Below are 103317 nucleotides of genomic sequence, written 5' to 3'. Positions count from 1 at the left end.
GCCAGAGATCATGAATACGGACCAGGGCTCACAGTTCACCGCCTTCACCTGGACGGACCGCCTGCGCCGAGCAAGCGTGAGCATCTCCATGGACGGCAAGGGGCGTTTCCTCGATGATATCTTCATCGAACGGCTCTGGCGCAGCCTCAGTTAGTGTCCGAGGAGGTGGTGGAATTTCCGTCCGCGCTGGCGGTGTAAGCGGGGTGGCCATCGAGGTGTACGGTCAGGGTGGAGTTTGCCGACTTCAACTCGCTCTGGAGGATCGCGCGAGTTCCCGTGCGAGATCGAGGAAGACCTTGAAAGCCGCCGGCGGATTGCGCCGACTGGGATAGTATAGGCAAAGCGGCGTCAGCGGCGGCGTCCAGGCGTCGAGAACGCGCACCAGCCGCCCCGCCTCGATGTCCTCGCGCACGTCGGCTTCCATGAAGAACCCGATGCCGACGCCGTCCAGCACGGCGATGCGCGCGAGGCTGGCCTCGTCCAGCGTGATCGGCCCCTCGACATCGACATGAACCGGCTGGCCCTCGGCTTCGAACTGCCAGCGAAAGAGGGCACCGTTCGGCAGGCGCGTGCGGATGCAGGCATGCGCCAAGAGGTCGGAGGGCACTTGCGGCGGCTCCCGGCCCTCGAAATAGCCGGGCGTCCCGACCACCGCGTAACGCCGCGCGGGCCCAAGCGGGATGGCGATCATGTCGCTCGGCACAAGGTTCTGGCTGCGCACCCCGAAATCGAAACCCTCCGCCACGATGTCGACGAGGTTGCCTTCGGTCACGAGGTCAATCTGCACCCCCGGAAACCGCCGCAGGTATTCGAGGACGAGCGGCGCAAGGATCTCCCGACCCGCTGTGGCGAAGGTGTTGATGCGCAGAATGCCCGTGGGCGTCTCCTGCTGCGACCGGACCGTGTCGATCGCGCCATGAATGTCCTTGAGCGCCGGGCTGACCTGATCGACGAAACGCTGCCCGGCGGCGGTCAGCGACACGCTGCGGGTCGTGCGATTGAAGAGCCGAACGCCGAGTTGCTCCTCGAGCTTCGAGACCGCGCTGCTGAGCGCGCTCGTGGACATTCCCACGTCCAGCGCGGCCGCCCGGAACGATCCCCTGCGGGCGATCGCCAGGACCGCGTCGAAATCGGCCAGCTTGTAGGTCGCCATTGTCCGGAAAATCCAAACTCCACGTCCGGATTTCTCCTGCTTATCCGCATTGTGTCAAAGCCATAAATTCGCTTAGGGCGCCGGTCCCGATCCGAGCCAAGAGGTCAAGCGGCGAGATCGGTAGCTACCACTGATCCCTATCCAGAAAGGAGATCCACCATGAGTGTCGAACTGCCAAACGCGATTGACGCCTATTTCTCGGCCGACAACAAAGGCAACGCGCAGGCGATCGCCGAGGTCTTCACGCAGGACGCCACGGTCATCGACGAAGGCAATACCTACACGGGTCGCGACGCGATCCGGCAGTGGATGGCCAATGCCTCCACTCAATACACCTATACGGTAGAGCCGTTCGACATCGCCGAAGACGGCCAGCGCACGATCGTCACTAGCCACCTTGTCGGCAACTTCCCCGGAAGCCCGGTCGACCTGCGCTATTTCTTCGTCCTTCGCGGGGACAAGATCGCCGAACTGGGGATCGTGCCATGAGCCCCTTCCTGATCCTCGAGGGCAAGCGGGCCCTCGTCACCTCCGGCACGCGCGGTGCCGGAGGTGCGACCGTGGCCCTGTTCAAGGAACTTGGCGCCGACATCCTGACGACGGCGCGGACAAGGCCGCCGGAGATGCCGGAAGACCGGTTCGTGGCGGCGGACCTGACCCGGACCGAGGGGTGCGACAGGGTGGCCGAGGCCGTGCGAAAGAGGCTGGGCGGCGTCGACATCATCGTCCACATGCTCGGCGGGTCCTCTACAGGGCGCTTGGCGACGACGAATGGCGGTGCGAGCTCGACCTGAACCTGATGCCGGCGGTCCGCCTCGACCGTGCGCTCGTTCCGGACATGGAGTCGCGGGGCAGCGGCGTCGTCATCCACGTCACATCCATCCAGCGCGAACTGCCGCTGCCAGAGGCGACGACCGCCTACGCCGCCGCCAAGGCGGCCCTGTCCACCTACAGCAAGAGCCTGTCGAAGCAGGTCTCGCCCAAGGGTGTGCGGGTCGTCCGCGTCTCTCCGGGCTGGATCGAGACTGAGTCCTCCGTCGAGCTGGCCAAACGCCTCGCGACGGAGCACGGGGTCGACGTGGAAGCGGGCAAGCGCATGATCATGGACTCGCTGGGCGGGGTGCCGATCGGGCGTCCGTCAACACCTGGCGAGATCGCGAACCTGGTCGCCTTCCTCGCCTCGGACCGCGCCGGGACCATAACCGGCACCGAATACGTCATCGATGGCGGCACCGTTCCGACGGCGTAACCTCCCTTGTCACCGCCCCAAGCTCCCGCACAGTTCCGGCATCTTCCAAAGGGCTGTTCAAGTAGATCAAGGATGCTGAGGCCAACGGTGACCGCCGTGTTCATCTTCGGGTGAAGCGGCAGAAGCCATTTTCAAATGACGAAACATTTTCACCGGCACCCCTCCGGAGCTTTGAGAAATCGGGCCGGTCGGTAGCGGGCGGCCCATTCCGGCCGTTCGTAAGCGCCCGCATGCTGGGGAGCGGTTTCCCCGAAGCGGCCGTTCGTACAGGATTAAGCTGCAAAGGCATCCCAATTGAACGCCGTCCAAGTCGCGCCGTGACCTCCTGTTCTGCGCCTTGCGCGGCAGTGCCTTGATTGCTGGAGACCACATGTGATTGTGTCCCTCTGAAATGGTCGATCGCTGTCACGCTGGGCCGGACCTGTCAGGAGTGGCACGCTTTTGGCTTGGCCGAGTAAATTGGCCTTTAACTTGTCTGGGAGAGCCCCGTGGAGGCCGCACCTCATCCGCTACAACACGCGCGGCTCACGGCGCTTCATTCGTTTGAGGTTCTCGACACCGATCCGGAACGTGACTTCGATGAGATCGTGAAGCTGGCGGCGGCCACCTGCGGCACCGCGATCTCGGTGGTCAATTTCATCGACGCTGAGCGGCAGTGGTTCAAGGCGGAAACCGGCCTCGGCGTTCGGGAGACCCCGCTTGCCACGTCACTCTGCGCGCATGTCATCCTCGAAGAAGAGTTCGTCGAAATCCGGGACACGCTCGAAGATCCGCGGATGCAAGATAATCCGCTCTGCTGCAGAGAGCCCGGCCTGCGGTTCTACGCGGGCGCGCTTCTGAAAACGGAAGAAGGATTGCCCCTCGGAACGCTGTGCGTCCTGGACTATGAACCGCGGGAGCTCACGTCCCTGCAACGGGACACACTACGCGTATTGTCCCGCCAGGTCATGGCCATTCTCGAAGCGCGGAGGGCCCTTCGCACCGCCGATGTCCTTCGCCGGGAAGTGGACCACAGGGTCAAGAACTCTCTTCAGTCGCTTTCGTCCTTCACTCGCTTACAGCGGCGGGCCTTCGCGTCGGAGGACGCCAAGCTGGCTTTGTCGATGGTGGGAACGCGGATCGACGCGCTCACGCACCTGCATGCGCAACTCTACCAGACCAATGAGCAGCAATCTGTGGACCTCGGGGGGTTCATCGAGAAGATCGGCGGGCATCTCGCGAGCGTCGCGCCCCAAGGTGTTGCACTCGAGGTCGAGACGGTGCCGGTTGCCGTGTCGCCTCAGCAGGCTGCGGCTGTGGGCACCTACCTCAACGAATTTATCGCCAATTCCTACAAGCATGGCTTTCCCGATGGCGAGGCGGGTGTCGTCCGTGTACGGTTGAATGCCGCGGAAGGTGACCTCGTCGAACTGGTCTGCACGGACACCGGTGTCGGCTTCCCCGACGTTGCTTCAACGTCGCATACCGGACTGGGCATGAAGATCGCCGAGGTCGTCTGTATGGAGCTCGAAAGCGAGCTCGACCTGCGCAACAGCGAGGATGGTGTCCTCGCAATTCTACGGTTTGCGCCGCAACCTCTGTAACAACGCATCGATACTCTCATACGCGAGCGCGGCCAGCAATGGGCCGTATAGCGGGCCGTCGAGACGCGCACCTTGGCGGCATAGGGGGACGAGGCTCAAATCGACCACTCACAAGCCATACCGGCCATACAGGCAACGACTCCATTCGACATCGCATCCAATCGGAAGCCGCTGTTCGCGGCATTTCGCAGCAATGCTATCCGTTTCGGTGGCGACCGAGCGGAGTGCGCCCCTGCGCGTGTACAGGATCAGACGGCAGTTTTGACCTTGGCGCGGGCGTGGCGGTCCTCGTAATTGGCGGGGCTGAGATACCCCAGGGCTGAGTGTGGGCGACGGGTGTTATAAGCTTCGATGAAGCGCGGAACACCGACGGCGACCTCCTCGAAGTCTTCATACTCCATCAGGTAGGCGTCCTCCACCTTCAGCGTCTTCATGAAGCTCTCGGCTTGAGCGTTGTCGTATGGATTGCCGCGGCGGCTCATCGACCCGTAGAAGCCGTGTTCATCGAGAGCCCCGCGATGGAGGTCCGACGCGTACTGAGATCCGCGGTCCGTGTGGAACACGCAGCCGGGCAAGGGGCGCCGCTCCGCGATTGCGTTCTCGAGCGCTCTTACCGCGAGCCGGGCATCGATCCCGCGGCCGACAGCATGGCCGACAACGCGGCGAGAACTCGATCTCGCGCGCCTGGCGTCCGACCAGCCGCGCGAGCGCGACGATCCGCGCCTCGTCTTCCGCCATCAGTTCCGTCGCCGCAACGTCCTCGTCGAGAGCGCCAGATTCGGCCTTCTCGATCCAAATACGGATAAGGTTGCGGGACAGGTCGTGGCGCCGGCCGCGCGCGTGGAGCGTCTCGCCGCCACGATACTCGGCGACGACTTGGCGCTTGAATTCGGTGCTGTGACTACGGTGGCGTCCGGGCATGGGCCTTCATCCTCTGAAAGCCCGCGAGGGGTCAATCCAACCGATCCGGCTGGTCCACCCGCCGGGGCGCGCTCCATTCCTCGGTTATCATGGAACCCATCCGGTCGCGCAGGGTTCGGCCCCCATGCGACCCACGAAGCTCTTTCTCGCCATGTCGGCCCTGTGGGGGCTTCTGCTCGTCTGGCTTTTGTTCGTGCCCGGCGGGCTCGACGTGGGGGCCCAGGGCGTTTCGTCGGTCTCGAGCCAGTAGGGGCGGCGGCTCATCGCGATCGGCCGGTCGGCGCGAAATCCCACACCTTCGGTCGTTTTCCGAAGCCATGCGTCGCGAACGCAGTGGCGCTGCAAGGCGCAATGTTCGACAATGACATCCGGATCGACCCCCATGTGTTCTCAGGCACCCGATCCACGGCGCCGCCGGGCCCTCTCGTCCCAGATGCAGCCCGGCGGCGTCTCTGCCGGAGGGAGCGCCGTGGCCTGTCCGCGCGGCGGGCTCTCGATGGAGCGTCGGCTCTTTCCCCTTCCGTTCGAACGGTATTAGGTCGGCATCACCCGAAGCCGCCGAAGAAAGCCGTGATGCCCGATAGGTTCGAAAGCGCTCTGCGTGCGACCCGTGTTGCTGTGCTGACACTTCTGGTCGGAGGGGTGGGCGCCGCGGTGTTCCGGGCTCTCGGGTTTCCGGCCCCCTTTCTCGCCGGACCGGCCGTCACGGTGACGACGGCGATCCTGCTCGGGGTGCGTCTTGCCATTCCGGTGCCGCTTGGCAACGCGTGCTTCCTGTTGTTGGGGATCGGGATCGGGTCGACGGTGACGCCCGAGGTGCTGCAGGCCGCCGTAACGTGGCCGGTGAGTTTCGTCGTCATGACGATGACGCTGCTGACGAGCCTCGTCGCGAACCGGACGCTTCTGCACCGGGCCTTCGGCTTCGACCCGTTCTCGGCGATGCTGGCGGCCACGCCCGGCCATCTCAGCTATGTCATGGGGCTGTCCACCGAGTTGGGCAGCGACGTCTCGCGGATCGCCATCGTCCAGTCGATGCGGGTCCTGTTCCTTACCGTGCTCGTCCCGGCGCTGCTGGCGCTGTGGGGCGTGGAGGGCGATGCCGTCACGACGCCCACGGCACCGATGACGCCCCTGAGCGCGCTGATGCTCGCGGCGGTTTCCGTGGCGGCTGCCTGGGGGCTGGCACGGCTGAACGTGCCGGCCGCGTGGCTACTCGGGGGCATGTTCGTCTCCGGTGCAGCCCACGCGACGGAACTGGCCCCCGGTCAGTTGCCGTCCTGGCTCACGCTGGCCGCCTTCACGGTCATGGGCAGCCTGATCGGGACCCGGTTCCGGGGCCAGAGCCTCGTGGAGCTTCGCCGCAACCTGTTGGCGGGCATCGGCGTGACGCTCGTGTCCTGCGGCGTTGCCGCCATCGGTGCGCTGATGGTCGCCCGGATCCTGGACCTCTCGCCGGCGCTCCTGCTGATCTCGTTCGCCCCTGGCGGGGTCGAGGTGATGGCGGCCATGTCCGTGCAGATCGGCGTCGAGCCGACCTTCGTTGCCGCACACCACGTCTTCCGCCTGCTCATCCTGACGGCGATCATCCCCCTGCTGTTCTTCCGCGGCCGCAACCGGCCCTAAGTGCCGCGCCTTGCCGTGTACAGCGCGACGCCGAACCACGCGGCGGCGAATGGTTTCTCATGGGCCACAAGCAGTCCGCCCTCATCGTCACCGCCCCATCGGGCCGGCTTCTTGACATATTTTGTATGCAGTATACTGACTTGCGGGGAAGTGGGCCTCGCCGTCTTGGGGCCCTGGCAGGAATCTCGTCTGCGTCGCTGGAGGGCACATGAAACTTGGCTGTATCGGTGATGACTTCACCGGCTCTTCGGACCTGGCGAACGTGCTGGCGAAGGGCGGTCTGCGTGTGACCCAGATCACCGGGGTGCCCGATGGGACGGCCGATCCAGATGTCGATGCCGGCGTGGTCGCGCTCAAGTCGCGCACGATCCCGGTGGAGGAGGCGGTGCGGCGCACGCTCGAGGCGTTCGACTGGCTCGCCGCGCAGGGGTGCTCGCAATTCTTCTTCAAGTATTGCTCAACCTTCGACTCCACGCCCGACGGCAACATCGGCCCGGTCATCGATGCGCTGATGGCGCGGCTCGGGGACGCGCCTTGCGTCGTCTGCCCGGCCTTTCCCCAGACCGGACGGTCGGTCTATCAGGGGCATCTGTTCGTCGGTGACACGCTGTTGAGCGAGTCCGGGATGGAGACGCATCCCCTGACCCCGATGACCGATCCCGATATCCGCCGCTGGCTTTCGCACCAGACACGGCAGGCGGTGGGCCATGTCCCGGCCGACCGGGTCTTCGCCGGGGACGCAGCCATTCGCGAGTCGCTCTGGGTCGAGCATGGGGCGGGGCGGCCGGTCGTCGTCGTGGACGCGATACGGGACGCGGACCTTCTGGCGATCGGCGCGGCGGCCCGCGACCTGCCGCTGATCACCGGCGGCTCGGGCGTTGCCCTGGGATTGCCGGCCAACCTGCTCGATGGCCCGCCGCGCACGCCCGCGTCCGAGTGGGCGGGGCTGGCCGGGCAAGGGGCCGTGCTGGCCGGGTCGGGTTCGCGGATGACACATCGCCAGGTTCAGGCGTGGTCGCGCGCGAACCCGGCGCTGGCGGTCGACGCCGATGCCGTGATGGCGGGGCGGACCACGCCCGGCGACGCGGCGGCCTTCGTTCTGGGGCAGGACACGCCTGCGCTGGTCTATTCCGTGGCCGACCCGGCAAGCGTGCGCGCCGCGCAGGAAAGGCACGGTCGCGAGGCGGTGGCGACCGGACTGGAGCAGTTCTTTGCGGACGTGGCGCGGCAGCTCGTGGATGGCGGCGTCAGGCGTCTCGTCACCGCGGGGGGCGAGACCTCGGGCGCCGTGGTCGAGGGGCTGGGGCTGACGGCGCTCGAGATCGGGCCGGAAATCGCGCCGGGCGTGCCGGCCGTGCGGGCCGAGGGGCGGGATCTGGTGCTGGCCCTGAAATCCGGCAATTTCGGTGGCGAGGACTTCTTCTCCGAGGCGCTGGACGTCCTGGGAGGCACGGCATGACCGAACTGACCGCCCTCAGAGAGCGGGTCTGCCTCTTTGCCCGCTCGCTCTACGATCGCGGGCTGACGCACGGGTCCACCGGCAACATCTCGGTCCGGACGCCCGACGGAGGGCTCTTGGTGACGCCGACGGGATCGTCGTTCCTGACCCTCGATCCCGCGCGCCTCAGCCTGTTCGACGGCGCCCTGCGGCATGTCGACGGCGACGCGCCGACCAAGGAGATGCCGCTGCACCGCGCCTTCTACGACACGCGCAGCACGGCGGGGGCGATCGTCCATCTTCACGCGGCGCACTCGGTGGCACTGTCGATGATGCCCGATGCGGATACCGACGACTTTCTTGCGCGGCTGACGCCGTACCCCGTGATGCAGCTCGGCAAGGTGAAGCTCCTGCCGTATTTCATGCCGGGCGATCCGGCGATCGGCGATGCCATCCGCGGACTTGCGGGCAGGCGAACGGCGGTCATGCTGGCCAATCACGGCCCCGTCGTCGCCGGAAAGGACCTCGATGCCGCTGTCTACGCGATGGAGGAACTGGAGGCGGCGGCACAATTGGCCCTAATGACCCGCGGGCTGGGGCCGAAGGGCCTGACGGACGCGGATGTCACCCGGCTTGTCCGGACCTTCGATGTCGAGTGGGACGCATGATCCGTTTATCCGCAAATCTCGGGTTCCTATGGTCCGAGCTTCCTTTGCCCGACGCGATCCGCGCCGCGAAAGCGGCCGGCTTCGATGCCGTAGAGTGTCACTGGCCGTATGCAGAGGATGCCACGCGGGTGCGGGACGCGCTCGACGAGACGGGTCTGGCCATGCTGGGGCTGAACACCGCCAAGGGCGCGCGGGCCGGCGATTCCGGTCTTGCCGCCCAGCCGGGACGCGAGGGTGAGGCCCGCGCCGCCATCGACGAGGCGTTCGCATATGGTGCGCGGATCGGTGCGCGCGCCGTGCATGTCATGGCAGGGACGGCGAACGGGGTCGAACGCGACCGGCTGCTGGATACCTTCGTGGCGAACCTTCACCACGCCTGCGACCGCGCACGAGAGGCCGGACTGGTCGCCCTGATCGAACCGCTCAACCCGTTCGACAACCCCGACTACGCGCTTCTCGGGCTCGCCTCCGCGCTCGACGTGCTGGACCGGGTGGGGCGGCCCGAGCTCATGCTGATGTTCGACTGCTATCATCTGCAGATCACCGACGGCGATCTGCTGCGCACGTTTCGCGCCTGCATCGACCGTGTCGGGCACGTGCAGTTCGCCGGTGTGCCGGACCGGGGCAGGCCGGATCGGGGCGAGATCGCCTATGACCGGCTGCTGCCCGCGATGCGCGACGCCGGCTGGACCGGTGCCTTCGGGGCCGAATATCGTTCCGGCGGGCGGACCGAGGACAGCCTGGGCTGGATGGCGGGTTTGCAGACCGGCTGAAGCGGACGGGCCGCGCGGGCCCGTCCGGTATCGCGCTCAGTCCGCGATCGCGTCCGAGACAAGCGTGCGTTCCGCCTCGGCGCCGGGGCTGCCGGCGAGCCGGTCGGCAATAACGCGCGCGCACATCGCCAGAGAGACGGCACCGGGATCCGCGTGCCCGATGCTGCGCTCGGCCAGCGGGCGGGCGCGTCCCAGCCGTGGCCGCATCGGCGCGGTCTCGCGTGCGGCGTCGGTGGCCGCGTCCGCCGCGCGGCGCCAGATCTCGGCGGCCTCGGCACCGTCCTCGGTTGCCTGCCGCAGCGTCTCGACCAACGGGACGAGCGCATCGACAAGGGTCTTGTCGCCGGGCTTGGCGCCGCCCAACCGCTCGACCCGGTCGCGTGCGATCCGGGCGCCTTCGGCAACGCCGGTGCGGGAGAGGCCGGTATCGTCCGACAGCCCGTCGCTGAGGCCCCGCAGGATCAGGCCCCAGATGGCGCCCGAGGTGCCGCCGGCCCGGTCGGCCCAGCTATCGGCCGCGCGGGCGAGCAGGCTGCGCACCCCGGCGCCCGCACTGGCCGCATCTTCCGCCGCGGCGAGCGCGGCTGCCGACCCCCGGCGCATGCCGCGGCCGTGGTCGCCATCGCCGGCAATCGCGTCGAGCTGGCCGAGCGCGTGCTCGGCATCCGCCAGCGCGGCGTCCATGTCGCGCAGCATCTGAAGAACGCGGCCGGCGTCGTCGCGCGAGGCGGCGCTTGCCTCGGGAAGCGGGGCGATCTCCTCGACCGTGGCCGGCAGGGGCTCGGCCGCGCCGCGCGGTTCGATCACGCCCTTGCGCAGGGCGGGGGTGTCGGTCGGGGCCTGCCAGAGCGGCTCCAGTTCATCGTCCAGGAAGCACACCGTCAGCGAGCAGCCGGCCATGTCGAGGCTGGTGACGAACTCGCCGCAGATCGGGGCGACCAGATCGATCCCCTCCTTCCGCAGACGGTCGGAGACATGGGTCCAGAGCACGAAGAGCTCTTCGTACTTCGTCGCGCCAAGCCCGTTCAGTATCACCGCCGCGCGACCAGACCAGCCTTCGGGGCGCTCTGCGAGAAGTCTGTCCACCAACAGTGCCGCCAGATCGGCGGCGGGCAGCGCGTCGATCTCGTCGATGCCCGGCTCGCCGTGGATGCCGAGCCCGACACCGACCCGGCCCTTTTCGACGTGGAACAGCGGCTCGCGCGCGCCGGGCAGGGTGCAGCCGTCGAAAGCCACGCCGAAGGACAGTGTGCGGCGGTTCGCGTGCTCGGCCAGGCGCATGACACCGTCGATGTCGTGCCCCGCCTCCGCGGCGGCCCCGGCGATCTTGAAGACGACGACGTCCCCGGCCACGCCGCGCCGCTGGTGATGCGCTTCGGGATCGGCGCTGGCTATGTCGTCCGTCACGATCAGGTTGCGCGCGTCGATGCCGTGGTCGCCCAGCCGTTCGCAGGCGGCGCCGAAGTTCAGCACGTCGCCGGCGTAGTTGCCGTAGCCGAAAACGATGCCGCCGCCACGGTCGGCCAGCTTTCCGACCCGCGCGATCGCCTGAGTCGAGGGCGAGGCGAAAATGTCGCCGGCGACGACCGCATCCGCGCCGCCGGGCCCGACATATCCGGCGAAGGCTGGATAATGACCCGAGCCGCCGCCGATCACGACGGCCACCTTGCCCGCCGGTGTCGCCGTCGATCGCACCGCGCCGTCGGGGACGTGGCGGACATGGTCGGGGTACAGGTCGCAGAAGCCCTTCAGCGCGGTCTGTGCAAAGGTCTCGGGATCGTCGTGGATATGGGTCATGACGTCACCATCGTGGCTCGGAGGATCTTGCGAAGATAAGTCAGGTTGGTCGCGCAGACGCTCAGTCCGTCGCCGCCATAATGCTCCAGCGCGAAGGCGCTGCGGAACCCCGCGTGAAACGCCATCCGCACGGCTTCGCGCCAGTTGATGACCCCGAACTCGAGCGGCGCGGGCGAAGACATCGCCATGCCGGTGCCGTGGTCTTCCATCCGGTAGTAGTTCTTGGCGTGCCAGTAACCGGCGAAAGGGGCGAGCTTTTCCATCATGCTGCGCCAATCCTCGACCGGCCGGTGCAGCCGCACCAGGTTGCCCAGGTCGCAGTTCACCTTGACGTTCGGCAGGTCCACGTCGGTGGCGAAGCGGACTGCCCCGTCGGCCGTGCCGAGATAGGTGTCCTCGTACATCTCGAGCGAGATCTCGAGCCCGAGCTCCCCGGCATGCCGGCCCAGCTCGGCGATCCGCGCCACCGCCTTGTCGTAGACGTCCCTGTCGTCCGGGTTGACCACGCCCTGCACGGTCCAGAACCACAGCGCCTGTTGCTGGACCTGGGTGAGCGGACCGAAAAGCCCAAACGACACCGCCCCGGCGCCGATCTCGGCCGCGGTGTCAATGACCCGGTGCCCGTATTCGAGGAACTCGTCGCCGCGCTCGGGGTCGATGACGCTGCGGCGGGCGGTGGAGATCGCCGGGATCGACAGGCCCACATCCCGCGTGACGGCCATGAACTCGTCCAGGCGGCTGCGCTCCAGGTCGGCAAGGCGGATCCAGCTATCGAACGGATCGACATGGGCAAAGCCCGCGGCGGCGACTTCGGCAAGGGCGACGCCCCATTCGTCCGCGCTCTGGTCCTGGACGGTCCGTCCGTCTCCGAGGTCGTTCTTGCGGTGGATCATGGCCGAGGCGATCGGCCATGTCTCGGGGTTGTAGCGTCGGATCGTGGTATCTCGCATCGGTCCTCCCTCTGTCCTCTGCGCCGTCAGGGGCTCAGGCCGCCTGCCGGGCAGTTCTGGCCATGCGGATCGCCAGGCGCAGCGCCTCGCGCGTGGCGCCCACGTCGGCGATCCCCTTGCCGGCGATGTCGTAGGCCGTGCCATGGGCCGGTGTGCACAGCGGGTAGGGCAGGCCGCCCATCATGGTCACGCCCTTGTCGAAGCCCATCATCTTCATCGCGATCTGACCCTGGTCGTGATACATCGTCAGGACAGCGTGATAGTCTTCCTTGAGCGCACGCAGGAACACCGTGTCCGACGGGTAGGGGCCCTCGATCTCGAAATCCTCGGTCTCGGCCCTTTCCTTCGCGCGTGCGACGGCGGGTTCGATGATCTCGATCTCTTCGGTGCCGAAGCTGCCGCCGTCGCCCGCATGGGGGTTCAGGCCCGCCACGGCGATCCGGGGTCGGTCGATACCGGCGCGGCGCAGGCAGCGCACCGTCAGGTCGACCTCGGCGAGGATCTTGTCCTCGCTGAGATTGTCCGAGACCTCTTTCAGCGGGACATGGGACGTGACGCGGGCGTTCCAGATCTTTTCGAGCACGTTGAACTCGCGGATCTTGCCGTTGAAGCCGGTCACGTCGGCCACGAAGCGGATCTCGTCGTCGTAGCCGGGGAAGGAATAGCGCATCGCCTGCTTGTTGAACGGGGTAAAGCAGATGCCGTCGACCTTGCCGGCATGGGCCAGCAGCAGGGCCTCGCGGAAGTTGCGGCAGGCGAAGTCGCCCCCGGCCTTCTCGGCGGTGCCGCGCGTGACGGTGGCGGGGTCGAGATGGCCGAGATCGACGAACACGTTGCCGTCGGTGGCAAGCGCCGTCTCCATGTCGCCGACCGTCGGCAGCTCGGGCGCGATCCCGGCGATCCGCGCGCCCTCGTCGAAGACGCGCCGGTCTCCGATGACGACCAGCCGCGCCTCGTCCCGCGCTTCCGGCAGGTCCACGAGGCGGGCGGTCAGTTCGGGGCTGATGCCCCCTGGGTCACCCATCGCCACGGCGAGAGTGGGCAGTTCCTCGGTCCTGTCCGTCATGCGGGGTATTCCTTGTCCTTAACTGTGCGGCGGGCGACTCTTACGGCGCGATTTGTCGTATGTATACAGAATACCTGCATCTTGCTGCGGTTCAAGTTGTGCCGGCGGCGGGTGTTGCGCGGCGCGTGGATTTGGCTGCTAATGCTCGCATTTATTCTTTAATTCCTCTCTTTCCATTTGGTTCGCTGCGACGGCAGATAGTCATTGTAGGACATTCTCTCTTCGTACTGTATACAAAATATTTAACATAGAATATTGACATCATCAAGATGACGGTGAAGGTTGAGCCTGCGACAAGGTAAATTCTGGGAGGAGACCATGAGACTTTCGCATCTGATCGCCTGCACGACGGCGCTGACCGTGCCGTTCGCGGCCGTGGCGCAGGACAGCTTCCCGAGCGAGACCGTCGAGGTGGTCACGCATTCCGGTGCCGGTGGCGGCACCGACATGACGGCGCGCATGATGATGCGCAGCGTCTCGCCGATCCTCGGGGAGGACATGGTGGTGGTGAACCGCCCCGGCGGGTCCGGTGCCGTCGCGATGGACTATGTCGAGGAGCGCCCCGAAGACGGGCACACCGTGCTCGTCTACACGTCCTCGCACGCCGTCACGCAGGCCAAGAACGGCGCCTCCGAGGCGCAGAACCTGATTCCGATCGCCCGCGGCACGAACGATCCCCAGATCCTCTTCACCCGCTGCGAGGAATTCGACGACACGCAGACCTTCCTCGACGCGCAGGAGGATGAAAGCCTCGATTACGGCGTGACCCACGTCTACAACATCGACGGCATCTCGGCCTTCCTGTTCGCCGAGGCGGCAGGCCTGCAGCGGCCCGACATCGTGTCGTTCGAGGGCGGCGGCGACCTGATCACCAACCTCGTGGGCGGCAACGTCGACGTGGCGGTGCTGAACTACGGCGAGGCGGCAAGCCAGGTCGAGGCGGGCAATGCCTGCCCGATGGTCGTGATGGGCTCCGAGCCGGTCGCGACGATCCCGGACACGCCCACCTCCGACTCGCTCGGGATCGACGCCGATTTCGCGACATCGCGCGGCTTCGCCGTGGCAGAGGGCACGCCGGACGAGGTCGTCGAGACACTGCGCTCGGCGTTCATGGAAGGCATGCAGACCGAAGAATACGGCGAGTTCCTGACCAGCCAGGGTCTCGACGACAGCTCGATCGCCGATTCCGAGGCCTGGGGCGAGCAGATGAACTCGCTGGTGTCGCGCATGAGCAGCGCGCTGCAAGAGCTCGGCTACACCAACTGAGCCGGTAGAGGCGCCGGGGCGGCCTCCGGGCCGCCCGGCCACGGCCACCAAGGGAGGACACGATGAGACTGACCCGCGCCGCCCGGCTTCTGGCCCCGGTCTGCCTGATCGGGGTGTTTGCCGCCATCGCATTCGGCTGGACGCTGACCTTCGAGAACGTCCCCCCGATGCTGGTGCGGAGCTTTCAGCCCTCGGCGTTCCCGCAGCTGGTCTGCGGTTTGATCGTCGCTCTCTCGATCCTCGCGGGCTATAACACGGTCCGCCATGACGACGCCGACAATCTCGATGGCATCCCGCGTCAGTTCTACCTGACTATCGGCGTGCTCATCATCGCGAGCCTCGTGGCGATGACCCTCGATTTCCTTCTGGCCATGATGGTCGGCGCCGCGGGCATCGCGGCCGCCTGGGGCGAGCGTCGCGCCAGCATCCTGATCGGTGTCGGCCTGGTCGGGCCGGTGCTCACCTTCCTTCTGTTCAACGAGGCGCTGCAGATCCGCTTCCCCCGCGGCGTCCTTCTCAACATCTATTACGGGTGGTGACATGAGCGACGTTCTCTCTGGACTGACGGCGCTTGGGGATCCCTATCTCATCTCGCTGATCATCCTGACGACCCTCGTCGGCACGGTGATCGGCCTGCTTCCCGGCCTGAACGCCACCACCGGGGCGGCGCTGCTTCTGCCCTTCACTCTGACGCTGGAGCCGCTGGCGGCGACCGTTGTCCTGGCGACGATCTACGGGTCCGCCACCTTCGCGGGCGCGATCACCGCGATCCTGATCAACACGCCCGGCACGCCCGCCTCGGCGACCACCTGCCTCGACGGCTACCCGCTGGCCCAGAAGGGCGAGGCGGGGCGTGCCATCGGGGTCGCGACCGTCGCCTCGACGGTGGGCGGGGTCTGCTCGGTGCTGTTCCTGCTGTTCGTCGGCCCCTTCATGGCCGGCGTCGCCTACAAGTTCGGGCCGCCCGAGTACTTTGCCCTGACCCTGTTCGGCCTGTCGATGCTGGCCACGATCGGCAGCGGTTCCGCGGTCAAGAGCCTGATCGCCGGGGCCTTCGGCGTCTTGCTGTCGACCATCGGGGTCGACCTGCTGACCGGGGTCGAACGCTATACCTTCGGCACGAACATGCTTTACGACGGGATCAGCTTCGTCGCGGTGATGATCGGCATCTTCGGCATCGCCGAGCTGCTGGAGCAATCGACCCGGTTGCACGTGGTGCGCAAGATCGTGGCGATGAAGGCGGCGAAGCTGCCCTCGCGCGAGGATTTCGCCCGTATCCGGACGACGATCCTGCGGTCCACCGGCATCGGGACGCTGGTGGGCATCCTGCCCGCCGAAGGCTCTACCATCGCGTCGATGATCGGCTACAACGAGGCGCGGCGCTTCTCGCGGCACAAGGACAATTTCGGCAAGGGCGAGATCGAGGGCATCGCGGCCTCCGAAGCGGCCAACAACGCGGCGGTCGGGGGCACGCTGGTGCCCACGCTCGCGCTCGGCATTCCCGGCAGCCCGACGGCGGCGATCATTCTCGCCGGTCTTCTGACCCAAGGCGTCCGTCCGGGACCGACGATGTTCCAGGAGCAGGGTGAATTCCTCGGCGTGCTGTTCGCGGCGCTGCTTCTGGCCAATCTACTGTTCCTCGCGCTGGGGCTCTTGGGCGCGCGCGTCTTCGCCCAGATCACTCTGATCCCGGTGCGCATCCTCTGGCCCTTGGTCTTCATCTTCTCGCTGGTCGGGGCATATGCCATCCGGCAGGCGCCGTTCGACATCTACGTCGCGCTCTGTTTCGGGGTCATCGGGTTCCTGATGAACCGCACCGGCTTCTCAGTCGTGTCCCTCGCCATCGGCCTCGTCCTCGGCGGGATGATCGAGCAGCGGCTCGGGCAGTCGATGTCGATGTTCGACGGAAACTGGCTGATGTTCCTGACGCGCCCCATCGCGGTGGTGTTCTTCGTGCTGACCGCCCTGGTCTTGTTCACGGGACCCACGCGCCGCGGTCTGCAGAAACTGAGGCGAAGCACTGCGTGAGGGGCGTCGAATTCCGGTTGGATACAGTATATGGTGTAGCCACGTGCCGGAGAGCGGAGGAACAATGGAAGCCGGGGAACCGACATCTCTTCAGATCGAGAAGCAGAGCCTGCATGATCAGGTCGCCAGCCGGATCCGCGACCTGATCATCGAGGGGCATCTCGAACCGGGCAGCCGGATCGACGAGGCCAAGCTGGTCGAACAACTCGGTGTCTCCCGCACGCCGTTCCGCGAGGCGCTCCGCACCCTTGCCGCCGAGGGGCTGATCGTCATCCGCCCGGCGCGGGGCAGCATGGTGCGCAAGCTGTCGCGGGCGGATGTCTTTTCGATGCTCGAGGTGCTGGCCGAGATGGAACGTCTCGCCGGCCGGACGGCCTGCGAACGGGCGAGCGACAGCGAGATCGCCCATGCTCGCGACCTGCACGAGCGGATGCTCGAATACTACCGCTCGGGCGAGCGGATGCCGTATTACAAGCTCAACCAAGAGTTCCACACCTTCATCGCCTCGCTCTCGCGCAACGAGACGTTGTGCGAGATCCAGGGCAACATCATGGCCCGGCTGAAGCGGATCCGGTTCATCGGCAACAGCGAGCCCGAGCATTGGCGGGCCGCCGTGGACGACCACGAGGAAATGATGGACGCGCTCGCGGCCCGTGACGGTCAGCGGCTGGGAGACATCATGGCCCACCACCTGTCCGAGACCTGGCAGCGCGTGAAGAACGTGATCTGAGGGGGCGGCGCGCGCTCTCCGCGGTGCGGACAAATCTTTCTGCTAGATTCTCGGGCTACGCTGACGGGCGACGAGACACCGCAGCGAGCCCGGCCGCGTGCCTACGGCGGGCGGTCGCACGTTGCTCCGGTGGCGCGTCGCCGCTGCAACCGAGATCCGGAAAGGCCCGCCATGTTCCGCCAGCCGCATCCATCGCGCCATGCGCCCGTCGGCGCGCGACACCTGTGCCGCGCCGCTCTCCTCGTTGCGGGCCTTGGGTGGGCAACCGGGGCCGCCGCACAGGATCTCGAGATCGTCACCGAGGAATACGCGCCGGCCAACTTCACCGGAGAGGATGGCGCGATTGCCGGAATCGTCACAGATACCGTGCGACTGATGGCGGAGCGGGCCGGGCTCTCGGTCTCGATGGAGATGCTGCCGTTCAAGCGCGGCTATGCCCTCGTCCAGGGCGGCGCGGACCGCTGTTTCATGGCGCTCTGGCGCATCCCTGCGCGCGAGGATGATTTCACCTGGGTCGGGCCGATCCTGAAGGACGGCTACGCCCTGTTCGCCCGGGCTGGCGAGGCGCCCGATGTCGACAGCATCGAGGACAGCTTCGGCCATCCCACAGGCGCCGTCGCGGGATGGGGCAGTACCGAGGCGATGCAGGAGGCGGGTCATCCCAACCTCGAGATCGTGAGCCTCGACATCGCAAACATGCGCAAGCTGGCCGCCGGGCGACTCGACCTGTGGCTGAGCGGCCTGCTGTCGGCCCCCTGGCGCGCGGCCCGGCAGGATCTGGCGCTCGAACGTGTGCGGGTGGTCGACGAGGTCGACCTGTCCCTCGCCTGCCATCCCGACACCGATCCCGACACGATCGCCGGCCTTTCGGCCGCGTTGCAGGCCTTGACGGACGAAGGGGCGGTGCAGGCGATCCGGGCGCGCTACCTCGACACGGCGGCGAGCGAGAACTAAGCGGTCACTCCCGCGGTTTGCGCCGGGCGGTGAAGGAGCGGTTCAGCCGCACGGTCGCATCCCGCATCTCGGGGCCGACGAGGTACAGGCCGACGAGGATCAGGGCGATCGAGCCCCAGGTCAGCGCCGACAGCCGCTCGTCCAGCAGGAGCGAGCCCCACATGATGCCGGCGACAGTTTTCACGTAGGCGCTCTGACTGGCGAAGAGCGCCCCGGCGACCTGAACCAGATGGCACCCGATGACACCGCCGACAGCGGTGGCGGCCCCCATGGCGAGCGTCAGCATCTCGATCCGGCCCGGCTCCCACGGCGCAAGGTCAGAGAATGCGCCGCTCAGCCATGCGGCCGGCACGAGAACGGCCGTCGACAGGGCCATCATCAGGCCGAAGGCCGCGGTGAAGTCGATATGGGTGGGCTGGCGGGCGGCCATCAGTATGCCCTCGACCGCGATGCTGACGGGGATCAGCAGGGCGACGGCCAGCAGGACGATCTGTCCCATATCGGCGCCCGCGAGCCGGGTGAAGAGCATCGCGGTCACGCCGACGAGCCCCACGCCCAGCCCGGCGAGGCGTCGCGGCGTCGTGCGCTCGACCCGGGTGACGGCCGCGATCGCGAAGACCACGAAGCCCTGCACGGTAACGATCAGTGACAGCATCGTCGCCTCGAGGTGCCCGGCGAGTTCCACGATGGCGATCTTCTGGATGATCCCGTTCAGGGCGGCCCAGGTCAGGAAGTAACCGATCTCGCCCCGACCCAGCCGCGGCAGCCGTCGCCGCAGCGCGGCCGAGCCGAGGCAGAGCAGCGCGGCCACGAGGTTGATCTGCACCACCAGGGCCAGCGGTTCGGCCCCCGCCCCCGCCGCGAGGCGCGATAGCGCGGGCATCAGGCCCCACAGGATGCCCAGGGCGATGACCAGCAGGCTGCCCTGAAGCATCCGGATCGTGCGCTTCAACCTCAGTTCGCGTTCGTAGATCTCGCTCACCATCCCGCGGAACACCGCCGCGAGCCGGCCGAGCGCGTCGTTTCGCTCGGCCACGTCGTCGACCTGGACCGTGTCGGCGCCGATGCTGCCGTGCTCCACCAACTCGGCGGCGCGGGTCAGGCGCTCGACTGCGCGGAAATAGTCGCGCTCGTGGTCGCGGAACCGCTTCCGCGCGAGAGAGGCGCCGAGCCGCGCCTCGAGGATCACCGGATCGAAGCTCTTCGGCAGGAAATCCACGGCGCCGAGGTGGATGGCGCGGACGACACTTTCGGTCTCATCGTCCAGCGACGAGACGACGATCACCGGCACGTCGGTCAGGTCCGGGTCCGCCTTCATCGCGCGTAGCACGTCGAAACCGTCGAGACGCGGCATCACGATGTCGAGCAGGACGGCATCGAATCCCCCCGACCGCAGCATCTCGAGCCCCGACACGCCATCCTCGGCGGCGTCGGGTCGGTGGCCCAGGCGCGCCACCGCCTTGACCAGCTTCTTGCGGCCGAAAAGGCTGTCGTCGATCACGAGTATGCGTGCCGGCGCCTCGCCGACCTCGGGGGGCGGGGTCATCTGTGTGTCAGGGTCGCGGTAATTCATGCAGGTCCAGCCTGTCGAGCGCGCCGCGGGCGGCGGCCTCGTCCCGTGCGATCGCTTCTACCTCGGCGACCGGGTTCTCGGGCCCGCCGTCGAGGCAGGCCCGTTCCAGCGCGGCGCAGCGTGCGGCTAGCTCCTGCGCGCCGACGTCGCGGGCGTTGGATTTCAGGGTATGCGCCGCGATGCGCAGCGCTTCGATGTCGCCGGTCCTGGCGCTCTGGCGGAGGGTTGCCACAAGCTCGGCCGCGCCCGCGCGGTAATCGTCCAGGATCTCGGCCAGGTCGTCGGTGTCATGCCCGAGCGTCGCGAGCAGGCCGGCCAGGGCGCGGGTGTCCAGCGTCGTCTCGGTCATGTCGGTTCCGCCTCGTTGCCGGCATCGCGATGACGCAGCTGCGCGCCGCGGCGGAGGCTGTCGATCAGCGCCACTTGGTCGAGTGGCTTGCTGAGGTAGTCGTCCATCCCGGCACGCAGATAGCTTTCCCGGTCGGACGCCATCGCGTTGGCGGTCAGGGCGACGATATAGGGCCGCGTCTCCGCCGGCAGGCGGGCGCGGATCTCGCCGGTGGCGGTCACGCCGTCCATGTCCGGCATCTCGATATCCATCAGCACCACATCGAACCGCTCGGCCGCGCAGCGTTCGATGGCGTCCTCGCCCGATTTCGCGATCGTCGGGTCGTAGCCGAGACGCTTGAGGATCTTCTGGCCGACCTTGCGGTTCATCCGGTTGTCGTCGACCAGCAGGATCGCCAGATCCTTCGCCTCTTCCGGCAGGACGGTTGCCGGCGGGGTGCCGTCGCGGGCGTCGCGGGCCTCGTCCGGCGCGATGGCCGTCGCCATCGCGTTCAGGAGGTGCCCGGTCTTGGCGGGTTTCGAGAGCACGGCGGCGAAGCCGACAGCCTCGATCCCGGCGCGGAACTGGGCATCGGCCGGCGCGACCGAGGTGAACATGACCAGCGGCATCGCTTTGGCCGGGCCACCCCGCAGGCGCCGCGAAAGCTCGAGCCCGTTCATTCCGGGCATGTCGAAGTCGATGAGCGCAACGTCGAAGCGCTCGCCGACGGCGACCCGATCCAGCGCTTCGTCCGGCGTCGCGACGACATGGGGCCTGAGTTCCCAGCCCCTGAGCTTCTCGGCAAGGATCAGGCGGTTGGTCGGGTTGTCGTCCACCACCAGCACGTGCGCCCCGCGGATCGCCCGCGCCCGCCGTTCGCGGGCCACCCGATCCGGCAGCGGCGCGGCCTCGCAGGGGATGGTGACGGTGAAGGTGGTGCCCCGGCCGAATGTGCTTTCGACCGTGATCTCGCCGCCCATCAGCTCGACCAGGCGCTTGGTGATGACAAGCCCCAGCCCCGTCCCCCCGAAGCGGCGCGTGGTCGAGGCGTCGACCTGGCTGAACGACTTGAACAACCGGTCGAGCCGGTCCTCCGGGATGCCGACGCCGGTGTCGCGCACACTCAGAGTCAGGAGCGTCGTCTCGCCTTCGGAAAGCGCCGGCGCGGGGCGGGAGCTGGAAAGCGTCAGCACAACCTCGCCCTCTTCGGTGAATTTCACCGCGTTGTTCAGCAGGTTCAGCAGGATCTGCTTCAGCCGCACCGGATCGCCGATCACGCCCGCGGGCACGTCGGACTGCACGTGGCAGCCCAGGCCGATCCCCTTTTCGGCGGCCCGTGACGCGACCAGCTCGACCGTCGACTCGGCGGTGTCGGGCAGGTCGATCGGAATCCGCTCCAGTTCCAGCGCGCCGGCCTCGACCTTCGAGAAGTCGAGGATGTCGTTGATGATCGTCAGCAGCGTGCCGGCCGCGGCCGAGATCGTCTGCGCGTGATCCTGCTGCTCGTCGTCCAGCCGCGTCGCCTGAAGCAGCGTGCTCATCCCGACGATGGCATTCAGCGGCGTGCGGATCTCGTGGCTCATAGTGGCCAGGAACGCGCTTTTGGCCTCGTTGGCGGCCTCGGCGCTGTCCTTGGCCTCCTGCAACTCGTCCGAGATGCGTTTCTGTTCCGAGATGTCCGAGTGCACCGCAACGCGGCCGCCGCTGCCTGTCGCGCGGTAGCCGACCTGGTGCCAGCGTTTGTCGCCGGTGGACTGCACGAAGGCGTCGCCCGCCTGCCGATAGCGCTCGGCCTGCCGGTCGATCCACCCCGCCGCATCGGCCCGCGCGCCCGGAAACCGGCCCGACCCGGAGGCCCGGCGCAAGAGCGAGCGAAAGGGCGTGCCGGTGTCGAGCGGGGCGTCCTCGGCCCCCAGCATCACCTCACGGTAACGGCCGTTGGCGACGATCAGGCGGTCTCGCTCGTCGAACAGGGCGAAGCCTTCCGAGATGTTCTCGATCGCGTCGATCAGGCGCCCACGCGCCTCCTGCGCCTCGGCCTCGGCGTCGGCGAGCTTGGCCGTGCGCTCGGCCACCCGGCTCTCGAGCCGTTCGTTGGCCTCGCGCAGTTGGGCCTGTGTGCGCTCCTGCTTGCGCTGCATGTCGTTGAAGGCGGTGACGACGCGCCCGATCTCGTCGCCGCTCGGCCAGTCGACATAGGCGTGCCGCTCGCCCGCCCGGACGCGGTGTATGCTGTCGAGCAGCAGTCCCAGCGGCCGGCCGATCACCCGACGGTTCGCGACGAGCGCCGCCCCCACGGTCGCGCCCAGCAGCACCAGCGCCAACACCGCAGCGAGCGCGAGACGCTGGCGCGCATAGGCATTGATGCGGGCGTCGCTGAGCGTCAGGCCCAGCGTTCCGATCTGTCGCGCTTCCTGCCCGTCGCCGTGCAGGATCGAGACCTCGGCGCTGTAGGCCGCCGCCGGATCCATGCCCGCCCCCGCCCTTGCGACCAGGCTGCCGCTCTGGTCGCGCACCACGGCGCCGACCACGTCGCTGTCGCTCATCAGCGCCTGGACGATCAGCTCGACCTGGCTGTCGGCGATGTTCCACATCGGCCGCGAGAGCACCGATGCCTGGATCGAAGCCAGGCGGTCGAGCTTGTTGCGCAGCTGTTCCTCGGCGGTGCGCCCCGCGATCACCTCGTAGATGCCGAAGGCCAGCGCGATGGACACCACCACGAGGGGCGCGACATAGAGAAGAAACCGCGCCTGCACCGACCGGGCCGCGCCCAGGGCCGACGCCACGCGCGCCGCGGCGCCGTCCAGCCGCGAGGACGCGTTCGACCCGATCATCTCGGAGCACCGGGCGCCGGCGGCGCGGCGGGCGAACACACGAACGCGCGGCGCGAAGGCGAACCGGTTCTCTCAGCGTCGGCCAATGGATCACCCCCTCGATCAATACTCCTGTCGCGCCGCCGGTGGACCGCCGGGGCGCTGAAGGCGCGCGGCGTCTCCCCACTCCGGCGAGCGGCGAATATTCGCGAATGACACGGGTCTTGGTCGCGCAAGAATCTTTGCAGACTATTTGCGTGGTCCGGTCCCGTCGCGTGGGCGTGCTGAGTCCCGGCGCGGCCGGAACTTTCGCCCGTCTCGGGCGTGCCCAACGCGGCACGGGCTTGGCGGAGCGGTCGCGCGGGCTCAATTTACCTGCGTCGGTTCCGGTGGCGGACCGCGACGGTGCAACGAGACGAACGGGCGATGAAGGTCGTGGGCAGGGGACGGACATGAAGACGAGGGCAGGGAACGAGACCGTGCGCGACGCGGTCCTCACCCACGGTGTCGTCAGCTCCCGTCCCGAGGACCTGCTCACCGGCACCGGCTGGCGCGTCGCCGTGGCGGTGCTGCGCGAAGCGGTGCTGCGGCTCTGGAGCGACGACGCCTTCGGGCTGGCGGGCAACGTGGCGTTCCGCATGTTGCTCGCGATCTTCCCGTTCCTGATCTTCACCAGTTCGCTCACCGCGTTCTTCGGCGACAAGTCGATGGCCGACGACCTGACCGATTTCCTGATCGCGATCGTGCCGACCGCCCTGGTCGAGCCGATCGTCTCTGAGGTGCAGCAGGTCATGTCGGTGCAGCGCGGCGGCGTTCTCAGTATCGGTATCCTGCTGACGATCTGGTTCGCAGTGGGCGGCGTCGACGGTGTGCGCGTCGGCCTCAACCGGTCCTACGGCGTGCGCGAGACCCGGTCGGCGATCGTGCTCTATGCGGTGCAGAGCCTGACAGTCGTTCTGGCCGGCCTCGTGCTTGTGCTGGTCGGCTACCTGCTGGTGCTGGCGCCGCGGGCCGGGTCATGGCTGCACATGCTAATGCCGGGGTTCGATCCGTCCTCGGTCAAGGTCAGCCTTGTGCGCTACCCGGCGGCGGGAGTCATCCTGCTGGTCGCGCTGTTCGTGGCGCATGTGTTCCTGCCGGCCCGCCGCACCCGGTTCTCGAGCATCTGGCCCGGCGTCGTCTTCACCGTCTCGGCGTGGACCGCGCTGACCGCGGTCTTTTCCTACTACCTGTCGAGCTACGCGGCCTATTCCAGCTATTATGCCGGGCTCGCCGGTATCATCGCGGCCCTCTACTTCATGTATCTCGCCGCGCTGATCCTGATCTTCGGCGGCGAACTGAACCGCGCCATCCGCATCCGCCGCCTCGCGCGGGCCCTGCGCGGGCGCGAGCCGAAGTGAAGCGGCGTCCATCGGGCGTACACGCTCCGCTCAAGCCGCGCGGTGTCGCGAGGGACGGAGTGCGGCGTTCTGTCTCGGGCCTGCCAGTATCGCTTCATCTCTGTTGACTCTCCGTAATTCCGGCCTCTTTAGGCCGCAGCGTTCCAAGTGACGATAACGGCTGCCAGAAGGGAACATGACGCCGTGATGGGGTATAACAGCGCCATTCTCGACGTTGTCGCGGACGGCATCATCTGCATCGACGAGTACGGCCGTATCATGACTTTCAACAAGTCGGCCGAGACGATGTTCGGATACACGGCGGACGAGATGATCGGCCAGAAGATCAATGTCCTCATGCCGGCGTCCCATGCCGAGTGGCACGACACCTATCTCAGGAACTATTCGACCAGCGGCAAGGCCAAGCTGATCGGGATGCGGCCCGAGTTGGAAGGGAAGCGGCGCGACGGCGAGATCTTCCCGATCGAGGTCGGGCTGACCGAGGCGCACCATGAGGGCAAGCGGGTGTTCGTGAGCGTCGTCCGCGATATCACCGAGCGCAAGCGCGTCGAACGCCTGAAGGCGGAGTTCATCGCGACCGTGAGCCACGAGCTGCGGACGCCGCTCACGGCCGTCTACGGGCCGCTGTCCCTGATCAAGAGCGGTGAACTCGGCACGTTGTCGCCCGCCGTCGACAACGCCACCGAGATCGCAGTGAGGAATTGTCAAAGCCTGATGAAGCTGGTCGATGACCTGCTGGACTTCGAAAAGCTCTCGTCGGGTCGCCTGTCGCTCGACAGCCGGTCCCATCAACTGCGGGCGCTCGTCGGCGACGCGGTCCTGCGGAATCAGGCTCTCGCCGGGTCCTATGGCGTCACGCTGGCACAGCGCGGCGGCTCGGTGGACACCTATATCCACGTGGACGAGGATCGCTTTCAGCAAATTCTCGGGAATCTCATCGCCAACGCGCTGAAGTTCTCCGAAAAGGGTGCGGCGGTTCACGTCGAGGTGTCGGAGGGGGCGGATCTGGTGAAAGTGTCGGTGACCGACACCGGCATCGGCATCGCGGAAGAGCACCACGACCGGATCTTCAAGAGGTTTTCGCAGGTGGACGGGTCGGACGCGCGGAGCGCCGGCGGCAGCGGTCTGGGCCTTGCCATCAGCAAGGACCTGACCGAGCGGATGGGCGGAGAGATCGGGTTCGCATCGGCCGCCGGGCAGGGGGCGACGTTCTGGGTCTCATTTCCCCGCGCGATCCGTCCCGATCCGGCCGTTGTCGCCGAGGGGGCGGTCCTGCCGGCCTGACGTGTCCGGATCCCGGAAACCTTTCCGGCGGAAATGGTTCGACGCGCGTGGCGTGATAGGAGCGTGCCGATCCCGCGCCCGCACCGGAGAGACCTGATGACCGACCTGTTCGACACGGCCCCCTCGCACGGGGATCAGCCGCTGGCCGCAGCGCTGCGGCCGACCACGCTCGACGATGTCATCGGGCAGGATCACCTGGTCGCGCCGGAGTCGGTGCTGCGCCGCCGGATCGCGGCCCGGCGCCTTGGAAGCACGGTGCTCTACGGGCCGCCCGGTATCGGCAAGACGTCCATCGCGCGCGCCGTTGGCAACATGCTGGGCAAGGATTTCTGTCCGCTTCACGCGACCCGCGCCGGGGTGAAGGAGATCCGGCGGATCGCCGACGAGGCGCGCAGCCGTCCGACCCTGATCTTCGTGGACGAGGTGCACCGTTTCAGCGCGACGCAGGCCGACGACCTGCTGAGCATCTGCGAGGACGGGGTCGCGGATTTCATGGGCGCGACCACGCAGAACCCGTATCACGCACTTCCGAAGGCGCTCGTGTCGCGGTCGACCATCCTCAAGCTCGAGCCGCTCACGATCGAGGACATGGAACGGGTCATCGACCGCGGGCTGGGCCACCTCGCGGCCGCCGGGATCGACGTCCGCCTGTCGGATGCTCACAAGCGGATGGTGGCCGGACGCTCGGGCGGGGATGCGCGCCGGGCGCTGATGACGCTGGAAAGCCTGGCCGTCGGTCATGGCGAAGGCCGGACGGTCGAGATCACGGACGAGATGCTGGCCGATGCCTACCAGGCCGCCGCCGTGAACCACGACCGTTCGGGCGATCAGCACTATGACGTCATCTCGGCCTTCGTGAAGTCGATGCGCGGTTCGGACCCGGATGCGACGCTCTACTGGCTGGCGCGGCTGATCCATGCGGGCGAGGACCCGCGCTATATCGCCCGCCGGATCATGATCCACGCGTCCGAGGACGTGGGGCTGGCCGACAACACCGCGTTGCAGACCGCCGTGGCCGCCGCGCAATCGGTCGAGATGATCGGCTATCCCGAGGCGCAGATCATCCTGTCGCACGCCGCGCTTCACGTGGCGCGCGCGCCGAAATCTACCTCGGCCTGCCGGGGCATCTCGGCCGCGATGGCCGCCGTGGCCAACGAGGCGCCGATCGATGTCCCGCTGCATCTGCGCGACGCCCACTATGCCGGGGCGCGAGACCTGGGGCATGTGGGCTACCGCTTGCCCCATGACGACCCGCGCGGCTGGGTCGAGCAGGACTATGCGCCGGGCGTCGAGGCCGGCCGCTTCTACCAGAGCGATGCGCGGACCAGCCCGACTTTCGAGAGCCGGGCGGACGCCTACTGGGAGGCCGTTTCGGGCCGCAAGCCACCCCGCACGTTCTGAGCGGGTTGCACCGGCGGGGCGATGGTATCGGGGCGCGCGGTTGCGCTATGACCCGATGCGGAGGCGGACAGAAGGGCGGCTTGCAGATGACCACCGACCGGACGAATGACCCGAAGCCCTGCGCGTGGGAGGTCGACGGCCTCCGCCTTGCGGGGCTGGCATGGGGGCCAGAGGACGGCACTCCGGTGCTGGCGCTGCACGGCTGGATGGACCACGCCGAAAGCTTTCGCGAACTGGCGCCGCGTCTTGCCGGGTGCCGGGTCGTTGCGCTCGACCTGAGCGGGCAGGGCCTGAGCGCCCATCGCGCCGCCCACGCGACCTACAACATCTGGGATGACCTGCCGCAGCTCGCCGGGGTGATGGACCGGCTGGGCTGGGACGACTGCGTGCTGCTCGGCCACTCGCGCGGCGCCAACATCGCGGCGCTGTTCGGCGCCGCCCAGCCCGACCGTGTCCGCGCCCTCGTGGCGCTCGAGTCGCTGGTGCCCGAACCCGTCGCGTCCGGCAGCTTCGTGTCGACCCTGCGTGCCTTCGTCGAGCAGACGCGCAAGCAGCAGGCCCGCCCGCCGCGCACATTCGCCAGCCGGGAAGAGTACGTCGCGCGCCGGGTCGCGCAGGGCAATTCCCGCGCGACGTCGGAGGCGCTCGCGGACCGCGCGCTGAAGCAGGGGCTCGGCGGCGTCACGATGCGCGGCGATCCGCGGCTGTTCGCGAGTTCCGCCGTCAAGCTGACGCAGGCGGACATCGAAAGCGTGCTGCGCGCGATCGGGTGTCCCGTGCTGAACGTCTGGGGGACGGACGGCCTGAGGCAGCGACGCCCGAAGGTCGCCGAGATGATCGGATTGGCCGAGACCCTGATCGCCGACTACGCGCAGATCGAGCTGGCCGGAGACCACCATTTCCACCTGGATCCCGCCGTCGCGGCGCAGATCGCTCAGGCCACGATGTCCTTCCTCGACCAGCGCCCGTCAGGGGACTGCGGGGGTGGCTGATCCCGGCGGTATGGGGACGTTTCACCGCGATTTCCTGAACGCCGGCGCGGTTGAGGGGAGGAAACGGCGATTTTTTTGACCAATTCGCAGCACAAAGATTTCGCCAATTCTTTCGCGACCTTACGAGAGCTTCCCCAAGCCCTCGCGCGAAAACATAAGCCGAATGGATAATTCCCGGCAGCAACAACCTTGGCGAGTTGCCGACGCACCCTAGCGTCATCTGAGGTTGTCACGAGTTCGCGAGGCCGTGTGACTGCGGGGCATCCGATGAAAATTCGGAGGATGACATGCGCCCGCTACGACTCCTGATCCTCGTCGCATCGTTGTGGTCCATCGCCGTTTCGGCTGCGCTGGCACAGGATGACCGAGCCCCCCGACAGATCACGTTCGAGCCGCCGCGCGTCGTGCTGACGGGGATCGCCTTCGACCAGACGATCACCGCGGCCGCCCGGCCCGAAGGCCCGCTGACACTGACCGTCGCCGGAGAAAGCTACGAGATCGCGCCCGACGCGTTCTCTCCGCCCGACGACTCCGAGGCGGTGACGCTGCAGGCGACCGTCAGCGACGTGACCGTCGGCCAGGGCGGCGATTTCTCGATGGTTCTGAGCCGCGGCGACGAGACCCTGGCCGAAGGTCAGTCGACCACGCTGCCGGCGTGGCTGTCGATCCTTCCGGCGCTTCTGGCCATCGGCGCAGCGCTGGTGACGCGGCAGGTGATCCCGTCCCTGTTCCTCGGCATCGCGCTGGGATCGTGGTTCACCTACGGCCTGTCGATCTCGGGGATCTGGTTCGGGCTGCTGGACGTGATCCAGATCTACGTGCTCGAGGCGCTGGTGCCCCCGAACGGCGCGAAGAGCCATATGCAGATCGTTATCTTCACGCTGATGATGGGTGGCATGATCGGCATCATCTACCGCAACGGCGGCGCGCACGCGATTGCCGCAAGGATCGCGTCGATGGCAAAGACGCGGCGCCGCACGCAGCTGGGATCCTGCGGGCTGGGCTTCGCGATCTTCTTTTCGACCTACGCGAACTCGCTGATCGTCGGGAACACGATGCGGCCGGTGACCGACCGGATGCGGATCAGCCGGGAAAAGCTGGCCTACATCGTCGATTCCACCGCCGCTCCGCTGGCCTCGATCGCCATCATCTCGACCTGGATCGGCTATCAGCTGGGCCTTATCGAAGAGGCGATGGGCGAGATCTCACACTCGGAAAGCGCCTATTCGATTTTCCTGAACGCGCTGCCCTACAACTTCTATCCGATCTTCGCGCTGGCGATGGTGATCATGGTCGGGGCCACGGGGCGCGACTTCGGCCCGATGGCCAAGGCCGAGCGCCGCGCGCTCGAGACCGGCCAGGTCATCCGCAAGGACGGCCAGACCGAGGACGACGAAGAGGAGGGCGGCGACGAGCTGACGCTGAAAGAGGGCGTTCCGCAGCGCTCGATCAACGCCATCCTGCCCATCGGACTGCTGATCGTGATGGTCGCCGCCGGGATCTACGTCACCGGCGACGGCGACAGCATCCGCGCGATCATGGGGTCCGCCGACGGCAACACGGCGCTGGTCTGGGCGGCGCTGGTATCGGTCATCCTGGCCGCCGCCATGTCCATCGGCCAGCGCATCCTGACGGTGAACGAGACTATGGCGGCGTGGTTCGCCGGGCTGCGGTCGGTGCTGTTCGTGATGATCATCCTGACGCTCGCCTGGGCGCTCTCGGCCATCGCCGAGGACCTGCACACTGCAAGCTTCCTGGTCTCGATCCTGGGCGACACGATCGCGCCGGCGTGGTTGCCGGCCCTTCTTTTCGTCCTGTCCGCGGCGGTGTCGTTCGCGGTCGGCACGAGTTGGGGCACGATGGGCATCCTGATGCCGCTGGCGGTGCCGCTGATCTGGGCGCTGATGCAGAACGCGGGCCTGTCTATCGAGGAGGACGGCCACATCCTTTACGCGACGATCGGCACGATCCTGGCCGGCAGTGTCTGGGGCGACCATTGCTCGCCGATCTCGGACACCACGATCATCTCGTCGGTGGCGTCGGGCTCGGACCACATCGACCACGTGCGCACGCAGATCCCCTACGCCCTGACGGTGGGCGCGGTGGCACTGGCGCTCGGCCTGGTGCCGACGGGGTATGGCGTGCCGTGGTACCTGACGCTGCCCGCAGGCATCGCGGTGCTGTTCGGGGTGGTGATGATCGTCGGTCGCCCCATGGCCGAGAGGGCAGAGACCGACAAGGTAGCAGATCCCCAGCCGGCCGAGTGACGGCCCCCGTGCGGGCCGGCGGCAGCCACCGGCCCGGCTCAGGGGGCCTTGGCGCTGTTGGCCGGGAAGGCGTCGCGCCAGCGGGCCTGGAAAAGTTGTTTCTTGTGCCGGTCCGAGGCGACCAGCAGCTTCGGCGACAGCTCAACCGGGCGCAGGGCCGAACTGCCCAGGCTGGGCGCCGCGGCGCCGTTGGCGATCAGCATCTCGAGATCCGTGATCAGGTGCGCCTCGGCCAGCGCCGCGCGGCCGGGGTCCGACAGGAGATAGTCGACGAGCGTCGCGGCAAGCTGGGGCGAGTCGGCATGTTGCGGGATCATCGCCCCGCGCGACAGCATCAGGGTATAGTCCGACGGCGCCACGATCCCCAGCTCGGGATTGTCCTCGGCAAGCTGCAGCGCGTAGGAGCCGATGATGTTGTAGGCGAGAAGGTAGTCGCCGCGCAGGACGCCCTCCATGATCTCGGCAGAGCAGCAGGTGGCGACGGTGTCCGAGCGCCCGAACGCCTCCATCAGGCCGCCGAAGGTCGTCGCTTCGAGCGAATCCGCGTAGGCGAACAGATAGCCGAGACCGGACGCCTCGATGTCGTAGGTCGCGACCCGGCCCGCATAGGGCCCGTCGGAGGCGCGCAGGAGGTCCAGCAGGTCGAAGCGCGAGCGCGGCACGTCCTCTTCCGGAACGCGGGTGCGGTCGTAGATCATCACTGCCGGCTCGCGCGTCACGCCCCACAGCTCGTCACGCCACACAAGCGCGTCGGGCAGGGCGAGGGTCTGGTCCGAGACATGGGTATAGGCGCAGCCCCGGTTCACCAGCTCGACCATGTGGTGCACGGCCGAGCTGATGACGAGATCTGCCCCGGCGCCGCGCGCCTCGCAATCCTCGAGCGTCAGGCGATAGAGGTTGTTCGACAGCCATTGCTCGTAGCGGATGGCGACGTCGGGCCACGCTGCAAGGAAGTCCTCGAGCACCGGCCGCAGGACGGAGAGGTCGGTCGTGCTGCGGACCACCAGCTCGTGGCCTGCCTCCGCCGGGCCGAGACGGTCCGAGATCTCCTGCCCGGCGGCCGGCATGGCGCAGGTAAGGGCCAGCAGATGCAGCAGCGCCCGCCGGATCACGCCGCCTCCTCCAGCGGCAGGGACAGCGCGATCTCGAACCCGTCGCCGTCGCTGTGGCGGTCGAGCCGGCCATCGTGGTTGGCAGCGACGGAGCTGGCGATGGCCAGCCCCAGCCCGCCGATCCCGGCTGACGCGTTGTCGCGGGTGAAGCGTTCGCCCATCCGGTCGAGGATGTCCGGGCCGGGGCCGGAGCCTGCGTCGCGCACCCACAGCCACGCCTCGCCCCCGACGCGTCGCACGCCAAGGGCGACCGGCGCGGTGCCATGGCGCAGCGCGTTGCCCAGAAGGTTCTTTCCCGCCTCCGTCAGCGACAGCATGTCGCCCGAGACGGCCACCTCCTTCGGCGGCAGGTCGAGCCGCACCTCCGCGCCCTCGGGGAAGAGCGCCGTTTCGCTCTGTTCGTAGATCTCCAGCGCCACGTCGCGCAGGTCGAGCGGCTCCTTGGCCACGGCGTCGCCGCGGTGGATGACCATGCCCTGACTCAGCAGTTGCTCCAGCAGGTGCCCGAAGGCGCCGGCGCGGTTCTGTACCCGCGCGATCAGCGCCGCCTTCCGCTCGGGGTCGGGTTCCTCGGCGGCGGCCTGCAGCTGAACCCGGATCGCCGCGACCGGCGTGCGAAGCTGGTGGGCCGCGTCGCTGATGAGGGTACGGTTGGCGGTCAGCTGCCGCTCGAGCCGCCGCATGAAGCCGTTGAGCGCGTCGCGCAGCGCGGCGATCTCGCGCGGGGCGGGTTCCCGCAGCGGGGTCAGGTCGGTCGGGTCGCGATGGGCGAGGGCGTCGCCGATATTGGTGAGCGGCCGCAGGGCCGAGGCGACCGCAAGGCTGGCGAACAGCGCGATCACGGCGCCTGCCAGCCCCAGCACCGCCAGCGCGTTCTGCGCGATGTCGCGGGCAAGGTCCTGCCGCGCGCGCAGGGTGTGGCCGACGATGACCTCGACAGGCCCGGAATAGCCTCGCTCGGCAAAGCGGCGGACGACAGCGGCGTAGCGGGCGGGTTCGGTTCCGAAGGTGCCACCGTAAAGCGCGAGGTCCCGCCGGGTTTCGGGCCGGGGCGCTTCGGCGCTGCCGGTAAGCGTGCGGCCGTCCCTGTCGACCACGCGATAGTCGATCCGGTCCTTCCGGGCCAGCGACAGCAGTTCGAAGGCCGAGACGGGCATGTCCACTACCGGCTGACCGTCCCGGATGGTAATCGACTCGGCGATGTCGCTGGCCGCACCGACCAGCAGGCGGTCGTAGGCCTCGCGCGCCGCGTGGCGGCCATAGGCCAGCGCCGCCACCAGCACGATCACGCCACCCACCAGCACGACCGCGGCGACGGCCACGGCGACCCGCGATTTCAGGGAGAGCGTGGTGCGCGGCGTCGCGGCGTCAGTCACGACCCGGCCCTTCCAGCGAATATCCCAGGCCCCGGTGCGTGCGGATCTGGACGGCGGAATCGGCCAGCTTCTTGCGGATCCTCGCCACGTACAGCTCGATCGCGTTCAGCCCGACATCGGCCTTGTCGAACGAGAACAGCCCCTCGAACAGGCGCTCCTTCGACACGATGCGGTCGGCGTTGCGCAAGAGGATGTTGAACAGGGCGAGCTCACGCCGCGTCATCGCGACAGGCTCTCCTTTCAGGCGCAGGGTGCGGGCGGATTGGTCGAACAGCAGATCGCCGAGCGCGATCTCGTTCGCCGCGGCCTCTGCCCCGCGGCGTGTCAGGGCGCGGACGCGGGCGCTGAGCTCGCGCAGGTCGAAGGGCTTGACCAGGTAGTCGTCGGCGCCCTCGTCCAGAGAGCCCACCCGAGTTTCGACCGAGTAGTTCGCCGACAGCATCAGCACCGGCGTGCCGTCGCTTCTGCGGCGCATGGCGCGCAGCAGGGTGCGACCGTCGCCGTCGGGCAGGTGGATGTCCAGGATGACGAGATCGTAGGATTGCACGTCGAGGTATCCGTTGGCCTCGGCCTCGCCGCCGGCCAGGTCGCACGCGAAGCCGTCGCGCTCCAGATAGGCGGCCACGGTCTCGGCGACGTCGGCCGCATCCTCGACGAGTAGTATCCGCATCCGGGCCTCCCTGGGCCGCAGTCTATGGCCGGTCCGGCGGAGTGAAAAGCGTGGCTGAATAAGTGACAGCTTGATGACAGCAACATCGGTTAGGCTTGCGCTGTCGGCGGCCCTTCCGGGCCGTCTGAAAACGTGGAGGAGACTGACATGAAGATGCTGACAGGCGGCGTTCTTGCCGCCCTGATGACCGCGAGCCTTCCGTTCGCCGCGTCCGCGCAGGAATTCACCCCCGACCAGCCCGAATGCATTGCGCCGGCCGCGGCCGGGGGCGGCTGGGACTTCACCTGCCGCCAGGTCGCGCGGGTGATGCGCGAGACCGGGCTGATCGACGGCTCGATGCGGGTGCAGAACCTGTCCGGCGGTGGCGGCGGCGTCGCCTATGCCGAGGTCGTCAACAAGCGCAACGACGAGGACGACCTGATCGTCGCCGCCTCGACCGCGACGGCGACGCGCCTGGCGCAGGGGGCCTTCCCCGGCAACACCATGGACCAGGTGCGCTGGCTGGGCACGATCGGCGCCGATTACGGCGTGATCGGCGTGCGCCCCGATTCCGAGTACGAGTCGCTCGAGGACCTGATGACCGCGCTTGCCGAGGATCCGCGTCAGATCTCCATCGGCGGCGGCTCGGCCACCGGCGGCTGGGACCACCTCAAGGTGCTGATGACCGCCCAGGAGGCCGGAATCGAGGACCTGCGCGCCATCAAGTACATCGCCTTCGCCGGCGGCGGCGAGGCCATCAGCCAGCTGCTCGCCGGGTCGCTTCAGGCCTATACGGGCGATCTGTCCGAGGGGATGGGCTTCGTCGAATCCGGCGATCTGCGCATCCTCGCGGTGCTGGCGCCCGAGCGGCTCGATGGCGAATTCTCCGAGTTCCCGACCGCGGCCGAGCAGGGTTATGACGTGGTCGGCGCCAACTGGCGCGGCTTCTACGCCCCCGGCGACATGAGCGACGAAGCCTACGATTGGTGGGTGAGCCAGCTGGACACGATGTACGCCAGCGACGCGTGGAAAGAGGTCATGGAGAACAACGGCCTCGCCGATCTCGACATGCACGGCGAGGAATTCGCCGAGTTCGTCGCCGGCTCGGTCAGCGACATCGAGCAGATCTCGCGCGACATCGGCCTCGTGCAGTAACGGCCACTCACGGGACGGCCCCGCCCGCGCATCCGGTGCGGGCGGGGTTCCGCCAGTCCCGAACCCCACAGGAAATGGAAGGGAGGCACTCCCATGATGAGTGACCGTGTCCTCGGCGGCGTCGGGCTCGCGCTCGCGGCGTTCTACGCCTGGGCGGCGACGATCATTCCCGAGCCGTTCTCGTCCGACGCGATCGGACCGGACGGTTTCCCGATCATCCTCGCCATCGTGCTCGCGATTTCGTCGCTCTATTTCGTCCTCAAGCCCGATCCCGACCCGCAGTGGCCCGCGCTCAACCGGCTGGCCGAGCTCGGCTTCGCGCTGCTGGTGATGTTCGCCTACGCACAGGTTCTGCCGGTGTTCGGCTTCGTCTTCTCGACGATCATCATCACCGCCTATCTCACCTGGCGGCTCGGCGCGGGACCGATGGCGTCGATCCTTAATGGCATCGGCACGTCGATCGGGCTTTTCGTGATCTTCGAGCTGCTTTTCGGCCTGTCGCTCGCCGACGGCCCCCTGGGATTCTGAGGCACGCATCATGGACACCTTCGTTCAACTCTACGACGGCTTCGCCGTCGCGCTGAGCTGGCAGAACCTGCTGCTGGCGCTGGCCGGGTGCTTTCTGGGCACGATGATGGGGGCGCTGCCGGGCCTCGGCCCCGCCAACGGCGTCGCCATCCTGATCCCGCTCGCCTTCACGCTCGGGCTCGACGCGGTGGCGGCGCTCATCCTGCTGACGTCGGTCTATTACGGCGCGATGTACGGCGGGCGCATCTCGTCGATCTTGCTGAACATCCCCGGCGACGAGCCGGCGATGATGACCTGTCTCGACGGCTACCCGATGGCGCAGGCCGGCCGGGCGGGCGAGGCGCTGGCGCTGTCGGGGGTCGCCTCGTTCGTGGGGGCGTTCTTCGCCACCTGGGGGCTCGTGTTCCTGGCGCCGCTCCTGGTGCAGATCGCGCTTCTGTTCGGGCCGGGCGAGTATTTCGTACTCTATACCCTGGCCTTCGCGACGCTGGGCGGCATCGCCGCCAGCAACCAGGCGAAATCCGCCTTCGCCGCGGCACTCGGCATCGCCATCGCGATGATCGGTGTCGACACCCAGACCGGCGTTCAGCGGTTCACCTTCGGCGAGGTGCATCTCTATGACGGGATCGACTTCCTGATCGCCATCGTCGGGCTCTTCGCGCTGTCCGAGGTGTTCGTCTTTCTCGAGAACCGCGGCTCGCACGAGGGCGGCAAGGACTCGGGCAAGATGAAGATCGGGCGGGTGACGCCGTCGTTCAAGCTGCTGCGCTACTGCACACCGACGATGATCCGGTCGACGGTGCTGGGCTTCATCTCGGGCGTCCTGCCCGGTGCGGGGGCCTCGCTGGGCTCGTTCCTGGCCTATTCGGTGGAAAAGCAGGTGTCGGACCCGCGCTCCGAGACGTTCGGCAAGGGCGATCCGCGCGGCGTGGCCGCACCCGAGGCGGGCAACAACGCCGCGTCCGGCGGCGCGCTGGTGCCGATGCTGGCGCTCGGCGTGCCCGGATCGGGCACGACCGCCGTGCTGCTGGCGGTGCTGCTGACGCTGAACATCCAGCCCGGACCGCTCTTGTTCCAGAACAACCCCGATGTCGTCTGGGGGCTGATCGCGGCGCTCTTCATCGGGAACTTCATGCTGCTGGCGCTGAACATCCCGATGGTGGGACTGTTCACGCGGGTGCTGCTGGTGCCGACGCACATCCTGATGCCGATCGTCGCGATGATCGCCTTCATCGGCATCTACTCGATCACCGGTTCGACGTTCGAGTTGTCGATGATGGTCGGGTTCGGGGCCCTGGGCTGGGTCTTGCGCAAGCTCGACGTGCCGCTGGTGCCGATCATCCTCGGCATCCTGCTGGGCAACGAGATGGAGGTGAACCTGCGCCGCGCGATGACGATCTCGAACGGCGAGTGGACCGCGCTGTTCGACAGCTGGCTGGCGATCACGCTCTGGACCATCGCGATCGTGGGCTTCGTGCTGCCGATCTTCCTTGGCAAGCGCGTGAAGAAGAAGATGAAGCAGGCCGAGGAAGAAGGGCCGCTCAGCGACTGATCCTGCGGCCGGGCACCGTCCGGCCATGTCCGTGAACGACAAACGCGCGCTTCTGGTGAAGCGCGCGTTTTTCTTGCGATCGCCCGCGCGGCCCGCCATTCAGCCGACCTCGCGCTGCGCCTCTCCGAACCCGAGCCGCTCTGGCGCGATGCCGCGCTTGGCGGCGCTGTCCTGCAAGGCCCGCTGGAGCCGCTCGCTTTTCCGCAGGAGGGCGCGGAAGCTCTCGGCATCCAGCAACAGCAGCGTCGAGGGCGCGATGGCCGTCACCTCGGCCCGCCGCGGGCGCCTCAGCAACAGCGCCATCTGGCCGAACATCTCGCCCCGTCCCAGCCGCCAGCTCTGGCCGGCGGCGTTCAGTTCGACCGCGCCCGAGGCGATGAAGTAGACGCCCTCCGCCTGGCCGTCGCGCGCCAGGACCCGCTCGCCTGCATTGACGTAGCGGGTGACGAGGGCGCGGCTCAGCTGGCGAAGCTCGCTGTCGTCCAGATCCTCGAACAGCGGGAACTGCTTGACCATGTCGACCCGTTGCATCGCCACGTCGAGATGCGGGCGCCGTTCGACCTGCGCGCGCCGTTTTGCCAGTGCCTGCAGCAGCGCGGTGTGAAGCTCGGCCCCGATCAGCCCATCCTCGCGCATCGCCTCGTATTCGCGCTCTTCCAGGCGCAGGGCCGTGCGTCGGATCAGGCGCCTCTCGAGCTCTTCGGCGTAGCCCGGATATTGCAGCCGCAGCCCGTCGAGCGCGGTCTCGACCATCTCCTTGCGCCGGGTGAGAAGCTCGGTCAGCAGCTCGGCCACGCGACGTCCGTGGATGCGGCGGATGCGCCGTTCGATGAAGCCCTCGAGATCCTGCAGCACCAGCCTGTGCGACAGCAGCCGCTCGAACCGGTCGGCTGTCATCTGCGCCAGCGGAAACGACAGGCGAAGGCGGCGGTGCAGGATCACCGCCAGCCGGAAACTGCCGGTATAGTCCACCGAGTTGCGCGCGGCCCGTTGATAGCCGAGCCGCCCGTTGGAGCGTGTCGCCTCGATCAGCCGGTCCGCCTCGGCCAGCACCCGGTCGGACTGGCGCGACGAGATCACGCGCTCGCGGATACGTTCGAGGATGACGTCGCGCTCGGCGCCGGCCAGGGCCAGCAGGCCCAGCGTGACTCGGTCCCGGTCGAGGATCTCGGTCGCGTCCTCGGCCGCCTTCACCGCCATGTCGAGCCGCTCGCCGAAACGCTTGGCCTCGGACCGGACGACCTCACGCGAGAGGTGGTAATCCTCGGTCGCCTCGGCGACCTCTTCGCGGACCGTCTGCAGCGACACGGCGACCACCTGTTTCGACAGCGCGTCGTCGAGCGGCGACAGCTTGGACAGGCCGAGCCTCTGGATCACCCACCGCAGCGTCGTGCCCTGCACGATGAGGGTGAAGAGCGTAAACCCGGTGGCGAGGATGCCGACGAGGCGCTTCACCTCGATCGGCACCCGCGTGCTTTCGGTGACGGCCAGCGCCAGCGCGAGCGTCACCGCGCCGCGCAGCCCGCCCCAGAGGATCGCGGTACGGTAGGGGCGCTCCACCACGGGCGAGAGCCGCAGCATGGACAACAGCGGCAGCAACCCGAACAGCATCACCGCGCGGGCGGCGGTCGCGGTGACGACCACCACGGTGATCAGCATCAGGTCGCTGGGCCGGACCTCTTCGAGCAGGCGGGGGATCAGCAGAGCGGCGAGCACGAAGATCAGCGCTCCGGCCCAGTGCGCGAGCAGGTCCCAGACCTCGCGCAGGTTGGTCCAGCTCGACGGCGACAGCCGCCCCGGCCCGGCGAGGTTCAGCGTCAGGCCCGCCGCAACGACCGCGATGACGCCGGAGACGCCAGCCAGCTGTTCGGCGCCGATATAGGCCAGGTAGGGCAGCGCGACCGACAGCGACATCTGCGCAAGCTCGTAGCGGCGGCAGAGGATCATCAGCGCGAGCGCGACGCGCCCGCAGGCCCAGCCGACCAGCACACCCCCGGCCACCAGCACCGGGAAGCGGAAGATCGCGTCCTCGAGCCCCGGATCGGGCACGCCGCGGCTGACATAGCCGAGGAACAGGCCGAACAGCGCGATGGCGGCGGCATCGTTCAGCAGGCTCTCGCCCTCGATGATGCGCGCCAGGCGCCGCGGAGCCGAGATCGAGCGGAAGATGCCGACGACGGCCGAGGGGTCGGTGGTCGAGACGATCGCGCCGATCAGAAGGCAGGCGGCGAGGGGAAGCGCGCTGGTCGCGCCCAGGGCGCTGCCGATCGCGAGGGTCGAGACCAGCACGGCGATGACGGCCAGCACCAGGATCGGCACCCAGTCGTCGATCATGCGCCGGATGTTCACGCCGAGCGTCGTCTGGAACAGCAGCGTCGGCAGGAAGACATACAGGAAGACGTTGGCGCGGATCGGCAGGTTCAGGATCGCCCCGGCGACCGGGTTCAGCGCGTCGGTCAGTTCGGTCGCCAGGAAGAAGCTCGCCCCGATGCCGATCAGTATCCCGATGATCGCGAGGATCACGCTGTAGGGCAGCTTTACCCGCCCGGCCAGCGGCTCGGCCAGGCCGATCACGAGGAACAGCGAGGCCACGACCGTTGTGATGAGAACGATGTCCATATCAGGGGGATAGAGGGTCGGCGTACGTTGCGGAAGGGCGCGCAGGGGCGCACCGGGACAAGTTCGCCGGAAGGTGATCGGCCGCGCCGCACCGTGGTGCGCGGTGCGCGGGAAATGGCCGGCCCCGGAACGGGGCCGGCCTGACGGCTCAGTCGTCCGCAGTCTCGAAGTAGCGGCGGCTGACGGCAAAGACCGTGCCGCTGAGCGCGATGAGCGCGATCAGGTTCGGCAGCGCCATCAGGGCGTTCATGATGTCCGCGACAAGCCAGATGATGCCGAGGTTGCCGATGGCGCCGACCACCAGCGCCACCACCCACAGAAGGCGGAAGGGCATGATGATTCGGGTGCCGAACAGGTACTCCGCGGCCCGCTCACCATAGTAGCTCCACCCCAGGATGGTGGTGACGGCAAAGACCACGAGGCCGAGCGTCACGATCAGGTCGCCACCGGGCAGACCGTTTTCGAACGCCAAGGCCGACAGCTCGGCGCCGGTCTCGCCGCTGGTCCAGGCCCCCGTGGTGATGATGACGAGCGCGGTCATCGTGCAGACGACGATCGTGTCGATGAAGGTGCCCAGCATGGCCACGGTGCCCTGCCGGACGGGATCGCGGGTCTGCGCCGCGGCGTGGGCGATGGGCGCGCTGCCCAGCCCGGCCTCGTTCGAGAACACGCCGCGCGCGACGCCGAAGCGGATCGCGGCCAGAAGCCCGGCGCCGGCGAAGCCGCCCGTCGCCGCGGTCCCGGTGAAGGCGTCTCCGAAGATCGTGGCGAAGGCCGCCGGAACGTCAGCGATGTTGACCAGCAGGATCACGAGAGCGCCCAGGATGTAGAGCGCCGCCATCAGCGGCACCAGCCGCTCTGCCACGGCGCCGATCCGGCGCACGCCGCCGACGATGACGGCAAAGGTCAGAAGCGCCAGGACAAGGCCGGTGACCAGCGTCGGCAGGCCGAAGCTGCCCTCCAGCGCCTGCGCGACCGAGTTCGACTGCACGGTGTTGCCGATCCCGAAGGCGGCGATCATGGCGAAGAAGGCGAAGGTCGCCCCGAGCCACGCCCACGAGCTGCCCAGCCCGTTGCGGATATAGTACATCGGACCGCCGACATACCGGCCGTCGCTGTCGGTTTCGCGGTAGGTGACGGCCAGCACGGCCTCGGCGTATTTCGTGGCCATCCCGACAAGCGCCGTCAGCCACATCCAGAACACCGCACCCGGCCCGCCGAGATAGATGGCGGTGGCGACGCCGGCGATGTTGCCGGTCCCGATCGTGGCGGACAGAGAGGTCATCAGCGCCTGGAACGGCGTGATCTCGCCCTCGGCGCCTTCGCCGGGGCGCCGGCCGCCCCACATCATCCGCACGCCGTATCCCAGCCTGCGGACGGGCAGGGCGCGCAGGCCGACCGTCAGGTAGATGCCGGTCCCCAGAAGCAGGATCAGCAACGGGGCCCCCCAGACAAAGCCGCTGATCGCACTCAGAATATCTTCCATGAAGCTCCTCCCGTATCTGAACTCGGGATCGAAGCATCATCGTGCGTGCGGATTGTCAAATCCGCGCCGGACGCCGGCACGCGCGGTCGTCAGGGGGCGAGAACCTCGACCCCTTGGGCCGCAAGCCTGTCCGAAAGGGGCGGCGCGGGCGGCCGGTCGCTGACGAGCGTGCCGATCCCGTCGAAGCCCGCCACATGGGTCAGGTGCGTTTCGCCGAACTTGCTCGCGTCGATGAGGAAGCGGCGCGACCTGCTCTGCCTCAGCATCGCGCGCTTGACCGCGCCGAACCCTTCGACGGCCTCCGTGACCCCCGCCTCGCTGAGGCCCGCGGCCCCGATGAAGCAGGCGTCGACGTTGTAGGCGGCGAGATATTCACAGGTCTCGGTACCGACGACCGCCGCCTCGTGCGGCAGGTACTCTCCCGGCGCAAGGCGCAGGCGGGCGCAGGGGCTCTGACCCAGGGTCATCGCGACCTGAAGGCTGTTGGTGATGACGGTCACGCGCGTTTCGGCGAAGGCGAGGAAGCGGGCGAACTCCATCGTCGTCGAGCCGGCATCGACCATGATGGTGTCGCCGTCCGACACCAGCGAGGCGGCGAAACGGCCCAGGCGCTCGCGCTCGGCGATGTGTTCCAGCCGGCGCTCGTGCAGATCGCGGTGGGTGCCCGGATGCGCCGCCGATGCGCCGCCATGCGCCCGGCTCAACAGGCCGTCACGGCTGAGCTCCTCGATGTCGCGGCGCGCGGTCTCGGTGGTGACGCCGAACTGCGCGGCCAACTCGGCGACGCGGACATGCGGCTTCAGCTTCAACTGAAGGAGGATCTGTTCGTGCCGTTCCTGCTTCTTGAAACGGCGCGGTTCGTTTTGCTGCTCCACGTCGAGGTTTGCCCTGTCCTGCGGTGGTTCGAAGGATTGTATTCGGGGAATCGCAGATATCCATGACAGTTTTGTTGCATTTCCCAAATCCCAGTGGTCGTATCACGGTGGTTTCGGTCCCGATGGGACCGCTACGCAGACTCTGGGAGGAGGACACTACAATGCTCAGACAGACGACATTCGGAACGACGATGTTCGCGGCGTTCGCCCTGGCCGCGGGCACGGCCTTCGCGCAGGACGACGGCGCCGAGACCTCGGCGCTCGACAGCCAGTATACCGACGAGAACGGCGACCTCGTCGCGGATGCGCCCGAGGACGAGAGCGAGCTGCGCAATCCCGACACGCTGGTGTTCGCCTACACCCCGGTCGAGGATCCGGCGATCTACGAGGACATCTGGACCCCGTTCATCGAGCATCTCGAAGAGGTGACGGAAAAGGACGTGCAGTTCTTCGCCGTCCAGTCGAACTCGGCCGAAGTCGAGGCGATGCGCTCGGGCCGCCTGCACATCGCGGGCTTCTCGACCGGCCCCACGCCGTTCGCCGTGAACCTGGCCGGCGCCGTGCCGTTCGCCATCATGGGCGCGGATGACGGCCGGTTCGGCTATACGCTGCAACTCTACACGCAGGCCGACAGCGACATCCAGGACGTGTCCGACCTGGCCGGCAAGCGTGTCGCGCACACCTCGCCCACGTCGAACTCGGGCAACCAGGCGCCCCGTGCGCTGTTCCCCGAGATGGGCGCCGTGCCGGGCGAGGATTACGAGGTGACCTATTCCGGCTCGCACGACCAGTCGATGCTGGGCGTGGTCGCCGGCGACTACGACGCGGCGCCGGTGGCGTCCGAAGTGGTCGAGCGGATGGCCGAGCGCGACCTCTACGATCCCGAGAACGTCCGCATCGTCTGGGAGAGCGATCCGTTCCCGACGACCTCCTATGCCTATGCGCACGACCTCGCGCCCGAGCTGAAGGAAAAGATCGAGGAGGCGTTCTTCAGCTTTGACTTCGAAGGCACGGCCCTGGGAGAGGAGTTCGCCGGGGTCAGCAAGTTCATCCCCATCACCTACAAGGACCAGTGGAAGGTGATCCGCCAGATCCAGAAGGCCAACGGCGTCGAGTACACGCCCGAGGGTCTCGCCGCGGAATAAGTCCAGTGATCCAGGGGGCGGCCGCAGTGGCGGCCGTTCCCGCAACGGAGCCATCCACATGCTGAAGATTACCGACCTCGTCAAACGTTACGGCGGCGGCGAACCGGTCCTCAAGAACCTGAGCCTCACCATCGAGGGGGAAAGCGTCGTCGCCATCGTCGGCTCGTCCGGCGCGGGCAAGAGCACGCTGTTGCGCTGCATCAACCGCCTGGTGGAGCCCACATCGGGCAGCATCGAGCTGAACGGGACGGAGCTGACGGCGCTGCATGGCCGCAAGCTGCGCGAGGCGCGACGCAACATCGGGATGGTGTTCCAGGGGTTCAACCTCGTCGACCGTCTCACGGTGATGGAGAACGTCCAGTCCGGGCGCCTCGGCTATATCTCGACCTGGGCTGCGGTGATGCGCCGCTATCCCAAGCAGGACATCCGCCGCGCGTATGAGTTGATGGAGCGCGTCGGCATCGCCCACTACGCCAATACCCGCGCCGACCAGTTGTCGGGCGGCGAGCGCCAGCGCGTCGGCGTGGTGCGCGCGCTGATGCAGGACCCCGAGATTCTGCTGGCGGACGAGCCGACGGCCTCGCTCGACCCCAAGACGTCCGAGCAGATCATGGGCCTGCTGCAAGATCTCGCGGGCGAGCTGAAGCTGCCGGTGCTGATCAACATCCACAACACCAGCGAGGCGAAGATCTACACCGACCGCATCGTCGGGATGCGGTATGGCCGGATCATTTTCGACGATCTTCCCGACAAGCTCGATCAGGAGGCCATGGACCGGATCTATTCCGGCAGCCCGCACGCGGACCGGAGCGAGGATCTGAGGGAAGCGTCATGAGCGAGCACCCCGATACCTGGCGCAAGCCGCCGTTCATCGCGAACCCGGTGCTGCGCTGGGGGCTCTACATCTTCGCGCTCGGGTATTTCCTGTGGGTCGGGGGCACGCTGCCGATCGACTGGGGCCGCGTCGCCGACGGCGTGGGGCGGGCGGGCCGGATCTTCGGCGGGGCCTTTCCGCCGAGCTTCGAGCGGAGCGAACTGCTGATCGACGGCTTCCTCGAAAGCCTCAAGATCGCGATCCTGGCCACCACCGGCGGCGTCGCGCTGTCGATCCCGATCGCCTTCATGGCGGCACGCAACGTGGCGGTGCTGCCGGTCTACTACCTCGGCCGAGCGATCATCATCGTCGCGCGCAGCTTCCACCCGGTGATCGTCGCGATCATCTTCGTCAAGGCAGTCGGCTTCGGTCCCTTCGCGGGGGTTCTCACGCTCATCGTCTATTCCATCGGGTTCGTCGCCAAGATGCTGGCCGAGCGGATCGAAGAGATCGACTTCGGCCAGGTCGAGGCGATGCGCGCGGCCGGGGCGCCGTATTTCTCGACCCTGTTCTACGCGATCTTCCCGCAGATCATGCCGCGCCAGATCGGCCTGTCGATCTATCAGCTCGACTCAAACCTGCGGGCCTCGGCGGTTGTCGGCATCGTGGGCGCGGGCGGAATCGGCGCGACCCTCGCCAACGCGTTCGGGCGGTACGACTACGACTTCGCCCTGGCCATCACCATCGTCATCGTCGGTGTGATCCTCGTGTCCGAGGGAATCAGCGGACAGATCAGAAAGCGTGTCGGATGACCAGCATTTCCGAACAGTTCGGACGGGAGGACTGGTCCCGTTTCTCGTCGAAGCAGAAGATGCAGCGCTTTGCCGTCTTCGCCGTCTGCGCGCTTGCGATCGCGTGGTCCTTCGGCTCGATCGAGGTGATCTGGGCGTGGGTCTGGGATGCGCCGGGCCAGATGGGCGACCTGTTCAAGCGGATGTATCCGCCCGATCCCACCAATCTCGGCAACATCCTGAGGGTGCTGTGGGAGACGGTGAACATCGCCACCTTCGCCACCGCGTTCGCCGTGCTGATGTCGCTGCCCGTCGCCTACCTGGCGGCGCAGAACACCACGCCGAACCGCGCGACACTGTGGCTGGGGCGGCTGATCCTCGTGACTTCGCGGTCGGTCAACACGATCATCTGGGCGCTGCTGTTCGTGGCGATCTTCGGGCCCGGGGTCGTCGCGGGGATCGTGGCGATCATGTTCCGTTCGATCGGGTTCATCGGCAAGCTGCTGGGCGAGGCGATCGAAGAGATCGACAAGCGCCCGGTCGAGGCGCTGGAAGCGACCGGCGCGTCGCGGTTCAAGGTCATCGCCTATGCCATCGTGCCCCAGGTGATGCCGACCTTCTGGGCCGTGTCGATCCTGCGCTGGGACATCAACCTGCGGGAATCCACCGTTCTGGGCCTTGTCGGCGCGGGCGGGATCGGCCTGATCCTGCAGGGCGCCATCGACACCTTCAACTGGCCCGAGGCGGCGACGGTCCTCCTGGCGATCCTGGGCCTCGTGATCCTGGGCGAGATCGTGTCGGCCTTCCTGCGTCGCCGGATCCTGTGACCGAGACGCTGCTGGCGGAGTCCGACGCGGCCTTCGAGTCGTATCTCGCGGTGCGTCACCGCCTGCCCGCGGCGCGGTTCGGGACCGACTGGACGACGGCGTCGTCACTGGCCGAGGTGGCGGCGCCGTTCGATCTCGTGCTGCTCGATGCCTATGGGGTGCTGAACGTGGGCGAAACGCCGATCGCGGGCGCAGCCGCATGCATCGCCGCGCTCCGGCAGGCCGGCAAGGCGGTGATGGTGGTGTCGAATTCCGCCGGCTATCCGAAGCGGCGGATGATGGACCGGTACCGGCGCCTGGGCTTCGATTTCGCGCCGGATGAGGTCGCGACCAGCCGCGAGGCGCTGCTGGCCCACCTGGCGCAGGCCGCCCCCCGGCGGTGGGGCCTGATGCTGGGCTCGGCCGACGGGACCGAGGGGCTCGGCGGGATAGATGCGTGCTTTCTCGCCGAAGACCGTGCCATCTACGACGCGGTCGACGGCTTCCTTCTTATCGGGTCAGAGGGGTGGACCGAGACGCGGCAGGCGATGCTGGAGGCGTCGCTGCGCCAGCGGCCCCGCCCGGTCTGCGTCGGGAATCCCGACATCGTCGCCCCGCGCGAGGATGGCCTGTCGCGAGAGCCGGGATTCTTCGCCCATCGGCTCATCGATGCGACGGGCATGTCCGTCCGCTTCTTCGGCAAGCCGTTCCCCGAGATATTCGATCTGGCACTGGCCCGCTGCGCCGATCCGCCCGCGCCCGAGCGCGTGCTGATGGTCGGGGACACGCTGCATACCGATATCCTCGGCGGTCGCGCGATGGGGTTCGCGACGGCGCTGGTGACGGATCACGGCTCTCTCGCCAAACTCGACGCGGCCGAGGCAATCCGCCGGTCTGAAATCGTCCCCGACTTCGTCATCGGCGGCATCTGAGGTCCGCGGCGGATCGGCTCCGCCGCGGAGGCCGGGTCAGAGACCCTTGCAGTTCGCGTAGAACGTCACCGTGGCCGGCCAGTCCGAGAACATGCCGGCGATGCCCACGTCCTGCGCCAGCACGTCGAGCACGGTCAGGTAATCAGCGTCACTGTCGATGGTGTCGTTCACCGACTGGAAGTACCAGCCGCCACCCTCGGCCAGCGGTCCCGAGCGTTCCAGCGACCACGCGATGATCTCGAGCCCGGCATCCTTCGCCTCTTGCGCATATGCCGAGGGCACGATCTCGCCCGCGTCGTCCAGTGTGATCAGCATCCAGATCGGCGGCGCGATGTAGTTCACGCCCATATCGGCGAGTTCCTGCATCGTCGGCTTGAAGGTTTCGGGATCGGTCGGGTCGATCAGGCCCTCGTCCTCATCCTCGGCCTCGTAGCGGTCGTCCAGATAGACGGCTTGCCCGCCATACTCGGTGTTGTCGATCCAGTAGCGGACATCGCTGAGGTTGAAGCTCTGCGGCCAGACATCCTCGGGCGGAACATCGGCCGCCTTGTACTCGTCGATCAGCTTCTGGGCATAGTCCTCCTGCGTCATGCCGTCGAACGGCATCTCGACCGAGGGCGCCTTGAGCTCGGGCGTGAACTTGGCCCCGAGAGAGCGGAACAACTCGATCGACTCGGAGTGGGTCATCAGGTCGGCCCCGTCGGCGAATGCGGTCGTCCGGAACGGCGCGACGCCGCCCTGGTAGGCTTCGGCCGTCTCGGCGGTGGGGTCGGAGGAGTCCATCTTGGGCTCGAGCGTGCGGAACTCCTCCAGCGTCAGGTCCGAGGTGCGGCATTCGGCGCTGGCCTCGGTGTCGCCCGAGGCCGGCTCGAAGGGCTGAGTGCACTTTTCGGCCAGGTCGGTCGTGAGGATGTTGGTCGTGGTGTGCAGGTCGTTCTGCGCGTGGCGGCAGACCAGCTCCTTGTCCTTGGTGAAGGTCACGTCGCATTCGAGGATGCCGGCCCCCTGTCGCGCGGCGGCCCGGTTCGACTGCACGGTGTGCTCGGGAAACATCAGCGGGGCGCCGCGATGGCCAACCGAGAAATCCGTGCGCTCTGGCGACTGGCCCAGGCAGGCCTCGAGCGTGTCCTTCAGCTCTCCGTCCTCGAGCTTGTCGGCGAGGTAGGCCGGGCGCTGGCCATAGCTCATCGCCGGCCCGTCCGGGGCAGTGTCCTGCGCGAAGCCGCTCGCCGGCACGCCGGCGGCAAGCGCGAGAATGATCGCGTGTCTCATGGTATCTCCTCCCTTGATCGCGCCAGCCCTGACGGGGTTCACGCCCGCCAAGTGCGCGTAATTCGAGCATTCCACGGACGGCAGCGTCGGGCAATTCGCGGGTGTCTCAGGTGCCCGACAATCTTTCCCCTAGATCGCGCGCCGCCTGCCGCACGTCCGCGCCCACGGTCGGAATCCGGGCATCCGGCAGCCGCTGCGTCAGGCCCGAGATCGAGAGCGCGCCAACGGCCTCGCCTGCCTGGCCCAGGACCGGAGCGGCGATGCAGCGCAGGCCGCGGGCGTGCTCTTCGTCGTCCAGTGCCCAGCCCTGCGTGCGGGCCCGGTGCAGGTCGTCCATCAGATCGCGCAGGCGCAGGCGGCTCTGCCCCGTCAGGCGTGGCAGGCCGTGCCGCGCGACATGCGCCTCGATCGCGTCGTCCGGCCATGTCGACAGGATCGCCTTTCCCATGCCCGAGGACGTGGCGGGAACGCGCGCGCCGGGGGCGGCGATGGCGCGCATGATCTCGCGGCTTTCCACCTGGCCCACGTTGACCAGCCATCCGTCGCGCATCACGCCGACATTCGCCGTCTCGCGCGTGGCGTCCCGCAGCTGGCGCAGGTGCGGCAGGGCGGGGCCGGCCAGGCTGTGCCGCCGTCCGAAGGCCAGCCCGGTGGAGTGCGCCTCCTGCCCGACATGCCACAGGCCGGAAGTCGGATCGCACAGGGCAAAGCCCTCGGCCTGGAGCGTCGTGAGCAGCCGGTGCGTGGTCGAGATCGCCAGCCCGCAATCCCGCGCGAGGTCGGACACGCGGGCGCCGTCGCCGCTGTGGGCCAGCAGCCGCAGCAGCGTCAGCGCACGGGCGACGGACTGGACTGTCTCTCCGGCCATGGACGAACCTTTCCGCATCGTGGAAAACATAAGCGCATCCACTGCGCAAGCGCGCGCGTTAAGGCTAGACACCGCGCCAGGAGGACAGACCATGACCGAGACTGTTGAACGCCACGGGCTGAAGGTCGCCGCACCTTTGGCCAGGCTGATCGAAGACGAAATCCTGACCGGCGGTGTCACCGCCGACTCGTTCTGGCAGGGATACGCCGCGCTTCTGCGTGACCTGATGCCCGAGAACCGCCGCCTTCTCGAGGTGCGCGACAAGATACAGGCCGAGCTGGACAAGTGGCACGCCAGCCACGGCGCGGACATCGATGTCGGCGCCTACGAGAAGTTCCTGCGCGAGATCTGCTACCTCGTCGATCCGCCCGAGCGGGTGCGTGTGACGACCCGCGGCGTCGATCCCGAGATCGCCAGCATAGCCGGGCCGCAACTGGTGGTGCCGGTGACGAACGCCCGTTTCGCGCTGAACGCGGCGAACGCCCGCTGGGGCAGCCTCTACGACGCGCTCTATGGAACGGATGCCGTGCCGGGCACGGCGTCGGAGCCGGGATACGATCCCAAACGCGGGGCCGAGGTCGTCGCGCGGGCCAAGGCGCATCTCGATGCGGTCGTGCCGCTCGACGGTGCGGTCTGGGGCGACGTCACCCGCCTTGCGGTCGAGGACGGCGGGCTGGTGCTCGAGACGGCGTCGGGGCCGGTGGCTCTTGCCGCGCCCGAGGCGTTCGCGGGCGTTCGTCGCGACGGCGACGTGCTGCGCGTGCTGCTGACCAGGAACGGGCTTCTGCTGGAAGTCGTGGTGGACGCCACCTCGCGCATCGGCGGAGAGGACCCGGCCGGCATTTCGGACATCCGGCTCGAATCCGCGCTGACCGCGATCATGGATTGCGAGGACAGCGTCGCGACGGTCGATGCCGAGGACAAGTGCTTGGCCTACGCCAACTGGCTGGGCCTGATGCGCGGCGACCTGAAGGAGACGTTCGACAAGGGTGGCGAGACGGTCACCCGCGAACTGGCGCCCGACACCACCTATGACGCGCCCGACGGCGGGACGATCCGTGCGCGCGGCCGGGCCCTGATGCTGGTGCGCAACGTGGGCCACCTGATGACCACCGACGCGGTCACGCTGGACGGCGAAGAGACGCCGGAAGGCATGCTCGACGCCGCCGTCACGGTCGCCTGCGCGATGCACGACCTCGCCAAGACCGATGGTCCGAGGAACTCGGAGGCCGGCTCGGTCTATGTGGTGAAGCCCAAGATGCACGGTCCCGAAGAGGTCGCCTTCGCCGAGACGCTCTATGCGCGAGTCGAGGACATCCTCGGGCTCGACCGGAACACCGTGAAGCTCGGCGTGATGGACGAGGAACGGCGCACCTCGGCCAACCTCTCGGCCTGCATGAACGAGGTCAGCGATCGTCTGGTGTTCATCAATACCGGCTTCCTCGACCGCACGGGCGACGAGATCCACAGCGTGATGAAGGCCGGTCCGGTCATCCCGAAGGACGAGATGAAGGGCGCCGGATGGCTGGCCGCGTACGAGGACGGCAACGTCGACGCCGGCCTCGCCGCCGGGCTTGCCGGGCGCGGCCAGATCGGCAAGGGCATGTGGGCCAAGCCCGAAGAGATGGCCGAGATGCTCGAGGCCAAGATCGGCCAGCTCAAGGCGGGGGCCAACACCGCCTGGGTTCCGTCGCCGACAGCCGCCACGCTGCACGCCATGCACTATCACATGGTCGATGTCGCCGCCCGTCAGAAAGAACTGATGGGTCGCGACCCGGCCTCGCTGGAGACGCTCCTGACGCCGCCGCTTCTGGGTGGGCGCAACATGGAGTCGGCGCAGGTGCGCCGCGCGCTCGACGACAGCGCGCAGTCGATCCTCGGCTATGTGGTGCGCTGGGTCGGTCAGGGCATCGGCTGCTCCAAGGTGCCCGACATCAACGATGTCGCGCTGATGGAGGACCGGGCGACGCTTCGGATCTCGTCGCAGCTGCTGACGAACTGGCTGATGCACGGCGTCATCACCGAGGACGAGGTGGACGAGGCGCTGCAGCGGATGGCGGCCAAGGTCGACGCCCAGAACGCCGGCGATCCCGCCTACGAGCCGATGGCGCCGGGGTTCGACGGGCCGGCCTTCCGGGCCGCGCGGGCTCTGATCATCGAGGGCGCGAAGCAACCCTCGGGCTATACCGAACCGCTCCTGCACAAGTACCGCCGTGAAGCCAAAGCGAAGGAGAGCTGATATGCTGACCATCAAGAGACTGGATTCCGACGACGCGCGGGCGCTGATCGCCGGTGCCGCAGCGAAGGCGCGGGAGATCGGCGTTCCGATGTGCATCGCCATCACCGACGAGGGCGGCAACCTCGTGGCGTTCGAGCGGATGGACGGCGGCAAGGTGACCTCGATCACCATCGCCATCGACAAGAGCTATACCGCCAGCGCGGCCAAGAAGGCGACGCATGAATACGGCGCGGCCAGCCAGCCGGGCAAGCCCGCCTACGGGATCGGTTCGGCCATCGGCGGCCGTCTGATGGTCGTCCCCGGTGGCCTTCCGGTGGTCGTCGACGGAGAAGTCGTGGGCGGCATCGGCGTGTCGTCGGGCACGCCGGATCAGGACATGGAGGTCGCCCAGGGCGGGCTCGACGCCTTCGCCGCGGGCTGAGTGTCCAGGTGATCAACGGGCGGGGCCGGCGGGCCCCGCCTTTCGCGGCCCGAATTGAACTCGGGGGCTCCCCGCACTAAGCACGCCTTGCCGCAACAACGGGAGGCGCCAGTGAGCCGCATCATCAAGGGGATCCTTTTCGACAAGGACGGCACCCTGATCGACTACAACCGCACCTGGGTACCCATCAACATCCGCGCGGCCGAGCATGCCTCGGGCGGCGATGCCGATCTGCGGGATCGTCTGCTCGAACTCGGCGGCCAGGATCTGGATGCGGGCACCGTCCGGGGCGGATCGCTCCTGGCGGCCAGCAACACCTCGGAAATCGCGGCCGCATGGCGCGAGGCGGGCGCGGTGTCCGGCGGCGACCTTGTCGCGGACCTCGACAGTATCTTCACCGAAGGGGCCGCGGGATCTGTGCCTGTCTGCGACCTTCCGGCGCTGTTCGCCCGCCTGCGCGGGCGTGACCTGCGGCTGGGCGTTGCCACCAGCGACAGTGCCGCCGGTGCCCGCGCGACGCTCGAGACGCTGGGTGTCGCGGCGGACGGGCTTTTCGTCGCCGGCTACGACAGCGGCCACGGGGTCAAGCCCGAGGCGGGCATGGCGCACGGTTTCATGCAGCACTACGGTCTGGCGCCGGCCGAGGTCGCGGTGATCGGAGACAACCTGCACGACATGGAGATGGGCCGCGCGGCCGAGTGCGGGCTGTGTGTCGGCGTGCTGACCGGGACGGCGACCGAAGACGAACTGGCCCGCGTCGCGGACCATATCATCGCCGGCATCGACCGTCTCGAGGATCTTCTGGATCGCCTGTCGGCCGATCCGGCGCCGGCCCGGCCCGCCTGAGCGGCGGGCCGGCGCTTTGGCTCACTTGACCTTCAGCACCACGGCGCGGCTCGGCACCGTGTCGGGGCGGTGGGGCATCGAGACATAGGGCGGCGTCTCTTCGACGATCTCCCAGACGCCGCTGTCGGCCAGCTCGCGCATGCGGGCGCCGACCTCGCCGTTATAGAGCGTGTCCTTGATCGTCACCACGATGATGCCGCCGGGGCGGGTGACGCGGATCAGCTCGTCGAAGCCTTCGGCGCCGACATGGCCGACGGTGAACACGCCGGCGGCGACGATCGCCGCGAACCTGTCGTCCGGCAGTGCGAGGGATTCGCCAAGCGCCGCGACGTGGAAATCGTTGTAGACCTGCTTGCGCTTCGCGACTTCGAGCATCTTTTCCGAGATGTCGAGCGCCTCGCAGCCGTCGTAGCCCACGATGTGCATCCACTCGCCCAGAAGCCCGGTGCCGGCCCCGGCGTCGAGCACCGGACCGTCGCCCCTGGGGAGGTGCCGGGTCAGCATCGCGAGGCAGATGTTCGGATGCCGGTAGCCGAGGGTCGACATCTCGGTGTCGTAGCGCTCGGCCCAGTCATCGTATTTCTTTGCGACGTCGGCCACGTCTTTTGCCGAATAGACGACGTCCAGGCTCTTGGCGGGGTCGGTCGTGCTCATTGTGCTCAAAATCCTCCTTGGTGAGAGCCGCTGTGGCTCGTGCGAAAGGCAGCTTGGCCAAGGCGCCCGGTCGCTCCGGGCGCTGGCGGCTTGCGCCGCGCGGTGACGAGGTGATAGCAGCTTTCCCGAAAAGTTGGAAGATTGTGGTTTTTGTCGACATTGTGTGGATGCTGACGCATATGTTCCAACAAACTCAGTCAATCGTCCGACCGGCGCTGTCGGTACGGACCGGATGAAGGGAGATGCAGATGGACACGGACGCCGCACTCGATCGCCTGCGCGAGATCGACGGATTCGGGGATGCAAGCCACGACACCGTCGAGATCGAACGCCTCGGTGGCCTGACGAACGTGGTGTTCCGGGTGCGCCGGGATGGGACCGACTATCTGCTGCGCATCCCCGGACCGGGCACCGAGGAATACATCGACCGCAAGGTCGAGGCGACGAACGCGAAGGCCGCCGCCGCGGCGGGCGTGTCGCCGCGGGTCATCCACTTCGACGAGGATAGCGGCCTGATGCTGGCCGATTACATCCACGCGCCGACGATGTCGCCCGAGACCTTCTGCAGCACGAAGGGCGCCCCCAAACGGGCGGGCCGTGCCTTCGCCAAGCTTCACAATAGCGGCGAGACGTTCGACTTCCGGTTCGAGCTGTTCTCGATGATCGACGGTTATCTCGACGTGCTGTCGCAGAAGGACACGACGCTGCCGGACGGCTACCACGACACGGTGAAGGAGGCCGAGAGCGTCCGCGCCGCGCTGGACGCCAACCCCGCCCAGCTGGCGCCCTGCCATTGCGACCCGCTGTGCGAGAACTTCCTCGACGACGGCGCGGACATGTGGATCGTCGACTGGGAGTATTCCGGTATGAACGATCCGCTGTGGGATCTTGGGGACCTCTCCGTCGAGGCAGGCTTTGACGATGCCCACGACCGCGAGATGCTCGAGGCCTATTTCGGCGGCCCGCCGAGCCAGGCGCAGATCAGCCGGATGGTGATCTACAAGGCCATGTGCGACCTGCTGTGGACCCTGTGGGGCCTGATCCAGCACGCCGACGGAAATCCCGCCGAGGATTTCTGGGCCTATTCCACCGAACGCTTCGCCCGTTGCCGGGCCCTCATGGCCGATCCGTCGTTCCCCGGCCATGTCGAGGCCGTGCGCCGCGGGTGAGCGCCGGACGGGGCGGCCGCCGGATCAACCGGCGGTCGTCTCGTCCGCATTGGTCTGGGCGCCGGAGGCGCGGCTGACGTCGATCACGCGCACGTCGTGCTGCTCGAACCGGCGGGCGAGCGGGCCCGGAGGCGCCCTGTCGCAGATCATCGTGCCGACATCCTCGAACCCGCACACGCTGACCGGCGCCTGGTTGTGGAACTTCGAGGTGTCCGCGACGACCATGACCTTCGATGACTGGCGGATCATGGTGCGCGCCAGCTCGGCCTCTTCGAGGTGGAAATCCATGTAGCCGCCCTCATAGTGGATCGCACCGATCGACAGGATGGCCATCTTCGCACGGAAGTTGCGGATGAAGTTCACGCTCGCTTCGCCGAACACCGAATAGTCGTCGGGCCGGATTTCGCCGCCGGGCAGATGGACGCGGTTACCCTCGCCGCGGGCCAGGGTGCGGGCGATTTCGGTGCCGTTGGTGACGACGAACAGGTTGCGCCGGGCCAGCAGGGCGCGGGCGACGTAGGCGGTCGTGGTGCCGTTGTCGATCATGATCGCGTCGCCGTCCTCGACCTCGGCCACCGTCGCCTCGGCGATGGCGCGCTTGGCGGCGGCGTTCTGGGCCATGCGCTTCTGGAACTCGGCCTCGCCCCCGTGCTCGGCCAGGATCACGGCGCCGTGCACCCGTTCCAGCAGGCCGCGCGATTCGAGCACCTTCACGTCCCGCCGCACCGTCTCGTCCGAGACGGCGAGCTTTCGCGTGAGTTCTGCTATGCTGGTCGAGCCGGCGTGCCGGAGCGAGGCCATGATGGCGTTATAGCGGTCCGTTTTGTGCATCATGCGTTTGACTTGGGTCATCGGCGCCCCGTGGTGAGCTTGGGAAGTTGTGGATTTTAAGTTGACATCTGTGGCTTTGAACAGTCAACTTCCAGTGTTGTGTGGGATTGGTGAGGCCGAACCATAATCGGCGACCCCGTGGCGACCTGCGTGCAGGCGACACTCCGTCCGGGGCGAGCGACAGCGACGCGCGGGCCGTGCCCGTCCGCTGTGCCGGTCCCGAAAGAGAAAACACCATTCCGAGGGGGATGAAGTAGAAATGCCGAATTCAGACCGATTGAAGTGCACCCGTTCTCCGTTGGCGGCGAGCCTCGCGGTTCTGGCGCTCGCCATGCCGGCGGTGGCGCAGGATTATCCCGAAAGCGACCGTCCGATCCGCATGACGATCAACGATTGGACCGGGCAGGAGCTGACCACCCGGCTGATGGGCGGCGTTCTGGAGGAAATGGGCTACACCGTCGAGTACGTCCAGGCGGATTACCTCGCGCAGTTCACTGGTCTCGAAAGCGGCGATCTGACCGTCGGGATGGAGATCTGGGAGACCACCGGCAAGGACGCGCTGGAAGCGGCTGTCGAGACCGGCAACGTCGTCGCGCTGGGGGAAACCGGCATGGAGGCGATCGAGGAGTGGTGGTACCCGACCTACGTCAAGGAAGAGTGCCCGGGCCTTCCCGACTGGGAGGCGCTGAACGAATGCGCCGAGATGTTCGCCTCGCCGATGACCAGCCCGAACGGCCGCTACCTGGGCGGACCCGTCACCTGGGGCGGCTTCGACGAAGAGCGGGTCGAGGCGCTGGGTCTGGACTTTGACGTCGTCCACGCCGGCACCGACGCCGCGCTGATGGCCGAGGTCCGCTCGGCCATCCAGCGGGAAGAGCCGATCATCGCCTGGGTCTATGCCCCCCACTGGGCGCCGATCCAGTATGACGGCGAATGGGTCGAGTTCCCCGAGTACACCGACGCCTGCTACGAGGACCCGAGCTGGGGGCCGAACCCCGACATGACCCATGATTGCGGCAAGCCGCGCGGCTGGATCAAGCCCGCCGCGTGGGCCGGTGGCCGCGATGTCTGGCCCGCCGCCTATACCGCGATCGAGAACTTCACCATCGACAACGAGCAGATGGGCCGGCTGATCGGCCAGGTCGATGTCGACGGCATGCCGATCCAGGCCGCGGTCGACCAGTGGCTGCAGGAGAACGAGGACACCTGGCAGAGCTGGATCCCGCAGAACTGAGATCGCTCCGACCCAAGAGACGCCGCCCGCCGGTTCCGGCGGGCGGTGATCGTTCTGTTCAAAGACCACAGGCAGCCGATGAACGACGTATCCCAGCCCGCAGACGCCGCCGCCCCTGCACCGGCCTCCGACGACCCCGTGCGAGAGACGAAACTCTCCTGCCGCGGGCTCTGGAAGGTCTTCGGTGCGGACGAGGCGCAGGCGAAAGACGTGATCCGTCAGAACGGCGGCGCCCCCGGCCGCGAGGCCCTGGAAGAGCAGGGGCTGACCGCCGCGGTGCGCGACGCCAACATAGAGGTCCAGACCGGCGAAATCTTCGTCATCATGGGGCTTTCGGGCTCGGGCAAATCCACGCTGATCCGCTGCCTGTCGCTTCTGCTTCAGCCCACGAGCGGCGAGCTGATTTTCGACGGACGCGATCTTCTCGGATGCACGGACGACGAGCTGATCGAGATCCGCCGCCACAAGATGGGCATGGTCTTTCAGCACTTCGCCCTGCTGCCGCACCTGACCGTGCTCGGGAACGTGGCCTTCCCGCTGGAAATCCAGGGTATTCCCCGCGCCGAGGCGGAAGAGCGCGCGGCGCGGATGATCGAGCTTGTCGGCCTTGACGGGCGCGAGCGGGACTATCCCTCGGGCCTGTCGGGCGGTCAGCAGCAGCGCGTCGGCATCGCCCGGTCGCTGGCGACCGAGCCCGAGCTGTGGCTTCTGGACGAACCGTTCTCGGCGCTCGACCCGCTGATCCGGCGCGAGATGCAGGACGAGTTCCTCAAGCTGCAGAAGATGCTCAACAAGACGATCGTCTTCATCACCCATGACTTCGACGAGGCGATCCGTCTCGCCGACCGCATCGCGATCATGCATTCGGGCGACATCGTCCAGGTCGGCACGCCGGAGGACCTCGTCGTGCGGCCCGTCGACGACTATGTCCGCGAGTTCACCTCGGATGTCAGCCGCGCCAAGGTCCTGTCCGCGCGCACGCTCATGCGGCCCGCCGACGAGGGCGCGACCTTCGCCGGGGACATTGCCCCCAATGCCCGCGTGATCGACTTCGCGGCGCAGGCCGTCGAGGCCGCGCAGCCGCTCGCCGTGCGCTCGCGCTCGGGCCAACTGCTCGGCCAGGTCGACAGGGAGGCGGTGATCCGCGTGCTGGCGGAGGCGCAATGAGCCTGACCGACTCCGATACCCGGACCCTCCCCACAGGCATCGCGCCGATCCGCATCGTCTGGGTCGCGACCCTCGCCGCCCTGGTGCTGCTGTGGATGCTGGCCCAGAACGTCGAGTGGATCGCGGACCCCGAGTCGGTCGTGACCATCCCGCTCGCCGGCTGGATCTCGGACGCGGTGAAGTGGCTGGCGAACGATTTGACGTTCGGTCTTTTCACCTTCAAGGACCTCACCCGCGCGCTGGCCTGGCTGCTGGAAATCCCGCTGACGGTGTTCATCACGCTCTTGTCCAGCGGGGCCGAGATCCCTCTCGGCGGCGAGTCGTCGCTGACGCTGCCGCCGATCCCGTGGTTCTCGATCCTGCTGGCGGTCACCTGGCTGTGCTGGGTCTGGGGCGGGCGCCGCCTGCTGCTTCTCGCGGCGGCGTCGCTGGTCTACCTCGTGGTGTTCGGCCAGTGGGAAAGCGCGATGGTCACGCTGTCCTCCATCCTGGTGGCCGTGCCGGTCGGCGTCGCCGGTGGCATGGCCCTCGGCATCTGGGCCTACCGCAGCGAACGCGTGTCGCGCGGCCTGACGCCGGTCCTGGACCTGATGCAGACGGTGCCGATCTTTGCCTACCTGGTGCCGGTCCTGGTGCTGTTCGGCTTCGGTCCCGTTTCGGCCATGATCGCCACCGTCATCTACGCGATGCCGCCGATGGTGCGGGTGACGATGATGGCGCTGCGCGGCGTCTCGCCCGAGCTGCTGGAGTTCGGCCGGATGGCAGGCTGCACCCGGCGCCAGATGCTGTGGCGCATCCTCCTGCCGAGCGCGCGGCCCAGCCTGATGATCGGCGTGAACCAGGTGATCATGCTGTCGCTGAACATGGTGATCATCGCCTCGATGATCGGGGCGGGGGGCCTGGGCTACGACGTGCTCGCCTCGCTGCGCCGGCTCGAGATCGGCGACGGTCTGCAGGCCGGGCTCGCCATCACCCTGCTCGCCATCCTGATCGACAGGATGAGCCAGGCCTACATCGCCTACCGCGAATCCCCGACCGCGACGCGGCGGGCGCAAGGGGTGAACAACTGGGCCATGATCGGCGGGCTGGTGCTGGTCAGCTATGTCGTCGGCTTCGTCTTCCCCAGCCTCAGTACCTATCCCGAGGCGCTCACGCTCGACACCAGCCCGTTCTGGGACGAGCTGGTCCGGCTGATCAACGTGCACCTCTACACCTATCTCGATGCGGTCAAGAACACGCTGCTGATCTACCTGCTGGTGCCGGTAAAGCGCTTCATGCTCGACGTGCCCTGGCTTGCGGTGACGCTGCTGCTGGGGGTCGTGGGCTGGCGGCTCGGCGGTCTGCGCATGGCGCTCGTCGTCGCCGCGATGGCGGCCTTCATCGCGCTGACCGGCAACTGGCAGAAGGCGATGGTGTCGGTCTATCTCTGCGGCATCTCGGTGATCATCGCCTCGCTCATCGGCATCGGCTGGGGCCTGATCGCGGCGCGCAGCGAGCGCGCCTACAAGATCGCCGTCACCTCGGTCGACACGCTGCAGACGCTGCCCAGCTTCGTCTACCTGATCCCGGTGGTGATGCTGTTCCAGGTCGGCGACTTCTCGGCGATGATCGCCATCGTGCTCTACGCGCTGGCGCCCGCCGTACGCTACACCGCGCACGGCCTGCGCCGTATCCCGTCCGAGACGCTCGAGGCGGGCCGAATGTCGGGCTGCCGCCCGCGCCAGATGCTCTGGCGGGTCCGCTTGCCGCTTGCGCTGCCCGAGATCGCCCTGGGTGTGAACCAGACGATCATGATGGCACTGTCGATGCTGGTGATCACTGCGCTCGTGGGCACCAGCGACCTGGGCCAGGAGGTCTATATCGCGCTGACCCGAAGCAGCGTCGGACACGGGATCGTCGCCGGCGTCTGCGTGGCGTTCATCGGCATGATCGCGGACCGGCTCATCACCGCGTGGGTGGCCCGGCGGAAGAAGCAATTCAGGATCAACTGAGGCAAACATGACATACGCGAACGAAGCGCTTCGGCGTGCCGGATCGCTTGAATTCTGGTCCGGCCCGGTCGACCCCCAGCCCGTCAGCGGCGGGATCACGAACACCAACTTCATGGTCCGCGACAGCGGTCGCCCCTTTTTCGTGCGGATCGGCGAGGACATCCCAACCCACGGCGTGATGCGGTTCAATGAACTGGCGGCTTCGCGCGCGGCGGCCGAACTCGGTATCTCGCCTCCGGTGGTCCATGCCGAGCCGGGCGTGCTGGTTCTCGACTTCATCGAAGGGCGCACGCTGGGCGAAGAGGACATCCGCGACCCCGCCATGCTGGAGCGCGTGGTGGGGCTGGTGCGCGAGTGTCATACCGGCATGGCCCGCAACGTCACCGCGCCGGCGCTGATGTTCTGGGTGTTTCATATCGTTCGCCACTACGCCCGGCTCCTGCAGGAGGCGGAGAGCCCGCATGCCGGGCGGTTGCCCGACCTGATGGCGCGGGCCGACAGGCTCGAGTCCGCAGTCGGTCCGGTCGAGCTGATCTTCGGGCACAACGACCTTCTGCCCGCGAACTTCATCGACGACGGGTCGCGTCTGTGGTTGATCGACTGGGATTACGCCGGGTTCAACTCGGCGCTCTTCGACCTTGGCGGGCTGTCCTCCAACAGCCAGCTCGAGGTGGACGAGGACGACGCGATGCTCGAGGCCTACTACGGTCGCACGCCGGACGACCGCACGCGCGAGGGCCTGCGCGCGATGAAGGCCGCGTCGCTCCTGCGCGAGACGATGTGGAGCATGGTCTCGGAGGTACACTCGCAGGTCGACTTCGACTTCGCCAGCTACACGGACGAGAACCTGCAGCGCTTCGAGGCCGCCTGGGCGCGCTGCAGCGTGTAGCGCCCGCTTCGCCTGTACGGCGTTGATAATACGATATTTTTCCACCTCCTGATCCGGGGCGGGCGCTGCCGTCTCCGGGCCGGGGTAAATACTTCTTGACAATAAGTCATACTATAGGACTAATTTTCCTCCAGCCTCAGGGCTGATTTTGGGAGGAACATCATGATTAAGACGCTTCTTGCGACCGCGGCAGCGGTCTCTTTTGGTGCGGCCGCAGCTTCGGCGCAGACGGTCGGATTTTCACAGATCGGATCGGAATCGGGATGGCGCGCGGCCGAGACGACGCTCACCCGGCAGCAGGCCGAAGAGCGCGGCATCGACCTGAAATTCTCTGACGCGCAGCAGCGCCAGGAGAACCAAATCTCGGCCATGCGCTCGTTCATCGCGCAGGGAGTCGACGCCATTCTCCTCGCCCCCGTCGTCGCGACCGGCTGGGACAGCGTGCTGGAAGAGGCCCAGGAGGCCGAGATTCCCGTCGTCCTTCTGGACCGGCAGGTCGACAGCTCCGAGGACCTTTACCTGACCGCCGTGGGCTCGGACCTCGTGCATGAGGGCGAGGTCGCGGGGCAGTGGCTGGTCGACAATGTCGGCGATGAAGAGTGCCGCGTGGTCGAGCTGCAGGGCACGACCGGCTCGTCGCCTGCCATCAAGCGCAAGCAGGGCTTCGAGAACGCCATCGAGGGCAGCGACAACATCGAGATCGTGCGCAGCCAGACCGGCGATTTCACCCGGACCGGCGGCAAGGAGGTGATGGAAAGCTTCCTGCAGGCCGAGGATGGCGGCGGCAACATCTGCGCGCTGTTCGCCCATAACGACGACATGGCCATCGGCGCGATCCAGGCGATGAAAGAAGCCGGCGTGAATCCGGGCGAGGACGTCAAGGTCGTCTCGATCGACGGCGTGCCGGACATCTTCCGCGCCATGGCCGACGGCGACGCCAATGCCACGGTCGAACTGACGCCGAACATGGCCGGCCCCGCCTTCGACGCGCTGAACGCCTACTGGGAAGACGGAACCACGCCGCCGAAGTTCATCCAGACGGAATCCCGGCTCTATACCCAAGAGGACGATCCCGAGGCCGAGTACGAGGCCCGGAAAGACCTCGGGTACTGATCCCGCGCTGTTTCACTCACCACCGGGGCGGTTCGCCGCCCCGGTCCTGCGATGCGGCGTCCGGCCGCGCGCAACCGGCGCGTGTTCGCGCCGAGGCGAGGACGGGTTCCCATGCTGCTGACCATCCGGTCTCTGACCAAGACGTTTCCGGGCACGCGCGCGCTCGACTCCGTCGATTTCGACCTGCGCGCGGGAGAGGTGCACGCGCTCCTCGGCGAGAACGGCGCGGGCAAGTCGACGCTCATCAAGTGCCTCACCGGCGCCTATCAGCGGGACGAGGGTGAGCTGACGCTCGACGGTGCCCCGATCTCGCCGCAGAGCACGCTCGAGGCGCAGGAACTGGGCATCGGCACGGTCTACCAGGAGGTGAACCTGCTGCCGAACCTGACCGTCGCCGAGAACCTGACTTTCGGCCGCCAGCCCACGCGCTTCGGGATGGTCGATGGCCGCGCCATGCGCCGGCAGGCCGAAGAGATGCTGTCGGGCTACGGCGTCGATGTGGATGTGCGCCGCGACCTCGGGACATATTCGGTGGCGATCCAGCAGATCGTTGCCATCGCCCGCGCCGTGACCCTGTCGGGCAAGGTGCTGATCCTCGACGAACCGACGGCCAGCCTCGACTCCCGCGAGGTGGCGATGCTGTTCGACGTGGTGCGCAGCCTGCGCGAGCAGGGGCTCGGGATCATCTTCATCTCGCACTTCCTCGACCAGGTGTTCGAGATCTCGGACCGTGTCACCGTGCTTCGCAACGGCTGCCGCGTGGCGACCGACGACATCGCGGGCCTCGAACGGCTGCGGTTGATCGAGCACATGCTGGGGCACGAGCTGGAGGACGAGACGCGCGAGGGTCGGCACGCCCACGTCCCGTCCGACCCGTCCGAGCGCACGCTCCATTTCGAGGGCGTCGGTCGGCGCGGGCTGATAGAGCCCTTCGACCTGTCCGTCGGGCGCGGCGAGGTTATCGGGCTGGCCGGGCTGCTCGGCTCCGGGCGGACCGAGAGCGCCGAGGTGCTGTTCGGCATCAAGCCGACGCAGACCGGAACCGCGCGGGACGAAAACGGCGAGATCGCGTTGCGCAACCCGCGCGAGGCGGTCGCGGCGGGCTTCGGCTTTGCGCCCGAGGACCGGAAGACCGACGGGATCGTCGCCGATCTTTCCGTTCGCGAGAACATCGCGCTGGCGCTGCAGGCGCGGCGCGGCTGGGCGCGGCCGATCTCTCGAGCCGAGCAGAACCGTTTGGCCGACCATTACATCGACCGGCTCGATATTCGCACCTCCGACGCCGAGAAGGCGGTGGGCGATCTGTCGGGTGGTAACCAGCAGAAGGTGGTGCTGGCACGCTGGCTGGCGATGAACCCGCGGTTCTTCATTCTCGACGAACCGACACGCGGCATCGATGTCGGCGCCCATGCCGAGATCCTGCGCCTGATCGAAGAGGTGACGGCGGACGGCATGTCGATCCTGGTGATCTCGTCCGAGCTGGACGAGCTGGTGGCCGTCGCGGATCGCGTGATCGTGGTGCGCGACCGGCGCCACGTTGCGCAGCTGACCGGCGCCGAGGTCGAGACCGACACGATCGTCCGTGCCATCGCCGCCCCGGACGCCGACAGCGATGAGGAGGCCGCCTGATGCCGCGAGTGATCCAACGCGTCCTGCCGCAGCTTCTGACCCTGGCCGCCCTGATGGCGCTGGTGTCGGTGTTCTTTCCGGACTTTCTCGAGATCACCTATTCCGACGGGCGGCTCGTCGGCCCGGTGATCGACATTCTCAAGCGCGGCGCGCCCGTCGCGCTGCTGGCCATCGGCATGACTCTTGTCATCGCCACGCGGGGGATCGACCTGTCGGTCGGCGCGACGATGGCGATCTGCGGGGCCTGCTCGGCCTGGGCGATCTCGGCGGGCTACGGGCTGGCGGGGGCGCTTGGCTTCGCGATGCTCGCCGGGCTCGCGGCGGGGCTGTGGAACGGGGCGCTCGTTGCGGTCTTCGGCATCCAGCCCATCGTGGCCACGCTGATCCTGATGACCGCCGGTCGCGGCGTGGCGCAGCTCATCACCGAGGGACGCATCCTGACCTTCAACCACGAGGGGCTGGCCTTCTTCGGGTCGGGCGACATCCTCGGCGTGCCGATGCCCACGTTGATCTGGGTGCTGCTGGGCGTGCTCGTCGCGCTGCTGGTCCGGCGCACGGCGCTCGGGCTGCTGATCGAGGCGATCGGCATCAACCGCCGCGCCAGCACGCTCGCGGGGATCAACAGCCGGGTGCTGCTGATCGCGGTCTACATGGCGTCGGGCTTTTGCGCGGCCTGGGCCGGGATCGTGGCGACGGCCGACATCCGCGGTGCCGACGCGAACAATTCCGGGCTCTGGCTCGAGCTCGACGCGATCCTCGCGGTGGTGATCGGGGGCAACTCGCTGCTGGGCGGGCGGTTCTCGATCGCGGCGTCGCTGCTGGGGGCGATGATCATCCAGACCATCGACACCGGCATCCTGCTGGCGGGCTTCCCGTCGGAATTCAACCTCGTGATCAAGGCGGCCCTGGTGCTGGTGATCCTGGTCCTGCAGTCGCCGAACCTCGCGCCACGTTTCGCGCGGATCGCGCGACGGCGACGCGGGACACCGGCGGCCGGCAAGCTCACCACTCGGGAGGCCGGAGAATGACCTCGCGCACGCTGCCCCTGTTCGCAACGATCGCGATCTTCCTGATCGCCTACCTCGTCTGCTACCTGCAGTTTCCCGCCATGCTGTCGACGCGGGTGATCGGCAACCTGCTGACCGACAACGCCTATCTCGGGATCGTGGCCGTCGGCATGACCGTCGTGATCCTGTCCGGCGGGATCGACCTGTCGGTCGGCTCGGTCATCGCCTTCTCGGGCGTGTTCATCGCGGTGATGCTGCGTGACACCGGGCTGCATCCGCTGGTCGTCTTCGCGCTGCTCCTGGCGGTGACCACGGCGTTCGGCGCCTTCATGGGTGGGCTGATCCACGTCCTCGCCATGCCGCCCTTCATCGTGACGCTCGCCGGGATGTTCCTGGCCCGCGGTGCCGGCTACATGCTGAGCGTCGAATCCGTGCCGATCCAGCACCCGTTCTACGAGGTGCTGAAGGACGCCTATTACCTGATGCCGGGCAAGGGACGGCTGACGCTTCTCGGCGTGGCGATGCTGCTGTCGGTCGCGGGCGGCATGATCCTGGCGCACAGGACTCGGTTCGGCACGCGGGTCTTCGCAATGGGCGGCGGTGCCCAGACGGCGCAGCTGATGGGCGTGCCGGTGGGCCTGACGACGGTGCAGATCTATGCCTTCTCGGGGTTCATGGCCGGGCTTTCGGGTGTCGCGTTTTCGATCTATACGGCGTCGGGCTATCCGTTGGCGATGGTCGGAACCGAGCTCAACGCGATCGCCGCGGTGGTGATCGGCGGGACGATCCTGACCGGCGGGGCGGGGTACGTGTTCGGAACGCTGATCGGGGTGCTGACCATGGGACTGATCCAGACCTACATCGTGTTCGACGGCTCTCTCTCGAGCTGGTGGACCAAGATCGTGATCGGGGCTCTGCTGCTGATGTTCATCCTGCTTCAGAAGGGGCTGCTGCGCCTTGGCACAGCGCGGGCGGCGGCATGACCGACCTGTTGCGCAAGTCCTTCCGGGGCGACACGTCGCGCAATTCGCACACGATGGTCGTCGACGGGCTGGGACGCCGGATCGTGCGTGGCGACTTTCCCGAGAACAGCCTGCTGCCGCGGGACGAGGAGCTGGCAGAGATGTTCGGCGTGTCGCGCACGGTCCTGCGCGAGGCGATGAAGACGCTGGCGGCGAAGGGCATGGTCGAACCGCGCAGCCGAGTCGGCACCCGCGTGCTCGACCGTCACAGGTGGAGCCTGATCGACCAGCAGGTCCTGACCTGGCACCTCGACGAGCGGGCCGACGCCGCCTTTCTCGGAGAACTGTTCGAGATGCGCCTGTCGTTCGAGCCCTACGCGGCCCGGCTGGCCGCCGAGCGCGCGGAGCCCGTGAAGATCGAAAAGATGTATGCCTGCTGCGACACGATGGCGGAATCGCCGAGCGGCCAGGATTTCTCGATTGCCGATCTCGACCTGCACCGTGCCATCCAGGAGGCGGCGGGCAACGCCTTCCTCAACTCGGTGGGCACGCTGATCGAAGCGGCGCTGCTGACCTCGTTCCGCCTGAGTTCGCCCTTGGCCAGCGCCGCGGGTCAGAGAGAATCCGCCGCCCAGCACCGCGCGCTTGTCGATGCGATCGCCGCAGGCGACCGTGACGGCGCCGAACGCGCCATGCGCGAGGTGATCGAAGAGGGCTGGCGAAAGGTGCGGGTGCTTCTCAGCCAGGCGAAGTAGCCCTGCATTTGCAGGGGCTACCGCGCGTCGCTCCGGGCGTGTGATCACGGGAGCGTTATTCACCGTCAGAAAAAATCCGGGAACGGTTCGGGGTCTCGCGGCTTCACTAGCGGCACGATCAAGAAAAACTGCTTACGAGTGAAGGATGTAACGATGAAAAAGACCGTCATTACCGCCGCTGCGATGCTGGTTTCCACTGCTGCGATCGCGCAGGTCCCGTTCAGCTCCGTCGATGCCGACGGCGACAATCGCCTTTCGTTCGAGGAAGTGACCGCCGTCTACGCCAATGTCAGTTCGAACGATTTCCAGGAGATCGACACTGACGGCGACAGCCTGATCGACCCGACCGAAGCGCGTGCGCCGGTCGCCGTGGAGATCATGGGCGAGCAGTCGGCGACGACCACCGGCATGACCGTGGACATCGACACCGAGGGCAACCAGACGATGTACTACGACTATGACGAGGCTTCGGCACGTTATCCCGAGCTGTCTGCCGAGGACTTCGAAGAGATCGACGAGAACGGCGACGGCCTTCTCGACGCGGTCGAACTGCGTCAGCCCGCCGCCGTTGCGGTCCTGACCCAGGGCTGAATTGCCTACGCGGCGCGGTCTCGCAAGGCCGCGCTCGCCCCCAGCTTCGTGCTTTCTCAGAGCATGGAGGGGATCGTCCGGCGCCCCTGTGTTTAAGCTGCACCAGGGTGTCGGGCGGTCGCCTCGACCAGTTCGGCTCTACTGGCCGACCCGGCGCAGGAAGCGGCGCAGCCGATCGTCCGACGGTGCGTCCAGCACTTTCCCAGGCGGCCCCTGTTCCACGATCCGTCCCCCGTCCATGAACACGACGCGATCCGCGATTTCGCGGGCGAACTGGATCTCGTGGGTGACGATCAGCATCGTCTGCCGCTGCTCGGCGACGCGGCGCATCAGGTCCAGCACCTCTCCCACCCATTCGGGATCGAGCGCCGACGTCGGCTCGTCGAACAGCATCAGCCCGGCATCGAGTGCCATCGCCCGTCCGATCCCCACGCGTTGCTGCTGCCCTCCCGAAAGCGCGGCGGGATAGCTGTCGGCCTTGTTATCAAGGCCCGTCTCGCGCAGCACCTCCAGTGCGCGCGCCTCGGCGTCCGCCTTGGGGCGCTTCTGGACCGTGACCAGGGCCTCCATGATGTTCTCTTTCGCCGTCTTGTTGGCGAAGAGCGCATAGTTCTGGAACACGAACGCGGTGCGGCGGCGCAGGGCGAGGATGTCGGCCCGCGATGCCTTGGCCGCGTCGACGCTGAGGTCGCCGATGGTGATCGTGCCCGCCTGCGGCCGGTCGAGGAAGTTCAGGCAGCGCAGCAGCGTCGACTTGCCGGTGCCCGAGGGGCCGATGACAACGACCCGCTCGCCGGGCTCGATCTCGAGGTCGATCCCGTCGAGCACCGCCGTGCTGTCGAAGCGCTTGGTGAGGCCCTGGACCGAGATCATCGTGCGAACGCCTTGTTCAGGTGGTTTTCTAGGCGCTTTTGTCCCTGGTTCAGCGCCTCGACCATGATCCAGTAGATCACGGCGACGACGAGGAACGCCTCGAAATACAGGAAGCTGCCGGCGGCTTCCTTCTGCGCGGCGCCCATCATCTCGGTGACGCCCAGCGTGAAGGCCAGTGAGGTGCCCTTGATCATGTCGATGAAGTAGTTGACCAGCGTCGGTGCGGCGATCCGCGTGGCCTGCGGCAGCACGATCCGGCGCATCATCTGGCCCTGCGTCATGCCGATGGATTGCGCGGCCTCCCACTGGCTGCGGTCCACGCCGGCGATGGCCGCCCGGATGCTCTCGGCCATGTAGGCCGAGAAGTGCAGCGTCAGTCCCATGATCGCCGCCGTCACGCCGTTGATCTGCGTGAGGAACGACAGGACCTGCGGCAGCCCGTAATAGAACAGGAACAGCTGCACCAGCAGCGGCGTGCCCCGGAAGAAGCTGATGAACAGCATCACCAGCCAGTCGAGGCCCGGCACCTTGATGACGCGCTCGACCGCCATGAGCGAGGCGAGGATGAGCGCCAGCACCATCCCCGCGACCGCCATGAACAGCGTCAGCGGCACGTAGCCGAGGATCACGGGCACCAGCCCGATCATGTAATCGAGGTCGAGCGCCCGCATCGGTCAGTTCACTCCGTGGTCGTGATGTCGCTATCGAACCACTTCCGCGAGATCTCGGCCAGCGTGCCGTTCTCCTTCAGAGTGGTCAGCGCCGCGTCGACGCGGTCGCGCATGGCGCGGCCGGCTTCGGTGTCGCGGAAGGGGAGGGCGTTGCGGATTTCCGAAAACGGTTGGCCGGCGAGCTGGAGGGGGAGGGGGCTTTCCTGGATCACCTGCGCCGAGGAGACGCGGTCCATGACGAAGGCGTCGACGCGGCCGAGGGCGGTGTCCTGTTCGATGTTCGACTCGTAGGTCTTTATCTCGATCTCGTCGGCGAAGGGCAGGTCGCGCAGCAGCTGCTCGAAGTTCGAGCCGAGGTTCACGGCGACGGTCTTGCCGCGCAGATCCTCGACGCCGCCGATCGCGTCGTTGCCTTTCTTGGTTACGACCTGGGCGCCGTCGATGACGTAGGGCTGGGTAAAGACGAACATTTCCTCACGCTCGGGCGTGATGGTGATCTGGTTGGCGATCGTGTCGATCCGGCCGGCCTGCAAGGCGCCGATCAGGCCGGAAAAAGACATTGTTTCAAAGGAGATATCCAGCCTGGCCTCTTCGCCGACGGCGTTCATCGCGTCGACCTCGAAGCCCTGCAGTTCGTCCTGGCGGACGAAGGTGAACGGGAAGTAGCCGCCGGACATGCCGACGGTCAGGCTGTCGCTCTCCTGCGCGGTGGCGGGGGCGGCGAGGGTCGTGGCGGCGGCGAGGGCGAGGGCGAATTTTCTGAGCATTTTCGGCTCCTTTGCGGTTCGGGGAGTGGACGTAATGCCCGGGACAGGGATGGGGCAATGCGGGGCGGAAAATAAGGCGGTGCGTTCGGATGCTGGGCGACGAGGTGGGACGAAAATCGCGAATGGCACGAAAATTGGTCCGCCTGTTCGTCCATTTCGGCCTGTCACCATCGGTGCACAGGACGTGCACCGCGCGTGCACAACGCGGCATACACCGATGCGCTTCGTTGGCCGAGGAGTGCGTGCTACCTTCGGCGCGTCGGAGTCACCGGGAAAGGGTCTGTCGATGCCGCGGTCTGTGATCCTCGTCGCCGTGCTCTGCGGCGCGTCGTTGCCCGCCGCCGCGCAGGAGGGGCCGTCGTTTGCGTGCGACCGGGCCGAGGGCGCGGTCGAGGAGGCGATCTGCGCCGATCCGGACCTCGCGGCGCTGGACCGGCGGCTGGCTGACCGCTTTGCCGCGGCGCGGGAGGCGTCCGCGGAGGTGTCGCCCGAAACGGCGGACACCCTGACCGCGATGCAGCGCGGCTGGATCAAGGGCCGCAACGCGTGCTGGAAGGCCGGCGACGTGCGCGCCTGCACCAAACAGTCCTATCTGAGGCGCGAGGCCGAGCTGGTGGCGGGGTTCGGGCTTGAGCCGCCGATCAATCGCGTCACCTGGACCTGCGCGGGGAGGACGCCCGCGTCGGTGACGACGACCTTCTTTGCCACCGAGCTTCCGAGCGTGCTGATCGAGACGGGCGGCGAGACGGATGTGGGCACGCAGACGCGCACGGCCTCGGGCGCGCGCTACGAGGGCAGCTTTGGCAAGGCGATCTGGACCAAGGGCGACACGGCCGTCCTGACATGGCCGCAGGGCGAGGATCACGACTGCGTGCTGGCCGGGCCCGACGGCTAGCTTCCCCTTCCCGTGCGGGTGTGCTTTGCGAGGCCCGCGGCGGCCGGACCCAGCGGCTTAAGGTTACCTTAAGGCCGCGATGGTGGGGCGCGTGGGCAAGGAGGCGCACATGCGGGTGCTGGTGATCGAGGACGACGCGATCCTGCGCGACGGGCTGACGGCCGGTCTGCGGATGAGCGGCTTTACTCCCGACGCGGTGGCCTGCCTGGAGGATGCCCGCGCGGCGCTGGCGACCACGGCGTTCGACGGGGTGGTGCTGGACATCATGCTGCCCGACGGGTCGGGCCTGGACCTGCTGGCCGAGATGCGGCGCGGCGGGCGAACGGTGCCGGTGCTGCTGCTGACGGCGCGGGACCGGGTGGCCGACCGGGTGCAGGGTCTGGACGCGGGCGCCGACGACTATCTGGGCAAACCGTTCGACTTGAGCGAGCTGGCCGCGCGTCTGCGGGCGCTGCTGCGCCGGCAGGAGGGCCGCGCCGAGGGGCGGCTGAGCTGCCACGGCGTCACCATCGACCCCGGCAGCCTGACCGGGCAGGCGGGCGAGACGCCCTTGCGCTTTTCCCGGCGCGAGTTCGCGGTGCTGCACGCGCTGATGGAGCGGCCCGGCACCATCCTGTCGAAGTCGCAGCTCGAGGATCGTCTGTATGGCTGGCAGGAAGAGGTCGAGAGCAACGCGGTCGAGGTCCATGTGCACAAGCTGAGGGCCAAGCTGGGGCGGGGCTTCATCGAGACTGTGCGCGGACTGGGCTATCGCATCCCGGCAGAGGAGGGCGCGTCATCGCGATCCGGCTCAGGCTGTTCCTGATCCTGCTGCTGGCGACGGGGGCGGTCTGGCTCTCGGCCGTGGTGTGGATCGAGTATTCCACGCGTTCGAAGGTCGAGCGGGTGCTGGACGCGCGCCTGTCCGAGGCCGCGCGCATGGTGTCGTCGCTGATGTCGGACCACCGGATCGAGGTGGCGCGGGCGGGACATGCGCCGGTGGCGGTCCCGCTTGAGACGGGGGGCGGCTATTCGCGGCAATTGCATTGCCAGATCTGGACGCTGGAGGGCGACCTGATCGGCCAGTCGGGCGGCGCGCCGGCGGAGCGGCTGTCCGGCGCCGCCGAGACCGGGTTCTCGCGTGCCGTGATCGACGGCGAGGTCTGGCGCGTGTTCACCGTGGTGAACGAGGAGCTGGGCGTGCGCGTCAGCGTGGGCGACAGCCACGCGGTGCGCGACCGGCTGATCCGCAGCGTGGTCGAGGCGGTTCTGCTGCCCGCCGCGATCGTGCTGCCGGTTCTGGGCGCGCTGATCTGGATCAGCGTCGCGCGGGGGCTGGCGCCGCTGAGCCAGCTGGCCGACGCGTTGCGGGCGCGCAGCCCGTCTGACCTGCGCCCCTTGCCCGACGGGCCGGCCCCGCGCGAGATCCGGCCCGTGCGCCGGGCGCTGAATACCCTGTTCGAGCGGGTGGAGCGGACGCGGCGGGCCGAGCGCGACTTTACCAGCTTTGCCGCGCACGAGCTCAAGACGCCGCTGGCCGGGCTGCGTACCCAGGCGCAGGTGGCGATGATGGCCGAGCACCCCGAGGATCGCGAGGCCGCGCTGCGGGCCATCGACCAGTCGGTCGTGCGGACCGACCGGCTGGTGCGGCAATTGCTGGACCTGACCGCCGTGGACCGCGAGACCGACGACGCCGGGCCGGTCGCGCTGGGCGCGGTCGCGGCGCAGATCGCCGACGAGGCGCGGACACGCGCGGCGGCGCGGGGCGTGTCCGTCGTCTGTGCCGACCATGCGGGGGGCGCCACCGTGACGGGCGACGCCTTTCTCTTGCAGGTGGCGGTGCGCAACGTGGTCGAGAACGCCATCGCCGCCTCGCCCGAGGGCGGTGAGGTGCAGGTCGAGGTCACGAAAGGGGCGGACGGGCCAGCGGTCACGGTGCGCGATGGCGGGCCGGGCATCCCCGGCGACATCCGTGCCCGCGTGACCGAGCGGTTCTATCGCGGTCCCGCCGCCGCGCCGGGCGGCAGCGGGCTGGGCCTGGCGATCGTGTCCGAGGCGATGGAGCGGCTGGGCGGGCGCCTGGAGATCGCGCCGCCGGCGCCGGAGGGGCAGGGCGTGGCCCTGCGTTTCGGCGTGGCCTGACCGGGCGGTCAGGCGGCGAAGAGGCCCTGGAAGTCGGCGAAGCCCTTGATCTCGATCGGGTTGCCCGAGGGGTCGAAGAAGAACATCGTGCGCTGCTCGCCCGGTTCGCCGGCGAACCGCACGACGGGTTCGATGTCGAAGTTGACGCCCTCGGCGCGGATGCGCTCGGCCAGGGCGTGCCAGTCGTCCAGCGGCAGCACCACGCCGAGATGCGGCATCATCACCTTGTGGTCGCCCACCTTGCCGGTGCGGTCGGTGCCGAACGGCTCTCCGAGATGGAGCGAGAGCTGGTGGCCGAAGAAGTCGTAGTCCACCCAGGTGTCCGTCGAGCGGCCCTCGGTGCAGCCCAGGACGCGGCCGTAGAAGTCGCGCGTGGCGTCCAGATCGGTGACGTGAATCGCGAGGTGAAAGACGGATTTCATGTGCGGCGCTCCCGTGATGCCGGTTTCAGTTCTGCCGACGAAAGCGGCAAACGCGTCCAGCGATTGCGCAGTGCGGCGATGGCCGCAGATGCACGTGGTATACTGAGAAATGCAATGGAGCGGCGGCGGATTTTCCGAGACGCCGGGCCGGGATGCCCGAAAATAGACTGCAATGCCTTTGATTTGATCGGTTTCTTGCGTGTAGCACCGCGCGGCCGGGGTGCCATGCCGCGGCGCGGCGGGGTCGGTCATATACTCAGAGATTATACTACTAGAATTAAGATAATCTCTAATTCTATTGCGAAGTCGGGCGTATCCTGCCTCGCTATGGGTGGATGGCGGCCCGGCCGCCGCCGCGACAACGAGAAAAGACCTCACCAACACGGAGTACAGGATCATGACTCTTTCGACTCTGCGCCGGTCGGCCCTGCCGCTGGCCCTGCTGGCCGGTCTGCCGGCGATGGCCCAGGAGCTCCCCGAGGACGGGTTCAAGGTGGCGCTGGACGGGACCTTCGCGCCGCATGCCATGCCCAAGCTCGACGGGGGTGTCGAGGGGTTCAACGTCGATCTCGCCGCGGCGATCGGCGAGACACTGGGCACCGACATGGAAGTCGTGGCCGCGCAGTTCTCGGGCCTGATCCCGGCGCTGCAGGCGGGCACCTACGACTTTCTCGTGGCGCCCACCACGGTGACCGAGGAGCGCGCGTCGAGCCTGCTGTTCACCGAAGGCTTCATGGACACCAACTTTGCCTTCACCGTGCCCGCGGGCAGTGACGAGATGGAAGGTCTCGAGGCGTTCGAGGGCATGACCATCGCGGTCAACAAGGGCTCCGTCTACGAGGCGTTCCTGACCGAGCGGGCCGAGGAATACGGCTGGGACGTGGTCGCCTACGGCACCAACACCGACGCGGTCGAGGCCGTGGCGACGGGCCGGGCCGAGGCGAACATGGCCGGTGCGACGGTGTCGGCCTGGGCCGCCAAGCAGAACCCGCGCGTCGACCTGAGCTATGAATACGACACGGGCCTGGTCTGGGCGTTCCCGTTCCGCAAGGACGACGTCGAGACGCGCAACATGATCGACCGCGTGCTCGAATGCCTCAAGACCGACGGCACCATGGCCGAGCTGTCCGAGAAGTGGTTCGGCGTCACCCCCGAAGAGGGCCGCACCATCGTCACGCCGACACCGGGCTACGGCACGCCGGACTTCGAGGGCTACGACGACACCGAACACGAGGTTTCCTGCGAGTTCTGAGACCGCAGGGCGACGATACCGGCGGGGCCGCGGACGGCCCCGTCCTTTCCCGGACTGGACGCGAGCGAATGGTCAAACCCCCCGTTCTTGAAATCGCAGGCCTCGAAAAGCGTTTCGGCGACACCGTGGTGCTGAAAAACATCAACCTCAAGGTGCGCGAGGGCGAACTGGTCTTCGTCATCGGGCCTTCGGGCTCGGGCAAGTCGACGATGCTGAGGTGCTGCAACCGGCTGGAAGAGCCGACTTCGGGCGCGATCCTGGTGGAGGACGCGAAGATCACCGACATCGCCCGCCGCGATCTCGACAAGATGCGGATGAAGGTCGGAATGGTGTTCCAGGGCTTCCACCTCTATCCGCACATGAGCGTTCTGCGGAACGTCATGCTGGCCCAGATCAAGGCGCTGAAGCGCCCCAAGGACGAGGCCGAGACCCGCGCCCGCGACATGCTGGAGCGCGTGGGCCTGTCCGAGAAGGCCGACGCGATGCCGTCGGACCTGTCCGGCGGCCAGCAGCAGCGCGTGGCCATCGCCCGCGCCCTGGCGCTGGACCCCAAGGTGATGCTGTTCGACGAGCCCACCTCGGCGCTGGACCCCGAACTGGTGGGATCGGTCCTGAAGGTGATGAAGGACCTGCGCCGCGAGGGCATGACGATGCTGGTCGTCAGTCACGAGATGGCCTTCGCGCGGGAGGCGGCGGACCGGGTCATCTTCATGGATGGCGGCCTCGTGGTCGAGCACGGCTCGCCCGAGCAGATCTTCGGCGATCCGCAGACCGACCGTCTCAAGGCCTTCCTGTCGCGCGTGTCGCAGGGGGCCGAATGAGGTTCCTCGACACCTTCTTCGACGGCGCCGTGATGGCGCGGTACCTGCCGGACCTGATCTCGGCGATCTGGGTCACGCTGTACCTGGCCGTCGTCATCGTCGCGGCGGGTCTCGCGCTGGGGCTGGCGCTGGCCTGCCTGCGGACGCTGGGGAGCAAGTGGCTGAACGTGCCGATCATCATCTTCGCCGATCTCGGGCGGGCGATCCCGCCGCTGGTGGTGATCCTGATCTTCTATTTCGGCCTGCCCGGGCTGGGCATCACGCTGTCGGGGCAACTGGTGATCGTGCTGGTGCTGGGCGCGGTGCTGGCAGCCTTCGCGGAAGAGATCTTCTGGGCCGGCCTGACCTCGCTGTCCGCCGGGCAGTGGGAGGCGGGGCGCGCGACGGGCCTGACCTTCGGGCAGACGCTGTTCTCGATCGCGCTGCCGCAGGCCGTCCGGCTGGCGATCCCGCCGCTGGTGAACCGCGCGCTGGCGATCACCAAGATGACGGCGCTCGGCTCGGTCATCGGGGTGAAGGAGATCCTTGCCGTGTCGTCCTCGGCGCAGAGCTTTTCCGGCTCGGCCACGCCTTTGACGATGGCGGCGCTGGCGTATCTCGCGATCTTCATCCCCGTCGTCATCGCCTCGCGCCTGATCGAGCGGCGCTTTTCCTGGTCGATCTGAGGGCGCCATGCAGGATTTCATCGAGCTTTTCTTCAACCTCGACATCATGGCGCAGACGCTGCCGCTGTTGCTGAAGGGGTTCTGGGTCACGCTGCAGCTCTGCGCGGTGGTGATCGGGCTGGGCCTGGCCGGTGGGTTGGCGCTGGCGGTGGCGGCGCTGTCGCCGTCGCGCTGGCTGCGGTGGAGCGCGATCGGCTTCATCGACTTCTTCCGCGCGCTGCCGCCGCTGGTGCTGCTGGTCTTCGTGTTCTCGGGCCTGCCCTTCGCGGGGCTGGAACTGTCGCCCTTCATGGCGGTGGTCGTGGCGTTCCTGTTGAACAACTCGGCCTACTACGCCGAGGTGTTCCGGGCGGGCCTGAGGTCGGTGCCCGGCGGGCAGGCCGAGGCCGCCCGCGCCACGGGGCTGAGCCCGACGCAGACGCTGGCCAGCGTGGTGCTGCCGCAGGCGGTGCGCAACGTGCTGCCCGACCTGCTGTCGAACACGGTCGAGGTGGTCAAGCTGACCTCGCTCGCCTCGGTCGTGTCGCTGTCCGAGCTGCTCTATGCCGCGAACATGGCGCGTTCGGTGACCTACAACTCGTCGCCGCTGGTGCTGGCGGCGCTCATCTACCTTGCGCTGCTGTGGCCGCTGGTGCGGCTGATCTCGCGCTATCAGCGCGGACTGGCCGCGCATTGAGACATTCGAACGGAAAGGACTGGGAACGATGGTGAAGATGGTGCTTGGCGGCGCGCAGATGGGGCCGATCCAGAAGGCCGACAGCCGCGAGGCCGTGGTCGCCCGCATGATGGAGCTGATGCGGCAGGCGCACGCGCAGGGGGTCGAGTTCCTCGTCTACCCCGAGCTGTGCCTGACGACATTCTTTCCCCGCTGGTATGCCGAGGACATCTCGGAGTTCGACCACTACTTCGAGACCGAGATGCCGAACGCGGCGACGCAGCCGCTGTTCGACCTGGCGCGAGAGTGCGGCATGGGCTTTACCTTCGGCTATGCCGAGCTGACGCCCGACGGCCATCACTACAACACGTCGGTGATCGTGGACCGGGCGGGCGAGATCGTCCTGACCTACCGCAAGACGCACCTGCCGGGGCACGCCGAGTACGACCCCGAGCGCACGCATCAGCATCTCGAGAAGCGCTATTTCGAGCCGGGCGATACCGGCTTCGGCGTGGTGCGCAGCGACGGCATGGTGATGGGCATGGCGATCTGCAACGACCGCCGCTGGCCCGAGACGTTCCGCGTGCTGGGCCTGCAGGGGGTCGAGCTGGTGACGATCGGCTACAACACGCCCTCGCAGAACAGTCAGTCGGGCGACGAGGGGCTGGAGAAGCGGCTGTACCACTCGGAACTGTCGGTGACGGCCGGGGCCTATCAGAACAGCACCTATGTCGCCTCGATCGCCAAGGCGGGCACCGAGGACGGGCATCACCTGATGGGCGGATCGATCCTGGTGGACCCGGACGGCTTCGTCATCGCCCGCGCCACCACCGAGGAGGACGAACTGATCACCGCCGAGATGGACACCGAACGCTGCGCCTTCGGCAAGTCCACCGTGTTCAATTTCGCCGCGCACCGGCGGATCGAGCATTACGGCCTGATCGCCAGCCAGACGGGCGCCAAGGCACCCGAGTGAGAGGAGGAGAGATGGAGTTCGACACGGTCATCCACGACGGCACCATCGTGACCGCCGGCGAGATCTACCGCGGCGATGTAGGCATCACGGACGGCCGCATCGCCGCGGTGGCCGAGCGGCTGCCGGGCGGCGCCCGCCGGATCGACGCGGGCGGGCGGCTGGTGATGCCCGGCGGGATCGAGGCGCATGCCCACATCGCGCAGGAAAGCTCGTCCGGCGTGATGAGCGCCGACGATTACCGCACCGGCTCGATCTCGGCGGCGTTCGGGGGCAATTCCAGCTTCGTCCCCTTTGCGGCGCAGCATCGCGGCCAGTCGATCGACGACGTGATCGCGACCTACGATGCCCGCGCGGCGTCGTCGGTGATCGACTATTCCTACCACCTGATCGTCTCGGACCCGACCGAGGACGTGCTGACCGACCAGCTGCCCCGCGCCTTTGCCCGCGGGATCACGTCGTTCAAGGTCTTCATGACCTATGACCTGATGAACCTGGGCGACGGGGGGATGCTGGACATCCTGACCGTCGCGCGGGAGCACGGCGCCGTCACCATGGTCCATGCCGAGAACAACGACATGGTGAAGTGGATGAACCGCCGGATGGCCGACAAGGGCCTGACCGCGCCGCGCTATCACGCGGTGTCGCGGCCGGAGCTGGCCGAGGAAGAGGCGATCAACCGGGCGATCCAGCTGGCCAAGCTGGCCGACGCGCCGCTGTTCATCGTGCATGTCTCGACCGCCGGCGGCGCGGCCATCGTCCAGCGCGAGAAGCTGGCGGGGGCCAAGCTCTATGCCGAGACGTGCCCGCAATACCTGGCGCTGACCCGCGCCGACCTCGACCGGCCCGGCATGGAGGGGGCGAAGTACATCTGCTCGCCGCCGCTGCGGGACGTGCAGACACAGGAGGCGCTGTGGCACCACGTGGCCACCGGCACGTTCGAGAGCGTCAGCTCGGACCACGCGCCCTATCGTTTCGACGAAACGGGCAAGTTCCTGAACGGCACCGATGTGCCCTATCCGAAGATCGCCAACGGCATGCCGGGGATCGCCGCGCGGCTGCCCTACCTCTTCTCGGAAGGTGTCGTCGGCGGGCGGATCACGATGGAGCAGTTCGTGGCCCTGTCCTCGACCAACGCGGCGCGCACCTTCGGCATCGAGAAGAAGGGCCGTATCGCGCCGGGGATGGACGCGGACATCGCGATCTGGAACCCCGAGACCCGGCGCACGGTGACGGCGGCCGACCAGCACGACAACATGGACTACACCCCGTTCGAGGGGATGGAGCTGCAGGGCGTGCCCGAGACGGTGATGACCCGCGGCACCCCCGTCGTCGAGGACGGTGCGCTGAAGGTCGAGCCCGGCAACGGCCGGTTCGTCGCGCGGGCGCCGGCAGACCTTCGGGGCAGGCCCGGCGCCGCGGTGAAGGAGTTCGACCCCGCGCACAACTTCGGATCGGACCTGCGGTGATGGCCGGCCCGATCCTCATTGTGAACCCGAACTCGTCCGCCGCCGTGACCGAGGGCATCCGCAAGGCGGTGGCGCACATGGCGCCGGCGGCGGGGCCGGGATTCGAGGTCACGGACCTGCCCGCCTCGCCCGCGACCATCGCGTCGGCGGCGGACGTGGCACTTGCCGGCATGGGGTTCGCCGATCTCGTGGCGACGCGGCCTGACGCCGCCGCCTTTGTCAGCGGGTGCTTTTCCGATCCGGGCGTCGAGCTGGCGCGCGAGCGCGTGCGCCAGCCGGTGATCGGCATACAGGAGGCCGGCATCCTCAGCGCGATGGCCCGCGCCGACCTGTTCGGGATCATCGCGTTGTCGCCGCGCGCCATCGGGCGGCACCGGGTCCGGGTCCGCGCCATGGGCGTCGAGGGACGGATGGCCGGAGAGGTGGCGCTGCCGGGCGTGTCGGCCGAGGAGTCGGGCCTGTCCGACGCCATCTACGACCAGACGCGCGCGCTGGGCCGTGAACTGGTGGCGATGGGCGCGGGCGCGATCGTGCTGGGATGCGCGGGGATGGCGCCGCGCCGCGCCGCGTTGCAGGACGACCTTGGCGTTGCGGTGATCGACCCGGTGCAGGCCGCCGCCGGGATGGCGCTGGGCGCGGTCGGATGAGCCGGGGCGACGGTCTTCCGGACGTGTCGCTGCGTCTTCTGGAGATCTTCGCGGCGATGATGCGCTGCGCGACCACGGTCGAGGCGGCCGAGCAGTTGCGGATCTCGCAGCCAGCCGTGTCGGCGGGGCTGCGGCAGCTCGAGACGCAGCTGGGCCTCGCCCTTTTCGAGAGGACGGGCCGCCGGTTGCAGCCCACGGCCGAGGCCAAGGACCTGTACGACGAGATCCGCCCCGTCTTCGGCCTGATGCGCAGTTTCTCGCAACGGGCCCGCGACATGAAGCTGGGCATGGCGGGGCGGCTGCGGATCATCGCGACCCCACCGCTGGGCTACTCGGTCGCGCCGGTGGCGCTGCGGCGGTTCCTGGAGTCCAAGCCCAACGCGTCGGTCGCCTACGACGTGCGGCGGCTGGAGCACGCGGTGGATGCGGTGCAGACCGGGCAGGCCGATATCGGGCTGGTCTTGGCGCAGGAGCGGCTGGGCATCGTCAATGTCGACGTGTTGCAGCGGTCGCACATGGTGGCGCTGGTGCCCGGTGACAGCCCGCTGGCGGACGCCCCGCAGGTGAGCGCGGTGGATCTCGAGCCCTTTCCGCTGATCGGGCTGGAGGTGGGGTCGAACCTCGGCCAGCTGGTGTCGCAGGCGTTCTCGCAAGTGGGGGCCGCCTACGATCCGCGGATCGAGGTGCGCTATGCCGCCACCGCCGCGGCGCTGGCGGGAAAGGGGCTGGGCGTCACCGTGGTGGACCCGTTCTCGGCCGCGTCGAACCGGGTGCCGGGGCTGCTGGAAAAGCCGTTCCTGCCCGCCTGCGAGGTCCGCGCGGTGATGCTCACCCGGCGCGGCGTGCCCCATTCGGGGCTGCTGCACAGCTTCATGTCCGACCTCCGCGCGGTGTTCGCGGAAAGCGACCTCGTCCTCGCCGGTTAGGTGCGGATGGGTGGTCCGCCAGGGAGGAGCGGGCATGTCTTGCCATTACAGTATACCACCGGTATCCCGAAAATGTTCGGATCGCCGGAGGCCGAACCCACTGATATCTTGAGGAGATTGCCATGCTGACCCGCGACACCAGGGGGGTCTACATCATCGCCGCGACCCCGTTCGCCCCCGACGGCGCTGTCGACACCGACAGCCTTCGGCGGCTGGTGCAGTTCTATATCGGTCACGGGGTCACCGGGCTGACGATCCTGGGGATGATGGGCGAGGCGGACAAGCTGACGCCCGAGGAGCGGCGGCTGGTGATCGACACCGTGATGGACGAGGCTGGATCGCTGCCGGTGGTCGTTGGCGTGTCCGATCCCGGTCTGGACAACCTGCGCGCGCTGGGCGCTTACGCGATGGACAAGGGCGCCGCCGGGCTGATGGTCGCGCCGTCCAAGGGCCCCGCCCGCGAGGACCGGGTCGAGGGCTATTTCCACGCCGTCTGCGACGCGCTGCCCGAGGCGCCGATCGTGTTTCAGGACTTTCCGCTGTCGACGGGCATCCCCGTCTCGCCCCACCTGATCCGCCGGCTGTCGGATGCGCGTGAGCAGATCGTGATGCTCAAGCACGAGGACTGGCCGGGGCTGTCCAAGATCTCGGCCCTGCGCGGCATGGAGGACGGCGCGCGCCGGCGGCTGTCGATCCTGTGCGGCAACGGCGGGCTCTACCTTCCGCAGGAGCTGGCGCGCGGCGCCGACGGGGCGATGACCGGCTTTGCGTTCCCCGAGGCGCTGGTGCAAACCGTGGAGCTGCACCACAAGGGAGATACCGACGCCGCCGAGGACCTGTTCGACCGCTACCTGCCGGTCCTGCGGCACGAGCAGCAGCCCGGTTTCGGTCTGGCGCTGCGCAAGCACACGCTGATGCGCCGGGGCGCGATCGCCAGCGACACCACCCGCGCGCCGGGGCCAAAGCTGACGGACACGGACATCGCGGAACTCGACCGCCTGCTCGGCCGTCTCGAGACACGCCTGAAGGAGTAAGACATGGATTTCGGACTGAACGGAAAGACGGCGCTGATCCTCGCCTCGTCCAAGGGGCTGGGCCGCGCGGTGGCCGAGTCGCTGGCGGGCGAAGGGGCCCGCGTCATCCTCACCGGCCGCGACGAGGCGGCATTGGAAGAGGCGGTCAAGGGCATCCGCGGCGCGGGCGGCACCGCCGACTGGCTGAAGCTGGACCTGTCGGCCGCGGACGCCGCGGATTCGCTGGCCGAGCGTGCACGTTCGCTCGCGGGCCGCGTGGACATCCTCGTGAACAACACGGGCGGGCCGCCGCCGGGCAGCGCGCGCGACATCGATACCAGTGTGCTGATGAGCCAGGCGCAGACCATGGTGGCCAACGTGATCCGGCTGACCAGCCTTCTGCTGCCCGACATGGAGTCCGCCGGCTGGGGCCGGGTGCTGACGCTGGCCTCGTCCGGGGTCGAGCAGCCGATCCCCAACCTCGCGCTGTCGAACACGCTGCGCGGCTCGCTCGTGGGGTGGTCCAAGACGCTGGCGACCGAGGTCGCGGGGCAGGGGATCACCGTCAACATGCTGCTGCCGGGGCGCATCCACACCGACCGCGTGGATCAGCTCGACGCGAACGCGGCCGACCGGCAGAACAAGAGCGTGGACGAGGTGCGCACCGCCTCGAAGGCGTCCATCCCCGCCGGCCGCTACGGCAAGCCCGAGGAGTTCGCGGCGGTGGCGGCGTTCCTGTGTTCGGAGCCGGCGTCCTATGTCACCGGATCGATGGTGCGGTGCGACGGCGGGGCGATCCGTCACGTTTGAGCGAAACGTGTGTTGAAACGAAACCGGCCGCGTCCGAGGGGGCGCGGCCGGTTTTCTTTTGCGCTGAGGTCGGGATCACTCGGCGGGCTGCGTCGCGCCTGCCTCTGCCGTCTTGTCGCCGCGACGCCGGAACACCCGCGTGACGATGACGAAGAACAGCGGCACGAACAGCACGCCCAGCACCGTGGCCGAGATCGTGCCGCCCAGCACACCCGAGCCGATGGCGTTACGCCCGCCCGAGCCGGCGCCGGTCGACAGGACCAGAGGCAGCACGCCCAGCGAAAACGCCATCGAGGTCATCAGGATCGGTCGGAAGCGCTGGCGCGCGGCCTCGACCGTGGCGGTCAGCAGCGGTTCGCCGCCATCCATCCTCTCTCGCGCGAACTCGACGATCAGGATGGCGTTCTTGCCGGTCAGGCCGATGACGGTCAGCAGGCCCACCTGGAAGAACACGCCGTTCTCGAACCCGCCGAGCCACGCCCCGAGCAGGGCACCGAACACGCCGATCGGCATCGCCAGCATCACCGCGAACGGGATCGACCAGCTTTCGTAGAGCGCGGCGAGCGACAGGAACACCGCCGCCAGCGACAGCGCATAGAGCAGCGGCGCCTGATTGCCGGATTGGCGTTCCTCTAGCGAAAGGCCCGTCCAGGCGACCGAGAAGCCCTCGGGCAACTCGCCGGCGATGCGCTCGATCTCGGACATCGCCTCGCCCGTGGTGACGCCGGGCGCCGGAGAGCCCTGGATCTGCATCGAGGGCACGCCGTTGTAGCGGTAGACGCCCTGCGGCCCCTGGCTCCACGACCCTTCGGCGAAGTTCGAGAACGGCACGAGACCGCCGGAATCGTTGCGCACGCGCCATTTCTCGATGTCGGACGGCGTCGAGCGGGACTCGGCCTGGCCCTGGACGTAGACGCGCTTGATGCGGCCCTGGTCCACGAAGTCGTTCACATACTGCCCCGCCCAGGCGATCGACAGCAGGTTGCCCACGTCGGTGGCCGAGACCCCCATCGCGCCGGCCTTGCGCCAGTCGATGTCGAGGTTGAACTGCGACGCGCTCTCGAGCCCGACGGGCCGCGCCGAGCCGATCAGGTCGCTCTGCGCCGCCATGCCGAGCATCTGGTTGCGGGCCTGAAGCAGCTCGTCCTGGGTCTGCCCGCCCCGCGCCTGGAGATACATGTCGAAGCCCGACACGTTCCCCAGTTCGATCACCGAGGGCGGCACGATCGGGATCACCATCGCGTCGCGGATCTGGCTCAGTGCGCCGAAGGCGCGGCCAGCGATGGCCTGCGCGCTCTGCGAGGGGTCCTTGCGCTCGGACCAGTCCTTGAGCCGCACGAAGGCGAGGCCCATGTTCTGTCCCTGCCCGGAGAAGCCGAAGCCGACGACGCCGAACACGGATTCCACCGACTCGCTCTCTTCGTTCAGGTAGTAGTCCTCGACCTGCTCGACCACGTCGAGCGTGCGCTCGATCGTGGCGCCGGTGGGGGCCTGGATCATGGTGAACATGATCCCCTGGTCCTCTTCCGGCAGGAAGCCGGTGGGCGTGCGCATGAAGAGCAGGACCATCGCCACCGCCAGCGCGATATAGACCAGGCCCACCCGGACCGGGCGCTTGACGATCCAGCCGACGCTGCCGGCATAGCCGCCGAGCGTCTTGTCGAAGCCGCGGTTGAACCAGCCGAAGGGGCCGCGCTTGGTCGCGTGGCCGGTGTTCTTGAGCAGCGTCGCGCAGAGCGCCGGGGTCAGCGTCAGCGCCACGACGACCGACAGCGCCATCGCCGAGACGATGGTGATCGAGAACTGCTGATAGATCACGCCGGTCGAGCCGCCGAAGAACGCCATCGGCACGAACACCGCCGACAGGACCATGGCGATGCCGATCAGGGCGCCGGTGATCTGGCCCATCGACTTGCGCGTGGCCTCGCGCGGGTCGAGCCCGTCCTCCTCCATCACGCGCTCGACGTTCTCGACCACGACGATGGCGTCGTCCACGAGCAGGCCGATCGCCAGCACCATCGCCAGCATCGTCAGCGTGTTGATGGTGAAGCCCGCCGCGGCGAGCACGCCGAAGGTGCCAAGGATGACGACCGGCACCGCGAGGGTGGGGATCAGCGTCGCCCGGAGGTTCTGCAGGAACAGGAACATCACCAGGAAGACGAGGATGATCGCCTCGAACAGCGTCTTGACCACTTCCTCGATCGAGATCTCGACGAAGGGCGTGGTGTCATAGGGAATGACGTACTCGATGCCCTCGGGGAAGAACTCGGCGAACTCCTCGAGCCGCTCCTTGACCGCCTCAGACGTGTCCAGCGCGTTCGCGCCCGGCGCCAGGCTGATCGCCATGCCGGCCGAGGGGCTGCGGTTGTAGCGCGAGACGAACTGGTAGCTCTCGGCGCCGATCTCGACCCGCGCGACATCGTCGAGCAGGACGAGCCCGCCGCCGGTCTCGGCGCGCAGCACGATCTGGCGGAAATCCTCTGGCGTCGACAGAAGCGACTGCGCGGTGATCGTCGCGCTCAGCTGCTGGCCGTCCTCGGTGGGGCGGCTGCCGAAGGCACCGGCCGAGATCTGGGCGTTCTCCTCGGAGACGGCGGCGACCACGTCGGAGGGTGTCAGCTCGTAGGCGGCAAGCTTGGCCGGGTCCAGCCAGATGCGCATGGCATACTGGCCGCCGAACACCTGCACGTTGCCGACGCCCTCGATCCGGCTGAGCTCGTCGACGAGGTTGGTCACCATGTAGTCGCCGAGGTCGGCTTCCTGGTACTCGTCGGTGTCCGAGATCAGCGACACGACCATCAGGAAGCCGGCCGAGGATTTCTGCACGCTCACGCCCTGCCGCTGGACCGGCTCGGGCAAGAGCGGTGTGGCCTGCTGCAACTTGTTCTGCACCTGCACCTGCGCGATGTCCGGGTCGGTCCCGGTCTCGAAGGTGAGGGTGATGTTCGCGGTGCCCGCCGAGGTCGAGTTGGACGAGATGTAGCGCAACCCGTCGAGCCCGGTCATCTGCTGTTCGATGACCTGGGTGACCGTGTTGCCCACGGTTTCTGCCGACGCGCCGGGATAGCTGGCGCTGACGCTCACCGAAGGAGGCGCGATCTGGGGATACTGCGCGATCGGCAGCGATCTGATCGCCAGGATGCCGATCCCCATGATGAGGATCGAGATCACCCAGGCGAAGACCGGCCGGTCGATGAAAAAGCGGGCCATGCGCGGCGCTCCGGTTCGGTGTTATTTCAGTCGGTGGTGGCGTCCGAGGCGACCTCGGTCCCGTCGGTACCCTCGGCGCTGGCCATCTCCTCGCGCTCTTCGGGCTGCACGGTGTCGCCGGGCGCCACGTTCTGCAGGCCGGCCACGATCACGCGGTCTCCGGCGGAGAGGCCGTCGTTGACGATCCAGTCCGATCCGCGGTCCTGCAGGATCGTCAGCATCTTCTGTTCGACGACGTTGTCGTCGTTGACGACCAGCGCGAAGGGCCGGCCGCGCCGGTCGCGGCTGACGCCTTCCTGCGGGGCGAGAAACGCGTTCGGGGCGGTGCCCGTCGGCATCTCGACCTGGACGTACATCCCCGGCAGCAGAAGCTGGTCGGGGTTGGCGAACTCCATCCGCAGGACGACCACGCCGGTCTGCTCGTCGACATGGGGCTCGGCGGCGGTCAGAGTGCCGGTCTGGTCGAACTGGCTGCCGTCGGCGAGGGTCAGCGTGACGTCGCGCTGGGACTCGGTCAGGGTGTCCTCGGCCTGGCCGCGGCGCCAGGCCAGCAGGTCGGCGGCGGATTGGGTCACGTCCACCAGGATCGGGTCGATCTGCCGGATCACGGCGAGCGGTTCCGCCTGGCTGGCGGTGACCAGCGCGCCCTGGCTGGTCTGCGACAGGCCGATCTCGCCTGAGAGGCGGGCGCGGATCTCGGTCCGGTCCAGCTCGATCTCGGCGGATTGAAGCTGCGCGCGGGCGACCTCCAGCGCGGCGGCGGCGCTGTCGCGGGTCGAGATCGCCTCGTCCAGCACCTGCTGGCTGGCGACGTTGCGGTCGCTCAGCTCCTGCACGCGCTCGGCCTCGCGCTCGGCGGCGCGCAGCTGGGATTCGGCCTGGGTGACCGACGCCTCGGCCTGCGCGACCGCAGCCTCGTAGGAGGTGGGGTCGATGGTATAGAGTACGTCGCCCGCCTCGACCCGGCTGCCTTCCTTGAACAGCCGCTCGGTGATGATGCCGGCGACCTGCGGGCGAACCTCGGCGGCGGCCGACGCCTTGACGCGGCCGGGCAGGGTGGAGGTGAGCGTCACGTCCTGCGGCTGAAGCGTCTCGACGGTCACGGCGGCCGGCGGCTGCTCGGACTGGGCGATGGCGGCGGTTGCGGCGCAAATGGCAAAGAGCGCACACGCCGCCCGGCGTGCCGCCTGCTGAAGTCCAGGCATGGATCGTCCCTCCGTCCTGTCGAGTTCCTAGTAGGACAGCTTGCATCCCGACGGGTGGTCAGAATAAGAAACCGTGCGGTCTCTTAAACTGCTGATCGCGCGGGGTGCAAGCCCATGCCGCGACGCGGCGTTCACTTTTGACGGCGCGAATCGGCATTTGGCGGGAGAAGTTGCACGGTGACCAATATGGATTCGTCTTCGCAACGGGCAAAACGTGGTCGTCCGGTCGCGATCTGCGTGGCCGAACGGCGCGAGTTGATTCTGGACGCCCTCGACGAGGTGTTCCGCGAGGCCGGGATGCGCGGGACGACCATGGCGGCGGTCGCGCGCAAGGCGGGGATGTCGAAGCGCACGCTCTACGAGATCTTCGACGACCGCGCGGCGCTGTTTCAAGCCTACATGGACCGGCTGCGCACTGCCATCGCCCGTCCGCTGGACGACGCCGCGGTGGATCTGCCGCTGGAACAGCGCTTGCGGCTGCTCCTGGCGCCGCGGCGGCCCGACAGCCCGCCGGACCTGCCCATCGCCATCCTCCGGGCGCTCGTCGCGGAAAGCCCCGAGCGTCCCGAGATGGGCCGGACCTTCATGTCGCGCGGTCCCCACGCGGTGGAGGAGATGATCCGGCAGGAGCTCGAAAGGGCCGTGGGGCGGGGCGAGATCCGCATCGCGGACACTGGGGCGGCGGCGACCTTATTGAAGGACATGCTGCGCGCCTCGCCGCTCGACCTGCTGATCGACCCGGACGCCGACCCCTGCGACCGCGACGTCGAGGCCCGGTTCGAGCTGGCGTTGAAGGTATTCCTGAACGGGATCGAGGCCGCGCAGAACGACGGCTGAGCGCGGCGCGCCCGGCGGTGGCAATTCCCCTTGCCCCTCAATCCCTTCGTATTTCGGGAACGGCGCGGAACCCTCGGCCGCGTGGCCGGTTCCAACATAGGACACTTGGTCGCAACCCGCGCCTCGGCTCGGGCGGGACCGGCCGCATGAGGGATTTTGTCATGACCGATTATTCGATGGGAGGAAGCAGCCGCGGCGCCGTCGGCTGGCTCCTGGTGGCGCTGGCCGTGCTTCTGGCGGTGCTGGGCCTCGTCCTTGTCGCCGGGGGGATCTGGCTGATCACGCTTGGCGGCAGCTGGTATTACGCGATCGCGGGCGTGGGTCTTCTGATTACCGCCTATTGCCTGGGCCGGGGGCTGATCCAGGCCGTTTTGGTCTATTCCCTCGTCTGGATCGGCACTGTGATCTGGACGATCTGGGAAGTCGGCTTCGACTGGTGGGCCTGGGCGCCGCGCGTCGTCGCCCCGATCGTCATCCTGATCGTGCTGCTGCTGTGCATCCCCGCCCTTTCCCTCCGCAAGAGGAGCTGAGCCATGAGAATTCTTACCCACTCCTCGGCCCTCTGCGCGGTCTCGGCCCTGGCCCTTGGCCTGGACGCGGTGACGCTGGCCGGCCCCGTCAGCGCCCAGGACGACAGCGGCGCGGCCTCCGAGAGAGAGAACCAGGCGGCGCCGGCCGAGGATGGCGCCGACGGCGCGGGCGAGTCCGGCCCGGAGGGCGGCGAGTCAGGGGGCGACAGCCCGGATCAGGCGGACGGTCAGAGTACGCCCGCCGACGATGACCAGCAGGACGCGTCCGCCGACGATGGCCAGCAGGACGCGTCCGCCGGCGAAAGCCCGGAGGGCCTCGCCACCGCGCCGCAGGACCTGCCCGAGATCGGCGCCGACTGGCCGTTCTGGGGCGGTGACGCGCAGGCGACGCGGTATTCGCCGCTCGCCCAGATCACGCCGGACAATGTCGGCCAACTGGAACGGGCCTTCGTCTATCACACCGGCGACATGCCCAGCCCCGAGGCCGAGGGACGCTATGCGCCCGAAAGCACGCCGCTGAAGGTTGGGGACGACCTGCTGATGTGTTCGGCCAAGAACATCCTGATCTCGGTCGACGCGGCCAGCGGCGAAGAGAACTGGCGCTTCAATCCCGGCGTGCCGGACGAGGCGATCCCGTACTCGGCCTCGTGCCGGGGCGTGAGCCTCTGGACGGATTCCGAGGCGGCCGAGGGTGACACCTGCGCCACGCGCGTCATCGAGGCCACGATCGACGCCAAGCTCATTGCGCTGGACGCCGAGACGGGCGAGCCATGCGAGGACTTCGGCGAAAACGGCACCGTGGACCTGTGGCAGGACATCGGCGAACGGGTGCCGGGCTGGTACGCCGTCACCGCGCCTCCGACGATCGTGCGCGGCATCGTCGTGACCGGTGCCCAGGTCAAGGACGGTCAGGCCGAGGACGCCCCGTCGGGCGTGATCCGCGGCTACAGCGCCCGCACCGGCGAATTGGCCTGGGCGTGGGACCTCGCCGCTCCGGACGAGAACCGCGACGGTCCGCCAGAGGGCGAGGTCTATACCCGCGGCACCCCGAACATGTGGACCACCGGGGTCGCGGACGAAGAGCTGGGCTATGCCTACATGCCGATGGGCAACTCGTCGGTCGACTACTACGGCTCGAACCGCTCGGAGGCCGAGAACGAATGGTCGACCTCTCTGGTCGCGCTCGACGTGACCACGGGCGAGCCGGCCTGGTCGTTCCAGACGGTGCGCCGCGACGTGTGGGACTATGACCTCGGCAGCCAGGCGACGCTGGTGGATTTCCCGACCGAGGACGGCAGCGTGCCGGCGATCATCCTGCCCTCGAAGCAGGGCGACATCTACGTTCTCAACCGCGAGACCGGCGAGAGCCTGTTCCCGGTGGGAGAGTTCGAGGTTCCCTCGACCGGCGAGATCGAGCCCGAGTACCTGTCGCAGACGCAGCCGACGAGCGGCTATCACACGCTGCGCTTCGATCCCCTGACCGAGCGCGACATGTTCGGATTTTCGCCGATCGATCAGCTGTGGTGCCGCATCCAGTTCCGTCGCTCGAACTACGACGGGTTCTACACGCCGCCGTCCGCCGACCGGCACTGGATCCAGTATCCGGGGTATAACGGCGGGTCCGACTGGGGCTCTGTCGCGGTCGATACCGACCGGGGTATCATCGTCGCGAACTACAACAACATCCCCAACCACAACCGCCTGATCCCGCGGGAAGAGGCCGACGCGCGCAACCTCCGCGCCATCAACGAAGAGGGCGGCGGCGGAGGCGGCGGCCCCGAGGGCGCCGGCGATCCGCAGGCGGGGTCGCCCTACGCCATCGACGTGAACGCGGGCTGGCGCTCGCCGCTGACGGGGATGCCCTGCACGCAACCGCCCTATGGCGGTATCCGGGCCATCGACCTGGAGACGGGCGAGACCCTTTGGGACGAGCCGATCGGCACCGCGCGGCGCAACGGGCCGTGGGGCATCCCCTCGCACCTGCCGCTGACGATCGGCACGCCGAACAACGGCGGCTCGGTCGTCACCGCCGGAGGGCTCGTCTTCATCGGGGCTGCGACGGACAACCTGTTCCGGGCCATCGACATCGAAACGGGCGAGGTGCTCTGGACCGACAGCCTTCCGGCGGGCGGGCAGGCCAACCCGATAACCTACGAGGTCGACGGTCAGCAGTATGTCCTGATCGCGCCCGGCGGGCATCACTTCATGGAGACCGGTGTGAGCGATGCAGTCATCGCCTACACCCTGCCTCAGGACTGAGACGGGCAGGGGCCGCCCCCGGCGGCCCCTGCCTGCCGGCTTTTCCGGCGACGGCCGGAATTCGCGCACAGCATGCACGCAAGGCGGGATATTGCCGTCTCCGGCTCGCCCCCGCTGTGACATCGCGTGGCATCCTGCGCTAAGGGTCCGGCAAGTGCCGCGCGTCTCCGTGCGGTTTTCCGATGTGCGGAACGGAGCGCGTGACATGACCCGTATCGGGTATCTCGTCCATGACCTCGCCGATCCCGCGGTGCGCCGCCGGGTCGCGATGCTAGAGGCCGGCGATGCCGACATCGTTCCGGCCGGGTTCGTCCGCGAGGGGCGGGCGGTGCCGGTCTTCGAGACCGCGCCGCTGGTTCTTGGCGAGACGCGCGATGCCCGTCTCGCGGCGCGGGCGGCGGCGGTGGCGCGGGTCTGCCTGGCGCGGGTCGAGGCTCTGGCAGAGCAATTCGGGGATTCCGACGTGCTGATGGCGCGCAACCTCGAGATGCTGGCCATCGCGGTGCGGGTGGTGCGCCGGATCGAGGCGCGGACCGGCCGCAGGCCGCGGCTCGTCTACGAATGTCTCGACATTCACCGTCTGCTGACGAGCGAGGGCGTGGCGGGGCGCGCGCTCCGGGCGCTCGAGCGGCGGCTGGCCCATTCCGTCGACCTCGCGATTACCAGTTCCCCCGCCTTCGTGCGCAACCATCTGGGCGCGGTGTTCGGCGCCCGGACGCTGGTGGTCGAGAACAAGGTGCCGGCCCTGACCGACGATGTGACCGCCGCCGGGGCCACGACGCCGGGGCCTCCGTGGCGCATCGGCTGGTTTGGGGCGCTCCGGTGCCGCAAGTCGTTCGAGATCCTGTCGGATCTCGCGCGCCGCGGTGACGGGCAGGTCGAGGTCGTGCTGCGCGGGCGCCCGACGCCGGCGGTCTTTCCCGATCTCGCCGCCGAGGTGCGCGAGGTGCCGAACATGCGGTTCGAAGGGGCATACGACGGCGCCCGCGACCTGCCGGAGATATACGGCGACGTGCATTTCTCGTGGTGCATCGACTTTTTCGAAGAGGGGCACAACTCGGCCTGGCTGCTGCCGAACCGTCTGTATGAAAGCGCCTTCCACGCCACGCTTCCGATCGCGCTGGCCCATGTCGAAACCGGGGCCTTCCTGGACCGGAACGGCTTCGGCGTCACGGTCGACACCGCGGACGCGGCGTCGCTGTGGGCGTATTTCGCCGCGCTGAAACCGGCGGATTACGCGGCGCAGATCGCCCGCCTGGAAGAGCAGCCGCGCGCGCTTTGGTCGGTCACGGTTGAAGAGTGCGCAGCGCTGGTGCGGGCGCTTGCCACCGGCGGCGCGGCCCAGCGGTTCGCCGCGTCCGGGCATGAGGCCGGCATGGCCGAGGAGGCGTCGTGATGGCGGGTTTTCCGAGTGAGGCGGACGCATGAAGATCGTTTTCGGCAGCGCGCATCCCTACCTTCCCCAGATGAAGGGGGGCGCGCAGGCCAGCACGCATGAGATGGCTCTATCGATGACACGGCGCGGCCATGACGTGTCGGTGCTTGCCGGTCTGGCGGGCGAGGGCCTGATCGGGCTGCGCGGCCGGATCGCGATGAAACTGACGGGGCGGCGCACTGTGGCCGACACCGCGCTGGGCTACCGCGTGCATCGCGGCTGGTTCCCGTGGGAAGGGGTGCCCGAGCTGGTGGCGCGCGAGGCGCCGGATGTGGCCGTCGTGCAATCCTACAAGCCGGTGCCGATCGCGCGCGCCTTTCTCGACGCCGGAATCCCCTCGGTGATCTACTTCCGCAATGTCGAGGTCGAGGATCTGGGCGGCGACCTCGCGACGTTGGGACAGATCCCGGCGATTGCCAACTCGTCCTTCACGGCGGCGTGGTTCGAGCGGCACTACGGCCTGAAATCGCGCGTCGTGCATCCGATGTTCACGCCCGAGAGTTATCGGACCGAGACCAGCCGCGAATACGTGACCTTCATCAACCCGCATCCCCAGAAGGGGCTCGAGACGGCGCTGACGCTGGCGGAGCGCTGCCCCGACATCCCGTTCCTGTTCGTCGAGGGCTGGGGCCTGACCGGCGAGGAACGCGCGGCCCGCGATGCGCGGCTGGCCAGGCTGTCGAACGTCACGATGCATCCCGGCACGAACGACATGCGCGAGATCTACGGGCAGACACGCATCCTTCTGGCGCCGAGCCGGTGGGAAGAGGCGTTCGGCCGTGTCGCCGCCGAGGCGCATTACAGCGGCATCCCCGTCATCGGCGCGCGCCGCGGCGGGCTGCCCGAAGCGATCGGGCCCGGCGGCCTTCTGGTCGATGCCGATGCGCCGGCGGAGGAATGGGTCGCGGCGCTGCGGGCGCTCTGGGACGACACGGACCGTTACGAAAGCGTCTCGCAGGCGGCGCTGGACTATTCGCGGCGCCCGGACCTGGACCGCGAGAGCCAGATCGACACGGTTCTTGAGGTGCTGGCCGAGGCGGCGCGGGCGGGCCTGCCGGCGCGACCGTCGGCGCCGGTGGCCGCCACGTCCTGAGCCGACTCAATCGTTCCGGTGGCCGTAGAGCTCAGCCTGCGGCAGCGCGAGACATCCCGAGACGACCCCTGCATGCAGCGCCATGCGCAGTGTCCAGAAATTCCGGCGGTCGGTGGCGGCGGCGCGTCCGCAGGCGGCCACGCCGCAATAGGCGGTCTTTGCCGCGGCGGTCAGGGCCAGCTTGACCCGCGCCGCCAGCCCCGGCGCCGAGGCGGCATAGCTCTGCCCCATCCGGTACTTGCGCTGCATCAGCCAGCCGAGACGCAGGCGGTCGGGCGCGACGGGTTCGCGCACGATGGCCTCGTCGGCGATCTCGAACCGCGCGCCGTGGCGCATGAGGCGGAAGAAAAACTCGGTATCCTCGCCGCCCGACCGGCCCCGCGCCAGGTCGAAACGCTCGTCGGCCCACGGGACATCGCCGAACCGGACGAGCGCGTTGCAGGTGTGGCCCGTCTCGACCACGCCGTCGCGGCGTTCGGGGATGTTGGAATGATGTGCCTGCTGCCGCATCCACTCGGGCGCCTCGGGCCCGTATTCCGCCAGCGCCGGGCCGAATACGGCGTCGGCCCCGGTCTCGTCGGCGCGACGCAGGAGGGCGGCGATCCAGTCGCCGTCGGCGATCTCGTCATCGTCGATCAGGGCGACCCAGTCGCCCGTTGCCGCGTCGAGGCAGGCATTCCGCGCGATCGAGATGTTGCGCGCGGGCGCATGGACGTAGCGGACAGGTGTGGCGAGGGTCCGGGCATGCTCTTCGATCAGGGACTGCGAGGCCGGCGTCTCGGCATTGTCGGCGACGATGATACGCAGCTCGGTCGCGGGCGGACGTTTCTGCGCGTCGAGCGAGTCGAGCGTCGCAGTGATCTGCGGCCGGTTGAAGGTGCAGACGAGGATGTCGACCCGGCGCGCAGGGCTTCCGTCGGTCATGTGGCGGCCCCCGTCGCCGTGCGATGTGGCGGGCGGCGCAGCGTCTGCCGGAGAAAGCCGATCCCCCACGCGAAATGCATCGCCGCCAGCGCCGGTCCCGCCCATAGCCCGGCGGTCGACCGCAACTTGACCGCGCCGACGACGGACGTGATGGCGAGGACGAGGAGGTAGAAGGCGGGATACAATAGTGCGGCCGGCAGGACCGGCGACACCAGCAGGGCGAAGGCCGTGAGCGCGACGTGCAGAGCCGGCGCGATCTGCCGGGCCTTCAGGCGCATCTCGTGCTTCTGGCGGGTGCGCGCCCGTCCCATCCCGTAGTTCATGTATTGCCGCCACAGCGCGGCGAGGGTTGGGCGCATGGTGTATTGAAGGCGGATATCGCTTTCCAGCCAGACCCGGCCCCCGGCCTGCGCCAGCCGGTAATCGTATTCGGCATCCTCGTTGTGCGAAAAGGCCGGGTCGTAGCCGCCGATCCGGCGGAACCAGTCCAGCCGGAACCCCGCGTGGTGGCCGTGATCCACCCAGCCCGAGCGGCGGCCCCCGCGATGGGCCGATCCGCCCGAGCCGATCGGCGTGTCCGTGACCCAAGCCGCCGCCCTTTGAAAGCCGCGATTGCCGGTGGCGTCCATGACCGTGGCCACCGACGCGGCCTCGGGCCGGGCGGTCAGCGCCTCTGCCACACGCCGAACATACCCCTCGGGATAGACCGAGTGGCCATCGCAGCGGATCAGGAGCTTGCGCGGCGCCGGCTGATCCATCGCGGCGCGGTTCACGGCGGCGGATTGCAACCGGTCGGGGTTGTCGATCAGGCTGATGTTCGGAAACGCGTGTTCGGCAAGGTCGCGAACGATCTGCTGCGTGCCGTCCGTGCTGCCGCCGTCGGCGACGATCACCTGCGTGCGGCGGGCGAAGTCGTCGGACTCGAGGAGCGAGCGCAGGCACGCCTCGATCGCCCCGGCCTCGTTCAGGACGGGAACGACGACGGCGACATCTTCGGGCGCGCAGGGCGCGGACTCGGTCTCGCTCATTCTTGCGACTCGGTCGGTCTCGGGTTGTGCGCAGGCTCCGGGGACACGGCATGATTGTCCACCCATGGGCGCCGGACCCGCCGGGGCGGTCGGCGGTTCCCTGCCGGATTGCCGCAGGGTGCGGCGCCCTGCGGGCACGATGCCGCCGGAACAGGCGTTATCCGTGCTGGGTGCGCGTCAGTTTGTGCCGCGTGCGGCGCAGGGCTTCGCCCCCCAGCTTTCCCGCTAGGTCCAGCCCGACCTCGGGCGGCGCCCAGAAGCAGCGGACAGCGCCCACCGGGTCGGACTCACGCACCGCGTCGATCATGCGGCGCCACATCCACTCTTTCTGGACCTCGCGGACATGCCGGGTCAGGGCGGCGCGGGTGGCGGGGGCGACTCCGGGCAGCGCCATCAGCCGCCGATCCTGCGCGATCATCTCTTCGTGCACTTCGGTGGGATGCGCGCCGGAAAGCGAGGTTTCGCGGACGACCGCGACGTATCCCGCCGGATCGGTCAGTACGAAACGCGCGCCCAGGATCAGCGCCTCGGCATAAAGCACGTAGTCCTCGCCCAGTCGCAGGTCGGGGTAGGTGAGCGCGTGCCGGGTGAGGAACGCGCGCGACATCAGCGGCTTCACGAAGCCCAGCTCGCGGCGGCCGCCATGGCGCGAGGTGAGGTTGCCCCGGACGAAGTCGGTGGCGTCCAGGTGCTGACGGCCGATCGGGGCGTCGGACCACAGGCGCCACCGGCGGGCGCCGGCCGTGTCGCCCTCGTCCTGCTTGAAGAGGTCGTCCGCGACGAAATCGGCCTCTTCTTCCCGCGCGATGGCGAGCAGGGTGGACAGGCGCCGCGGCTCCATGAAGTCGTCGGAATCCAGCGCGGTCAGCCACGCGGCGCGGGAATTGGCGAGCGCGGTGTTGCGCGCGGCGGCCGGCCCGGCGTTCCGCGGTTGCACGATCACCCTGAGGCGCGGGTCGACGTCGGCGATGCTCTGGCAGATCGCCGCCGTTCCGTCGGTCGAGCAATCATCGACGACGATCACCTCGACCGCGACATCAATCTGGGCCAGCGCGCTGTCGACCGCGCGCCTTACGGGTGCTTCGGCGTTGTAGGCGGCAATGACCACCGTAACGTCGGGGATGGACTGGGCGCTTGTCACGTCGGGGACCTCACCGTGGACTTGCGCAGAGGATGCGCGAGCGCGCGGTGGATCACAACGCGATTGCCGGTGGTTCAGGACAACCGGCGAGTGATCGCGCCCTCAGCCGGTCTCGGACGTCTCGGCGCAGATGCCGGCGGTCGGAAAGCTGCTTCCCTTGCGCTCGGATGTGTTGGCGTGCCGCTCGCGGCTTTGTTTTTCGGCGGCCACGCGATACCACGCCACCCCGAGCGTCAGAGCGGCACCGATAATCCACCAGCCCAGTACGGCCAGCCACACGGGCCAGTGCAATGCGACCACGGCGACCGCCGCGAGAACGAGCGCGGGACCGTAGCCGAGCAGTATAGACTTAAGCAAATTCTTAGACATTTCCCCCCTCGATGGCGAAATACGCCGAACTCGAGTAGTCCGCATGAGCGGAATGTTACCTAGCAGCAAGACTATGTTTGACGTGATGACGCCGCGCAAGGATTGAGCATGACAATCTCGTAACAGTCCGTTTTTTGAGACAAAGTATTATACCCAGCGTTGAAGTTTCGATTCAGGAAACAACCTATGCGTAGGTTCGTCAGGAATGTTGAGGGACTGAGAGCCCACACATGGCCGGGAGATTCGCAGTGACATCAGAGGCGCCGGCGCCCCCTCCGGACGTGAGCGTGGTGGTTCCCACCTGGAAGTCTGCCGGCCATCTCGATGCGGCCGTGGCCTCGGCGCTGGGTCAGGTCGGCGTGTCGGTCGAGCTGCTGATGGTCGACGACGCCTCGCCCGATGACACCTTCGCGCACATTCAGGGCCTCGCCGCCGGGGATGCCCGCATCCGGGCCTTCCGGCAGCCAAAAAATGGCGGGCCGGGCGCGGCGCGCAACGCGGCGTTCGACATGGCGAGGGGTGACTGGATCGCCGTGCTCGACGCCGACGACGCGATGACGCGGCACCGCCTGCGCCACATGATCGACCTGGCCGAGGCCGAAGGCGCCGACATCGTGCTGGGCAACCTGGCCGAGCGCGACGCCGACGGCCACGTGGGCGAGAGCGCGTTCCTGGCGCAGCCGCAGATCCCGACCGAGTGGCGTGCGGTGGATTTCGTCGCGGGCAACCTGGCCGCCTCCGGGGGGCGGTCCTACGGCTATCTCAAGCCACTCCTGCGCCGCTCGTTCGTCGAGGCGCACGGACTGCGCTATGACCCGCGGCTGCGCAATGGCGAGGACTATCACCTGATCCTCTCCGCCTATGCCCATGGCGCGCGGGTCTGGTTCGCGCCTTCGGCGGACTATCTCTATACCCGTCGCGCCGGCTCGATCTCGCACCGGTCCGAACCCGACCACCTGGCGGCCCTGCTGGAGGCCGAGGACCGGGTCGCGCCGCTCTTTGCCGACCGCGAAGAGGTTGCGGGTCTGCTGGCGCAGCGGCGGCAGGCGCTTGCCGACATGCACGCGGCGGAACTTGTGATGCAGGCGCTGAAATCCGCGCGTCTGGGGCAGGCCGGACGCGAAGTCTTGCGCCGTCCGCGCGCCACGGGTCGCGTCGCGTTGCAACTGAAGGAGGCCGTGGGCAAACGGATCGGACGCCGCACGTCCGAAACGGCCCCGCCTGCAAAGGACACGCCGGTGGAATAGGGCGCGACCCGTCACCGGGAACACGAACAGAAGGCGGCCAGGCGCCGTCGGTCGAGAGGTCAACATGAAGACGTTTCACTCCGCCACTGCCCTGGCGATGGTCCTGACGGCGACGATGGCCCCCGCGCAGGAGGCCGAGCTGCCCTCGCTGGCCCGGCAGGGTCAGGGCGGCATCGGCGAGCGCGACTGGCTGGTCTCGGAATGGGACGCGGGGCAGTCGAACATCCTGACCTGGAGCGCCGAGAACGTCCGCCGCGAGAACGACGGCATAACCTTCGTTCTCGATGCCGCCGGCCCCGAGGCCGAAAGACCCTTCCGCGGCGGCGAGATCCAGTCCCGTACCACGGCCCGCACCGGCACCTGGAGCTGGCGGGCGCAGGCCCCCGAGATGGTCGAGGGCGCGGTGTTCGGCATGTTTCTGTACCAGGCCGACCACGAGAACCAGCCCTGGCGGGAATACGACATCGAATTCGTTGGCGGGGACACCACCGAGATCCAGATCAACATCCATTTCGAGACCGAGGCGGGCGAACACGTCTCTCTCGACCAGGCGAATGGCGGTCCGGTGACCGTCGATCTCGGATTCGACGCGGCCGAGGGGCTGCACGACTATGCGATCACCGTCGAAGAGGACGCGGCCGAGTTCCGCGTCGATGGCGAGGTCGTGGGGCGCTATGGCCCCGAGGACATGCCCGGAAACACCTGGAGCCCGGGACCGCTGCGCGCCTTCGTCGATCTCTGGGCCGTGCCCCCGTCGATGTCCGATTGGGCCGGAACCTGGGCGGATCCGGGGCGTGCGCTGACCGGGTGGCTGACCGGGGTCTCGCTGCCGGCGGACTGAGCCGCCGCGCTACTGCGTCGCGGCGCTGTCTGGGCCCCGCATCGACAGCCCGCTTTCGAGCGGCCCGATGCGGCCCGGGTTCGCCGGCAGGGACGAGGAGCCGCTGTCGGGCGCGGTGACGTCCGACGGCAGGGTCGCCGCGGGCATCGAGACGCCGCTCGGGCCGGGAAGGGTCACTTCCAGCACGTCGCCGGGGTGGAGCGTACTGGTGCGGTCGACGTCGATCTGCTCCGATCCTTCGGCGGTCTCGCGCGTCACCGTCAGCACCGGGGCGGCGGTCCCGTCCATCTGCACGAACCCGTCGCCGTATTGCAGCGACTCGGCGTAGAGCGACGCCTGGGTCTGCATCTTGACGCGGGTTTCCTCGACGTCGCTGCGCGTGTTCCGAATGGATTCCACCAGCTCGCGCCGCCGCTCGTTGATGAGGTCCGCGCGGTCGCGTCCGACTTCGCTCAGGCTCTGTTCGGCGTTCAGCTTGGCGGTCTCGAGCTCGAGACGTCGCACCTCCTGGTCCGCGACCAGACGCTCGAGCGAGTTGCGCCGGCTTTCCACCGACAGGCCGCGCTCGACGAGTTGGGAGGCGCTCTCAAGCTCCTCCTGCGCGAGTTCCAGTTGCCGGGCCCGCAGCTTGAGTTGCTCTTCCAACCGCGTGATCCGCTCTTCGAGCAGGTTCTCGATCTCGTCGAGCTGGCTGAGGCTCGACTCCAGCGAGGCCTCGCGTGCCTCCATGATCTCGCGCTCGCGCCGCATCAGCTCATCGCCCATCGGTGCGTTCGCCACCTCTTCGGGCGTGTCGATCTGCTCGGCGTCATTCAGTTCGGCCTGCAACCGCGCGACCGTCGCCAGCTGGCGCAGCAGGCTAAGTTCGAGCACGCGATATTCGCCCATCGTGCTCAGAGCGCTGCGCTCGGAGCGCAGGAAGGTCGTGCCCGAGCTACGCATCCCGCCCGCCAGACCGATCGCCTGCAGTGCGCTGAGGCCGGGCGTATACGGATAGGCGCCCGGCTGCTGCACGCCGCCGACCACGTAGACCGGGCGGAACTCGAGGATCGAGACCGAGGCTTCGACCTGGCCGCTGAGCCCCATGCGCGAGGCAAGGCGGCCCGCGATCTCGTTCGACAGCTCGGTCGTCGTCATCCCGGCCGCCTCGATCTCTCCGGTCATCGGCAGCGCGAGCCGGCCCCCCGACCCGATGCGGTACTCGCCGCCGAGGTCCGGCCAGCCGGTATACTGCTCTTCGACCGAATCCCACTTGCCGACATTGACCGTCACGGTCTCGAGCGGTTGCAGCCTGTGTTCGGCATCGCCCTGCGCCGTGACGGCGCCGGTCGTCACGACCAGCAGGACCGCGGCCAGCGCGGAACGGAGGACGTCGCGGAGGTCACGCATTGATCACCTGCTCTTCGTAGTTGCCCGACGGCATGTAGAGACGGGCCGCCTTGAGGTCGGCGCCATCGAGGATCGCGGTGACAAGCCGCGAGCGGAAGTCCTGATGATCGGCCAGCGCGCCTTCGGCGAGTTCGGTTCCGACCTTGCCCCATGGGATCGTCAGCACGGTGGCGTCGAGATGGCGCGACACCGTGTCGACCCCGGCAAGCCGGGTAAGCGGCGGCATCAGCACGAGGACATAGTCGAAGCCCGCCGGAAACTCGGCCGCCCTGTCCGCCGCGGCGGGGTCCGCGGCGGGGTCAGGCAACATGGCCGCCAGCTGTGAGCGGTCGGCGATCTCGAGGCTTCTCTGGTTCTTCAGCGCCTTGTGCGCGGCCTTGTCGAGCCCTCCGGCGTCCGCGACGAGAAACCGCGCCTCGCGCACGGCGCCGATGGACGACACGAGCGTGGCCACCGTGTCGGCAAAGTCCGGATCGGCCGTCACCGGCGCCAGTCCGACCACCACCGGGTGACCGCTGCGCCGCCGCCGGTCGATCGCCTGGACGACACGCATCATCGTCTGGTGGGCCACCAGCCCCTTGCCCGAGTCCTTCTTGGCGTGGCGTCCCTTCGGCCTCAGCCCGGCACAGGTGAGGCCCAGCCAGGATTCCACGTCGTGCCGCGTGCGGAAGCGGCGCGGCCGCAACTCGCGCACGCCACCGATCGAGGCGCCGACGAGGATGCCGAGGAACAGCCACGTCGCGAGCATCATCTTCTTCTGCGGGCTGGATGCGCCCGTGGGCTTTTCGGCCTCGGAGATGATCTGCACCGACGCGATCGGGAACGCCTCCTGCTGGGTCGTCAGCTCGTAGCGTTCGAGATAGTCGCGATAGACGGTTTGATACGTCTCGGCCACGGTTTCGAGCTGGTTCAGGCGCCCCAGGACGGCAACGTCCTGTCCCGAGCCCTTGGTGATGGCGTCGAGATCGTTGCGAAGCGATTCCTCGCGGCTGCGAGCGATGTCGAACTCGGCCTCGACGGACCGGACGGCCCGGCGCACCTCTTCGCGGATCGCGGTCTCGAGGCTGGTGATCGAGTCCTGCAGCTGCTGCGCTTGGGGGTGGTCCTCTCCGAACTCTTCCGTGATCGACAGGTAGCGGCGGCGCGAGTTGAAGTATTCGCGGCGCAGTTCGCTCAGGATCTCCTGTCCGCCGGCCTGACTGCCCTGAAGCGCGGCCACGCCCAGGGCCTCACCCGCCGGCGCGTCGAGCAGCGACTGGAGGCTTTCCAGCCGGGCGCGCACCTGTGCAGTCTGGGCGGAGGCCTGGATCAGCTCGCTCGCCATCTCGGATTGCTGCTGCTCGGTCAGAAGATCGCCGCGCACCTGGACCAGATCGTTCTCGGATCGGAACCTCTGCACTTCGGCCGCCGCGTCCAGGCTGCGCTGCTCAAGCTCGTCCAGGCGCTGCTGGATCCACTCGCCCGCATTGGCGGCCACCTCGCGCGTCGCCTCCAGCTGGAAGGTGCGGTAGGACGTGCCGTAGGCGCGGGCGATATCGCGAACGCGGATCGGGTCGTAGCCCTCGAAGCCGATGTTGATGACGAAGCTGCGTCCGACCCGGTCGACGCTCAGCCCGCTCCGGAGGATCGAGGCGGCCCTCTCGCGCGCCTCCGTCGTCGGATCCGTGGGCTCCTCGGCCGTCTCGCCGCCCGATGCGGACCCGTCGCTGCCCGCCGTGGGCTGCGGCGCGGGTTCGAGCATGTCGGCGATCGGATCGGTCACGCTGGAGACGAGGCCCGAAATCTTGTCGCCGAGGCTGGCGGGCGGGTTCATGAACGCCTCGTCCTCGTGCAGCGACAGGCTGTCCACCACCTTCAGCGCCAGGGTCTTCGACTTGATGATCTCGACTTCGCTCTGCACCGCCGAATTGGTGTAGACGGCGTTCGGGATCGGCGAGACCTCTTCCAGAAGCTCGTTGCGCTCTTCGTCCAGCAGCACGGTCTCGACCGCGCGGAACTGCGGGATCGAGCCGAGGATGAGCATGATCGCGATACACAGGCCGGCAAACGCGCAGAGGGCGATCAACGGGATCTGCCGGCGGATGGCCCGCGCCGCGGCCCTGATGTCGAACGATTGCTGCGGCCCGTCCCCCGAGGGTTGTCCGCCCGACGGGAGCCAACCCATCGATCGCTCTTTCACGGGGCCGGTCATTGCAGGCCCCCGTTCGCAAATGGCGTTCCGGGCGCGGCGGCGGCGCCGCGCGGATAGTCAGTGGCTCTCACGCTCATTCTCCTTGCGCAGTGAGAAGGGCGGGGCGTCTCAACCGAATGACGGGCCATTCCTCTCCGGCAGAGCGGTCCATCGCATAGCGATCGGCCATGTTCAGCAGGAGGAACGGCACGAGAAACGACCCGGCCGTGTAGGGGGTGAAAAAGTCGATCTCGACCGCCGAGCGCAGCACGAACAGGAGTGCCAGGGCGGCGCAGAGCAGAGATGTGCCGGGGGCGGTGGTCCGACGGACGGTCAGCACCGCCATGATGACGAGCGCCAGCGTGAGCGCGCCGAGCAGGACGACGCCCAGAAGCCCGAGGCCCACATAGCCCTCGATCAGCGTGTTGTGGAAATGGAAGCCGGTCTTGCCGGTGATGTAGAACGTCTCCCACAATTCTTCGGCGGCGGTGCGTCCCGGCGTCCAGAAGGCGTAGTAGCCGAGGCCCAGATAGGGCTGTTCGCCGCCGATCTCGATGCCGCGCTGCCAGAGGTAGGTGCGCCCGGTCAGCGTCGTGTCCTTGCCGAATGCGCCCAGCACGGCGTCGAACGCGCCGAGGTTCAGCGCGGCCGCCGCCAGGGCCAGGCCGCCACAAATAAGGACGAAAATCGCCGCATTTCTCAGGCGCGGCGGCAGGCCGATCAGCACTCGCCCGGCCAGGATCACCCCGAACGAGAACATCACCGACAGCATCGACGTCGCCGAATCCGAGAGCTGCAGCAGCACCAGCGCCAGGGCCGCGGCCGCGACCGCGACGGCCCGCCACAGCGCCGAGGCCTGGTAGAGGAAACACACGGCAAAGGAGAAAAGCAGCGTCAGGCTCGCGAAGTAGCCAAGCTGGTTCTTCGATGCGAAGGCGCCGTTGAACGCATAGGTGCCATCGACGACGTCATAGGCGTAGCTGCCGTTCAGCGCCGAGTAGATCAGCACCAGCAACCCGCCGATCACGCCGCCCGCCGCCAGGTTCGGGATCGAGGTCAGGCGCGCGGCCACGAGGCCGCAGAACACGGTGGTGCCGTACTGGATGCCGCCGCGCAGCGTGCCCGAGGTCACGTCCGACCACAGCACCGAAAGCGTTGCGACGGCGGGCAGGACAAGCAGCGGCAGCACGCGTTGCGCGCCCCAGATCAGCATGCCCGGCGCGGCGATGAAGGCCGGCAGCCAGCACCCGTAAAACGCGAGGATCGACACCTGGCCGAAAAGCTGGGAATAGGCGAAGACGAAGAACGACAGCGCGATCGCGGGAATCACGAACGCCGCGTTGGCCTCGGGATCAAGGAGATGCCGCTTGGGCACGTTCATGGTCGACTGCCTCGGTTGGGTCTGCCAGAGACGTGTCGCAGACGGAGCGGGGCGGGTGCGAGTCCGGTCTGCCGGATCTCACGGCGCGAGACGCGTATGTTTCATACTCTGCCCAAATAGTGCACCGTCTGGCCGCGATCTTAGCATGATTTCGCTCAACTTACACGAATGTCACTTGAATACCTCCGCCTTTGGAACTTGTTTTGGCCCGTAAGGTTGGCGCCGCGTTAGCGGTGTTGCTGCAGTGCAGTAATCGGTTGAGTAACGGTAGAAGCTGAGTGACTGCGTAACGAGCCGCAGGCAGATGCCGGCGCGCGCCACGGAACGTAACACAGTACGACACAACGTGCAGAAGACACGTGCCGGCCGCACCTGGGTATCGACCCGCGGCAATGGCGGAAGGGCTTTGACGATGGCGAAAGACCACGATTCGATGGAGTTGGCCGAGAGGCACCTGAACTCCTACACACCGGCATTCCTCGTGCCGGGCACGAGTTACGACCAGATGGCGCCCCGGCGGCAGCCTCAACCGGATCGCGAATACCCCCTCAAGCAGAGCTTCGACCGGGTCGCGGCCGCGGTGGCGCTCGTGCTGTTGGCGCCGCTCCTGGCGCTGATCGCGGGGCTGATCTACCTGACGGACCGGGGCAACGTGTTCTTCGCCCAGCCGAGGCTGGGCAAGAACGGCCAGACTTTCCGCTGCCTGAAGTTCCGGAGCATGGTGCTCGACGCCGAGACGGCGCTCGACCGGCACCTGCACGACAACCCCGCCGCCGCGCGGGAATGGCGCGACACCAGGAAGCTGAAGGAGGATCCGCGCATCACGACCATCGGCTCGGTGCTGCGGAAATCCAGCCTCGACGAGCTGCCGCAGCTCATCAACATCGCCCGCGGCGAGATGAGCATGGTCGGCCCCCGTCCGATCGTCGAGGAAGAGGCGCCCTATTACGGCAGCGCGATCGAGGATTACATGTCCGTCCGCCCCGGCCTGACTGGCCTGTGGCAGATCAGCGGCCGCAACGACGTGGGCTATGGCGAAAGGGTGCAGCTCGACCAGTACTATACCCGCACCCTCAGCCTCTGGGGCGACATGCGGATCATCTTCCAGACGTTCCGCGTGGTGGCCCAGAGGCGCGGCAGCTACTGACGCGACCGCGCTTTCCGCTCCCCGTCCGTCCTCGGCCGGCCCAAGTGGCCGGCCTTTTTCGTTTCCCGACGCCCGTCTTTTCAGACGAGGATTGTTTCTGGTTTTTCGATTGCGGTTTTGAGGGTTGCGAGGAATTTTGCGGCGTCTGCGCCGTTGATGACGCGGTGGTCGTAGGAGAGGTCGAGGGGGAGCATGGGGACGGGGCGGGGTGTTCCGTCGTTCCATGCGGTTTCGGTCTGGGTGCGTGTGAGGCCGAGGATGGCGACTTCGGGCGGATTGACGATGGGGGTGAAGGCGGAGCCGCCGATGCCGCCGAGGTTCGAGATGGTCATCGAGGCGCCGCCCATCTCGTCGGGGCGGAGCTTGCGGTCGCGGGCCTTTGCGGCGAGGGCGTCG

Annotated in this window: 92 protein-coding genes and 3 pseudogenes; 62 read left to right on the top strand and 33 right to left on the bottom strand. The window is 68.0% G+C overall.

Annotation, left to right across the window (positions count from 1 at the left end):
* Positions 1-148: pseudogene (locus BMZ25_RS20550) on the top strand (IS3 family transposase); the annotation flags it as partial.
* A 96-nt stretch (positions 149-244) separates the two neighbouring features.
* Here BMZ25_RS20550 and BMZ25_RS17875 read toward each other — a convergent pair.
* Positions 245-1153: a LysR family transcriptional regulator gene (locus tag BMZ25_RS17875; RefSeq protein ID WP_092696010.1), complete on the bottom strand. Its 909-nt coding sequence runs from the start codon at positions 1151-1153 to the stop codon at positions 245-247.
* Between the two features lie 159 nt (positions 1154-1312).
* Between BMZ25_RS17875 and BMZ25_RS17870 the strand changes: the two genes are divergently transcribed.
* From BMZ25_RS17870 to BMZ25_RS17860, 3 genes and pseudogenes are all read left to right on the top strand, one after another.
* Positions 1313-1642 carry a nuclear transport factor 2 family protein gene (locus BMZ25_RS17870; RefSeq protein WP_092696009.1) on the top strand — a complete coding sequence of 110 codons (330 nt, stop codon included), beginning with the start codon at positions 1313-1315 and terminating at the stop codon, positions 1640-1642.
* Positions 1639-2402 (top strand): annotated as a pseudogene (locus tag BMZ25_RS21365) (SDR family oxidoreductase). The gene BMZ25_RS17870 and the pseudogene BMZ25_RS21365 overlap by 4 nt, the downstream one beginning before the upstream one ends.
* 488 nt (positions 2403-2890) lie before the next feature.
* Positions 2891-3985 (top strand): histidine kinase dimerization/phosphoacceptor domain -containing protein, encoded by a 1095-nt coding sequence (locus BMZ25_RS17860; RefSeq protein WP_092696008.1) that lies wholly within the window; start codon positions 2891-2893, stop codon positions 3983-3985.
* A 248-nt stretch (positions 3986-4233) separates the two neighbouring features.
* Here BMZ25_RS17860 and BMZ25_RS21410 read toward each other — a convergent pair whose 3' ends face one another.
* Together BMZ25_RS21410 and BMZ25_RS21405 are read right to left on the bottom strand one after the other, a co-directional pair.
* Entirely contained in the window at positions 4234-4617 is a 384-nt protein-coding gene (locus tag BMZ25_RS21410) for an integrase core domain-containing protein (RefSeq protein WP_092696007.1), read from the bottom strand.
* Between the two features lie 106 nt (positions 4618-4723).
* Positions 4724-4906: pseudogene (locus tag BMZ25_RS21405) on the bottom strand (transposase); the annotation flags it as partial.
* 124 nt (positions 4907-5030) lie between these two features.
* Here BMZ25_RS21405 and BMZ25_RS21305 point away from each other — a divergent pair.
* The 5 genes from BMZ25_RS21305 to BMZ25_RS17830 all read left to right on the top strand — a co-directional run bounded on the left by BMZ25_RS21305 (position 5031) and on the right by BMZ25_RS17830 (position 9408).
* Complete coding sequence (locus BMZ25_RS21305; RefSeq protein WP_268874228.1) at positions 5031-5156, top strand: hypothetical protein; 126 nt, start codon at positions 5031-5033, stop codon at positions 5154-5156.
* A gap of 323 nt (positions 5157-5479) precedes the next feature.
* On the top strand, positions 5480-6529 hold the full coding sequence (locus BMZ25_RS17845) for an AbrB family transcriptional regulator (RefSeq protein ID WP_177190522.1): 1050 nt from the start codon (positions 5480-5482) through the stop codon (positions 6527-6529).
* 208 nt (positions 6530-6737) lie between these two features.
* The gene (gene otnK, locus BMZ25_RS17840; protein WP_092696005.1) at positions 6738-7988 is read left to right on the top strand and encodes a 3-oxo-tetronate kinase; all 1251 of its coding nucleotides are present in this window, start codon (positions 6738-6740) and stop codon (positions 7986-7988) included.
* Positions 7985-8635: a 3-oxo-tetronate 4-phosphate decarboxylase gene (gene otnC / locus BMZ25_RS17835; protein WP_092696004.1), complete on the top strand. Its 651-nt coding sequence runs from the start codon at positions 7985-7987 to the stop codon at positions 8633-8635. Before otnK ends, otnC begins: the two co-directional genes overlap by 4 nt.
* Positions 8632-9408, top strand: a complete 777-nt coding sequence (locus BMZ25_RS17830) for a hydroxypyruvate isomerase family protein (protein WP_092696003.1) — start codon at positions 8632-8634, stop codon at positions 9406-9408. Before otnC ends, BMZ25_RS17830 begins: the two co-directional genes overlap by 4 nt.
* Before the next feature lie 36 nt (positions 9409-9444).
* Here BMZ25_RS17830 and BMZ25_RS17825 read toward each other — a convergent pair whose 3' ends face one another.
* From BMZ25_RS17825 to BMZ25_RS17815, 3 genes are read right to left on the bottom strand one after another with little or no spacing between them, the layout of a single operon-like run.
* Entirely contained in the window at positions 9445-11205 is a 1761-nt protein-coding gene (locus tag BMZ25_RS17825) for a dihydroxyacetone kinase family protein (RefSeq protein WP_092696002.1), read from the bottom strand.
* Positions 11202-12155, bottom strand: coding sequence for a sugar phosphate isomerase/epimerase family protein (locus tag BMZ25_RS17820; RefSeq protein ID WP_092696001.1), 954 nt, complete (start codon positions 12153-12155; stop codon positions 11202-11204). The genes BMZ25_RS17825 and BMZ25_RS17820 overlap by 4 nt, the downstream gene beginning before the upstream one ends.
* Positions 12156-12189: 34 nt before the next feature.
* Positions 12190-13221, bottom strand: coding sequence for a 4-hydroxythreonine-4-phosphate dehydrogenase PdxA (locus BMZ25_RS17815; protein ID WP_092696000.1), 1032 nt, complete (start codon positions 13219-13221; stop codon positions 12190-12192).
* Positions 13222-13539: 318 nt separating this feature from the next.
* Between BMZ25_RS17815 and BMZ25_RS17810 the strand changes: the two genes are divergently transcribed.
* The 5 genes from BMZ25_RS17810 to BMZ25_RS17790 all read left to right on the top strand — a co-directional run bounded on the left by BMZ25_RS17810 (position 13540) and on the right by BMZ25_RS17790 (position 18199).
* Positions 13540-14487, top strand: a complete 948-nt coding sequence (locus BMZ25_RS17810; RefSeq protein ID WP_092695999.1) for a Bug family tripartite tricarboxylate transporter substrate binding protein — start codon at positions 13540-13542, stop codon at positions 14485-14487.
* Between the two features lie 62 nt (positions 14488-14549).
* A complete protein-coding gene (locus BMZ25_RS17805; protein ID WP_092695998.1) occupies positions 14550-15026 on the top strand; it encodes a tripartite tricarboxylate transporter TctB family protein in 477 nt (158 codons plus the stop codon).
* A 1-nt stretch (position 15027) separates the two neighbouring features.
* Positions 15028-16515, top strand: coding sequence for a tripartite tricarboxylate transporter permease (locus BMZ25_RS17800; protein ID WP_092695997.1), 1488 nt, complete (start codon positions 15028-15030; stop codon positions 16513-16515).
* Between the two features lie 64 nt (positions 16516-16579).
* On the top strand, positions 16580-17245 hold the full coding sequence (locus tag BMZ25_RS17795) for a GntR family transcriptional regulator (protein ID WP_092695996.1): 666 nt from the start codon (positions 16580-16582) through the stop codon (positions 17243-17245).
* A gap of 171 nt (positions 17246-17416) precedes the next feature.
* Entirely contained in the window at positions 17417-18199 is a 783-nt protein-coding gene (locus BMZ25_RS17790; RefSeq protein WP_092695995.1) for a substrate-binding periplasmic protein, read from the top strand.
* Between the two features lie 4 nt (positions 18200-18203).
* Here BMZ25_RS17790 and BMZ25_RS17785 read toward each other — a convergent pair whose 3' ends face one another.
* Genes BMZ25_RS17785 through BMZ25_RS17775 form a run of 3 tightly spaced genes read right to left on the bottom strand, consistent with a single transcriptional unit; the run spans position 18204 to position 22934 of the window.
* Positions 18204-19745 (bottom strand): response regulator, encoded by a 1542-nt coding sequence (locus BMZ25_RS17785; RefSeq protein WP_177190521.1) that lies wholly within the window; start codon positions 19743-19745, stop codon positions 18204-18206.
* Positions 19746-19752: 7 nt separating this feature from the next.
* Positions 19753-20121: an Hpt domain-containing protein gene (locus tag BMZ25_RS17780; RefSeq protein ID WP_092695993.1), complete on the bottom strand. Its 369-nt coding sequence runs from the start codon at positions 20119-20121 to the stop codon at positions 19753-19755.
* A complete protein-coding gene (locus tag BMZ25_RS17775; RefSeq protein WP_143071556.1) occupies positions 20118-22934 on the bottom strand; it encodes a response regulator in 2817 nt (938 codons plus the stop codon). The genes BMZ25_RS17780 and BMZ25_RS17775 overlap by 4 nt, the downstream gene beginning before the upstream one ends.
* Before the next feature lie 431 nt (positions 22935-23365).
* Between BMZ25_RS17775 and BMZ25_RS17770 the strand changes: the two genes are divergently transcribed.
* The 5 genes from BMZ25_RS17770 to BMZ25_RS17750 all read left to right on the top strand — a co-directional run bounded on the left by BMZ25_RS17770 (position 23366) and on the right by BMZ25_RS17750 (position 30257).
* Entirely contained in the window at positions 23366-24313 is a 948-nt protein-coding gene (locus BMZ25_RS17770; protein WP_092695991.1) for a YihY/virulence factor BrkB family protein, read from the top strand.
* Positions 24314-24499: 186 nt separating this feature from the next.
* Entirely contained in the window at positions 24500-25597 is a 1098-nt protein-coding gene (locus BMZ25_RS17765; protein ID WP_092695990.1) for an ATP-binding protein, read from the top strand.
* A 96-nt stretch (positions 25598-25693) separates the two neighbouring features.
* Entirely contained in the window at positions 25694-26998 is a 1305-nt protein-coding gene (locus BMZ25_RS17760; RefSeq protein ID WP_092695989.1) for a replication-associated recombination protein A, read from the top strand.
* Positions 26999-27084: 86 nt separating this feature from the next.
* The gene (locus BMZ25_RS17755; protein WP_092696019.1) at positions 27085-27990 is read left to right on the top strand and encodes an alpha/beta fold hydrolase; all 906 of its coding nucleotides are present in this window, start codon (positions 27085-27087) and stop codon (positions 27988-27990) included.
* A gap of 287 nt (positions 27991-28277) precedes the next feature.
* Positions 28278-30257 carry a Na+/H+ antiporter NhaC family protein gene (locus tag BMZ25_RS17750; RefSeq protein WP_092695988.1) on the top strand — a complete coding sequence of 660 codons (1980 nt, stop codon included), beginning with the start codon at positions 28278-28280 and terminating at the stop codon, positions 30255-30257.
* 38 nt (positions 30258-30295) lie between these two features.
* Here the strand turns inward: BMZ25_RS17750 and BMZ25_RS17745 are convergent, their stop codons facing one another.
* Genes BMZ25_RS17745 through BMZ25_RS17735 form a run of 3 tightly spaced genes read right to left on the bottom strand, consistent with a single transcriptional unit; the run spans position 30296 to position 33415 of the window.
* On the bottom strand, positions 30296-31369 hold the full coding sequence (locus BMZ25_RS17745; RefSeq protein WP_218142568.1) for an ABC transporter substrate-binding protein: 1074 nt from the start codon (positions 31367-31369) through the stop codon (positions 30296-30298).
* Positions 31366-32745 (bottom strand): sensor histidine kinase, encoded by a 1380-nt coding sequence (locus BMZ25_RS17740; RefSeq protein WP_092695987.1) that lies wholly within the window; start codon positions 32743-32745, stop codon positions 31366-31368. Before BMZ25_RS17740 ends, BMZ25_RS17745 begins: the two co-directional genes overlap by 4 nt.
* On the bottom strand, positions 32738-33415 hold the full coding sequence (locus BMZ25_RS17735) for a response regulator transcription factor (protein WP_092695986.1): 678 nt from the start codon (positions 33413-33415) through the stop codon (positions 32738-32740). The genes BMZ25_RS17740 and BMZ25_RS17735 overlap by 8 nt, the downstream gene beginning before the upstream one ends.
* Positions 33416-33562: 147 nt before the next feature.
* Between BMZ25_RS17735 and BMZ25_RS17730 the strand changes: the two genes are divergently transcribed.
* From BMZ25_RS17730 to BMZ25_RS17720, 3 genes are all read left to right on the top strand, one after another.
* Positions 33563-34549: a Bug family tripartite tricarboxylate transporter substrate binding protein gene (locus BMZ25_RS17730; protein ID WP_092695985.1), complete on the top strand. Its 987-nt coding sequence runs from the start codon at positions 33563-33565 to the stop codon at positions 34547-34549.
* 93 nt (positions 34550-34642) lie between these two features.
* Entirely contained in the window at positions 34643-35077 is a 435-nt protein-coding gene (locus BMZ25_RS17725) for a tripartite tricarboxylate transporter TctB family protein (protein WP_328586870.1), read from the top strand.
* A gap of 10 nt (positions 35078-35087) precedes the next feature.
* Complete coding sequence (locus BMZ25_RS17720) at positions 35088-36629, top strand: tripartite tricarboxylate transporter permease (RefSeq protein ID WP_092695984.1); 1542 nt, start codon at positions 35088-35090, stop codon at positions 36627-36629.
* 99 nt (positions 36630-36728) lie between these two features.
* Here BMZ25_RS17720 and BMZ25_RS17715 read toward each other — a convergent pair whose 3' ends face one another.
* From BMZ25_RS17715 to BMZ25_RS17705, 3 genes are all read right to left on the bottom strand, one after another.
* A complete protein-coding gene (locus tag BMZ25_RS17715) occupies positions 36729-39248 on the bottom strand; it encodes a cation:proton antiporter (protein WP_092695983.1) in 2520 nt (839 codons plus the stop codon).
* 148 nt (positions 39249-39396) lie between these two features.
* On the bottom strand, positions 39397-40734 hold the full coding sequence (locus BMZ25_RS17710) for an alanine/glycine:cation symporter family protein (protein WP_092695982.1): 1338 nt from the start codon (positions 40732-40734) through the stop codon (positions 39397-39399).
* Between the two features lie 89 nt (positions 40735-40823).
* Complete coding sequence (locus BMZ25_RS17705) at positions 40824-41609, bottom strand: DeoR/GlpR family DNA-binding transcription regulator (protein WP_092695981.1); 786 nt, start codon at positions 41607-41609, stop codon at positions 40824-40826.
* Between the two features lie 161 nt (positions 41610-41770).
* Between BMZ25_RS17705 and phnD the strand changes: the two genes are divergently transcribed.
* From phnD to BMZ25_RS17680, 5 genes are read left to right on the top strand one after another with little or no spacing between them, the layout of a single operon-like run.
* Positions 41771-42754 (top strand): phosphate/phosphite/phosphonate ABC transporter substrate-binding protein, encoded by a 984-nt coding sequence (gene phnD, locus BMZ25_RS17700; protein WP_092695980.1) that lies wholly within the window; start codon positions 41771-41773, stop codon positions 42752-42754.
* A gap of 58 nt (positions 42755-42812) precedes the next feature.
* Complete coding sequence (phnC, locus tag BMZ25_RS17695) at positions 42813-43589, top strand: phosphonate ABC transporter ATP-binding protein (RefSeq protein WP_092695979.1); 777 nt, start codon at positions 42813-42815, stop codon at positions 43587-43589.
* Positions 43586-44380: a phosphonate ABC transporter, permease protein PhnE gene (phnE, locus tag BMZ25_RS17690; protein ID WP_092695978.1), complete on the top strand. Its 795-nt coding sequence runs from the start codon at positions 43586-43588 to the stop codon at positions 44378-44380. The genes phnC and phnE (BMZ25_RS17690) overlap by 4 nt, the downstream gene beginning before the upstream one ends.
* Positions 44377-45186 (top strand): phosphonate ABC transporter, permease protein PhnE, encoded by an 810-nt coding sequence (gene phnE / locus BMZ25_RS17685; RefSeq protein WP_092695977.1) that lies wholly within the window; start codon positions 44377-44379, stop codon positions 45184-45186. The genes phnE (BMZ25_RS17690) and phnE (BMZ25_RS17685) overlap by 4 nt, the downstream gene beginning before the upstream one ends.
* Positions 45183-46097, top strand: a complete 915-nt coding sequence (locus BMZ25_RS17680; RefSeq protein ID WP_092695976.1) for an HAD-IIA family hydrolase — start codon at positions 45183-45185, stop codon at positions 46095-46097. Before phnE (BMZ25_RS17685) ends, BMZ25_RS17680 begins: the two co-directional genes overlap by 4 nt.
* Before the next feature lie 36 nt (positions 46098-46133).
* Here BMZ25_RS17680 and BMZ25_RS17675 read toward each other — a convergent pair whose 3' ends face one another.
* Both BMZ25_RS17675 and BMZ25_RS17670 read right to left on the bottom strand, forming a co-directional pair.
* The gene (locus BMZ25_RS17675) at positions 46134-47369 is read right to left on the bottom strand and encodes a glycerophosphodiester phosphodiesterase family protein (protein WP_092695975.1); all 1236 of its coding nucleotides are present in this window, start codon (positions 47367-47369) and stop codon (positions 46134-46136) included.
* 106 nt (positions 47370-47475) lie between these two features.
* Entirely contained in the window at positions 47476-48237 is a 762-nt protein-coding gene (locus tag BMZ25_RS17670; protein WP_092695974.1) for an IclR family transcriptional regulator, read from the bottom strand.
* Between the two features lie 91 nt (positions 48238-48328).
* On the opposite strand from BMZ25_RS17670, the gene BMZ25_RS17665 reads away from it, so the two are divergent.
* The 3 genes from BMZ25_RS17665 (at position 48329) to BMZ25_RS17655 (ending at position 51743) form a co-directional block, all read left to right on the top strand.
* A complete protein-coding gene (locus BMZ25_RS17665) occupies positions 48329-50476 on the top strand; it encodes a malate synthase G (RefSeq protein ID WP_092695973.1) in 2148 nt (715 codons plus the stop codon).
* A gap of 1 nt (position 50477) precedes the next feature.
* Positions 50478-50897, top strand: a complete 420-nt coding sequence (locus BMZ25_RS17660) for a GlcG/HbpS family heme-binding protein (RefSeq protein WP_092695972.1) — start codon at positions 50478-50480, stop codon at positions 50895-50897.
* Between the two features lie 111 nt (positions 50898-51008).
* Positions 51009-51743, top strand: a complete 735-nt coding sequence (locus BMZ25_RS17655) for an HAD family hydrolase (protein WP_092695971.1) — start codon at positions 51009-51011, stop codon at positions 51741-51743.
* A gap of 21 nt (positions 51744-51764) precedes the next feature.
* Here the strand turns inward: BMZ25_RS17655 and BMZ25_RS17650 are convergent, their stop codons facing one another.
* Entirely contained in the window at positions 51765-52397 is a 633-nt protein-coding gene (locus BMZ25_RS17650) for a class I SAM-dependent DNA methyltransferase (protein ID WP_092695970.1), read from the bottom strand.
* Between the two features lie 248 nt (positions 52398-52645).
* On the opposite strand from BMZ25_RS17650, the gene BMZ25_RS17645 reads away from it, so the two are divergent.
* A complete protein-coding gene (locus tag BMZ25_RS17645; RefSeq protein ID WP_092696016.1) occupies positions 52646-53566 on the top strand; it encodes a choline kinase family protein in 921 nt (306 codons plus the stop codon).
* Positions 53567-53590: 24 nt separating this feature from the next.
* Here the strand turns inward: BMZ25_RS17645 and BMZ25_RS17640 are convergent, their stop codons facing one another.
* Complete coding sequence (locus tag BMZ25_RS17640; protein ID WP_218142567.1) at positions 53591-54418, bottom strand: DeoR/GlpR family DNA-binding transcription regulator; 828 nt, start codon at positions 54416-54418, stop codon at positions 53591-53593.
* 238 nt (positions 54419-54656) lie between these two features.
* Here BMZ25_RS17640 and BMZ25_RS17635 point away from each other — a divergent pair, with 238 nt between their 5' ends.
* The 10 genes from BMZ25_RS17635 (at position 54657) to BMZ25_RS17590 (ending at position 65735) form a co-directional block, all read left to right on the top strand.
* Positions 54657-55631, top strand: a complete 975-nt coding sequence (locus BMZ25_RS17635) for an ABC transporter substrate-binding protein (RefSeq protein ID WP_092695969.1) — start codon at positions 54657-54659, stop codon at positions 55629-55631.
* A gap of 78 nt (positions 55632-55709) precedes the next feature.
* A complete protein-coding gene (locus BMZ25_RS17630) occupies positions 55710-56798 on the top strand; it encodes a quaternary amine ABC transporter ATP-binding protein (protein ID WP_092696014.1) in 1089 nt (362 codons plus the stop codon).
* Positions 56795-58789, top strand: a complete 1995-nt coding sequence (locus BMZ25_RS17625; RefSeq protein WP_092695968.1) for an ABC transporter permease — start codon at positions 56795-56797, stop codon at positions 58787-58789. The genes BMZ25_RS17630 and BMZ25_RS17625 overlap by 4 nt, the downstream gene beginning before the upstream one ends.
* Positions 58790-58796: 7 nt before the next feature.
* Positions 58797-59678, top strand: coding sequence for a choline/ethanolamine kinase family protein (locus BMZ25_RS17620; RefSeq protein ID WP_092695967.1), 882 nt, complete (start codon positions 58797-58799; stop codon positions 59676-59678).
* Between the two features lie 162 nt (positions 59679-59840).
* On the top strand, positions 59841-60791 hold the full coding sequence (ytfQ, locus tag BMZ25_RS17615) for a galactofuranose ABC transporter, galactofuranose-binding protein YtfQ (RefSeq protein ID WP_092695966.1): 951 nt from the start codon (positions 59841-59843) through the stop codon (positions 60789-60791).
* Positions 60792-60902: 111 nt separating this feature from the next.
* Positions 60903-62420: a sugar ABC transporter ATP-binding protein gene (locus BMZ25_RS17610; protein ID WP_092695965.1), complete on the top strand. Its 1518-nt coding sequence runs from the start codon at positions 60903-60905 to the stop codon at positions 62418-62420.
* Positions 62420-63448 (top strand): ABC transporter permease, encoded by a 1029-nt coding sequence (locus tag BMZ25_RS17605; RefSeq protein ID WP_092695964.1) that lies wholly within the window; start codon positions 62420-62422, stop codon positions 63446-63448. Before BMZ25_RS17610 ends, BMZ25_RS17605 begins: the two co-directional genes overlap by 1 nt.
* Positions 63445-64410: a galactofuranose ABC transporter, permease protein YjfF gene (gene yjfF / locus BMZ25_RS17600; RefSeq protein WP_092695963.1), complete on the top strand. Its 966-nt coding sequence runs from the start codon at positions 63445-63447 to the stop codon at positions 64408-64410. The genes BMZ25_RS17605 and yjfF overlap by 4 nt, the downstream gene beginning before the upstream one ends.
* A complete protein-coding gene (locus BMZ25_RS17595; protein ID WP_092695962.1) occupies positions 64407-65144 on the top strand; it encodes a FadR/GntR family transcriptional regulator in 738 nt (245 codons plus the stop codon). Before yjfF ends, BMZ25_RS17595 begins: the two co-directional genes overlap by 4 nt.
* Before the next feature lie 153 nt (positions 65145-65297).
* Positions 65298-65735 carry an EF-hand domain-containing protein gene (locus BMZ25_RS17590; RefSeq protein ID WP_092695961.1) on the top strand — a complete coding sequence of 146 codons (438 nt, stop codon included), beginning with the start codon at positions 65298-65300 and terminating at the stop codon, positions 65733-65735.
* A gap of 138 nt (positions 65736-65873) precedes the next feature.
* Here the strand turns inward: BMZ25_RS17590 and BMZ25_RS17585 are convergent, their stop codons facing one another.
* The 3 genes from BMZ25_RS17585 to BMZ25_RS17575 are packed head-to-tail and all read right to left on the bottom strand — an operon-like array spanning position 65874 to position 68046.
* Positions 65874-66608, bottom strand: coding sequence for an amino acid ABC transporter ATP-binding protein (locus BMZ25_RS17585; RefSeq protein WP_092695960.1), 735 nt, complete (start codon positions 66606-66608; stop codon positions 65874-65876).
* The gene (locus BMZ25_RS17580; protein WP_092695959.1) at positions 66605-67279 is read right to left on the bottom strand and encodes an amino acid ABC transporter permease; all 675 of its coding nucleotides are present in this window, start codon (positions 67277-67279) and stop codon (positions 66605-66607) included. The genes BMZ25_RS17585 and BMZ25_RS17580 overlap by 4 nt, the downstream gene beginning before the upstream one ends.
* 8 nt (positions 67280-67287) lie before the next feature.
* Positions 67288-68046, bottom strand: coding sequence for an amino acid ABC transporter substrate-binding protein (locus BMZ25_RS17575; protein WP_092695958.1), 759 nt, complete (start codon positions 68044-68046; stop codon positions 67288-67290).
* Positions 68047-68332: 286 nt separating this feature from the next.
* Here BMZ25_RS17575 and BMZ25_RS20965 point away from each other — a divergent pair, with 286 nt between their 5' ends.
* From BMZ25_RS20965 to BMZ25_RS17555, 3 genes are all read left to right on the top strand, one after another.
* Positions 68333-68941, top strand: coding sequence for an MliC family protein (locus tag BMZ25_RS20965; RefSeq protein WP_177190520.1), 609 nt, complete (start codon positions 68333-68335; stop codon positions 68939-68941).
* 109 nt (positions 68942-69050) lie between these two features.
* Positions 69051-69746, top strand: a complete 696-nt coding sequence (locus tag BMZ25_RS17560) for a response regulator (RefSeq protein WP_092696013.1) — start codon at positions 69051-69053, stop codon at positions 69744-69746.
* Positions 69719-71062, top strand: a complete 1344-nt coding sequence (locus BMZ25_RS17555; RefSeq protein WP_092695956.1) for a sensor histidine kinase — start codon at positions 69719-69721, stop codon at positions 71060-71062. The genes BMZ25_RS17560 and BMZ25_RS17555 overlap by 28 nt, the downstream gene beginning before the upstream one ends.
* Positions 71063-71070: 8 nt before the next feature.
* Here the strand turns inward: BMZ25_RS17555 and BMZ25_RS17550 are convergent, their stop codons facing one another.
* A complete protein-coding gene (locus BMZ25_RS17550; RefSeq protein ID WP_092695955.1) occupies positions 71071-71484 on the bottom strand; it encodes a VOC family protein in 414 nt (137 codons plus the stop codon).
* A 397-nt stretch (positions 71485-71881) separates the two neighbouring features.
* Between BMZ25_RS17550 and BMZ25_RS17545 the strand changes: the two genes are divergently transcribed.
* From BMZ25_RS17545 to BMZ25_RS17500, 10 genes are all read left to right on the top strand, one after another.
* Complete coding sequence (locus tag BMZ25_RS17545; protein ID WP_092695954.1) at positions 71882-72736, top strand: transporter substrate-binding domain-containing protein; 855 nt, start codon at positions 71882-71884, stop codon at positions 72734-72736.
* Between the two features lie 68 nt (positions 72737-72804).
* Positions 72805-73557, top strand: a complete 753-nt coding sequence (locus tag BMZ25_RS17540) for an amino acid ABC transporter ATP-binding protein (RefSeq protein ID WP_092695953.1) — start codon at positions 72805-72807, stop codon at positions 73555-73557.
* On the top strand, positions 73554-74222 hold the full coding sequence (locus BMZ25_RS17535; RefSeq protein ID WP_092695952.1) for an amino acid ABC transporter permease: 669 nt from the start codon (positions 73554-73556) through the stop codon (positions 74220-74222). The genes BMZ25_RS17540 and BMZ25_RS17535 overlap by 4 nt, the downstream gene beginning before the upstream one ends.
* 7 nt (positions 74223-74229) lie before the next feature.
* The gene (locus tag BMZ25_RS17530; protein ID WP_092695951.1) at positions 74230-74898 is read left to right on the top strand and encodes an amino acid ABC transporter permease; all 669 of its coding nucleotides are present in this window, start codon (positions 74230-74232) and stop codon (positions 74896-74898) included.
* Positions 74899-74926: 28 nt separating this feature from the next.
* Positions 74927-75853, top strand: a complete 927-nt coding sequence (locus tag BMZ25_RS17525) for an N-carbamoyl-D-amino-acid hydrolase (protein WP_092695950.1) — start codon at positions 74927-74929, stop codon at positions 75851-75853.
* 11 nt (positions 75854-75864) lie between these two features.
* Positions 75865-77319: a dihydropyrimidinase gene (hydA, locus tag BMZ25_RS17520; protein ID WP_092695949.1), complete on the top strand. Its 1455-nt coding sequence runs from the start codon at positions 75865-75867 to the stop codon at positions 77317-77319.
* A complete protein-coding gene (locus BMZ25_RS17515; protein WP_092695948.1) occupies positions 77319-77966 on the top strand; it encodes an aspartate/glutamate racemase family protein in 648 nt (215 codons plus the stop codon). The genes hydA and BMZ25_RS17515 overlap by 1 nt, the downstream gene beginning before the upstream one ends.
* Positions 77963-78892 carry a LysR family transcriptional regulator gene (locus BMZ25_RS17510; RefSeq protein ID WP_092695947.1) on the top strand — a complete coding sequence of 310 codons (930 nt, stop codon included), beginning with the start codon at positions 77963-77965 and terminating at the stop codon, positions 78890-78892. Before BMZ25_RS17515 ends, BMZ25_RS17510 begins: the two co-directional genes overlap by 4 nt.
* A gap of 122 nt (positions 78893-79014) precedes the next feature.
* A complete protein-coding gene (locus tag BMZ25_RS17505; protein ID WP_092695946.1) occupies positions 79015-79926 on the top strand; it encodes a dihydrodipicolinate synthase family protein in 912 nt (303 codons plus the stop codon).
* A 3-nt stretch (positions 79927-79929) separates the two neighbouring features.
* Complete coding sequence (locus BMZ25_RS17500; protein ID WP_092695945.1) at positions 79930-80715, top strand: SDR family oxidoreductase; 786 nt, start codon at positions 79930-79932, stop codon at positions 80713-80715.
* Between the two features lie 75 nt (positions 80716-80790).
* Here BMZ25_RS17500 and BMZ25_RS17495 read toward each other — a convergent pair whose 3' ends face one another.
* Both BMZ25_RS17495 and BMZ25_RS17490 read right to left on the bottom strand, forming a co-directional pair.
* Entirely contained in the window at positions 80791-83925 is a 3135-nt protein-coding gene (locus BMZ25_RS17495) for an efflux RND transporter permease subunit (RefSeq protein ID WP_092695944.1), read from the bottom strand.
* Between the two features lie 26 nt (positions 83926-83951).
* Complete coding sequence (locus BMZ25_RS17490) at positions 83952-85130, bottom strand: efflux RND transporter periplasmic adaptor subunit (RefSeq protein WP_092695943.1); 1179 nt, start codon at positions 85128-85130, stop codon at positions 83952-83954.
* Positions 85131-85316: 186 nt separating this feature from the next.
* Between BMZ25_RS17490 and BMZ25_RS17485 the strand changes: the two genes are divergently transcribed.
* The 5 genes from BMZ25_RS17485 (at position 85317) to BMZ25_RS17465 (ending at position 91284) form a co-directional block, all read left to right on the top strand.
* Complete coding sequence (locus tag BMZ25_RS17485) at positions 85317-85967, top strand: TetR/AcrR family transcriptional regulator (RefSeq protein WP_092695942.1); 651 nt, start codon at positions 85317-85319, stop codon at positions 85965-85967.
* A gap of 161 nt (positions 85968-86128) precedes the next feature.
* Positions 86129-86497: a glucose dehydrogenase gene (locus tag BMZ25_RS17480; RefSeq protein WP_177190519.1), complete on the top strand. Its 369-nt coding sequence runs from the start codon at positions 86129-86131 to the stop codon at positions 86495-86497.
* Positions 86498-86500: 3 nt separating this feature from the next.
* Positions 86501-88756 (top strand): pyrroloquinoline quinone-dependent dehydrogenase, encoded by a 2256-nt coding sequence (locus BMZ25_RS17475; protein WP_092695941.1) that lies wholly within the window; start codon positions 86501-86503, stop codon positions 88754-88756.
* A gap of 205 nt (positions 88757-88961) precedes the next feature.
* A complete protein-coding gene (locus tag BMZ25_RS17470) occupies positions 88962-90152 on the top strand; it encodes a glycosyltransferase family protein (RefSeq protein ID WP_092695940.1) in 1191 nt (396 codons plus the stop codon).
* A gap of 28 nt (positions 90153-90180) precedes the next feature.
* The gene (locus BMZ25_RS17465; RefSeq protein WP_092695939.1) at positions 90181-91284 is read left to right on the top strand and encodes a glycosyltransferase; all 1104 of its coding nucleotides are present in this window, start codon (positions 90181-90183) and stop codon (positions 91282-91284) included.
* Positions 91285-91290: 6 nt separating this feature from the next.
* Here the strand turns inward: BMZ25_RS17465 and BMZ25_RS17460 are convergent, their stop codons facing one another.
* The 4 genes from BMZ25_RS17460 to BMZ25_RS17445 all read right to left on the bottom strand — a co-directional run bounded on the left by BMZ25_RS17460 (position 91291) and on the right by BMZ25_RS17445 (position 94746).
* Positions 91291-92208 carry a glycosyltransferase family 2 protein gene (locus tag BMZ25_RS17460; protein WP_092695938.1) on the bottom strand — a complete coding sequence of 306 codons (918 nt, stop codon included), beginning with the start codon at positions 92206-92208 and terminating at the stop codon, positions 91291-91293.
* Entirely contained in the window at positions 92205-93236 is a 1032-nt protein-coding gene (locus BMZ25_RS17455; RefSeq protein WP_092695937.1) for a glycosyltransferase family 2 protein, read from the bottom strand. The genes BMZ25_RS17460 and BMZ25_RS17455 overlap by 4 nt, the downstream gene beginning before the upstream one ends.
* 157 nt (positions 93237-93393) lie before the next feature.
* Positions 93394-94377, bottom strand: a complete 984-nt coding sequence (locus BMZ25_RS17450; RefSeq protein ID WP_177190518.1) for a glycosyltransferase family 2 protein — start codon at positions 94375-94377, stop codon at positions 93394-93396.
* 102 nt (positions 94378-94479) lie between these two features.
* The gene (locus BMZ25_RS17445) at positions 94480-94746 is read right to left on the bottom strand and encodes a hypothetical protein (RefSeq protein ID WP_092695935.1); all 267 of its coding nucleotides are present in this window, start codon (positions 94744-94746) and stop codon (positions 94480-94482) included.
* Positions 94747-95033: 287 nt separating this feature from the next.
* On the opposite strand from BMZ25_RS17445, the gene BMZ25_RS17440 reads away from it, so the two are divergent.
* Both BMZ25_RS17440 and BMZ25_RS17435 read left to right on the top strand, forming a co-directional pair.
* Positions 95034-95993, top strand: coding sequence for a glycosyltransferase family 2 protein (locus tag BMZ25_RS17440; RefSeq protein WP_177190517.1), 960 nt, complete (start codon positions 95034-95036; stop codon positions 95991-95993).
* Positions 95994-96057: 64 nt separating this feature from the next.
* Positions 96058-96834, top strand: coding sequence for a family 16 glycosylhydrolase (locus tag BMZ25_RS17435; RefSeq protein ID WP_092695933.1), 777 nt, complete (start codon positions 96058-96060; stop codon positions 96832-96834).
* Positions 96835-96843: 9 nt separating this feature from the next.
* Here BMZ25_RS17435 and BMZ25_RS17430 read toward each other — a convergent pair whose 3' ends face one another.
* The 3 genes from BMZ25_RS17430 to BMZ25_RS17420 all read right to left on the bottom strand — a co-directional run bounded on the left by BMZ25_RS17430 (position 96844) and on the right by BMZ25_RS17420 (position 101774).
* On the bottom strand, positions 96844-98223 hold the full coding sequence (locus tag BMZ25_RS17430; protein ID WP_092695932.1) for a polysaccharide biosynthesis/export family protein: 1380 nt from the start codon (positions 98221-98223) through the stop codon (positions 96844-96846).
* Positions 98216-100387 carry a GumC family protein gene (locus BMZ25_RS17425; protein WP_177190516.1) on the bottom strand — a complete coding sequence of 724 codons (2172 nt, stop codon included), beginning with the start codon at positions 100385-100387 and terminating at the stop codon, positions 98216-98218. Before BMZ25_RS17425 ends, BMZ25_RS17430 begins: the two co-directional genes overlap by 8 nt.
* Before the next feature lie 100 nt (positions 100388-100487).
* Positions 100488-101774, bottom strand: coding sequence for an O-antigen ligase family protein (locus tag BMZ25_RS17420; protein ID WP_092695930.1), 1287 nt, complete (start codon positions 101772-101774; stop codon positions 100488-100490).
* Positions 101775-102186: 412 nt separating this feature from the next.
* Here BMZ25_RS17420 and BMZ25_RS17415 point away from each other — a divergent pair, with 412 nt between their 5' ends.
* Positions 102187-102921 (top strand): sugar transferase, encoded by a 735-nt coding sequence (locus BMZ25_RS17415; protein WP_177190515.1) that lies wholly within the window; start codon positions 102187-102189, stop codon positions 102919-102921.
* Between the two features lie 80 nt (positions 102922-103001).
* Here the strand turns inward: BMZ25_RS17415 and BMZ25_RS17410 are convergent.
* Positions 103002-103317: 2-oxo acid dehydrogenase subunit E2 (locus BMZ25_RS17410; RefSeq protein ID WP_177190514.1), on the bottom strand; the 316-nt coding region annotated here is incomplete at its 5' end.

Source organism: Tranquillimonas rosea (genome assembly GCF_900111315.1).
Classification (GTDB): Bacteria; Pseudomonadota; Alphaproteobacteria; order Rhodobacterales; family Rhodobacteraceae; genus Tranquillimonas; species Tranquillimonas rosea.
This window is presented reverse-complemented; position numbering and strand designations above follow the sequence as displayed.

What these genes read in the sequence shown, in the direction of transcription:
- BMZ25_RS17875 (WP_092696010.1), bottom strand. Translation starts at nt 1,153, where the DNA reads ATGGCGACCTACAAGCTGGCCGATTTCGACGCGGTCCTGGCGATCGCC.
- BMZ25_RS17870 (WP_092696009.1), top strand. Translation starts at nt 1,313, where the DNA reads ATGAGTGTCGAACTGCCAAACGCGATTGACGCCTATTTCTCGGCCGAC.
- BMZ25_RS21305 (WP_268874228.1), top strand. Translation starts at nt 5,031, where the DNA reads ATGCGACCCACGAAGCTCTTTCTCGCCATGTCGGCCCTGTGGGGGCTT.
- BMZ25_RS17845 (WP_177190522.1), top strand. Translation starts at nt 5,480, where the DNA reads ATGCCCGATAGGTTCGAAAGCGCTCTGCGTGCGACCCGTGTTGCTGTG.
- otnK (WP_092696005.1), top strand. Translation starts at nt 6,738, where the DNA reads ATGAAACTTGGCTGTATCGGTGATGACTTCACCGGCTCTTCGGACCTG.
- otnC (WP_092696004.1), top strand. Translation starts at nt 7,985, where the DNA reads ATGACCGAACTGACCGCCCTCAGAGAGCGGGTCTGCCTCTTTGCCCGC.
- BMZ25_RS17830 (WP_092696003.1), top strand. Translation starts at nt 8,632, where the DNA reads ATGATCCGTTTATCCGCAAATCTCGGGTTCCTATGGTCCGAGCTTCCT.
- BMZ25_RS17825 (WP_092696002.1), bottom strand. Translation starts at nt 11,205, where the DNA reads ATGACCCATATCCACGACGATCCCGAGACCTTTGCACAGACCGCGCTG.
- BMZ25_RS17820 (WP_092696001.1), bottom strand. Translation starts at nt 12,155, where the DNA reads ATGCGAGATACCACGATCCGACGCTACAACCCCGAGACATGGCCGATC.
- BMZ25_RS17815 (WP_092696000.1), bottom strand. Translation starts at nt 13,221, where the DNA reads ATGACGGACAGGACCGAGGAACTGCCCACTCTCGCCGTGGCGATGGGT.
- BMZ25_RS17810 (WP_092695999.1), top strand. Translation starts at nt 13,540, where the DNA reads ATGAGACTTTCGCATCTGATCGCCTGCACGACGGCGCTGACCGTGCCG.
- BMZ25_RS17805 (WP_092695998.1), top strand. Translation starts at nt 14,550, where the DNA reads ATGAGACTGACCCGCGCCGCCCGGCTTCTGGCCCCGGTCTGCCTGATC.
- BMZ25_RS17800 (WP_092695997.1), top strand. Translation starts at nt 15,028, where the DNA reads ATGAGCGACGTTCTCTCTGGACTGACGGCGCTTGGGGATCCCTATCTC.
- BMZ25_RS17795 (WP_092695996.1), top strand. Translation starts at nt 16,580, where the DNA reads ATGGAAGCCGGGGAACCGACATCTCTTCAGATCGAGAAGCAGAGCCTG.
- BMZ25_RS17790 (WP_092695995.1), top strand. Translation starts at nt 17,417, where the DNA reads ATGTTCCGCCAGCCGCATCCATCGCGCCATGCGCCCGTCGGCGCGCGA.
- BMZ25_RS17785 (WP_177190521.1), bottom strand. Translation starts at nt 19,745, where the DNA reads ATGACCCCGCCCCCCGAGGTCGGCGAGGCGCCGGCACGCATACTCGTG.
- BMZ25_RS17780 (WP_092695993.1), bottom strand. Translation starts at nt 20,121, where the DNA reads ATGACCGAGACGACGCTGGACACCCGCGCCCTGGCCGGCCTGCTCGCG.
- BMZ25_RS17775 (WP_143071556.1), bottom strand. Translation starts at nt 22,934, where the DNA reads ATGATCGGGTCGAACGCGTCCTCGCGGCTGGACGGCGCCGCGGCGCGC.
- BMZ25_RS17770 (WP_092695991.1), top strand. Translation starts at nt 23,366, where the DNA reads ATGAAGACGAGGGCAGGGAACGAGACCGTGCGCGACGCGGTCCTCACC.
- BMZ25_RS17765 (WP_092695990.1), top strand. Translation starts at nt 24,500, where the DNA reads ATGGGGTATAACAGCGCCATTCTCGACGTTGTCGCGGACGGCATCATC.
- BMZ25_RS17760 (WP_092695989.1), top strand. Translation starts at nt 25,694, where the DNA reads ATGACCGACCTGTTCGACACGGCCCCCTCGCACGGGGATCAGCCGCTG.
- BMZ25_RS17755 (WP_092696019.1), top strand. Translation starts at nt 27,085, where the DNA reads ATGACCACCGACCGGACGAATGACCCGAAGCCCTGCGCGTGGGAGGTC.
- BMZ25_RS17750 (WP_092695988.1), top strand. Translation starts at nt 28,278, where the DNA reads ATGCGCCCGCTACGACTCCTGATCCTCGTCGCATCGTTGTGGTCCATC.
- BMZ25_RS17735 (WP_092695986.1), bottom strand. Translation starts at nt 33,415, where the DNA reads ATGCGGATACTACTCGTCGAGGATGCGGCCGACGTCGCCGAGACCGTG.
- BMZ25_RS17730 (WP_092695985.1), top strand. Translation starts at nt 33,563, where the DNA reads ATGAAGATGCTGACAGGCGGCGTTCTTGCCGCCCTGATGACCGCGAGC.
- BMZ25_RS17725 (WP_328586870.1), top strand. Translation starts at nt 34,643, where the DNA reads ATGATGAGTGACCGTGTCCTCGGCGGCGTCGGGCTCGCGCTCGCGGCG.
- BMZ25_RS17720 (WP_092695984.1), top strand. Translation starts at nt 35,088, where the DNA reads ATGGACACCTTCGTTCAACTCTACGACGGCTTCGCCGTCGCGCTGAGC.
- BMZ25_RS17715 (WP_092695983.1), bottom strand. Translation starts at nt 39,248, where the DNA reads ATGGACATCGTTCTCATCACAACGGTCGTGGCCTCGCTGTTCCTCGTG.
- BMZ25_RS17710 (WP_092695982.1), bottom strand. Translation starts at nt 40,734, where the DNA reads ATGGAAGATATTCTGAGTGCGATCAGCGGCTTTGTCTGGGGGGCCCCG.
- phnD (WP_092695980.1), top strand. Translation starts at nt 41,771, where the DNA reads ATGCTCAGACAGACGACATTCGGAACGACGATGTTCGCGGCGTTCGCC.
- phnC (WP_092695979.1), top strand. Translation starts at nt 42,813, where the DNA reads ATGCTGAAGATTACCGACCTCGTCAAACGTTACGGCGGCGGCGAACCG.
- phnE (WP_092695978.1), top strand. Translation starts at nt 43,586, where the DNA reads ATGAGCGAGCACCCCGATACCTGGCGCAAGCCGCCGTTCATCGCGAAC.
- phnE (WP_092695977.1), top strand. Translation starts at nt 44,377, where the DNA reads ATGACCAGCATTTCCGAACAGTTCGGACGGGAGGACTGGTCCCGTTTC.
- BMZ25_RS17675 (WP_092695975.1), bottom strand. Translation starts at nt 47,369, where the DNA reads ATGAGACACGCGATCATTCTCGCGCTTGCCGCCGGCGTGCCGGCGAGC.
- BMZ25_RS17670 (WP_092695974.1), bottom strand. Translation starts at nt 48,237, where the DNA reads ATGGCCGGAGAGACAGTCCAGTCCGTCGCCCGTGCGCTGACGCTGCTG.
- BMZ25_RS17665 (WP_092695973.1), top strand. Translation starts at nt 48,329, where the DNA reads ATGACCGAGACTGTTGAACGCCACGGGCTGAAGGTCGCCGCACCTTTG.
- BMZ25_RS17660 (WP_092695972.1), top strand. Translation starts at nt 50,478, where the DNA reads ATGCTGACCATCAAGAGACTGGATTCCGACGACGCGCGGGCGCTGATC.
- BMZ25_RS17650 (WP_092695970.1), bottom strand. Translation starts at nt 52,397, where the DNA reads ATGAGCACGACCGACCCCGCCAAGAGCCTGGACGTCGTCTATTCGGCA.
- BMZ25_RS17645 (WP_092696016.1), top strand. Translation starts at nt 52,646, where the DNA reads ATGGACACGGACGCCGCACTCGATCGCCTGCGCGAGATCGACGGATTC.
- BMZ25_RS17640 (WP_218142567.1), bottom strand. Translation starts at nt 54,418, where the DNA reads ATGACCCAAGTCAAACGCATGATGCACAAAACGGACCGCTATAACGCC.
- BMZ25_RS17635 (WP_092695969.1), top strand. Translation starts at nt 54,657, where the DNA reads ATGCCGAATTCAGACCGATTGAAGTGCACCCGTTCTCCGTTGGCGGCG.
- BMZ25_RS17630 (WP_092696014.1), top strand. Translation starts at nt 55,710, where the DNA reads ATGAACGACGTATCCCAGCCCGCAGACGCCGCCGCCCCTGCACCGGCC.
- BMZ25_RS17625 (WP_092695968.1), top strand. Translation starts at nt 56,795, where the DNA reads ATGAGCCTGACCGACTCCGATACCCGGACCCTCCCCACAGGCATCGCG.
- BMZ25_RS17620 (WP_092695967.1), top strand. Translation starts at nt 58,797, where the DNA reads ATGACATACGCGAACGAAGCGCTTCGGCGTGCCGGATCGCTTGAATTC.
- ytfQ (WP_092695966.1), top strand. Translation starts at nt 59,841, where the DNA reads ATGATTAAGACGCTTCTTGCGACCGCGGCAGCGGTCTCTTTTGGTGCG.
- BMZ25_RS17610 (WP_092695965.1), top strand. Translation starts at nt 60,903, where the DNA reads ATGCTGCTGACCATCCGGTCTCTGACCAAGACGTTTCCGGGCACGCGC.
- BMZ25_RS17605 (WP_092695964.1), top strand. Translation starts at nt 62,420, where the DNA reads ATGCCGCGAGTGATCCAACGCGTCCTGCCGCAGCTTCTGACCCTGGCC.
- yjfF (WP_092695963.1), top strand. Translation starts at nt 63,445, where the DNA reads ATGACCTCGCGCACGCTGCCCCTGTTCGCAACGATCGCGATCTTCCTG.
- BMZ25_RS17595 (WP_092695962.1), top strand. Translation starts at nt 64,407, where the DNA reads ATGACCGACCTGTTGCGCAAGTCCTTCCGGGGCGACACGTCGCGCAAT.
- BMZ25_RS17590 (WP_092695961.1), top strand. Translation starts at nt 65,298, where the DNA reads ATGAAAAAGACCGTCATTACCGCCGCTGCGATGCTGGTTTCCACTGCT.
- BMZ25_RS17585 (WP_092695960.1), bottom strand. Translation starts at nt 66,608, where the DNA reads ATGATCTCGGTCCAGGGCCTCACCAAGCGCTTCGACAGCACGGCGGTG.
- BMZ25_RS17580 (WP_092695959.1), bottom strand. Translation starts at nt 67,279, where the DNA reads ATGCGGGCGCTCGACCTCGATTACATGATCGGGCTGGTGCCCGTGATC.
- BMZ25_RS17575 (WP_092695958.1), bottom strand. Translation starts at nt 68,046, where the DNA reads ATGCTCAGAAAATTCGCCCTCGCCCTCGCCGCCGCCACGACCCTCGCC.
- BMZ25_RS20965 (WP_177190520.1), top strand. Translation starts at nt 68,333, where the DNA reads ATGCCGCGGTCTGTGATCCTCGTCGCCGTGCTCTGCGGCGCGTCGTTG.
- BMZ25_RS17560 (WP_092696013.1), top strand. Translation starts at nt 69,051, where the DNA reads ATGCGGGTGCTGGTGATCGAGGACGACGCGATCCTGCGCGACGGGCTG.
- BMZ25_RS17550 (WP_092695955.1), bottom strand. Translation starts at nt 71,484, where the DNA reads ATGAAATCCGTCTTTCACCTCGCGATTCACGTCACCGATCTGGACGCC.
- BMZ25_RS17545 (WP_092695954.1), top strand. Translation starts at nt 71,882, where the DNA reads ATGACTCTTTCGACTCTGCGCCGGTCGGCCCTGCCGCTGGCCCTGCTG.
- BMZ25_RS17540 (WP_092695953.1), top strand. Translation starts at nt 72,805, where the DNA reads ATGGTCAAACCCCCCGTTCTTGAAATCGCAGGCCTCGAAAAGCGTTTC.
- BMZ25_RS17535 (WP_092695952.1), top strand. Translation starts at nt 73,554, where the DNA reads ATGAGGTTCCTCGACACCTTCTTCGACGGCGCCGTGATGGCGCGGTAC.
- BMZ25_RS17530 (WP_092695951.1), top strand. Translation starts at nt 74,230, where the DNA reads ATGCAGGATTTCATCGAGCTTTTCTTCAACCTCGACATCATGGCGCAG.
- BMZ25_RS17525 (WP_092695950.1), top strand. Translation starts at nt 74,927, where the DNA reads ATGGTGAAGATGGTGCTTGGCGGCGCGCAGATGGGGCCGATCCAGAAG.
- hydA (WP_092695949.1), top strand. Translation starts at nt 75,865, where the DNA reads ATGGAGTTCGACACGGTCATCCACGACGGCACCATCGTGACCGCCGGC.
- BMZ25_RS17515 (WP_092695948.1), top strand. Translation starts at nt 77,319, where the DNA reads ATGGCCGGCCCGATCCTCATTGTGAACCCGAACTCGTCCGCCGCCGTG.
- BMZ25_RS17510 (WP_092695947.1), top strand. Translation starts at nt 77,963, where the DNA reads ATGAGCCGGGGCGACGGTCTTCCGGACGTGTCGCTGCGTCTTCTGGAG.
- BMZ25_RS17505 (WP_092695946.1), top strand. Translation starts at nt 79,015, where the DNA reads ATGCTGACCCGCGACACCAGGGGGGTCTACATCATCGCCGCGACCCCG.
- BMZ25_RS17500 (WP_092695945.1), top strand. Translation starts at nt 79,930, where the DNA reads ATGGATTTCGGACTGAACGGAAAGACGGCGCTGATCCTCGCCTCGTCC.
- BMZ25_RS17495 (WP_092695944.1), bottom strand. Translation starts at nt 83,925, where the DNA reads ATGGCCCGCTTTTTCATCGACCGGCCGGTCTTCGCCTGGGTGATCTCG.
- BMZ25_RS17490 (WP_092695943.1), bottom strand. Translation starts at nt 85,130, where the DNA reads ATGCCTGGACTTCAGCAGGCGGCACGCCGGGCGGCGTGTGCGCTCTTT.
- BMZ25_RS17485 (WP_092695942.1), top strand. Translation starts at nt 85,317, where the DNA reads ATGGATTCGTCTTCGCAACGGGCAAAACGTGGTCGTCCGGTCGCGATC.
- BMZ25_RS17480 (WP_177190519.1), top strand. Translation starts at nt 86,129, where the DNA reads ATGACCGATTATTCGATGGGAGGAAGCAGCCGCGGCGCCGTCGGCTGG.
- BMZ25_RS17475 (WP_092695941.1), top strand. Translation starts at nt 86,501, where the DNA reads ATGAGAATTCTTACCCACTCCTCGGCCCTCTGCGCGGTCTCGGCCCTG.
- BMZ25_RS17470 (WP_092695940.1), top strand. Translation starts at nt 88,962, where the DNA reads ATGACCCGTATCGGGTATCTCGTCCATGACCTCGCCGATCCCGCGGTG.
- BMZ25_RS17465 (WP_092695939.1), top strand. Translation starts at nt 90,181, where the DNA reads ATGAAGATCGTTTTCGGCAGCGCGCATCCCTACCTTCCCCAGATGAAG.
- BMZ25_RS17460 (WP_092695938.1), bottom strand. Translation starts at nt 92,208, where the DNA reads ATGACCGACGGAAGCCCTGCGCGCCGGGTCGACATCCTCGTCTGCACC.
- BMZ25_RS17455 (WP_092695937.1), bottom strand. Translation starts at nt 93,236, where the DNA reads ATGAGCGAGACCGAGTCCGCGCCCTGCGCGCCCGAAGATGTCGCCGTC.
- BMZ25_RS17445 (WP_092695935.1), bottom strand. Translation starts at nt 94,746, where the DNA reads ATGTCTAAGAATTTGCTTAAGTCTATACTGCTCGGCTACGGTCCCGCG.
- BMZ25_RS17435 (WP_092695933.1), top strand. Translation starts at nt 96,058, where the DNA reads ATGAAGACGTTTCACTCCGCCACTGCCCTGGCGATGGTCCTGACGGCG.
- BMZ25_RS17430 (WP_092695932.1), bottom strand. Translation starts at nt 98,223, where the DNA reads ATGCGTGACCTCCGCGACGTCCTCCGTTCCGCGCTGGCCGCGGTCCTG.
- BMZ25_RS17425 (WP_177190516.1), bottom strand. Translation starts at nt 100,387, where the DNA reads ATGGGTTGGCTCCCGTCGGGCGGACAACCCTCGGGGGACGGGCCGCAG.
- BMZ25_RS17420 (WP_092695930.1), bottom strand. Translation starts at nt 101,774, where the DNA reads ATGAACGTGCCCAAGCGGCATCTCCTTGATCCCGAGGCCAACGCGGCG.
- BMZ25_RS17415 (WP_177190515.1), top strand. Translation starts at nt 102,187, where the DNA reads ATGGCGAAAGACCACGATTCGATGGAGTTGGCCGAGAGGCACCTGAAC.